Source organism: Homoserinimonas sp. OAct 916, from assembly GCF_003260275.1.
Classification (GTDB): Bacteria; Actinomycetota; Actinomycetes; order Actinomycetales; family Microbacteriaceae; genus OACT-916.
This window is the reverse complement of record NZ_QJHB01000004.1, coordinates 1-115,343: the sequence shown is the minus strand read 5'-3', so window position 1 is coordinate 115,343 and position 115,343 is coordinate 1. Positions and strand designations below refer to the sequence as shown.

General features: G+C 65.2%; 88 protein-coding genes, 1 tRNA gene and 1 pseudogene (1 of these 90 running past the window's edge). 60 read left to right on the top strand and 30 right to left on the bottom strand.

Going from position 1 to position 115,343, the window contains the following annotated elements; translation table 11 throughout:
- Positions 1–1,179: the 5' portion of an APC family permease gene (locus DL891_RS05720; RefSeq protein WP_111719471.1), read on the bottom strand. Its footprint begins 516 nt before the window's first position; only the first 1,179 of its 1,695 coding nucleotides appear in the window; its start codon is at positions 1,177–1,179; its stop codon lies off the left edge, out of view.
- Between the two features lie 576 nt (positions 1,180–1,755).
- On the opposite strand from DL891_RS05720, the gene DL891_RS05715 reads away from it, so the two are divergent.
- Positions 1,756–3,120, top strand: coding sequence for a GH1 family beta-glucosidase (locus DL891_RS05715; RefSeq protein WP_232819025.1), 1,365 nt, complete (start codon positions 1,756–1,758; stop codon positions 3,118–3,120).
- Positions 3,117–4,661 carry an MFS transporter gene (locus DL891_RS05710; RefSeq protein WP_111719469.1) on the top strand — a complete coding sequence of 515 codons (1,545 nt, stop codon included), beginning with the start codon at positions 3,117–3,119 and terminating at the stop codon, positions 4,659–4,661. Before DL891_RS05715 ends, DL891_RS05710 begins: the two co-directional genes overlap by 4 nt.
- Before the next feature lie 320 nt (positions 4,662–4,981).
- On the opposite strand, the gene DL891_RS05705 is transcribed toward DL891_RS05710, so the two are convergent.
- Positions 4,982–5,848 (bottom strand): spermidine synthase, encoded by an 867-nt coding sequence (locus DL891_RS05705; protein WP_111719468.1) that lies wholly within the window; start codon positions 5,846–5,848, stop codon positions 4,982–4,984.
- Between the two features lie 102 nt (positions 5,849–5,950).
- A complete protein-coding gene (locus tag DL891_RS05700) occupies positions 5,951–6,859 on the bottom strand; it encodes a hypothetical protein (protein ID WP_111719467.1) in 909 nt (302 codons plus the stop codon).
- A 557-nt stretch (positions 6,860–7,416) separates the two neighbouring features.
- Here DL891_RS05700 and rpoB point away from each other — a divergent pair.
- From rpoB to DL891_RS05640, 13 genes and pseudogenes are all read left to right on the top strand, one after another.
- A complete protein-coding gene (gene rpoB / locus DL891_RS05695; protein ID WP_111719642.1) occupies positions 7,417–10,911 on the top strand; it encodes a DNA-directed RNA polymerase subunit beta in 3,495 nt (1,164 codons plus the stop codon).
- Positions 10,912–10,955: 44 nt separating this feature from the next.
- Entirely contained in the window at positions 10,956–14,831 is a 3,876-nt protein-coding gene (locus DL891_RS05690; RefSeq protein ID WP_111719466.1) for a DNA-directed RNA polymerase subunit beta', read from the top strand.
- Positions 14,832–15,124: 293 nt separating this feature from the next.
- Positions 15,125–15,886, top strand: a complete 762-nt coding sequence (locus DL891_RS05685; protein ID WP_111719465.1) for a hypothetical protein — start codon at positions 15,125–15,127, stop codon at positions 15,884–15,886.
- A 276-nt stretch (positions 15,887–16,162) separates the two neighbouring features.
- Positions 16,163–17,302, top strand: a complete 1,140-nt coding sequence (locus DL891_RS05680; protein ID WP_111719464.1) for a serine/threonine-protein kinase — start codon at positions 16,163–16,165, stop codon at positions 17,300–17,302.
- Entirely contained in the window at positions 17,302–23,292 is a 5,991-nt protein-coding gene (locus tag DL891_RS05675) for an Ig-like domain-containing protein (RefSeq protein ID WP_111719463.1), read from the top strand. Before DL891_RS05680 ends, DL891_RS05675 begins: the two co-directional genes overlap by 1 nt.
- A gap of 70 nt (positions 23,293–23,362) precedes the next feature.
- Positions 23,363–24,328 (top strand): MoxR family ATPase, encoded by a 966-nt coding sequence (locus tag DL891_RS05670; RefSeq protein ID WP_111719462.1) that lies wholly within the window; start codon positions 23,363–23,365, stop codon positions 24,326–24,328.
- Positions 24,325–25,680: a DUF58 domain-containing protein gene (locus tag DL891_RS05665; RefSeq protein WP_111719461.1), complete on the top strand. Its 1,356-nt coding sequence runs from the start codon at positions 24,325–24,327 to the stop codon at positions 25,678–25,680. The genes DL891_RS05670 and DL891_RS05665 overlap by 4 nt, the downstream gene beginning before the upstream one ends.
- Positions 25,677–28,229 (top strand): transglutaminase domain-containing protein, encoded by a 2,553-nt coding sequence (locus DL891_RS05660; protein WP_111719460.1) that lies wholly within the window; start codon positions 25,677–25,679, stop codon positions 28,227–28,229. Before DL891_RS05665 ends, DL891_RS05660 begins: the two co-directional genes overlap by 4 nt.
- A gap of 77 nt (positions 28,230–28,306) precedes the next feature.
- A complete protein-coding gene (locus DL891_RS05655; protein ID WP_157962403.1) occupies positions 28,307–29,428 on the top strand; it encodes a DUF5684 domain-containing protein in 1,122 nt (373 codons plus the stop codon).
- Between the two features lie 167 nt (positions 29,429–29,595).
- Positions 29,596–29,790: pseudogene (locus DL891_RS17295) on the top strand (serine/threonine-protein phosphatase); the annotation flags it as partial.
- Positions 29,791–29,798: 8 nt separating this feature from the next.
- A complete protein-coding gene (locus DL891_RS05645; RefSeq protein ID WP_111719458.1) occupies positions 29,799–30,599 on the top strand; it encodes a hypothetical protein in 801 nt (266 codons plus the stop codon).
- A gap of 103 nt (positions 30,600–30,702) precedes the next feature.
- Entirely contained in the window at positions 30,703–30,903 is a 201-nt protein-coding gene (locus DL891_RS17050) for a hypothetical protein (RefSeq protein WP_157962402.1), read from the top strand.
- A 199-nt stretch (positions 30,904–31,102) separates the two neighbouring features.
- On the top strand, positions 31,103–32,038 hold the full coding sequence (locus DL891_RS05640) for a PP2C family serine/threonine-protein phosphatase (RefSeq protein ID WP_111719457.1): 936 nt from the start codon (positions 31,103–31,105) through the stop codon (positions 32,036–32,038).
- Positions 32,039–32,053: 15 nt separating this feature from the next.
- On the opposite strand, the gene DL891_RS05635 is transcribed toward DL891_RS05640, so the two are convergent.
- From DL891_RS05635 to DL891_RS05605, 7 genes are read right to left on the bottom strand one after another with little or no spacing between them, the layout of a single operon-like run.
- Positions 32,054–32,404: a hypothetical protein gene (locus DL891_RS05635; protein ID WP_111719456.1), complete on the bottom strand. Its 351-nt coding sequence runs from the start codon at positions 32,402–32,404 to the stop codon at positions 32,054–32,056.
- Positions 32,394–36,545: a type VII secretion protein EccCa gene (gene eccCa, locus DL891_RS05630; RefSeq protein ID WP_111719455.1), complete on the bottom strand. Its 4,152-nt coding sequence runs from the start codon at positions 36,543–36,545 to the stop codon at positions 32,394–32,396. Before eccCa ends, DL891_RS05635 begins: the two co-directional genes overlap by 11 nt.
- Positions 36,542–37,414, bottom strand: coding sequence for a hypothetical protein (locus DL891_RS05625; RefSeq protein ID WP_111719454.1), 873 nt, complete (start codon positions 37,412–37,414; stop codon positions 36,542–36,544). Before DL891_RS05625 ends, eccCa begins: the two co-directional genes overlap by 4 nt.
- 1 nt (position 37,415) lies before the next feature.
- Positions 37,416–38,753, bottom strand: a complete 1,338-nt coding sequence (eccD, locus tag DL891_RS05620; protein WP_111719453.1) for a type VII secretion integral membrane protein EccD — start codon at positions 38,751–38,753, stop codon at positions 37,416–37,418.
- Positions 38,750–39,025 (bottom strand): hypothetical protein, encoded by a 276-nt coding sequence (locus tag DL891_RS05615; RefSeq protein WP_111719452.1) that lies wholly within the window; start codon positions 39,023–39,025, stop codon positions 38,750–38,752. The genes eccD and DL891_RS05615 overlap by 4 nt, the downstream gene beginning before the upstream one ends.
- Positions 39,009–40,127 (bottom strand): DUF6177 family protein, encoded by a 1,119-nt coding sequence (locus DL891_RS05610; protein WP_111719451.1) that lies wholly within the window; start codon positions 40,125–40,127, stop codon positions 39,009–39,011. Before DL891_RS05610 ends, DL891_RS05615 begins: the two co-directional genes overlap by 17 nt.
- Positions 40,124–41,044, bottom strand: a complete 921-nt coding sequence (locus tag DL891_RS05605) for an RDD family protein (RefSeq protein ID WP_198668783.1) — start codon at positions 41,042–41,044, stop codon at positions 40,124–40,126. The genes DL891_RS05610 and DL891_RS05605 overlap by 4 nt, the downstream gene beginning before the upstream one ends.
- Positions 41,045–41,304: 260 nt before the next feature.
- Between DL891_RS05605 and DL891_RS05600 the strand changes: the two genes are divergently transcribed.
- The 7 genes from DL891_RS05600 to DL891_RS05570 all read left to right on the top strand — a co-directional run bounded on the left by DL891_RS05600 (position 41,305) and on the right by DL891_RS05570 (position 46,663).
- Positions 41,305–41,628, top strand: coding sequence for a hypothetical protein (locus DL891_RS05600; RefSeq protein WP_232819024.1), 324 nt, complete (start codon positions 41,305–41,307; stop codon positions 41,626–41,628).
- Positions 41,629–41,640: 12 nt separating this feature from the next.
- Positions 41,641–41,958 carry a pore-forming ESAT-6 family protein gene (locus tag DL891_RS05595; protein WP_111719448.1) on the top strand — a complete coding sequence of 106 codons (318 nt, stop codon included), beginning with the start codon at positions 41,641–41,643 and terminating at the stop codon, positions 41,956–41,958.
- 19 nt (positions 41,959–41,977) lie between these two features.
- Positions 41,978–42,331: a DUF6507 family protein gene (locus DL891_RS05590; RefSeq protein WP_111719447.1), complete on the top strand. Its 354-nt coding sequence runs from the start codon at positions 41,978–41,980 to the stop codon at positions 42,329–42,331.
- The gene (locus tag DL891_RS05585; RefSeq protein WP_111719446.1) at positions 42,328–44,958 is read left to right on the top strand and encodes a glycohydrolase toxin TNT-related protein; all 2,631 of its coding nucleotides are present in this window, start codon (positions 42,328–42,330) and stop codon (positions 44,956–44,958) included. Before DL891_RS05590 ends, DL891_RS05585 begins: the two co-directional genes overlap by 4 nt.
- Before the next feature lie 5 nt (positions 44,959–44,963).
- Positions 44,964–45,221, top strand: a complete 258-nt coding sequence (locus DL891_RS05580) for a hypothetical protein (RefSeq protein WP_111719445.1) — start codon at positions 44,964–44,966, stop codon at positions 45,219–45,221.
- A 313-nt stretch (positions 45,222–45,534) separates the two neighbouring features.
- On the top strand, positions 45,535–45,798 hold the full coding sequence (locus tag DL891_RS05575; RefSeq protein ID WP_111719444.1) for a hypothetical protein: 264 nt from the start codon (positions 45,535–45,537) through the stop codon (positions 45,796–45,798).
- Between the two features lie 193 nt (positions 45,799–45,991).
- Positions 45,992–46,663: an RDD family protein gene (locus DL891_RS05570; protein ID WP_157962400.1), complete on the top strand. Its 672-nt coding sequence runs from the start codon at positions 45,992–45,994 to the stop codon at positions 46,661–46,663.
- A gap of 152 nt (positions 46,664–46,815) precedes the next feature.
- Here DL891_RS05570 and DL891_RS05565 read toward each other — a convergent pair whose 3' ends face one another.
- Entirely contained in the window at positions 46,816–48,414 is a 1,599-nt protein-coding gene (locus DL891_RS05565) for a chitinase (protein WP_111719442.1), read from the bottom strand.
- 256 nt (positions 48,415–48,670) lie between these two features.
- Between DL891_RS05565 and DL891_RS05560 the strand changes: the two genes are divergently transcribed.
- From DL891_RS05560 to DL891_RS05500, 13 genes are all read left to right on the top strand, one after another.
- Positions 48,671–51,052, top strand: a complete 2,382-nt coding sequence (locus DL891_RS05560; protein WP_111719441.1) for a glycosyltransferase family 2 protein — start codon at positions 48,671–48,673, stop codon at positions 51,050–51,052.
- Between the two features lie 177 nt (positions 51,053–51,229).
- The gene (locus tag DL891_RS05555) at positions 51,230–52,894 is read left to right on the top strand and encodes a GspE/PulE family protein (protein WP_111719440.1); all 1,665 of its coding nucleotides are present in this window, start codon (positions 51,230–51,232) and stop codon (positions 52,892–52,894) included.
- A 36-nt stretch (positions 52,895–52,930) separates the two neighbouring features.
- Entirely contained in the window at positions 52,931–54,811 is a 1,881-nt protein-coding gene (locus tag DL891_RS17445; protein ID WP_198668782.1) for a PilT/PilU family type 4a pilus ATPase, read from the top strand.
- On the top strand, positions 54,812–56,044 hold the full coding sequence (locus DL891_RS05545) for a type II secretion system F family protein (protein ID WP_111719439.1): 1,233 nt from the start codon (positions 54,812–54,814) through the stop codon (positions 56,042–56,044).
- 151 nt (positions 56,045–56,195) lie between these two features.
- Positions 56,196–56,642, top strand: coding sequence for a type II secretion system protein (locus DL891_RS17290; RefSeq protein WP_198668781.1), 447 nt, complete (start codon positions 56,196–56,198; stop codon positions 56,640–56,642).
- 108 nt (positions 56,643–56,750) lie between these two features.
- The gene (locus tag DL891_RS05535) at positions 56,751–57,167 is read left to right on the top strand and encodes a type II secretion system protein (RefSeq protein WP_111719438.1); all 417 of its coding nucleotides are present in this window, start codon (positions 56,751–56,753) and stop codon (positions 57,165–57,167) included.
- Positions 57,167–57,787: a hypothetical protein gene (locus DL891_RS05530; protein WP_157962399.1), complete on the top strand. Its 621-nt coding sequence runs from the start codon at positions 57,167–57,169 to the stop codon at positions 57,785–57,787. Before DL891_RS05535 ends, DL891_RS05530 begins: the two co-directional genes overlap by 1 nt.
- The gene (locus DL891_RS05525) at positions 57,772–59,256 is read left to right on the top strand and encodes a pilus assembly PilX N-terminal domain-containing protein (RefSeq protein ID WP_111719436.1); all 1,485 of its coding nucleotides are present in this window, start codon (positions 57,772–57,774) and stop codon (positions 59,254–59,256) included. Before DL891_RS05530 ends, DL891_RS05525 begins: the two co-directional genes overlap by 16 nt.
- On the top strand, positions 59,253–60,122 hold the full coding sequence (locus tag DL891_RS05520) for an A24 family peptidase (RefSeq protein WP_368665617.1): 870 nt from the start codon (positions 59,253–59,255) through the stop codon (positions 60,120–60,122). The genes DL891_RS05525 and DL891_RS05520 overlap by 4 nt, the downstream gene beginning before the upstream one ends.
- A gap of 40 nt (positions 60,123–60,162) precedes the next feature.
- Positions 60,163–61,209 carry a type IV pilus assembly protein PilM gene (pilM, locus tag DL891_RS05515; protein ID WP_111719435.1) on the top strand — a complete coding sequence of 349 codons (1,047 nt, stop codon included), beginning with the start codon at positions 60,163–60,165 and terminating at the stop codon, positions 61,207–61,209.
- The gene (locus DL891_RS05510; RefSeq protein WP_111719434.1) at positions 61,206–61,889 is read left to right on the top strand and encodes a hypothetical protein; all 684 of its coding nucleotides are present in this window, start codon (positions 61,206–61,208) and stop codon (positions 61,887–61,889) included. Before pilM ends, DL891_RS05510 begins: the two co-directional genes overlap by 4 nt.
- 2 nt (positions 61,890–61,891) lie before the next feature.
- The gene (locus DL891_RS05505; protein WP_111719433.1) at positions 61,892–62,743 is read left to right on the top strand and encodes a hypothetical protein; all 852 of its coding nucleotides are present in this window, start codon (positions 61,892–61,894) and stop codon (positions 62,741–62,743) included.
- 327 nt (positions 62,744–63,070) lie between these two features.
- A complete protein-coding gene (locus tag DL891_RS05500) occupies positions 63,071–64,594 on the top strand; it encodes a S8 family serine peptidase (protein WP_111719432.1) in 1,524 nt (507 codons plus the stop codon).
- A 230-nt stretch (positions 64,595–64,824) separates the two neighbouring features.
- Here the strand turns inward: DL891_RS05500 and DL891_RS05495 are convergent, their stop codons facing one another.
- Positions 64,825–65,058, bottom strand: coding sequence for a helix-turn-helix transcriptional regulator (locus DL891_RS05495; protein WP_111719431.1), 234 nt, complete (start codon positions 65,056–65,058; stop codon positions 64,825–64,827).
- Positions 65,059–65,218: 160 nt separating this feature from the next.
- Positions 65,219–67,600, bottom strand: a complete 2,382-nt coding sequence (locus DL891_RS05490) for a bifunctional diguanylate cyclase/phosphodiesterase (RefSeq protein WP_111719430.1) — start codon at positions 67,598–67,600, stop codon at positions 65,219–65,221.
- A gap of 255 nt (positions 67,601–67,855) precedes the next feature.
- Between DL891_RS05490 and DL891_RS05485 the strand changes: the two genes are divergently transcribed.
- On the top strand, positions 67,856–69,214 hold the full coding sequence (locus DL891_RS05485; RefSeq protein WP_111719429.1) for an amidase: 1,359 nt from the start codon (positions 67,856–67,858) through the stop codon (positions 69,212–69,214).
- Positions 69,215–69,465: 251 nt separating this feature from the next.
- On the opposite strand, the gene DL891_RS17045 is transcribed toward DL891_RS05485, so the two are convergent.
- Positions 69,466–69,639 carry a hypothetical protein gene (locus DL891_RS17045; RefSeq protein ID WP_157962398.1) on the bottom strand — a complete coding sequence of 58 codons (174 nt, stop codon included), beginning with the start codon at positions 69,637–69,639 and terminating at the stop codon, positions 69,466–69,468.
- Between the two features lie 423 nt (positions 69,640–70,062).
- Here DL891_RS17045 and DL891_RS05480 point away from each other — a divergent pair, with 423 nt between their 5' ends.
- The 4 genes from DL891_RS05480 to DL891_RS05465 all read left to right on the top strand — a co-directional run bounded on the left by DL891_RS05480 (position 70,063) and on the right by DL891_RS05465 (position 75,306).
- Positions 70,063–71,289: a cell wall-binding repeat-containing protein gene (locus DL891_RS05480; RefSeq protein ID WP_111719428.1), complete on the top strand. Its 1,227-nt coding sequence runs from the start codon at positions 70,063–70,065 to the stop codon at positions 71,287–71,289.
- A gap of 207 nt (positions 71,290–71,496) precedes the next feature.
- On the top strand, positions 71,497–73,296 hold the full coding sequence (locus DL891_RS05475) for a cell wall-binding repeat-containing protein (protein WP_111719427.1): 1,800 nt from the start codon (positions 71,497–71,499) through the stop codon (positions 73,294–73,296).
- Between the two features lie 175 nt (positions 73,297–73,471).
- Positions 73,472–74,698: a hypothetical protein gene (locus DL891_RS05470; protein ID WP_111719426.1), complete on the top strand. Its 1,227-nt coding sequence runs from the start codon at positions 73,472–73,474 to the stop codon at positions 74,696–74,698.
- 110 nt (positions 74,699–74,808) lie between these two features.
- Positions 74,809–75,306: a DUF6121 family protein gene (locus DL891_RS05465; protein WP_111719425.1), complete on the top strand. Its 498-nt coding sequence runs from the start codon at positions 74,809–74,811 to the stop codon at positions 75,304–75,306.
- 185 nt (positions 75,307–75,491) lie between these two features.
- On the opposite strand, the gene DL891_RS05460 is transcribed toward DL891_RS05465, so the two are convergent.
- Positions 75,492–76,148 carry a GntR family transcriptional regulator gene (locus DL891_RS05460; RefSeq protein WP_111719424.1) on the bottom strand — a complete coding sequence of 219 codons (657 nt, stop codon included), beginning with the start codon at positions 76,146–76,148 and terminating at the stop codon, positions 75,492–75,494.
- A 240-nt stretch (positions 76,149–76,388) separates the two neighbouring features.
- Positions 76,389–77,045 carry a GntR family transcriptional regulator gene (locus DL891_RS05455; RefSeq protein WP_111719423.1) on the bottom strand — a complete coding sequence of 219 codons (657 nt, stop codon included), beginning with the start codon at positions 77,043–77,045 and terminating at the stop codon, positions 76,389–76,391.
- A gap of 212 nt (positions 77,046–77,257) precedes the next feature.
- Between DL891_RS05455 and DL891_RS05450 the strand changes: the two genes are divergently transcribed.
- The 10 genes from DL891_RS05450 to DL891_RS05405 all read left to right on the top strand — a co-directional run bounded on the left by DL891_RS05450 (position 77,258) and on the right by DL891_RS05405 (position 91,406).
- The gene (locus tag DL891_RS05450; protein WP_111719422.1) at positions 77,258–78,892 is read left to right on the top strand and encodes an ABC transporter substrate-binding protein; all 1,635 of its coding nucleotides are present in this window, start codon (positions 77,258–77,260) and stop codon (positions 78,890–78,892) included.
- A 134-nt stretch (positions 78,893–79,026) separates the two neighbouring features.
- Positions 79,027–80,106, top strand: coding sequence for an ABC transporter permease (locus DL891_RS05445; RefSeq protein ID WP_232819037.1), 1,080 nt, complete (start codon positions 79,027–79,029; stop codon positions 80,104–80,106).
- A gap of 1 nt (position 80,107) precedes the next feature.
- Positions 80,108–81,187 carry an ABC transporter permease gene (locus tag DL891_RS05440; RefSeq protein ID WP_111719421.1) on the top strand — a complete coding sequence of 360 codons (1,080 nt, stop codon included), beginning with the start codon at positions 80,108–80,110 and terminating at the stop codon, positions 81,185–81,187.
- Entirely contained in the window at positions 81,184–82,893 is a 1,710-nt protein-coding gene (locus tag DL891_RS05435) for an ABC transporter ATP-binding protein (protein WP_111719420.1), read from the top strand. The genes DL891_RS05440 and DL891_RS05435 overlap by 4 nt, the downstream gene beginning before the upstream one ends.
- A gap of 226 nt (positions 82,894–83,119) precedes the next feature.
- Positions 83,120–85,189 (top strand): beta-galactosidase, encoded by a 2,070-nt coding sequence (locus DL891_RS05430; protein ID WP_232819023.1) that lies wholly within the window; start codon positions 83,120–83,122, stop codon positions 85,187–85,189.
- 9 nt (positions 85,190–85,198) lie between these two features.
- Positions 85,199–86,599, top strand: coding sequence for an aminomethyl-transferring glycine dehydrogenase subunit GcvPA (gcvPA, locus tag DL891_RS05425; protein ID WP_111719419.1), 1,401 nt, complete (start codon positions 85,199–85,201; stop codon positions 86,597–86,599).
- Complete coding sequence (gene gcvPB / locus DL891_RS05420; protein ID WP_111719418.1) at positions 86,596–88,158, top strand: aminomethyl-transferring glycine dehydrogenase subunit GcvPB; 1,563 nt, start codon at positions 86,596–86,598, stop codon at positions 88,156–88,158. Before gcvPA ends, gcvPB begins: the two co-directional genes overlap by 4 nt.
- Positions 88,159–88,170: 12 nt before the next feature.
- The gene (locus tag DL891_RS05415) at positions 88,171–89,688 is read left to right on the top strand and encodes an ATP-NAD kinase family protein (RefSeq protein WP_111719417.1); all 1,518 of its coding nucleotides are present in this window, start codon (positions 88,171–88,173) and stop codon (positions 89,686–89,688) included.
- Between the two features lie 421 nt (positions 89,689–90,109).
- A complete protein-coding gene (locus DL891_RS05410; RefSeq protein WP_111719416.1) occupies positions 90,110–90,868 on the top strand; it encodes an SDR family NAD(P)-dependent oxidoreductase in 759 nt (252 codons plus the stop codon).
- Between the two features lie 178 nt (positions 90,869–91,046).
- Entirely contained in the window at positions 91,047–91,406 is a 360-nt protein-coding gene (locus tag DL891_RS05405; protein ID WP_111719415.1) for a VOC family protein, read from the top strand.
- Positions 91,407–91,550: 144 nt separating this feature from the next.
- Here the strand turns inward: DL891_RS05405 and DL891_RS05400 are convergent, their stop codons facing one another.
- The gene (locus DL891_RS05400; RefSeq protein ID WP_111719414.1) at positions 91,551–92,228 is read right to left on the bottom strand and encodes a hypothetical protein; all 678 of its coding nucleotides are present in this window, start codon (positions 92,226–92,228) and stop codon (positions 91,551–91,553) included.
- Between the two features lie 172 nt (positions 92,229–92,400).
- Between DL891_RS05400 and DL891_RS05395 the strand changes: the two genes are divergently transcribed.
- The 8 genes from DL891_RS05395 to DL891_RS05360 all read left to right on the top strand — a co-directional run bounded on the left by DL891_RS05395 (position 92,401) and on the right by DL891_RS05360 (position 100,971).
- Positions 92,401–93,261: a metal ABC transporter permease gene (locus tag DL891_RS05395; protein ID WP_111719413.1), complete on the top strand. Its 861-nt coding sequence runs from the start codon at positions 92,401–92,403 to the stop codon at positions 93,259–93,261.
- Between the two features lie 45 nt (positions 93,262–93,306).
- Positions 93,307–94,257: a metal ABC transporter solute-binding protein, Zn/Mn family gene (locus DL891_RS05390; protein ID WP_157962397.1), complete on the top strand. Its 951-nt coding sequence runs from the start codon at positions 93,307–93,309 to the stop codon at positions 94,255–94,257.
- Positions 94,254–94,982 carry a metal ABC transporter ATP-binding protein gene (locus DL891_RS05385; RefSeq protein WP_111719411.1) on the top strand — a complete coding sequence of 243 codons (729 nt, stop codon included), beginning with the start codon at positions 94,254–94,256 and terminating at the stop codon, positions 94,980–94,982. Before DL891_RS05390 ends, DL891_RS05385 begins: the two co-directional genes overlap by 4 nt.
- A gap of 9 nt (positions 94,983–94,991) precedes the next feature.
- Positions 94,992–95,762, top strand: coding sequence for a metal-dependent transcriptional regulator (locus DL891_RS05380; RefSeq protein WP_232819022.1), 771 nt, complete (start codon positions 94,992–94,994; stop codon positions 95,760–95,762).
- 11 nt (positions 95,763–95,773) lie between these two features.
- Positions 95,774–97,342, top strand: coding sequence for a bifunctional diguanylate cyclase/phosphodiesterase (locus tag DL891_RS05375; protein ID WP_157962396.1), 1,569 nt, complete (start codon positions 95,774–95,776; stop codon positions 97,340–97,342).
- A 21-nt stretch (positions 97,343–97,363) separates the two neighbouring features.
- Positions 97,364–98,842: a malate:quinone oxidoreductase gene (locus tag DL891_RS05370; RefSeq protein WP_255563076.1), complete on the top strand. Its 1,479-nt coding sequence runs from the start codon at positions 97,364–97,366 to the stop codon at positions 98,840–98,842.
- A gap of 202 nt (positions 98,843–99,044) precedes the next feature.
- Positions 99,045–100,031: an LCP family protein gene (locus DL891_RS05365; protein WP_111719409.1), complete on the top strand. Its 987-nt coding sequence runs from the start codon at positions 99,045–99,047 to the stop codon at positions 100,029–100,031.
- 235 nt (positions 100,032–100,266) lie between these two features.
- A complete protein-coding gene (locus DL891_RS05360; RefSeq protein WP_111719408.1) occupies positions 100,267–100,971 on the top strand; it encodes a thymidine kinase in 705 nt (234 codons plus the stop codon).
- Here DL891_RS05360 and DL891_RS05355 read toward each other — a convergent pair.
- From DL891_RS05355 to DL891_RS05315, 9 genes are all read right to left on the bottom strand, one after another.
- Positions 100,964–102,028, bottom strand: coding sequence for a DMT family transporter (locus DL891_RS05355; RefSeq protein ID WP_111719407.1), 1,065 nt, complete (start codon positions 102,026–102,028; stop codon positions 100,964–100,966). The two genes, DL891_RS05360 and DL891_RS05355, sit on opposite strands and share 8 nt — an antisense overlap.
- 136 nt (positions 102,029–102,164) lie before the next feature.
- Complete coding sequence (locus DL891_RS05350) at positions 102,165–102,890, bottom strand: alpha/beta fold hydrolase (RefSeq protein ID WP_232819021.1); 726 nt, start codon at positions 102,888–102,890, stop codon at positions 102,165–102,167.
- A 26-nt stretch (positions 102,891–102,916) separates the two neighbouring features.
- A complete protein-coding gene (locus DL891_RS05345) occupies positions 102,917–103,240 on the bottom strand; it encodes a biotin/lipoyl-containing protein (RefSeq protein WP_111719405.1) in 324 nt (107 codons plus the stop codon).
- A complete protein-coding gene (locus DL891_RS05340; RefSeq protein ID WP_111719404.1) occupies positions 103,233–104,303 on the bottom strand; it encodes an alpha-ketoacid dehydrogenase subunit beta in 1,071 nt (356 codons plus the stop codon). Before DL891_RS05340 ends, DL891_RS05345 begins: the two co-directional genes overlap by 8 nt.
- Positions 104,300–105,355: a thiamine pyrophosphate-dependent enzyme gene (locus DL891_RS05335; RefSeq protein WP_111719636.1), complete on the bottom strand. Its 1,056-nt coding sequence runs from the start codon at positions 105,353–105,355 to the stop codon at positions 104,300–104,302. The genes DL891_RS05340 and DL891_RS05335 overlap by 4 nt, the downstream gene beginning before the upstream one ends.
- A gap of 404 nt (positions 105,356–105,759) precedes the next feature.
- Complete coding sequence (locus tag DL891_RS05330) at positions 105,760–108,180, bottom strand: MMPL family transporter (RefSeq protein WP_111719403.1); 2,421 nt, start codon at positions 108,178–108,180, stop codon at positions 105,760–105,762.
- Entirely contained in the window at positions 108,173–108,781 is a 609-nt protein-coding gene (locus tag DL891_RS05325; protein ID WP_111719402.1) for an isochorismatase family protein, read from the bottom strand. Before DL891_RS05325 ends, DL891_RS05330 begins: the two co-directional genes overlap by 8 nt.
- A 336-nt stretch (positions 108,782–109,117) precedes the next feature.
- Positions 109,118–110,698, bottom strand: a complete 1,581-nt coding sequence (locus DL891_RS05320) for a D-alanyl-D-alanine carboxypeptidase/D-alanyl-D-alanine-endopeptidase (protein WP_232819020.1) — start codon at positions 110,696–110,698, stop codon at positions 109,118–109,120.
- Positions 110,699–110,765: 67 nt separating this feature from the next.
- The gene (locus DL891_RS05315) at positions 110,766–111,752 is read right to left on the bottom strand and encodes a Gfo/Idh/MocA family protein (RefSeq protein WP_111719634.1); all 987 of its coding nucleotides are present in this window, start codon (positions 111,750–111,752) and stop codon (positions 110,766–110,768) included.
- A gap of 403 nt (positions 111,753–112,155) precedes the next feature.
- On the opposite strand from DL891_RS05315, the gene DL891_RS05310 reads away from it, so the two are divergent.
- Entirely contained in the window at positions 112,156–112,578 is a 423-nt protein-coding gene (locus DL891_RS05310; RefSeq protein ID WP_111719401.1) for a VOC family protein, read from the top strand.
- Between the two features lie 54 nt (positions 112,579–112,632).
- Here the strand turns inward: DL891_RS05310 and DL891_RS05305 are convergent, their stop codons facing one another.
- Positions 112,633–112,920: a metal-sensitive transcriptional regulator gene (locus tag DL891_RS05305; protein WP_111719400.1), complete on the bottom strand. Its 288-nt coding sequence runs from the start codon at positions 112,918–112,920 to the stop codon at positions 112,633–112,635.
- Between the two features lie 59 nt (positions 112,921–112,979).
- A complete protein-coding gene (locus DL891_RS05300) occupies positions 112,980–113,297 on the bottom strand; it encodes a rhodanese-like domain-containing protein (RefSeq protein ID WP_111719399.1) in 318 nt (105 codons plus the stop codon).
- Between the two features lie 76 nt (positions 113,298–113,373).
- Here DL891_RS05300 and DL891_RS05295 point away from each other — a divergent pair, with 76 nt between their 5' ends.
- Positions 113,374–113,769, top strand: coding sequence for a co-chaperone YbbN (locus DL891_RS05295; RefSeq protein ID WP_111719398.1), 396 nt, complete (start codon positions 113,374–113,376; stop codon positions 113,767–113,769).
- 115 nt (positions 113,770–113,884) lie between these two features.
- Here DL891_RS05295 and DL891_RS05290 read toward each other — a convergent pair whose 3' ends face one another.
- Together DL891_RS05290 and DL891_RS05285 are read right to left on the bottom strand one after the other, a co-directional pair.
- Entirely contained in the window at positions 113,885–114,865 is a 981-nt protein-coding gene (locus DL891_RS05290) for a squalene cyclase (protein ID WP_111719397.1), read from the bottom strand.
- A 206-nt stretch (positions 114,866–115,071) separates the two neighbouring features.
- Positions 115,072–115,147 (bottom strand) — tRNA-Thr (locus DL891_RS05285).
- Between the last annotated feature and the right edge of the window lie 196 nt (positions 115,148–115,343).

The following is a 115,343-nucleotide window of genomic DNA, read 5'->3' as shown; positions in this document are numbered from 1 at the left end:
GGTGATGAATCCCACCAGTTGTTGCCAGCTCGGGAACGGCAGCAGCAGGATGACACCGACGACGAAGGTGACCAACAGGCTCCAGTGCGGCACCCCGTGCTTGTTGTTCACGGACAAGAAGCGCGGTGAGTTGCCATTGCGCCCCATCGCATACGAGACCCGGGCGCCGATCGTGGTGTAGATGAACCCGGTGTCAAGTGGTGAGATGATCGCATCGAAGTACAGGATGTAGGCCAGCCAGGCGAGTCCGCCGAGGGTTGCGAGCGCCGCCAGCGGGCCGGCGTCGTTGGTGAACACCAGGCCGGCCCAGCTGCCGGACTTCGCCAGCACTCCGCCCGGAATCGCCATGGTGAACGCGATCTGGAGCAGGGCGTAGATGATCGCGGTGATCCCGATCGACCCGATGATCGCCAGGGGGATGTTGCGCTTGGGGTTGGTCGTCTCGCCAGCCAGCTCGATGCCCTGTCTGAAACCGAGGTACGAGAAGGTGATGCCCGCGGTCGATATACAGGTGAATACTGCCGCCCAGCCGTTCGGCGCGAAGCCGTGCGAGGTGAAGTTCGCCGTGGTGCCCATGTTGACGGTGGCGAAAGCGGTGATCAGGAAGACGACGATCACGAGGATGATCACGAACAGCTTCCACCAGACCAGCACGTTGTTGATCTGGGCGAACAGGCGCACCCCGAAGTAGTTGAGCACCACGAAGAGGGCCAGCAGAATGACGGCCACGACGATCCCGAGCGGGGTGAGCACATGCACCGTCACGCCGTTCGCGGTTTCCCGAGTTGTCAGGGGTGCGTACCGGGTTGCGTAGGTCAGCGTGCCCTCGACCTCGATCGCGGGGACGGCCGCGGTCGCGATCCAGGTGATGAACCCGAGTGAATAGCTGGCGAACGAACCCCAGGCGAAATGGGGAAAGCGGATGACGCCGCCCGAGATCGGGAACATCGGGCCGAGCTCCGCGTAGCACAGCCCGATCAGCATGATCATGAGACCGGCAATGAGCCACGAGAAGATCGCGACCGGGCCGGCAATGATCGAGGCGTTGTAGGCGCCGAACAGCCAGCCGGAACCGATGATCGATCCGATTGCCGCAAACAGCAATCCGATGGGGCCGACGTGTCGCTTGAGCTTCACCCCCCGCGTGGAGGATGGGGCTGGGTTGTGTGCCGATGTCATGATCGTCTCCTTCTGGAGATCCCCAACTGACGCTCGCGGGTCTGGTACGCCGAACCCACCAGTTCTTTAATTTCTGATTGGGACATTACTCCGGATTTGGCCAGTCGGCATCGAGCAGATATTCAGGATTCAGGGTGTATCCGGTCTCGCCCGACGATCATCTCGTGCGGTGCGAGCGAGCGCGTATAGCAGTCGCGGATCTTCACCAGCTCACTCATCCAAGACCGCTCCGCTGATCTCAATCCGGTGTGTGCTGTCGGCCACGACGCGCATCATCCGCTCGCCCCTGGCATCGCTCACAGAATCCACGTCCGTCTCGTTGAACTGGTGACGACGAAAGCGATTCCGGCTGTTCCACCCCGCGGCGGGATGTGGGAAGAGTTCGGTTCGTGGAGTGTGCCTGCGGGCGGCGCGGGGCGCGCATCCGGCTCCTTCGTCCAGTTCTCGCTATGCTTCCATTGCCATCATGGCAGCAGTAGAGTCGCACTGGGGCAACTGACCCAGTTGCTTCAGCGATAGCCTCATCTTCAACTCACGGCGCGACGCCCACACGCAATGACGCGCGAAAGGACGACCATGTCTTCTGCTTTTCCCACGCTTCCGAAATCGTTTGTCTGGGGTGTGTCGACCGCGTCGTACCAGATCGAGGGTGCCGTCAACGAGGGTGGGCGTGGGCTCACGTCCTGGGATGCCTTCTGTGCAGAACCCGGGCGGGTGGTCGGGGGCGCCACCGGCGATGTGGCCTGCGACCACTACCACCGCTATCCAGAGGACATCGAGCTGATGCGCCAGCTGGGCCTTGACGCCTACCGGTTCTCGTTCGCCTGGTCGCGCATCCAGCCCACCGGCCGCGGCAAGGTCAACCCCGCCGGCCTCGACTTCTACGACCGCGTGGTCGACGGCCTGCTCGGGGCAGGCATCGCGCCCACCCCGACGCTGTTCCACTGGGACACTCCGCTGGTGCTGGAGGAGGCCGGTGGCTGGCTGAACCGCGACACGGCATCGCGGTTCGCCGACTATGCGCACATCATGGGTACTCATTTCAGCGACCGCATCAACCAGTGGATCACCATCAACGAACCCGTGGTGCTGACCATGCTCGGCTACGGTGCCGGCATCCAGGCGCCGGGTGAACAACTCGGGTTCGGCGCCCTGCCTGCCGCGCACAACCTGCTGCTGGCGCACGGCCGCGGGGTTGCCGCGCTGCGCGACACCGGCGCGACGAACATCGGAATTGCGAACAACCACACCCCCACCTGGCCGCTCAGTGACAAGGACGAAGACCGCGAGGCGGCCGGTCTCTACGACAACATCGCGAACTGGATCTTCGCCGACCCGATCCTGAAGGGCGCCTACCCGGCCGAGATCGCGCCGCTGCTGCCGGAGAGCGTGCACGACGACATGGCGGAGATCTCCGCGCCGATCGACTTCTACGGAATCAACTACTACAACCCCACCCTGGTCGGTGCGCCGGGCTCGGGCGGCGTGGGTACGGTCGACGGGGTCGAACTCGACGACAGCCTGCCGTTCTCACTGCACGACATCGAGGGCTATCCGATGACCGACTTCGGCTGGCCGGTCATCCCGAAGGCGTTCACCGAACTGCTGGTCTCATTCAAGGAGCGCTATTCAGACGCCCTGCCCCCGATCTACATCACCGAGAACGGCGCGGCCATCAACCTCGGGCCAGATGCCGAGGGCAAGGTGCACGACAACCGCCGCATCGAATACACCGAGTCGCACCTGAACGCGGTCGCCGATGCGATTGAGGCGGGTGTGGACGTGCGTGGCTACTTCCACTGGTCGCTCATGGACAACTTCGAATGGGCCGCCGGGTTCTCGCAGCGGTTCGGGCTCATCCACATCGATTACGAGACCCAGAAGCGCACCCCCAAGGACTCCTACTACTGGTATCAACAGGTCATCCAGGCCAATAAATGATCGAAGCGGGCGGATCGGCCACCGGTGCGGAGGTGGATGCGCCGACCTGCGCGGAAACTCGTCCGGCGGTCGGCCAGGCCGCCGACTCGGCCGCCGGTCAGGCCACCGGTCCGGCCACCGGTCCGGCGGCCGGTCAGGCCGACGGCGCGGTGCTCGCCCAGGCGGCTGACGCTCGCGTCGGCGCGGGCACGTCGGCCGGGGGGAGGACGCCGGAGTCCGTGCTCACCGGGGCATCTGTTCCAGAGCCGGTCACGCGCGCATCCCACGGCTGGATCACCCGGTTCACCCTTGCCTACATCGGTATCAACATCGTCTGGGCCGGCCCCGGGCAGGTATTGATGTCACCCCAGGTGGAGCGGCTCACCGCGGGTGTGCCGTGGGGCGTCTTCAGTGAGAGCAAAGAGGCAAACCTCGCGGTGATCGGGTTCATCGCCGGGCTGTTCGCGTTGGTCTCCACGCCACTCTGGGGAGCGCTCTCCGACCGCACCACGTCCCGGTTCGGCCGCCGCACCCCGTGGATGGCTGGTGGCCTCGCGGTCATCGCAACGGGCATGGTCGCCGCCGGGTTCTCGCAGTCGCTGCCGGCCCTGCTGATCGGGTGGATCGCCGTACAGGCCGCGATCAACGCGGTGATCACGCCGCTGTCGGCCAGCGTTCCCGATCACGTTCCGGTCGCGCAACGCGGGCTGGTCTCCGGCTGGTACGGCTTCGCCTACACGTTCGCCGTCGTGGCAGGCACTGCGATCGGAACCATCGCCACGGCGATCTGGGCGGGCCCTGCCGGCATCACCATGGGCTACCTGCTCTGTGCCGCCGGCTGCGTCTTTGCCATCCTGCCGTTCCTGCTCGCGCGCTGGGAGACGCCGTTGCCGAAGGCCGTCCTGGCTGCGCGGCAACCACTCCGTCTGCGCACGGTACTCGATATCTACTGGGTGGATGTGCGGCGCCATCCCGACTTCGGCTGGGCCTGGCTGACCCGATTCCTGGTCACCCTGAGCAGTGCGACCGCGCTGTTCTATCTCTATTACTTCCTGCAGGATGCGATCGGGCTGGTGCGCGATGATGCTGCCTCCTCCGGCGGCGGGTTGCGGGTCAGCGACGGGGTGCTCATCCTCACCGCCGTGTACGCGTTGAGCGTGTTCGGCACGGTGGTCGTTTCAGGTATGGTCTCCGACAGGCTGGGGCGGCGCCGGGTGTTCGTGGCGGCATCCGCCATCTTCATCTCGACCGCCACGGTGTTGATGGCGTATGCACCGAACTTCACGACCGCGGTGGTTGCCGCGGTCATTCTGGGGCTCGGCACCGGGGTGTTCACGTCGGTCGATTTTGCGCTGGTCTCCCAGGTGCTGCCCACCGCGTCGAACAACGGCAAGCACCTCGGAATCATCAACCTCGCGATCGCATTGCCGAACGTACTGGCGCCGATCGTGGCCGCGTTCATGGTGGCCACCTTCGGCGGGTACACCGGCCTCTACCTGTTGTCGGCTGCGCTGTCGGTGGTCGGGGGAGTGCTCGTCTACCGTGTCAAGGGCGTGCGCTGACGGCACCGGGCCGCTGAGCCGGGCGTTGGCCGGGTGCCCTCCAGGCGTGAGCACGCCCTGTGGTCAGCAGCGCACCTGCGCTGGTGGGGGAGGGTCGTCGCTGCCGCGAGCTCCGCTCCCGACGGCATCTCTGCCGCAGAGAGGTCGGACGACGCGTGTGTGGGTCTATCTGCCCATTCCCGCACTGGACGCAAGCAGGTGCCGGCCAGCGGAATCGTCAACGAACCCCGCCCACATTTCACTGCTGGCCCGGGTCGAGTTTCGTCAGCCGAGCAGCAAAGCAGCAACGCCGCCGTCAGGCGCACCACGAGCCCGCGCGGTCAGCTGCGGCGGGTCGAGGTCTGAAAGATGCTGCGGGCCGGGGGAGGGGAGCCCGTGCTGGTGGCATCGGTGGCGACCAGGGCGTGTCCGATGAAGTGGGTGAGCTCGTGCCCGGCCACCAGCTTCGCCGGGGCGGGGTCACTGGCGAGCAGGCGTGGCAGCCGCTCGAACGGGAGTGGCGCCCGCGACGCGAACATGACCACGTTGCCGAAACGGCGGGCCTTGAGCATCTGGGTGTCGGTGACCGCGGCAACGTGTGGCAACACCGACGCGAGTGTGGCGGCCTGGCCGCGCGCGAACACGAGGCCGGCGCCATCCGCCACGTTCACGGCGAGGATGCCTTCGGGCGCCAGGAACGAGGCCGCCTCCCGGTAGAACTCCTGGCTGGTCACGTGTGCCGGGGTGCGCGCGCCCGAGAAGATGTCGACCACGAGCAGGTCGACCACACCCACCAGCCCGCCCGGGAGCTTGCCGAGCACCTCGCGGGCGTCGCCGTTGCGCACCCGGATCTGCGCCCCGCGCGGCAGCGGAAGCTCGGCGCGCACCAGGTCGACCAGCGCGGGTTCGAGCTCGATCACCTGTTGCCGGGAGCCGGGGCGGGTCGCGTGCACATAGCGCGGCAGCGTCATCGCGCCGGCGCCCAGGTGCACCGCGGTGATCGCCTCGCCGGCCGGTGCCAGCAGGTCGATGCCGTAGCCGATCCGACGCACATACTCGAATAGAAGATGTTTCGGGTGCTGCAGGTCCACGTGCGACTGCGGCGTGCCGTCCACGTCGAGCGTGTACTGTCCCGGGGCGTGCCGGTCGGGCACAATGGTCGCGGTATACCCGCTGACTCCCAACACGACACTCGGATGCTCCACCACCCTTAGACCCTACTGCTCCCGCCCCGACCACGGTGCGCTGAGGGGTCAAGATCCGCATTGAATCCGACCGTTTTGGCGTGTTCTGGTGTCGATCGTGACCCCTCAGCGCCGTTGGCGTGAGGCAGCCACGGTTCGGATGCGTTGCACCAGCTCCACCGGGTCTCGCAGGTCGTCCGCATTGATGTACATCACGAACCAGCCATCGGCCTCGAGTCTGGACCGCCGGGTCATATCGCGCCGCACTTGATCGAGCTCGGCGTGATAATCGCTCTGGTATTCCAGGATCACCCGGGAGCCCGGAATTGCGAGATCGGCACGATAGCGAGAACCGCTGCGTGTAGTGATGGCGAGATTGGCGGGGATCCCGTCGATTCCCCCGGTCACCGCGATCACGCGCAGTTGGGTCTCCTTGCGAGACTCCGAGTTCGGGTCGAGCAGCTCGATCGCGACGCGCAGGTTCGAAACACCGCGGCGGGTTCGGTATCTGCCGAGAGCGGTCTCGAGCGTGGTTCGGCTCGTCAACGGCTGCCGCCGCCGAATCAGGAAGTCACCCACGGCAACCAGATCGGGCAGAGCCAGCACGGTGCCGAGGTCGAGCCACGTGCGCTCTGGGCCGGTTACCCTCAACCCATCCACGCTGTGCACATCGCCGTCATCCACGTGCAATTTGTGACCGCGCACTCCCGTGCTTCGCGGTGCTCGCACGGGTGCCCGGCTCGCCACATGCAGCATCGACGACCGTTCGTGGTGCGCCGGCAGCGGCGCGCCCCAGAGCGCGGCCGCCGTCACATGACTGAAGAACCACGTCTCGGGCATCCGCAACTGTTGGGTGAATGCGAGTTGTCGCAACGTGAGAGGCGTCGGGCCGGGTTGGGGTACCCGCACCCCTGAATAAGGGCGGCTCAGATCACCGCCGCGCATGCGGCCCACGGTCAGACCGGATGCCATTCCCTCGCTCAGCAGAAATGGTGCCGATGACAAGTGGTCGGGCAGGTGAACGCGCTTTCCCATACAGCACAGGATGCCCAGTTTCCCGTCTCGCACGCAGAAGTTATCCACACGCCACCTTGGCCCATTGTTGAGGGGTCACGATATGCGTCTGGCGCAGCCGGAAAGGCTGCTCGTGGCGCCGATCGTGACCCCTCGCCAAGGATTTGGAGATTTATGAGAGGGGGCACTTGTGAAGAGGGATCTACGTGAGAGGGATCTACGTGAGAGAATGGAGCCCACGTGCACAGTGGCACGCGAGGTTATACCTGAGAAAACACCCTTGGTCAAGATTGGGGGTGGACAGGCGCGCCCTGTGAGGCATATAGTAGTTCTTTGCGCTCCCCAAAACTTTGTGTGCCTTCATATTGCGGTCGGCTTGTGCGTGCCCTGGAGATTGTACTTCGAGCTTTTCGTGTTGCCTGAACGGTGGCTGACCAGCAGAAAAGAAGTGCAGTTCGACGTGCACGCGCGGGAATTGGGCAGTGCGGTCGATCCTTCAAGGATCTGTACCACTTTCATGATCACACCCATCACACCGACCAGTAATGGGCCCGTCGGGGCCCGCGGAGGTTATTTCCTTGGCTGTTGCGCGCAACGCATCCACCCAGAACACACTCAAGAACGGCCGCGGCGCTCAGCGTCTCTCGTTCGCGAAGATCACAGACAACCTCGAAGTTCCCGATCTGCTGGCATTGCAGACCGAGAGCTTCGATTGGCTTGTCGGTAACGAGGCGTGGGCCCAGCGCGCCGCCGACGGTAAGAAGGCCGGCCGCAAGGATCTCGCGAGCAACAGCGGTCTTGAAGAGATCTTCGAAGAGATCTCGCCGATCGAAGACCTGCAGGAAACCATGCAGCTCTCGTTCACCAACCCCTACCTCGAGCCGGAGAAGTACTCCATCGACGAGTGCAAGGAGCGCGGCAAGACGTACGCCGCCCCGCTCTACGTCGAGGCCGAGTTCATGAACCACCTGACGGGTGAGATCAAGACCCAGACCGTGTTCATGGGCGACTTCCCGCTGATGACCGAGAAGGGCACCTTCATCATCAACGGCACCGAGCGTGTCGTCGTCTCCCAGCTGGTGCGAAGCCCCGGCGTCTACTTCGACCGCGTCGCGGACAAGACCAGTGACAAAGACCTGTTCACCGCGCGCATCATCCCGAGCCGCGGCGCCTGGCTCGAGTTCGAGATCGATAAGCGCGACCAGGTCGGCGTGCGTATCGACCGCAAGCGCAAGCAGTCGGTCACCGTGTTCATGAAGGCTCTCGGCCTCACGAGCGAAGAGATCCTCGAAGAGTTCAAGGGCGTCGACTCGATCGCCCTCACGCTCGAGAAGGACGCCATCCTCAGCCAGGAGGACGCGCTGCGCGACATCTATCGCAAGCTGCGCCCGGGCGAGCAGGTGGCCGCTGAGGCTGCCCGCAACCTGCTGGACAACTTCTACTTCAACCACAAGCGCTACGACCTGGCCAAGGTCGGTCGCTACAAGATCAACCGCAAGCTCGGCATCGACGCGCCCCTCAGTGACTCCGTGCTCACCGTCAAGGACGTGCTCGCGACCATCAAGTACCTGGCCGCCCTGCACGCCGGAGACACCACCATGCCCGGTGTTCGCGACGGCAAGAAGATCGCGCTGCCGCTCGGCATTGACGACATCGACCACTTCGGCAACCGCCGCATCCGCGCGGTCGGCGAGCTCATCCAGAACCAGGTGCGCACCGGCCTCAGCCGCATGGAGCGCGTCGTTCGTGAGCGGATGACCACGCAGGACATCGAAGCGATCACCCCGCAGACCCTGATCAACGTGCGCCCCGTCGTCGCCGCGATCAAGGAGTTCTTCGGCACCTCACAGCTGTCGCAGTTCATGGACCAGAACAACCCGCTCGCGGGCCTCACCCACAAGCGCCGCCTGTCGGCGCTCGGCCCCGGTGGGCTCTCCCGTGAGCGTGCCGGCGTCGAGGTGCGCGACGTGCACCCCAGCCACTACGGCCGCATGTGCCCGATCGAGACCCCGGAAGGCCCGAACATCGGCCTGATCGGTTCGCTCGCCTCGTTCGCACGCATCAACTCGTTCGGATTCATCGAGACCCCGTACCGCCGGGTGAAGGATGGCGTCGTCTCCGACGTCATCGACTACCTGACCGCCAGCGAGGAGGACGAGTACGTCATCGCGCAGGCCAACGCGCCGCTGTCGGCCGACAGCACCTTCGTCGAGGACACCGTGCTGGTGCGCCTCGCCGGCAGTGAGGTGGAGCTGTTCCCGAAGGACGAGGTTCAGTACATGGACGTCTCGCCGCGCCAGATGGTGTCGGTGGCGACCAGCCTCATCCCGTTCCTCGAGCACGATGACGCGAACCGCGCCCTGATGGGTGCGAACATGCAGCGTCAGGCTGTTCCGCTGCTGCGCAGCGACAGCCCGCTGGTCGGAACCGGTATGGAGGGCTACGCCGCGATCGACGCGGGCGACGTGCTCTGCGCCGAGAAGGCCGGTGTGGTCATGGAGGTGTCGGCCGAGGTCGTCACCATCCAGCTCGACGAGGGCGGCACGCAGGACTACTACCTGCGCAAGTTCAACCGCTCCAACCAGGGCACCAGCTACAACCACCGCGTCATCGTGAATGCGGGCGACCGCATCGAGGCCGGCGAGGTCATCGCCGACGGCCCCGCCACCGACAACGGTGAACTCGCACTGGGCAAGAACCTGCTGGTCGCGTTCATGCCGTGGGAGGGTCACAACTTCGAAGACGCGATCATCCTCAGCCAGAACCTGGTCAAGGACGACGTGCTGTCGAGCATTCACATCGAAGAGTATGAAGTGGATGCCCGCGACACCAAGCTGGGCAAGGAAGAGATCACCCGCGACCTGCCGAACGTGAACCCCGACCAGATGGGCGACCTCGACGAGCGGGGCATCATCCGCATCGGCGCCGAGGTTCGCCCCGGTGACATCCTCGTCGGCAAGGTCACGCCGAAGGGCGAGACCGAGCTGAGCGCGGAGGAGCGCCTGCTGCGCGCCATCTTCAACGAGAAGAGCCGCGAGGTTCGTGACACGAGCCTCAAGGTTCCCCACGGCGAGCAGGGCACCATCATTGCCGTCAAGGTGTTCGATTCAGACGAGGGTGACGACGAGCTCGGCTCGGGCGTCAACCAGCGTGTGGTCGTCTACATTGCGCAGAAGCGCAAGATCACCGAGGGCGACAAGCTGGCCGGTCGTCACGGCAACAAGGGCGTCATCTCCAAGATTCTGCCGGTCGAGGACATGCCGTTCCTGGCCGACGGAACCCCGGTCGACATCATCCTGAACCCGCTCGGTATCCCCGGCCGCATGAACTTCGGCCAGGTGCTGGAGACTCACCTCGGTTGGATCGCCAAGCAGGGCTGGGAAGTCAGCGGCAAGCCGAAGTGGGCAGGCCGCCTGCCGAAGGAAGCCCACCAGGCTGCCCCGGGCACGAAGGTCGCCACCCCGGTGTTCGACGGTGCCAGCGAGGAAGAGATCGCAGGACTGCTCGACTCGACCACGCTCACCCGTGACGGTGACCGCCTGATCGACTCCACCGGTAAGACCATGCTGTTCGATGGTCGCTCCGGCGAGCCGTTCCCCGAGCCTGTCTCGGTTGGTTACATGTACATCTTGAAGCTGCACCACCTGGTCGACGACAAGATCCACGCGCGTTCGACGGGCCCCTACTCGATGATCACGCAGCAGCCGCTCGGTGGTAAAGCACAGTTCGGTGGCCAGCGGTTCGGTGAGATGGAGGTCTGGGCGCTCGAAGCCTATGGCGCCGCCTACGCACTGCAGGAGCTGCTCACGATCAAGAGTGACGACATCCTCGGCCGCGTGAAGGTGTACGAGGCCATCGTGAAGGGTGAGAACATCCAGGAGCCGGGTATCCCCGAGTCCTTCAAGGTGCTCATCAAAGAGATGCAGTCGCTCTGCCTGAATGTGGAGGTGCTCTCATCCGACGGCACCGCGCTCAGCCTGCGCGACACGGATGACGCAGTCTTCCGTGCAGCCGAAGAGCTCGGCATCAACATCTCAACCCGCTTCGAATCCGCGTCGATCGACGAGATCTAGGAGACACCGTGACGATTTCAGAGACTTCCAAGAGAGAAGGAAAATTGCTCGACGTAACAACTTTTGACGAGCTGCGCATCGGTCTCGCGACCGCCGACGACATTCGTCGCTGGTCACACGGTGAGGTCAAGAAGCCCGAGACCATCAACTACCGCACCCTGAAGCCAGAGAAGGACGGCCTCTTCGGTGAGCAGATCTTCGGGCCCTCCCGGGACTGGGAATGCTCCTGTGGCAAGTACAAGCGCGTGCGCTTCAAGGGCATCGTCTGTGAGCGTTGCGGCGTCGAGGTCACCAAGTCCTCGGTGCGTCGTGAGCGCATGGGTCACATCGAATTGGCCGCCCCGGTCACGCACATCTGGTACTTCAAGGGTGTGCCCTCGAGGCTCGGCTACCTGCTCGACATGGCGCCGAAAGACCTGGAGAAGGTCATCTACTTCGCCGCCTACATGGTCATCGAGATCGATGAAGAGGGCCGCCACGACGACATCCCGGGCCTGGAGAACGAGCTGCGGCTCGAGCTGAAGACCCTCGGAGACCAGCGTGACGCCGCCGTTGCCAAGCGCATGGAGAAGCTCGAGGCCGACCTCGCCGCACTGGAGGCCGAAGGCGCCAAGGCCGACCAGAAGCGTCGCACCAAGGACGCCGCCGAGAAGGAGATGAACCAGGTACGCAAGTCCTACGACGAGGACATCAACCGTCTCGAGCACGTCTGGGACGAGTTCCGCACCCTCAAGGTGGGTGACCTCAAGCCCGAAGACGCCATCTTCAACGAGCTGGTCGACCGCTACGGCAACTACTTCGAGGCGTTCATGGGCGCCGAGGCGATCAAGCGTCGCCTCGAGGCCTTCGACCTGCGCGAGGAGTCCGACGACCTGCACGTGCAGATCGCCGAGGGCAAGGGCCAGAAGAAGATCCGTGCGATCAAGCGTCTGCGCGTGGTCAACTCGTTCCTGCAGACCGGCAACTCGCCGGCCGCAATGGTGCTCGACGTCGTTCCGGTGATCCCGCCCGAACTGCGCCCGATGGTGCAGCTCGACGGTGGCCGGTTCGCGACATCCGACCTGAACGACCTGTACCGCCGCGTGATCAACCGCAACAACCGTCTGCGCCGCCTGATCGACCTGGGCGCCCCCGAGATCATTGTCAACAATGAGAAGCGGATGCTGCAGGAGGCCGTCGACGCACTGTTCGACAACGGCCGCCGCGGCCGCCCCGTCACGGGCACCGGCAACCGCGCGCTGAAGTCACTGAGCGACATGCTGAAGGGCAAGCAGGGCCGGTTCCGCCAGAACCTGCTCGGAAAGCGCGTGGACTACTCGGGCCGTTCGGTCATCGTCGTTGGTCCGCAGCTGAAGCTGCACCAGTGTGGTCTGCCCAAGCAGATGGCCCTGGAGCTGTTCAAGCCGTTCGTGATCAAGCGCCTCATCGACCTGAGCCACGCCCAGAACATCAAGGCCGCGAAGCGCATGGTCGAGCGTTCGAGCCCGCAGGTGTGGGATGTGCTCGAGGAGATCATCCGCGAGCGCCCGGTTCTGTTGAACCGCGCACCCACGCTGCACCGTCTGGGCATCCAGGCGTTCGAGCCGCAACTGGTCGAGGGTAAGGCCATCCAGCTGCACCCGTTGGTCTGTGCTGCGTTCAACGCCGACTTCGACGGTGACCAGATGGCAGTTCACCTGCCGCTGTCGGTCGAGGCCCAGGCCGAGGCGCGCATCCTGATGCTCGCATCGAACAACATCCTGAAGCCGTCTGACGGCCGCCCGGTGACCCTGCCCACCCAGGACATGATCATCGGTCTGCACCACCTCACCACGCTGAAGGAGGGTGTCACCGGCGAAGGCCGCGCATTCTCCTCGGTGGCCGAGGCGATTCTCGCGTTCGACCAGAAATCGCTCGACCTGAACGCCAAGGTTCGCATCCGTCTCGACGACGTGGTGTTCGCCGCAGGCCAGGCGCCTGAGGGCTACGAGGGTGGACGACTGCTGAAGGAGACCACGCTCGGCCGCGCCCTGTTCAACGAGGCGCTGCCCGCTGACTACCCCTACGTGGAGGCTGTCGCCGACAAGGGCCAGATCTCGGAGATCGTCAACGACCTCGCCGAGCGCTACCCGAAGGTGGAGGTCGCTGCGACCCTCGACCGGATCAAGGACGCCGGTTTCCACTGGGCGACCCGCTCCGGTGTGACGGTGGCGCTCAGCGACATCCTGACCCCGCCGAAGAAGAAGCAGATCGTCGCCGGCTACGAGAAGAAGGCCGCGAAGGTTCAGGCCGAGTTCGACAAGGGTCTGACCACCGACCAGGAGCGCCGCGCAGATCTGATCAAGATCTGGACCGAGGCGACCACCGAGGTCGCGGAGGCCATGCAGGCGAACTTCCCCGAGAACAACTCGATCAACCGCATGGTGACGAGTGGGGCTCGTGGTAACTGGCTGCAGGTGCGCAACATCGCCGGTATGCGTGGGCTGGTGAACTCGCCGAAGGGTGAGATCATCCCGCGTCCGATCATCTCCTCGTACCGCGAGGGGCTGTCGGTGGCCGAGTACTTCATCGCCACGCACGGTGCCCGCAAGGGTCTGGCCGACACGGCGCTTCGTACCGCTGACTCGGGTTACCTGACCCGTCGTCTGGTCGACGTTTCGCAGGATGTCATCATTCGCGAGGGCGACTGTGGCACCACCAAGGGGCTTGACACGGTCATCGCGAGCGTCGATGCGACCGGCACGGTGATTCCCGACCCCAACGTCGAGAACTCGGTGTACGCGCGCACTCTCGCCGCTGACGCGGTCGACGAGAAGGGCAACGTCGTCGGTGCTGCCGGCGACGATGTGGGCGACGTGCTCATCAAGAACCTGGTCACCGCCCGGGTGTTGAACATCAAGGTGCGTTCAGTGCTGACCTGTGAGTCGGCCGTGGGTGTGTGTGCAGTCTGCTACGGCCGCTCGCTCGCGACCGGCAAGCTGGTCGACATCGGTGAAGCGGTCGGCATCATTGCGGCCCAGTCGATCGGTGAGCCCGGAACGCAGCTGACGATGCGTACCTTCCACACCGGTGGTTCGGCATCTGCTGATGACATCACCCAGGGTCTGCCGCGCGTGCAGGAGCTGTTCGAGGCGCGTACCCCCAAGGGTGCGTCTCCCATCGCCGATGCCGCTGGACGGATCACCATCGACGACTCCGACAAGGGTCGTAAGGTGATCCTCACCCCAGACAACGGCGATGAGCCGATCATCTACCCGGTGCTGATGCGTGTTCAGCTTCTGGTCGCTGACGGCGACCACGTCGAGGCCGGACAGCAGCTGCACGTCGGCGCCGTCGCCCCGAGCGAGGTTCTTCGCGTTCTGGGTGTGCGTGCTGTGCAGAAGCACCTGGTCGGTGGAGTGCAGGGTGTCTACCGCTCACAGGGTGTGCCGATCCACGACAAGCACATCGAGGTCATTGTGCGGCAGATGCTGCGCAAGGTCACCGTCGTCGACCACGGCGAGACCGACCTGTTGCCCGGCGAGCTGGTTGACCGGTTGAAGTACAACGACATCAACCGGGCCACCCTGACCGAGGGCAAGCGCACCGCTTCGGCACGCCAGGAGGTCATGGGTATCACCAAGGCGTCGCTTGCGACCGAGTCGTGGCTGAGTGCCGCGTCGTTCCAGGAGACCACCCGGGTGCTCACCCAGGCGGCGATGGAAGGCAAGTCCGACCCGCTGATGGGCCTCAAGGAGAACGTGATCATCGGTAAGTTGATCCCGGCCGGAACCGGTTTGCCCCGGTACCGCGACGTGAACGTCAACGCCACCGAGGAGGCGCGCGCCGAGCGCTACCCGAACCGGATCTTCGCTGGCGACAGCGCGTTCGGCGAGGAGAACCTCGGGTTCGTCGACCTCGACTCGTACACCGAGGATTTCAAGCCCGGCACGTACAACTGAGTATCGAACAACCCAGCCAAGCGGTGAGGGTGTGACCTGAAGGTCACATCTCCACCGTGACGCAGCGTGAAGGCCCCGACTTCGGTCGGGGCCTTCGACGTTAACCCGGTACGGCGCCGGTGGTGGACTGCGCGCCACCTGGAACACTTCGCGCCCGTTCGGACGGGCGCGAAGTGTTCCAGCTGGGGCGCGCCACGTTCCACGGTTGTCACGACCGAGGCAGTCTCCGGCTGAAGTCCGGGCGCTGGGCGCGGGCGCGCACTAGGATGATCCGAAACTGAGGGGAACTACTGATGACCGGAGAATTCGCACGCCCGCCCGCCGGAGGAGCACCGAACGCCCAACCACCGCCCGCCGAGCAGAAGAAACGCTCACTCACCGCGCTCTGGATTATTCTCGCCGCACTGGTGGGCGCCGGGGCGGTCATCCTGTATTTGATGCTGAGCGGCGCCGGTGCAGAACCGGGCGCGGCCGGCCCCAGCGATTCGCCGGCTCCGAGCGCCGAGACCGGCGCTGCCAGCCAGACCCCGCAGCCCGATGCGACCACGGAACCGACAACAGAGCCCACCACCGCGCCCACGACAGCGCCGCCAGCGGTCGGCGTGGTGTTCCCCGCGGCCTGTGAGGATCTCTTCGACCAGAGCATGCTCGACGAGATGCCTCGGTACGAGATCAATCCGCCATGGGTTCTGGATCCGGAGACCCCTCCGAATTACGGCACGGCCGATGATCAGTTGAAACAGGTCATCGAGAACAACAAGCACATCACCTGTGTCTTCGCCAAGCCCTCCGGTGGCGGTGAGGCCGGCATCAACACCAACGTGGTGCAAGTCGACGTGACAACGGCCGCAGCGGTCACGGCCCGGCTCAAAGCCCTCGGTCAGAATTGCTACGAGGAACTGAGCGGTGTGCGCTGCGTGATGGAGAACAAGCACGAAGAGGGCATGTACGGGGAATCCCACTTTCTGCGTGACGACATCTGGCTCGCCACGGGGTACGGCAATATGGGCCCGGACGGCTACACCCACCACATCATCGGCAACATCTGGAACTGACCTCCGCCGCATTCTTCTCCGTGAGGGGCGCCCGCGCCGCGGGCCGGACGCGCCACACGGATGAGGGGCGTCCCGACGCTCTTCCTGCTGCCCACGAAGCGCATTCTGACGCACTTCACAGGGATGCTTTACCCCAATCCCCATATACTTGGTTGGTTTACTGCGGGTCGGCACCGCAGTCTTTCGGCACCGTTCTGATCGGGGACGCGGCACCACGTCGAAGGAACCACGCAACAGGCATCGACAGGGTGCATTCGGGAAAATCGGGGGAGTGGATTGGCGAGTCGGCTCCCTACAGCGCCGCCGGTGCTCTCCGGATACAGCTATATCCGGCCCCTCGGTGCCGGCGGCTTCGCCGACGTGTTTCTGTTCGAGCAGAACATGCCCAAGCGCTCGGTGGCGGTCAAAGTGCTGCTGCAGGATGTCGTTGACGGCCAGGTGTTGCGCATGTTCAACGCCGAGGCCGATGTGATGGCCCGGTTGAGCTCGCATCCGGCGATCCTCACCGTCTACGACGCCAGCATCTCGGCCGACGGGCGCCCCTACCTGGTGATGGAGTACTGCCCCACCTCACCGGGCTCCCGCTACCGCCGGGAACAGATTCCGGTCGCAGAGATCCTGAACACCGCGGTCAAGGTGGCCTGTGCCCTGGAGACCGCACATCGCTCGGGGGTGCTGCATCGTGACCTCAAGCCGTCGAACATTCTCACCACCTCGTTCGGCGCGCCGGTGCTCGCCGACTTCGGAATAGCCAGCTCCTTGGCCGGCTCCGACCCCGAGCAGCTGTTCGCCATGTCGGTGCCCTGGAGCGCCCCCGAGGTGATCCAGGAGACCACGACCGGCACCATCCAGACGGAGGTGTGGGCGTTCGCCGCCACCATCTACTCGCTGCTGGCCGGGCGCACCCCGTTCGAGACGCCCGACGGCAGACGAACCACCACCGAACAGCTGAAGCAGCGCATCGGGCGGGCAAGGTACACGCCGATTGGCCGTGCCGACGTGCCGCCGGCGCTGGAGCACGTGCTGGCCCAGTCGATGAGCAGGGCCCCGGGCGATCGGCCGGCGACAATGCTGATGGTGGCGCAGCAGCTGCAGCAGGTGCAGGTGGGGCTCGGACTCCAGCCGACCCCTCTCGAGGTCGCGGTCGAGGAGTGGGCGGCCGCCGGTGGCCCGGTTGACTTCGAGAACGACCGGATGCGCGGCGTCATGGTCTCGGAGGTGCCTGTCGTTTCTGGCCGGGCACCCCGTCGAGGCAGGAGCCCGGTGCGTTCGGTCACCGACGACGGCACCCGGTTCGTCGACGCCGCCGAGCAACGCCGGGGCAGCCGCCTGAAGCTGTCGCTGGTGGTCGGCGCGGCCGTGATCATCGGCGCCACCGCGACGGTGGGTGTGCTGTCTGCCACCGGGGTGCTCTGATGCATTGGCGGGAGCTTCTCACCGGTCCACGGTCTGGCCTGGTCAAGGGGGCGGCGGTGACCGCCGTCGTCGCACTTCTGGCCGGCGTCGCCGTCACTTCGAACGGCTTCGATGTCGCCCAGACGCCCGTGAACGACAGCTCGATCTGGGCGCTGCAGTCCGGTGACGGCAATCGCTACGGCCGGATCAACACCGATCTGGCCGAACTCGACACCATCAAGACGGTGCGTAATCCCAGCGGCCTGGTGCAGACCCCGTCCGGGGTGCTGCTGTTCGCGCAGAACAACGAGAAGATCGTGGACGTCTCGCCCGCGGCACCGCGTGATTTCGGTGATGACTCATCCGAGTACGAGAGCACGCCGGCGGGAAGTCGCGTTGTGGTGGCATCCGACACCCACATCGCCTACCTCACCGCGTCGGGCGGCGTGTATACGGCCACCATCGAGAACGGCGCGGCCGGCACGGTCACGGCGATCGATCCCTATGCCGCCGACGTGGTGGCCGAGGGCGAGGAGCGCCGGCTATACCGTTCCGACGCCATCGCGATCACCGATGCTGGCGTTCTCTACAGTTATTCGTCTGCCACCGGGGAGGTGGCACGCTTCGACGTCGACACCGCGCGGATGCTCGGCGCAGACCCCGTCTCCGCAGGCCCGGAAGGCGCGGGCGTTCAGCTGACGGTCGTCGGCGAGAGTTGGGCGCTCAGCACGAAGGCGGGCGACACCCTGTGGCTGCCCGGCCGCGAACCGGTCGACACCGGGTTGACCGAATCGGCAGTGTTGCAGAAACCCACCGCAGCCGGCGAGGCGGTCTTTATCGCGGATGACACCGGGCTGGTCTCCTTCGCGCTGGCCGATGGCGAGCGGCAACGCCTCGCCGGACAAGACGGCACCCTGCTCGGCATTCCGGCAGTCCCGACCCTGTCCGGTGCTGACCTTTTCGCCGCCTGGCTGCCGGTGGACGGCACCGCCGGCACCCTGTGGTCGAGCACCGCCGGAATCCGGGAGCTCGACTTCGGCGACGGCTCACCCAGCGTCGACCCGGTACCGGTGTTCCAGCGAGCCGGCGCCCGAATGATCCTCAATGACACGCAGAACGGCTGGGTCTGGACCCTCCCCGACGGCCAGCTTGTTCCGAGCTCCCAGGACTGGGGACTGACCACCCAGGAAGAGGAGACCGTGCAGGCCGAGGTGGAGGAGGCCACCGAGGTCGTCGACCCGAAGCCGCCGATCGCCGAACCGGACACGTTCGGGGTGCGTGCCGGACAATTGGTGCTGCTCCCTGTCCTGCTGAACGACCACGACCCGAATAAAGACGTGCTCACGATCCTGGAGTCGCAGGTTGCCGGGTTGCCCACGGAGTTCGGTACCGCGACGGTCACCGAGCAATCGCAGATGATCGCGGTACACGTCGCCGCCGACGCCACCGGAACAGCGAGTTTTCGCTACGCGGTCACCGACGGCACCCGCGACGACGGGTTGAACTCGGCCCCGGCCGAGGTCACGCTGACGGTGCAGCCTGACAATGTGAACACGGCCCCGGTCTGGTGCGGCGTCGACGGCTGTCTGCACGAGTGGCCCTCCCCGGAGGTGGCACCGGGGGCAACCGTGACCGTGCCCGTGCTGCCGGGCTGGGTCGACCCCGAGTCTGACCCCCTGTTCGTCGAATCGGTGAAACTGCGCGGCGGGGTCGGCACGGTGAGCACCACGCCCGAGGGGTTGGTCGTCTACCAGCATCCGGATGCGCAGGGCCCCGCGGCAACCGTGCCGATCGCGGTGCGGGTGTCGGATGTGCGCGGTGCCTCCACCGAGAAGATCCTCACGATCCACGTCACCCCCACCCCGAGGCTCCAGGTCACCCCGTTCGCCCAGGTCACCACGGTCGGAGAGAGGGTGACCGTCGACCCGGCCGCCCACATCCAGGGCGCGACCGGCGCGGTGCGGCTCACCTCCGCGACAGTGCCGACCGGAATGGATGCCGCCACCGTCGTCATCAACCAAGGGGCGACCTTCGACTTCTCCGCGACCCGGCCGGGCAACTACCCGGTCAGCTTCACGATCGCAGACGAGGCAGGCGAGACGGTCTCGTTGGCTCGTGTGACAGTGCTGCCCGCCGACTCCGGGCAGCTGACCACCTCGCCGGTCACCGTTTTCGTGCGCCCCCGCGTGGACACCTCGGTCAACGTGTTCACCGCCGTCTCGAACCCGTCAGGCCGGGTTCTGCTGCTGAGCGAGGCGCTCGCCCAGCCGGCAACCGGCGCCACCCTCGACGTCGATGTGGTCGGCCAGAACCTGTTGCGGGTTCGCGGCACCACAGCCACCGAGCAGCCCGGAAAGCTCGGCGAGGTGCACTACGTCGTCTCCGACGGCACGGGTGAACAGGCGAATTCGGCGCGCGGCATCGCCACGGTGTACCTGTTGCCGCCGTCGGTTCCGCTTCCCCCGATCGCCCAGGACGACGCCATCACCGTCCGGGCGGGCGCGCAGGTCGACATTCCGGTGCTCGGCAACGATGTCGCCCCCGACGGCAATGTGATCGTGCTCAACCCGAAATCGGTGGTGAACCCGTCCGGCTCAGGACTGGCGTTCGCCTCCGGCAGCAGCGTGCGCTATCTGGCCGGCACCGAACCGGGTACCTTCAGCCTGCGCTACAGCGTCTATGTGCAGGGCGCCCCCGGGCTCACCGACACGGCGACCGTCACGATCGAGGTGCTGCCTGACGGTGAGAACCGGGCACCGCAACCATCGACTCTCACCGGCCGCGTGATTGCCGGTGAGACCATCCGTATTCCGTTCGACAGTTTCGGGGTCGACCCTGATGGGGACAGCGTCGTGCTCGACCGTGTGCTCGACCAGCCGAAAAGCGGAAATGCCTCGATCAGCTCCACCGGCACCGCTATCACCTACCGCAGCGTCAAGGGCTTCAAGGGCGCCGTCGAGTTCGAGTACCGCGTTCGCGATTCGGGTGGCGAAACCGGCACCGCACGTGTGCGGATCGGGGTGCTCGACGCCCAGTCCGACCCGAGCCCGATCACGTTCAGCGACTACGTCGAGGTGCAGGCAGGAGTGGACAACAAAGTGGTCGTTCGGCCCCAGGCCAACGACATCGACCCGTCCGGCGGTCCGCTCCGACTGACCCGGGTGTCGCCCGACGCACGGGCCGGAACCGAAGAGCACGCCAAACTGGCTGCCCGAATCGGCCCGGTCACCGACGACCAGGTGACCCTCGCGGCCGGCAAGGAACCCGGACTGTCGACCTTCACCTACGAGGTGACCAGTGATACCGGCGATACCGGGATCGGCCTGATCGTCGTGAAGGCGGTGCGCGCATCCGTGCCCGACTTCCCCGTTGTCACCGACACCCGTCTCTCGCTCGACGACCGCGCCCAGTTTCCCGCCGGGATCGACGTGGTCACGGGCAAAGTCTCCTGGGCATCGGGCGATGTCTCAACGCTGAAGCTCTCACTCTGGGACGAGACCGCCGACGCCACCGTCTCGGGCTGGACGATCAGCGGCCAGGCCCCGGATGACGGTCTTCTGCTGCCGTTCGCGCTGACGGGCACCAATTTTCAGGGCGATGAGGTGACCACCTACGGTTTTCTCCGCATCCCGGCGAAGAAGGACATCATCCTTGCGCTGCAGGAGGGCGACATCACCCAGAAGGTGAAGGAGAACGAGAGGGTCAGCTTCGACATGGCCGACCTGATCTCCGTACCGGCGGGCGAGCAACTGGAACTGGACGCCCAGGCCATCACCACCGCCGGGCAGCGCACCGACGCCCAGTGCGTGGTCGAGTCGGGCACCATCGCCACCTACATCGCAGGGGCTGGGGCGCCGTGGACGGATTCGTGCACGGTTCCGGCGCGCATCCTCGGCCAGGAGGCGTTCACGTTCCTGGCGGTGCCGATCGCCGTCGAACCCCCCGAGCCGCAGCCGGAGCTTCGGCCAGGGTCGCTCACCGTCAGCCCGGCGGCCGGCCCCACCACCTACGATCTGGGCAGGATGGTGATCTGGGAGGGCGAGGCCGACCCGGCGGCGCTCAGCTTCGCCACCACTTTTGACGGCGACCAGTTCACGGTGAGCCAGGACGGCGCTTCACTCACCGTGGAAGCCGGCGACACGGCGAGCCCCGGCCGGGAGAACACCGTCACGGTATCCCTGCCGAGCCACCCCGACACCCCGGCCGGTTTGTTGATCCTGAAGGTGGGCCCGGCTCCGAGCGAACTGCCCAAGGGCGGCACCGTCAGCCGCGAGTGCTCCCAGGCCACCGGGTCGAGCTGCGTCATCGAAGTGATCGGCGCCCCCGGCGAGGTGAACCTGTACGAGTCGACACCGCTGGTGCTGGCCGGCGTCCAGGCCGACAGCACCTGCCCCGGCGTGTCCTTCCGGGTGGCGGATTCCCGCAGCGTGACGGCATCCTGGACTGCCGGAACCCCCGGCGGGCAGTGCCAGTCCTCATTCCAGGTGACCGATGCCCAGGGCAGGGTCAGCGCGGGAGAGCGCAACGGCCAGGTCACGCTCGATCTGCAGAGCTTCCCCGCGGCACCGGACTCGGTGCAGCAGATCGGATACGGTGACGGCACCGTCACACTGTCCGTGAACGCCGGCCAGGCCGCGAACGCCTATCCCGCTCTGACCGGCTTCACCCTCACGCGTGACGGTGCCCGCGTGGGATCCTGCGATGCGCAAGGCACCTGCGGCGAGATCAGCGGGCTGACGAACGGCGACAAAGGGCGCTACGAGGCACGTGCGGTGAACAGTGTCGGGGAGTCCGCAGCCGCTCGATCGACGACCGCGTGGTCCTATGCGCTTCCCGGCATGGGTGCCGTGACCGCCAAACCGGTGTTCACGAGGGATGTGACCACGGGCAGCATCGGCGCGGTCGAGGTCGCCATCGAGAACACGGACAGGTCGACCCGCGCCTATCTGGTCAACGATCGGGAGTACCGGGCCGAATCCGGCCGTTCGACCGTCGTGCAGCTGAGCCTCGAGGTGGGCGACCAGAGTGTCAGCGTGCTGCCGGTGAGCGCCAACGAGAAGCCGCCGCTGGCCGGGCCGGATGCCCAGGCACGCGTCACCGGCGTCACCGTCGCCGGCGCGCCCACCGTCACCGCCGGCGAGATGAGGGCCACCAACGATTCGATCACGCTCACGGCCGAGGGCTCCGCCAACTACAGCAGCCGGGCCCCGGAGACGGTGTTCATCGCGTACCGGGGTGCACGGCCGTCGTGCCGCATCGACTCCTCGGGCGGCAACCTGACAACAACGGCAGCGAACGCCTCCCGGTCGGGAACGATCACCGGTCTGGATAATTTCAGCACCTATTCCGTGCTGGTCTGTTACACGAACGGCTTCGGCCTGGCGCAGGCCGACGCCGGTGAGATCCTCACCTGGGACAAGGCGCAGGTGGCCGTGCCGACCGGACTCCAGTACCAGGTCGCCAGCAACGGTGAGAAACACACCGTCGTTCCGGTCACCGTGAAGAAGAGGGATCTCCCCAGGGGCTTCTTCTTCGACAGCGGCTATGACGACGTCTGGGGCGCCGACATCAACTACCGGGGTCGTTATTGCCTGAACGACTACCCCGATCGCTGCGGCGATTGGGCCGAGGTGTCGCCCGCCGACCCGGCCAGGGCGTGGCAGGTGCAGGTGACCGGCCGCACCGTGGTGTGTCCGGCACCCGGCAGCCCGCTTCTGTTGTCGATGACGGGTGATGGGCTGGACTCGGCCAATCGAACCGTCAGCAAGTTCTGGGCGAAGCACCTGGTTCCTGTCGTGGAGCCGGAGCCGAACCCCTCTCCGGGGCCAGATCCGCAGCCAGAACCCGAACCCGAGTACGAATGGCGTGAATACATCGGCGCCACCGTTCCCGCCGACGCCCTGGCGGTGCGTGAGGTGACGTGGGCCTATGACTGGTCGGGCTCACCCCAGACCTCCGGCTTCGAGGGCCGCACCGGAACCACCGACCAGAACGAGATCCCTTGCGGCTGAGCCGCGGGGGAACGACCTTCGCAGCCGTCTGGTCTGCGCAACCCAATCAGATAAGAGAGACGATCGCCTCATGACATTGTCCACGGAGCAGTCCGAGTGGTTCGCCGCCACCTTCACCCAGATGGTGGAGAACGTCGAGCAGGTCGTGCTCGGCAAGCGTCACGCCGTCGAGTTGGCGTTCACCGCGATGATCAGCGAGGGGCATCTCCTGCTCGAGGACTTTCCGGGAACCGGCAAGACGTCGCTGGCGCGCGCCATGTCGCAGACGGTGCAGGGCACATCCTCGCGCATCCAGTTCACCCCCGACCTGCTGCCCGGCGACATCACGGGCATCACGGTCTACGACCAGAAGACCGGGGAGTTCGAGTTCCACAGCGGGCCGATCTTCGCCAACATCGTCTTGGCGGATGAGATCAACCGGGCCAGCCCCAAGACCCAGTCAGCGCTGCTGGAGGCGATGGAGGAGGGCAACGTCACCGTCGACGGCGTCACGCGCAGCACCGGGGTGCCGTTTCTCGTGATCGCCACCCAGAACCCGATCGAACAGGCGGGCACCTATCGGTTGCCCGAGGCTCAACTCGACCGGTTCATGATGAAGACCTCGCTCGGCTACCCCGACCTCGCCTCGACCATCCAGATCATGCAGGCGACGAGTGAGGTGCGGCACGTACTGTCTCCGGTCATCACCCCGCAGGCGCTGGTCGGCATGTCTGACCTGTCCCGTGCCGTGTTCGTCAACCCGCTCGTGTTCGACTACATCGGGCGCATCATCGAGGCCACCCGCACCGCCAAGCAGGTGCGAATGGGCTCGAGCGTTCGCGGAGCCAGGTCACTGGTCAAGGCGGCGAAGACGTGGGCGGCCGCGCACGGCCGGGTTTTCGTCACCCCCGACGATGTGAAGGCACTCGCCGAATCCGTGCTCGCCCACCGGATCGTGCTCGACCCCGAGGCCGAGTTCGACGGGGTGACCGCGAACGCCGTGATCGGCCAGATCCTGCTCGACCTCGTTCCGCCCGCTCGAAGCGACCTCGGGTGAAGGCAGACACCCGATCGCGGCTGACCCGCGCGCAGGTCGAGACCAGCACGGTCAGCCACACCCGGTACACCGAGGCCGCCTCCGGCTCCTTGGTGAGCGTCGTCGTGTGGTGGGTGCGGGTGTGGCGCGCGGTGCGGCGGTCGGTGGCCGCGGCAACCCGGTGGGTACGGGAGACCGTCACACCCGCCGGTTGGGTGGTGGTGTTCGCGGTCGCCGTTCTGCTGCCGGTCGGGTTGTACTTCGGCTGGGTGGAGTTGGTCATCGCCGGTGCGATCGGTGCCCTCCTGCTGCTGATCGCCCTGCCGTTTCTGGCAGGTGGCCGCTCATACAGCATCGACTTCTCCCTGCCGGTCGACCGGGTTGTGGCCGGCGGCGAGGTGGTCGGAACGCTCAGGGTGACCAATACGTCTCACCGGCTGGAGCTGCCCGGACGGGTTGACGTGCCGATCGGCCGCGGGCTGCTGGAGGTGCACGTTCCCCTGCTGCGGGCCGGGCACGTGCACGACGAACGCGTGGCGGTGCCGGCCTACCGACGCGGTGTGCTCGACGTCGGCCCGGTGACCTGGGTGCGCACCGACCCGATCGGGGTGTTGAAGCGTGAAGTTGCGTGGGCGGGCATCCACCGCCTGTTCATCCACCCGGTGACCGTGTCGATTCCGAGTACCAGCGCCGGCTTCGTGCGCGACCTGGAGGGCAGCGCCACCAGCGACCTGGTCGACTCGGATATCTCGTTCCACGCTATCCGGGAGTACGCGCACGGCGACAGCCGCCGCAACATCCACTGGAAGTCGACGGCGAAGACGGGCACCCTGATGGTTCGCCAGTTCGAGGAGACGCGCCGTTCGAGGCTGGCCATCGTGCTGAGCGTGAACGAGCACGAGTACGCCTCGGACGACGAGTTCGAGATGGCGGTCAGCGCCGCAGGGTCGCTCGGAGTGCGCGCCATCCGGGACGGCCGCGATGTGGCCGTTGTCGCCAGCGAAGAGATCCCCGAACTGGTGCGCGGCCGGGTGCGCTCGGTGCGCAGCCTCAGCGTGCTGTCGACCCGGTCACTGCTCGACGAGTTGAGCGGGGTCGAACGCAGCGAGAACACCATGCCAACCGAAGACGTCTCGATGCTGGCCTCCCAGGTGGTGCCGGACATCTCGATCGCGTTCATCGTCTGCGGCTCGACGATGACGCCCGCACGGCTGCAGTCCATTGCGCTCAAGTTTCCGATCAACGTGCAGACGGTCGCCGTGCTCTGCGACCCGAACAGCGCCCCCAGCTACCGCGAATTGGCGGGAACCGGCGTACTGACGATCGGCGTGCTCGACGACTTCCGCTCCCTGCTGGCGAGGCGGGCCGGATGAGCGCACAGCGTCGGAGGAGTACGAGGAGCCGGAACGCCCGGCCCCCGTTCTCGTTCCTGGTCATCAACGCGACGTTCGTGCTGGCGATGGTGTTGGTCGCGGTCTGGGCCGCCTGGCCGATCTACCAGTCGGGCGAGTACCTGGTGATGGCCGGCGGCGCCATCACGGCCGGTGGTGCCATCGCCTGGTTCTCACTGGCCGGCGGGTGGTCCGGGTTTCGCACGCTGCTGGTCACCTGCGGCGCGTACCTCGTGCTCGCCGTTCCGCTGGCGATTCCGTCGGCACTCGGCAACATTCTCACCGCGACGGTCGAACTGTTGAACGCCACGGTGCTCAGCTGGCGGCAACTTGTCACCATCTCGATCCCGGTCGGCAGTTACCAGAGCATGCTGGTGCCGGCGTTCATCATGTTCCTGGGCGGCACCACCGCGGCGCTGGTGCTGGCCTGGCGGGCACCGAAGATGCATGTTCTGGTCATCCCGGTCTTGTTCGTGGCCCAGCTGTTCGGGCTTGTGTTCGGCTCCAGTCACACTGATCTGCCTGCCGTCGGCCTGCCGCTGCCGCCGGTGAGGGAATCGTTGATCGGATTGGCGGGCATCGCGCTCGCCGTGGGCTACCTGGTCTGGCGCAGCCATGACGCGCGCCGCTCGGCGCTGAACCGGGCCCGACCTGTGGCAGCCACGAGGCGCCCGGGTTCCCGGCAGCCGATCTCGCGCCGCAACGCCGTCGCCGAACGATCCGGCCTCAAGACGCTCACCGCCGCCGGTGGCTGGCGACGCGCCCGACGGATCCTTCTGGCGGCCGGGGTGTTCGTGCTCGCCGCCGGTATCGCCCTGCCGCTGGTGGCCGCGTTCAACCCCGCCGACCGGGTCGTGTTGCGCACCGCCATCGATCCAGAGCTGCGCCTGCGTGAATTCGTGAGCCCGCTCAGCCAGTATCGCGGCTACTTCACCGACGAACGTTTCGGCGACGAGTTGTTCACGATCCACACGGATGCGGCCGACGCCCTCGCGCCCGAAACAGACCGGGTGCGCCTGGCCGTGCTGAGCCACTACGACGGCGAGGTGTTTCGCGTCGTCGATCCGGCCGCAGGAACCGCCGACCAGCAGACCGCGTTCGCCCGGGTGCCGAGCACCATCCCCAGCGAGGATGCCCCGGGCTCCACCACCCGGGTGCGGGCGACGGTCACCGTCGGCGGCTACACGGACGCGTGGCTTCCCCTGGTCGGAGACCTCGGTGCCGTCGACTTCACCGGCGACCGGCGACGGGCGTTGGCAGATGGTTTCTACTACAACATCGATACCGCCGCCGGTATCCAGTTGAACCGACTCGAGACCGGAGACAGCTACACGGTGGATGCACACGTGGCCGACGATCCGGTCACTCTCGTCGACCTGCCGGCCCCCCAGGTGGCTGCTGCCGCCGACGACCCACTCATCCCCGCATCGTTGGTCGACTGGGTGCGACTGCAGCAGGTCGGCTCCGACGGTCGGGCGCTCGACGAGCTCATCGAGCGGTTGCGCGCTCGCGGGTACCTCAGCCACGCGCTCACCGTGTCAAGCGATCAGGGCAGGTCCACCTGGGCGACCGAGCTGGGTGACTACGTGTTCGAGCCGAGTCTGGCCGGACACTCGGTCGACCGCATCGATCAACTCTTCCAGTCGTTGTTGCAGAAACAGCGCGGCACCGCCGCGACCGAGGACCGCACGCTTGTCGCCGCCGTCGGTGACGATGAGCAGTTCTCGGTGGCTGCGGCGCTTCTGGCCCGGCACCTGGGCTTCACCTCCCGCGTTGTGCTCGGCTTCGACCTCGCAGACACCGGTGCCATCGATCCCTGCGCGAATGGGGTCTGCGCGGGCCGCAACCTGACAGCGTGGGTGGAGGTGCGGGCCGACGACGGCCGCTGGGCCCAGGTCGACGTGACCCCGCAGTACGAGAATCCGCTGGCCCCTGCAGACAACGAGAAGCGCGACCCCAAGAACGACACCGAGGTGTTGCCGGCCACCGCCACCGAACAGGCTCCGCCCGAAGGCAACCCGACCGGAGGCGATGCGAATGAGCCCACCGAGGCGGAAGAAACCGAAGACCTCGGCTCCCTGCTCGCAATTCTCAAGACCATCGGAATCACCCTGCTGGTCGTGCTCGTGCTCGCGACGCCCTTCCTCACCATCCTGATCGCCAAATGGCAACGCCGCCGCAACCGCCGCCGCGCGCCCGAGGCCGTGGCGCGCATCGCGAACGGCTGGGACGAATACGTCGACGCCGCTGTCGATCACGGCCTGGCCCCGCCCGGTGTGCGCACCCGGGTGGAGACCGCGACCGGCTACGGCAGTCCGCTGGGTGTGGAGTTGGCGACCATCGCCGACCAGGCGGTGTTCGGCCCGCCGACCGGGCAGAGTGTTGCCGCAGACGATTTCTGGCGCATCGTCGACGAGGAACGTCGCAGTTTCGGCACGGACCAGGGCTGGCGCAGGCGGGTGCGCGGAGCCCTGTCGCTGCGTTCATTCGCCCGGTTTCTGAGCACGGAGAGGCGTCAGGGCAATCGATAGAGTGTTTTCAGCTCGAGGCCGGCGGTCTCGACGACTTCAGAAGGGGAGTGCCCGTCTCAAAACGGCACGCAGACACCATGGACGGTAGTGGCACCATCGGGGCGAACGGCCTGAGCAGCGCAACGATTGCCCTCGCCGTCGTGATCGGTGTGGGCTTCTGGGTGGTGTTCTCGATCGCCCTCGCGAAGATCTTCCAGAAGCTCGGCGACGAGGGTTGGAAGGCGTGGGTTCCGATACTCAACATCGTCGTCATCTACCAGTTGGGCGGTGTTTCCGCGTTGTGGGTGATCGCGATGTTCTTTCCGGTCATCAATATTGTCGCGCTGGTTTTCTTCTACGTGGCCACCCATCAGATCAACCGTCAGCTGGGCAGGGGAGCCGGGTCCACCGTGCTCGCGATCTTCCTCCCCCTGATCTGGGCGCTTGTGCTCGGCTTCGGTGCGGAGCGCGCCGGCGGCACCTCGTCGCAGTTCGCGTCGAACGGTCACGGAGCCCCAACCCCGTGGAACCCGATCACGCCGCAGCACTTCGAATCACCGGACTCTGCCCACCAGCGGCCTGCGAATCACGGGCTGCCGGCTGCTTTGTCCCATTCTTCGGTCACACCATCTTCACGGCCGCCCATCGACCACGTGCCCGGAACCCGTGCTGCCATTCCTGGCACTTTCGCTGCTCCGGCACCGGTGACTCCTGCGGCATCCGTGAGTCCACCAGACCAGCTCGCCCCACCAGCCCAGCTCGCCAAGCAGACCACCGTGACCGAGAACCCCTCGACGTTTGAGTATCCGCTCGATGGTGACACGATCATCACCGGAGCCCAGCAGCCGGCCGTCGACCACGACGAGACGGTGATCGTCAATCGTCAGCTCCGGCCGCAATGGACGATCGAGACCGCGCAGGGCCAAACCGTTGAGCTGACCCGCGACGTGGTGGTGCTGGGGCGCAACCCGATCGCTGACCCGAACCATCCGAACGCCCAATTGGTTGCTGTTCGAGACACAGGCAAGACCGTGTCCAAGGTGCATGCCCGAATCGCGCTCGATGACGGCCGGTGGATGATCACCGACCTCGACTCCACCAACGGGGTCATCATCGTCGATGCTGGCGGGATCGAGACAGAACTGGTGCCCGGCTCGCCTTTCGCGCTCGGCGAGAGGTTCGTGCTGGGCGAACTTCCGACGCGGATCTTCCGGGCATGACCGCCGAGCTCCCGATGGTCCCTGAACCGGTGTCGCCTGAACCTGTGTCGCCTGAACCTGTGTCGCCTGAACCTGTGTCGCCTGGACCGGTGCCGCCCGAACCACCAGCGCCCGAACCACCAGCGCCCGAACCAGCAGCGCCCGAACTCGATGCGACCGCGCCCCGGGTGCGCGTGACCTGTGGAACACGCACCGACGTGGGCCTGAAGCGCGCCGTGAATGAGGACTCCCTGCTGGCCGAGTGGCCGGTGTTCCTGATGGCCGACGGTATGGGCCGTCACGATGCCGGAGATGCGGGCGGTCACGATGTCGGAGATGTGGCCGGTGCCGCGGCGATTGCGGCGTTTCGAACGCTGGTGGGGCAGAACCCATGAATTCAGATGCGACCGACCCCGCTGACCGTCCGGATGCGGATTCCACGCTGCACGCGTGCGACGAGTCGGAGACAGACGCCGACACGGTGCTGGTGAATCGCCGCACGGACACGGGCACCGGTAGTGATGTGGATACTGCGAGCCGTGAATCTGCCGAGGAGTACGACGACGAACCCACGCGCATCGTGGTGCGCAGGCCGCGTGCGGTCGCGCCCGCTCCCCACCCAGACGTCGACGGTTACCCATCCGAGATCGGGGCACCGCAATCGCCTGACGACGACCAGACCCGCATCGTTGCCCGAAAGCCACGTCGCGACGATTCCGTGCAATCAGTCGCGCCCGCGGCGCCCGAAGATGACGCCACCCGCGTCGTCTCCCGCAAAAATCCCGCCGATGTGTCGCGGCCCGACCCTCCACGATCTGACCTCGACGACGAAACGATGATCGTCGACCGGCGCGGCCGTCCGGCGCAGCCCGGGTGGGGGAGAGGGGCGACAGTCGCCGGCCCCCCGCAGGGATTGATCTCGGGAGGGCGCGTCTACGAGGCGCCCGACGTCGTCAGCGGCGCCAAACAGGCGCAGCCGCGTCGCAACGCGGAGCGGGCCTCGGTTGACCGGGTCGAGGTGCCGATCACCTCGAGCACCTTGCCGGCACCCGCTGAACAACTGCGGGCCGGGGCCGAGAAACGAGGGCGCCGCCGCGGGTGCGGGGTGCTGGCGGCTGTGGTACTCAGCACAATTCTCGTGGCCTCTGCCGCGGCCGTGGCGATCTGGTTGATCCTCGCTTTCGCCGCCTGACGCGCCGCCTGGTGCGACGCATCCCAACGGGCTCGACCCGTGTCGGCGGAGCCGCACCGGGGTCTGCGGAAGCGGGCCGTCACCGATGCCATACGCTGAGACGATGCAGCGGGCAAAGAGTCGTGGGCCACGAGTGCTGATGGTCGTCATCCTGGTCGGGGTGCTGGGCTACTTCGCCGTGCACGAACTCGGATCGGCTGAGTCACTGAACATCGCGCCGAACGACGCCTACTACCCGCTGTTGAGGGCAGCCGAAGCCGAGGCCGCGGCATCCGATCTCGGCCTGTGGGGCGCCTGCGGCTGAGCGCATCCGCGCCGCGTGCAGCCGCAGCCGCGGCAGGCGCGGATGAACTTTGAGCGGGTAAGGTACCACTACCCGCCTTTTGGGTACAGAAAAACTCAAGGCGTATTCAGTAATGTGATCAGGGGGCTCAGCTGCCCACAACTTCAGCCGTGCAGAATCCCGCCGCACGGCGACTGCACACGCAAGAAGAGGCAATTCGATGGCGAACTCATCTCGAACGACCGGCCACACCGGCGCCGGGGCCGCGGTCGTTGATCGCGCATCCGGTCGTACATCCGGTCGCGCATCCGGTTTCGCCCCCAACGGCGTTCAGATCACCAGCGCCACCCGCACCGACGTGGGCCTGAAGCGTGCCGTGAACGAGGATTCCGTGTTGGCGAAATGGCCGGTGTTCCTTGTCGCCGACGGCATGGGGGGCCACGACGCCGGCGACCGCGCGAGCGCCGCGGTCATCGCCGAGTTCCGCGCGCTGGTCGGCCGAGAACTCCAGGTGGCCGATGTCGCTGATGCGCTCGACCGCGCCCACAGCGCCGTGCAGGCCATCGCCGCCACCGCCGCCCGCGGCGCCGGATCCACTCTCACCGGTGTCGTGCAGATCGAGCACGAGGGCCAGCCGCACTGGCTGGTGCTCAACATCGGCGACTCCCGCGTGTACCGCCTGCTCGGGAGCGAGTTCGAGCAGCTCACGACCGACCATTCCCTCGTGCAGGAGATGCTCGACAGTGGAACGCTCGCCCCCGAGAATGTGCACACCTTCGGCTACAGGAACGTGATCACCCGCGCCATCGGTTCGGGCGGCTCGAGCGACAATCCGGCCGACTTCTGGTTGCACCCGGTCGTCAATGGGGAGCGGCTGCTGGTCTGCTCCGACGGGTTGAGCAACGAACTCGGCGGCAACGGCATCGGCGTCGGGTTGGGGCTCGGCTACCGGGCGAAGCAGACCGCGAACCTGTTGCTGCGGCGCGCGCTCGAGAATGGCGGCCGCGACAACGTGTCGCTGATCGTCGTCGATGTGCTGGGCGGCGGGGCCGAACCGGTTCTCGAGACCTACGGCAGCCTCGACATCATCGGCGAGCCGGCGTCGGTTCTCGGTGCGGCGTCGAACTCCTTCGCGTCCGAGGCGAACTGCGCCTGACCCCGGTCGTTCACCTCAGCTGGCGTCTTCGATCACGAGCGCGGCGTCCAGGCTCTGGGCAAGCTGATAGAGGATGCGTTTGCCCCTCTCCCCGGCGTCGCCCCACGGCAGCAGCGCCTCGGTGAACCAGATCGGCTCGGCCACAGGTGGGGCGCTCGGCAACAGGCGTGCCACCTCGGCGGCTCTCGGCACCAGCGTCGAGTTCTGAATACTCAACACCGGGTCGCCGGCCGCATCCACCAGTTGCAACACGGCCCGGTCGAACAGGGTGCGAACGTGCAGGTCGGCGGCGACCTGTGCCGCCGCCTCGAGAATCGGCACGATCGTCACCTCGACCGCCGACAGGATGGTCGCATCACGGGGCAAAGGTTTCCTCCTGCAGGGGTGGCGGTGACGATTCCGCGCTTCCGGGTTCTGCGACCTGGGGGGCGGCAGCCTGTGGAGCCGCAACCGCGGGGGCAGCGCGTGCGCCCAACGGCTCGACCGGCGTGAAATGGGCGACCTGAATGAGCCGTGGGCGTTCCCCGCGGCGCACGAATCGGCCCCGGCCGGCCACCATCTGCTCGGCGTACAGTCGCGGCAACAATTGTCCCTCGGAGCGTTCCCCCGACATCACCAGGGTCGACCCCCCGGTGTCGCGAATCGTCTGCAACGCCAGGTCGTACATCGCCCGGGCGGCACCGGCGACCGGTCGAGTCACGATCACGTTCAGGCGCAGGTCCCTGGCCGACGGCAGGTAGGCGAGCAGCGGCTGCAGGGGCTCCGTTCCGCCCGAGGCGAGAATGTCGTAGTCGTCGATGACCACGACGATGCGCGGCCCCTCCCCCTTCGCGGCTCCGCTGTCCTGCCGCTTCTCCAACTCATCGGCGATCGCCTGGGCGAGGGCCCTGGCCTCCCGGCTCGACGAGGCGTGCCCGCCCAGGTAGTCGTCGGGCACCTCGTCGACCAGGTCGCCGCGCAGGTCCATCAGCGCTATCACCAGTTCGTCGGCCGTGTGCCGGTCGACGAGGCCGCGCACCAGCCCGCGCAGAAGGGTGCTCTTGCCGGCTCGGGTGTCCCCGAGCACCAGAAGGTGCTGGTCGCGATCGGTGATCTCGAGAAACGCGGGCTCCATGGTGTCTTGGCGCAGCCCGAACGGAATGCGTTCGGGCTCATCCAGGGCATCGGGTAGTTCGTCGCCGGAAAATGATTCGGGCAGCAATCGGATCGGAGCCGCAGACGGCCCCTCCCAGCTTGCAGCGCTCCGTTTCGCGAGAGCTTCCAGGGCGTCGCCGACCTGGTCGTCGTCGGTTTCGTCCATGACGGGCAGGGCGATCTGGCCGAGCAGGCTCGCGTCGGTCAGCGCTCGCCCGGGCTGGTCGATCTTCAGCGTGCCCGAGAGCTTGCGGCTCACCTGCGAGTCGCCCGGGTCGCCGAGGCGCAGTTCGATCCGCGTGCCGATCAGGTTCTGCAGGTTCATGCGCAGTTCGTTCCACCGGCCGAGGGTGAGCACCACGTGAACGCCGAAGCTTCCGCCTCGCTGGAGAAGGTCGGCCAGCGGCTCTTCCAGATGTTCGAAGTCGGCGCGCAGCGAGCCGAGCCCGTCGACGAGCAGAATGACGTCGGCCGAGATCAGCTGCGGGATCCTGCCCTGCTCGTGCGCGCGACGCAACGCCTGCACCGAGTCGAGCGAGTGGTCACGAAACACTGCCTCTCGCACGGCGAGCATGCCGTGCAACTCTTCGAGCAGCCGCTGCAGACGGTCCGGGTTGGCCCGGGTGGCAACGCCACCCACATGCGGAAAACCCTCGATTCGTCGAAGCCCACCGCCGGTGAGGTCCATGCCGTACATGGTGACCTGGCGTGGCGTGTGGGTGAGGGCGACGGATGCCGCAAGCGTTCGAAGAAAGGTGGAGCGGCCCGATTCGGGGGCACCGGTGATGGTGGCGTGACCGCCGCCGACGCTGAGGTCGAGCAGCCACGGCTCCTGGCGTTGGCGGATCGGGTCGTCGAGGAGGCCGATCGGGATCCGCAGCGCGTTCTGGGCGCTCGTCTGGGCGTTGGTCTGGGTGGCCGGGCTGGCGGATCCGGGGGTTGACGGCCCGCCCGATTCTCGACCCTTCAGTTTTCGGCTGTTCAGCACCCGGCCGAGCGTGAGCTGTGCGGGCAGTGGGGGCAACCAGATGGGGGTCGTTCCGTCGACACCCACCCGGATGCGGTCGACCGCTTCATCGATCAGTGCACGCCCGACCGAGGGCCTCGTCAGTTCTGTTTCGCCGGTCTCGGCGCCCTCGTCCTCTGCCCGGTTGATCCCGTTGTAGACCGGGAGCAGCATCGGACCGGCAGGCTCCTCGTCCTCGTCGGTGGGTTGTGCTGCGGTCAGTTCGCCCGGAACGGGGCCCGAGACGTAACCGGCGCGAAAGCGTTTGTAGACGGAGGTGTCCACTTTGAGAAAGCCGTACCCGGGGATGGCGGGCAGGTGGAACGCGTCGGGGGTGTCGAGCACCACCGAACTCTCTGATTCGGAGAATGTGCGCAACCCGAGCCGGTACGACAGGTAGGTGTCGAGCCCCCGCAGCTTGCCGGCCTCGATGCGCTGGCTCGACAGCAGCAGATGCACGCCGATGGAGCGGCCGATGCGCCCGATCGTCAGCAGCAGGTCGACGAAGTCGGGTTCGGCGGTCAGCAGTTCTCCGAACTCGTCGATCACCACGAGCAGGTGCGGCATCGGCGGCCAGTCCGGGCGCTGCTCGCGCAGTTCGCGATAGTGGGAGATCGAGGGGGAGTTCTCGGCGTCGCGCAGCATCTCCTGGCGACGCACCACCTCGCCGGCGATGCTGCTGCGCGCCCGCTCGGTCAGTTGGGGGTCATCGGCCAGGTTGTCGATCAGCCCGGCCACGTGGGGCAGGCCGGCGAACGGCGCGAACGCTGCGCCCCCCTTGTAGTCCACCAGCACCATGCTGAGGTCGTCGGTCGAGTGTGAGAGCGCCAGGCCGAGGATCAGGGTGCGCAGCATCTCCGACTTGCCGCTGCCGGTCGCGCCGATGCAGATGCCGTGCGGCCCCATTCCCAGTTGCGCCGACTCCTTGAGGTCGAGCAGCAGCGGAGCACCGTAGTCGTCGAGGCCGATCGGCACCCGAAGAAAGTCACGCGGCGACCGGGGCTTCCACAGCTGGTCGGCGCTGATCCCGGAGAGGTCGTTGATGCCGAGCAGCTCGGTGACGCTCGTCGATCGGGACGCCTCCACCTCCTGCCGGCCGGCCACCGAAAGCCGCAGTGAGGTGAGGGCGCGTGCCACCCCGACGAAGACGTCCGTCGGCACGCGGTCGATGACCGCAGTGACCGGTTCGTGGAGGCCGCTTTCGTTCATTGCGTCGGTATTGCGATTGTCGGCCACCACGGCGGTGCCGCCGGAGGCGAGAATACGCACCGTCACCTCTGAGGGTTCGTGCAGCCGGTCACTGAGCAGATGGATGACTGTCACCTGCAGCTCCGCGAGGCTGAGGTCGGCATCCGGAATCGGCAGCTCCGACGCCACCTGGCCCCAGTCGTCGAGCACGACAATCAAGCGCGGGTTGTTGGCCGACGCGGCACGCCCGTTGGAGCGCTTGGCGGTGGCCGCGGTCTGCGCGCGCTCGCCGAGTTCACCGGCCAGAATGCGCGCGAGATCCTCGGTCGAGGGAGCCACGCGCCTGGCCTGCACCGGGCCGTCGTAGAAGTCGCTCATGAGGACATGCGGCAGCAGGTCGAGGCCCGCCCATTCGGCTGCGGATTGCTCCCCGAACGCCGCCGCGATCTGCACGTCTTCGGGTGAGTGCAGGCTCGCCACCTGCACGATCATGGCCCGAGCGGCGTCGAGCACGTCGGCCCGGTCGCCGATCACCGCCACGTGCGCGGCCTTGTCAAGGGACACCGTCACGGGCATCTGCTGCACCGTCGCATAATGCCGGGCCAGCATTTCGACTTCCACCTGCATGATCGGATCGAACGGTTGCACCGGGTTGGTCTCTTCCGGAACAATCATCGGAAAGCGCGTCACATCACCCGTGCCGACACGCACCCGCAGAAAGTCGGCGTGGCTGCGTCGCCGTTCCCAGAGCCGGGCCGGATCGGTGATCAGTTCGGCGAGTGCGGTCGGCGCCGGGTCGAGCAGCAACGCCTGTTCCCGGCTGGCGACCGCCTTGCGACGAAGTTCGCCACGGAGCTTCTCCAGGTAGTCGAGGTAGCGCTCGCGGCTGGTCCTCCGCGTGCGCGCCGCGCCTCCGCGCTGACTGATCGCCATACCGACACCCGAGACGAGGGCGACCACCAGGATCATCGCGCCGACCACGACCATCACGGGGTTTCCGCGCAGCACGAGCATCATGGTGATGGAGCTCAACGCACCGAGCACCGGAAGCAGGGTCTGGATCGGAAAGCCGCCGACCGGGGCATCCGCCATCGCCGGCGGGGGAGAAACCGTCAGCGTCTCAGCAGGCGGCGCCGGCTGGGTGATCCGGGCGGGGCGGTGCACGATCTTGACGGTCACGCGGTCTCCCGTCTGGGTGTGCCCGTGCCCCGAGCGCCCTGCATCAGCTCGGCGGCGAGCCGAATTGCCGCCCTGCGGGTGCGGGCGCGCAAACGGCCCCCGTTGCCGGCCGCGGCGCTCCGGGCGGGGTCGAACGGAATGGTGATCACGGGGGTCGACGCTGCCATGATCGCCGGCACCCGACCGGCCGTGTTGTCCCGGTCGATGAGCACCAGGAGCGTGTGCGGGCGCTCCGGGCTGCCAGCCACGGCCGTGAGCAGGGTTCGCGCGTATTCGGCCTCGGCCCGGTCTGCGCGGGCGACCACGCACACCACGTGGCTGAGCGCGGCGATCGCTTGAAGGTCGGCTCGTGAGGTGCGCCCGCCCCAGTCTGTGACGACCACGTCGAAGAAGCGGGCGATCACGCCGGCCGACCCCAGCCATCCCGGCACGGTCGGCATCTTCGATGCGTCATCTGTGCTCCGAGTGCCCGAGGGGCCGCCGATGCCCAGCAGGTGCGCTCCTTCGGCGGTCAACGAGAGTCCCGCGACGGCGTCGGCCCTGGTGGTGGCGCGCGACCGGGTGCGGCTCGGGGCGGTCTCACGTGGCTCGTCAGCCAGGCCGCACCGTTCGGCAAGCCCGACAGAGCCGTTCGACGCGTCGACAGCAAGAACCGATCCGTTCCTGCGGCGCGACAGTACAGCGGTGACGAGGGCGGTGGTGGTCGACAGGCCGCTTTCCCGGCCCACCTGCACCAGGCTGACACGCCTGTTCGCGGCCACCGGCTGGCGGATCTCCCGATCCCACTCGGTGAGTTCGCGGGTGCCCGCCCTGAACCCGGCCGGAAGGGACCGACCGGGCGTGGACAGGAGTGCGTTGGTGACGGTCATATCAGAAGGTGTTCAGCAGTTGGTTGAAGATGTCGAAAACGCCCAGGAGCAGTGGTATCAGAGCGATCACCGCGAGGGCCTCGACGAAATTGCCGAGCCGCCTGAGCGATGCCCGCCGGTGTGCTGTGGGCCGGGCGGCCACTGTGAGCGCGATCAGCACTGCGACCGACACCAGGGCAACGAGCACGGGGGCCACCTGGTCGGCGACCACCGCCGAGGAGACGATTCCCACCAGGGTGATGATTCCGGCCGCCGACCACAGGGCGATCGCCTGGGCGGCGAGGGGGAAGGTCCTGCTGCGCAACAGCGTCACGAGAGTGAGCGCGACCGCGAGCCAGAGGGCCCAGATGTTGCCGCTCGCAAGCAGCACGATGGCGGCAGCGGTGATCGGTGCTGCAACCGCCACCGTCGCCCAGGTCAGGCCCTGGTAGGCCGAACCGACCGAGACGAGCACGTCGCGTCGGCGGCGGGGCGAACCGGCCGAGACCTCGTCGTCGAGTCCGGTCAGCCCGGATGCCGACATCGCATACCAGGGCAGCAGGCCACAGGCGGCGATTGCGGCCACGCCCGTGATGGCCCAGGTTCCGGTGTCGGAGACCCCCGTGGCGAGCAGGGTCAGCGGAAGCGCCGAAGCGGCCACACCAACCGCAGAACCCCAGAGCGCCGATGAGATGCGTAGCCCCCATCCCACGCCGATACCGAGGGCGAGCCAAGCCAGCCCCACCGCGATGCAGCCGGCAACCAGGGGTGAGATCGCAGCCAGGGTGACAAGGCTCAGGCTCATCGCCAGCGGTGCCGCAAGCCCCACGCTGGCCGCCACCAGTGCCATGGCGCTCCAGCGCAGCCCGAGGCGGCCGGTGAGAGTGGCGACCGCGAGCATCAGCACGAACCAGCCGCCAACGATCAGGGCGACCCCGGCTTCAGACAGCGCCGATGGGGCGAGCACGAGCAGAGCGCCGGCAGCGAAAGTGCTCGCACCGATTCCCACCGCTCCCATCCACTGCCGGTGCCTGTCCGACCAGAGGTCGGTGCGTTCGGCCAGCGAGTCGGCCACCACGTCGGTGACATCTGACACCTCGGGCGGAGGCGGTGCGGAATCCTGGCGCAGCATGCGCAGCAGTTCGCCGTCTTCGACGAGTTGCTGCTGCGTGGACAGCGCCAGGTCGAGTTGTTCCCCGGTGGGCCGCACCAGGGTGAGTGGGCGCGAGACCGGCCCGGCCGGTTCATCAAGCAGCACCATGAGTCGGGGGATGAGGGAGCCCAACGACTGGTCGCTGGGAACGACCAGTTCGGCTTTGCGGGCAGTGCCCACCACGGTGACCCGGGTGAAGTCGCTCATGCCAGATCCCCGAATCCTCGATCGAGAATCTGCACCGTTGCGTTCGCCTTCGCCTTCGCAGCAGCCTGGTCGGCCATGATCTTCATCACGAACGAACCGCCCACGCAGCCGGCGCAGATCACCGCGGCCAGCACCATCGAACCGATCACTCGCTTCACATTGTCGTTGGCGGTACGACGCTCTTGGAGCTGGCCGAACAGGAAGGCGCCCCTCAGCCGGGCTCGATGCACCTTGACCGATTCGAGAAGGATCACATCATGGTTGTGGGGCACGGTCGCTCTTTCTGGTGTCGAGACCGGCGAAAAGGCTCTCATTCTCGCCGAGGAGTGCGTTCATCTTTGTCTGGTCGAAGCTGGCGAGCAGTGCATCGAGTGTTTCCCAGCCGCGGCCGTCGAGGTCGCCGAGGGGGAAGAGCAGGCCGGGGATGCGGGGCCGACCGACGACGATCGCGTCGAAGTCACGCCGGTAGCGGGCCGCATCGAGGCCGAGTGCTTTCACTCCGGGTGGCCCGATCAGCAACGCCAACGGCACCGGGGGAATGGGCAGAACCGGGGAATGCAGTTGTCGCACCGAGCCCGGGCGCGCCAGCGCGAAGGCGATCAGCGGCATTCCGGATGTTGTGGGCGCCGCGAGTTGCGCGAAGGCCTCCAACGTTCTCTCGGCGGCGGTGCGCACGCCCTCTGAGCCGGGTATTCCCATTCCGATGAACGCCTTCGTCGTCTCCTCGACCCCGTGTGTGCTTCGCTGCGCCAGAATGGTGGCGATCAGGGGCGGGCCGTCAGGGTCGTTGGCCAGGAGAAATGTTTCGGCGGGCATGCGGCCACGCGCATACTCCGTCAAGGCCTGGCGGTCCCACGCCCCGCTGATGGGCTCGTGCACGTCCCAGCCGGACGGTGGCGTGCCGCGCAGCACTGTGCTCAGCGATTCGAGAGCGCCGCCGAGCACGGTGGTGGAGAGCGCCTTGTGGCGCACGGACGCGGTGATGATCAGCTCGAGTTGGTCGATGGGCTGAGGGCGCAGGAAGGCAACGGCGACATCATCGGTGTTGGCGATCAGATGGGAGTCGAGAGCCTCGGCGACGTGCTCGAGCCGGGCACCCGAGACGCCGTTGCGCAGCGAGCCGTCCTGGGCGCGTACCACCCACGACCCGCGGTTTCCGGTCATCGCCTGGTAGTAGGGCTCGGTGAGGGCCGACAGCTCATCGGTCACCAGTATGACCCGCAGTCCGTTCGCGGCCGCCTGGCTGAACAGGTCTGCGCGGCCCTCGCTGAGGTGGATGACGGGGGCCCGGGACTCGGTGTGCACCCAGCCGACGTGCACGCTGTCAATGAGAGGGTGGCGGATGCCGGTCGCCTCGGAGCTGGTTTCGTTCATGAGGCCACCAGTTTACGGATCTCGAAGCTCATCGCCCGGTCGCCCGAGACCACCCGGCTGCCGCCCGGAACCCGGGTGCGCACCTGGGGCACGAGCGTGGTGACGCCTGCGTCCTCACCAACCAGTGTTGTGCCGTTCGTGGAGCCCAAGTCGGTGACCCACAGGTGTCGGCCGTCCCACTCGAGCAGGGCGTGCGTCTTCGAGAGGGTTCGAGAGAGATCGGGCCAGGCGAAAACGGGGGTGTCCTCGTCGTCGTTGGAGGCTCCCGCCGTTGCGAGCATCGTCGGCTGCGGGTTGCGCCCCACCAGCAGCGACTGGGTGAGATCTACTCGTTGTCCGGAGTCGAAGACGAGTGTCACGCCGTCACCGGCGGTGTCGGCGCGTCGGCCGCGTCGCTGCGGCATGTCGGTCCGCTGCCCGCTGCCGGGCTCAGGAATCGTTCGAGATTCAGCGGTGGGGGGCGCCTCCTCTGCCGGAACGTCTGGGTGAAGATGATCTGCCGGCAGGGAGAGAAAGGCGGGTGAGTGGGGGTCGCGGCCGCGTTTCAGGTTGAACGTCGTTGTTCCCCCGGGCCACGAGGCGGTGCTCAGCGAACGCAGAAGCGACGCAACGGAGACGGCAGAAGCGGTCTGCGAATCCACCGTGCGAAGACGCATGAGGAGTCGTCCGACGCTGCGACCGTGGCTCCCGAGCATCCAGACGAAGCCAATCAGCCAGCCGGCGGCGAGGATCACCAGGCCGACGGCGACAAGGGTGCGAGTCGACTCGGCCCCGGCAGTGGGAACCAGAAGAAGCCCGAGCGCAACGATGACGGCCAGAACAGGCACACCCGCGTCGATCGCGAGGGCGGCGCGCCTCTCACCCACTCGGGCCGGCCAGCAGTTCATCAGCAGGCCACCGGCCACGGTTGCCGACATACCACTCCCGTCTCGTAGGCGCTTCGTCACAGCGTGTGTACCCATGAATGAATGAATGCTGTCACAGGCGTTGTTCGAGGATATCGGTCGCACGGGCACGGTCCGTCCGGTCGCCTGTGGATTTCCGGTGCAGGCTGGCCTTTTGTGTGGTTTGGGGTGGTGTCACCCGTACGGGGGTGTGTAGGCTTGGGCGCTTAGACGTGGCGGCAGTGCCGGTCGCGGGTACAGAATTCGGGAAGGTCGGGGATATGAAATTTGCAATGGGATCTGGCACACTCACCACGTTGACGAAGACCACGTCGACGGCCGGTGATGACCTCAGTAACCTGGTGAAGCAGTTGGGCCAGGCGGCGGAGCCGCTTGAGGGACGCTTCCAGGGTGCCGGGCGTGCGGCGTTCGACAACTTCAAGGGTCGCACCGACGAGATCGCCGCTGAGTTGAAGGGCGCGTTGAACGCGGTCCTGATGGGTGTCTCCGGCATGGACAAATCATTCATCGAAGGTGATCAGTCGATCGCCGACCAGACGAAGTCGGCTGAGGCGGGGTCATCGTTCGATTCCGCACGCTTCGGCGGCAAGGCATAAGGGGGAATAGGTATGGCTTCAGGAAACCAGGTTGACCGCCGCGATTATGACGTCTCGGCCTCACAGAACGCACAGGACAACTTCAACCGCATCGCATCCCAGTTGGAGTCGTTGATCGAGCAGCGCAACAAAGACGTCAACACCGCGATGTCTGACTACCAGGCCGACGGTGTCTCCGATGAGTACCGTGCCAAGGAGGACCGCTGGAAGCGTGCCGGCTCCGAGGTGAAGGCGATCATCTCCACGCTGCGCACGGCGTTGGAGAAGAACGATGAGACCGCCCAGGATGCATTGAAGCGGGCGAAGTCGGCCGTCGAAGCCATCGGCTGAGTCTTCTAGGGGGAGTGTTGTGGCGGGCTGGAAGATTCAACCGCAGGGAGTGTTAGACGTTCTCACGAGCGTCAACACCAAGGCGGAGGCGATGGGCGCGGCGTTGGAGCCGCTGTCCGATGCCATGACGGCTGCCGTGACGGCAACGAACTCGCCTGCGATCGGTGACGCGGTGCAGGGCTACTTCTCCGAGGTGGCCTCACCGCAGCTCGAGGGCGTGAGCGCGCGCATTTCCGCATCGATCACGGGGGCATCCGGCGCCACCGAGGCCTATGTTCAAGGTGACCTGGAGATGGCGGCCACGGCCCAGCGTGAACAGATCATCCTGGTGTCCCCGAACGAGTTCAACCAGTACCCGATGATGCCCCGATGAGCGGCGCGATCAATCCGTCGGAGATTCCCGGCGGTGACATTCACCCGGATACGATCATCGCGCAGGCGAGCATCATCACCAAAGCGGCGCAAGGTGTGCGGGACAACGGCGCCGAGGTTGTCACCGCGTGGCAGGGACTGTCCGCGGTGTACGAAGCCCCGGAGGCGCAACGGCTGTTCAACGTGATGACTCCGGTCGGTTCGAGTACGACTGGGCTCGGCGACCAGTTGGACATCGTTGCGGGCGCGTTGAAGAACTTCGCCGAAGAGGTGCGGCCGATCGTGGCCGAGCTGAAGTCGTTGAAGCTGCAGGCCGAAACGTTTGTGAACACCACCGTTGCCCACGGTGTGACCGTGCGGGTTCCCGTTCCCACCGGCCTCTACGGCACGGCGCCGACGTACAACGGCGCATACAACGGTTACGGGGCCAGCCAGAAGACGAGCGCAGCCGCCACCCCGCAGTACCGCGACGAGCACAAGGCGTGGAACGAGGACCAGGGCGCGGTCGACCGCAACAATGACCTCATCGCCCAGGTGAATGCGCAACAGGTCCGACTGTGGGAGGCCGAGCGCACCTGCGCCAACGCGATCCGCGGGCTGTACGGTGCGGCGCCGCTCCATGCGGCGACCGGTGAGAACGACGCGAACGGTTATGGCATCGCCGAGATCCCCGAGGGCACCGACATGCCCTGGGGCTCGGCGGTGGAACGCAAAGAGGGGTGCGGCGAGGCATCCGTCAAATTCGTCTTCAGAGACGTGCTCTGGGAGGGCATCGCCGTGGGCGGTGTCTGGGGAACCGTCACCGGTCTCGGAAGCTTGGCACTCGGCTACAACCCGCAGACCGGGGATTTCTTTTCTGGCGAGACCTACGGTCAGGCGTGGGGCGGCCTCGGCATGCTCGCTGTCGGCCTGGTCGCGACATCTCCCGTCGGATTCGCCGCCTCGTTCATTCCCGGCCCGGTCGGCGACTTCCTCAAGGGTGGCCAAGAGGCTGTCGTCAATACGTTGAAGGGCGTCGTCGCCTGGGACGATTGGGAAGACAACCCGGGCAAGGCCTTGGGCACCAGCATCTTCAACATCGGAACCATCTTCATTCCGGCCGGCGCAGCGGTCTCCGGGGCAAAGACCGCGGCCGGTGCGGGCAAGATCCTGTCCACTGCCGCCAAAGTGGCCGAGTTCATTGACCCAGCTGCGTGGGCGGTCAAGGGCGGCCTCAAAACGGTGAAGTTCGCTGGGCCGCCGATTCTCGACGCCTTGAAGGGCCTGAAGAGCCTTGATCTCGACGGCCTGGGTTCGACCGGGGCGAAGATCGACATTCCCGACGCGGGCGTCGGCAAGCTGGACTGGTCGCCCGACGGCGCGTCCACCACCGGGCCCTCGGGGGCAGGCACCGCGCACAGCGCCCCTGACGGCGGCAACCTCGGCAGCACTGCTACGGGCAGCAACACGACCGGCGGCAGTGTCGGCGGCAATATGGTCGACGATGCGGCATCCAACAGCGTCAAGCAGGGTGCAGACAACGTGGGTGCACCCGAACCGCGACCGGCGGAGGCCCCAGCCGTGCGTGAACCGGTGAAGGTCGAAACGGATGCCCCCGCCGTGCGAGAGCCCGTGAAGGTGGGCGCCGAGTCCACAGTGGAGGCCCCGGTCAAGCCTGGTGCGGACACCCCAGCAGTGCGTGAACCGGCGGCCAACGCAGACGGGCCGGCTTCGGGCAGGGGCGGTGGCACGGATGTGCTCGACCGGCCAGCGACCGGTCATCCCGAGGGTGGTGGCACGCGCGGAGATGGCGGGCCGAATGCCGACGGTGGCGGAACACGGCTCGGCGATGAAAGCTCCGGCGGAGCGGGCCAGGGTGACAGCGGCGCAGGCGGGAATGACGTTTCGGGTTCAGATGGACCAGGGAATTCGGATGCGGCGCTACCCAATGAAGCGCCCGCCGATCGAGCCGAGACTGGAGGCTCATCCGAAAATGTTGCCGCGCGTCCGGAACATATTATTGATTCTTCCGGACGAGACCTGAGCAACGTCATCGACCAGAGTTCGCTGACGCCCGATCAGCTGCAGTTGTATCTCGAGAACGCAGACGCTTCTGGCGCCGCGACATTTGCCGAGACGGGAGTGTGGCCAGAAGATGTCCAGATCCCGAAAGATATTGGTGTCTTGACGCCGGAGGGTACGATCAATTGGAGTGAAGTGCCGCAAGGTGGTTATGTTCTGGATGAAGCCGGTAATGCGATCAAGGAGCCCTATGTTCCGGGGGTCGGTGAGGTCATCGACCGGTATGGCCCGCCAAATGGTCGGTTCACGTCGCCAGTCGAGGATGGCGTCCCATATTCGTACGACCAACGATCATTGCCGTATGTGGAGGATGCCGCGCAGTACCACCAGTACGAGGTGGTCGGCGACTTCAGCGACCTCAGGGCATATTACGATCAGTCCACCAACGCTCAGGTGCGGTCTCAGATCGACGGACTGATCGATCTCGGTTACTTCTCCTGGGATGATCTTCCGCAGTCGGGGCAGATTGCTCCTGGATTTGGCGACGTTGGCGGAGGGACGCAAGTCCAACTTCCGCTGAGCGTTGAGATACTTGAGGCACTTGGTGTCTTGAGAGAGGTGAAGTAATACACATGGATCATGAGACAGTACTCGACCTCGTGAAACAGGAGGGTCTGGAGAAATATGCACGTTTTGGGCGGCCAGACGCAGGTTCGGCCAACAAGGTCTGTCTGTTTCATGACGGTGCCCGCTGGGTCATCGTAATCACGGACGAACGTGCGGTGGTGCAAGAAAGAACAATCCGAGAATTTGATTCCGAGCCGGACGCCCTCACTTATATGGTCGGCGCCCTCCGCGTCATGAAGGGCTATCTCGAGTTCTCCCGCTGAGCCAAAATGTAGCCAGGTCGGCAGGCGACCCGCACCTCCGTGAATATCAGGTTCTCCGCGTTACGACCACCGAGGCTGCTCTTCGTTCCCCGGGGATGAGCAACCATGCCAAGTCAACACCGACTCTCTTCAGTTCATGCACGCATGATTGGGCGGACCCGGGCACAGCGCAAGGTTTCGAATTGCCCGCGCCGGGAGTGGATGCAATCGTCGTAGACCTTTCCCCATATCCCAATGCCCGTGCACGGTAATCCACGATGGCGTTAATCTGGATCATTGGCTCGAATGTCAGGAAGGTTGTGAAGGTGATCGGATGACCATGGATCGCATCGAGGCGATGGAAGTTCTGAGCCGTGAGGGTCTAGAGAATTACGCTCATTTCGGCGAGCCCGATTCAGATGCCGCCGACAAGGTCTGCCTCGTTCAGCGGGGCAATCGATGGGTCACCATGATCACCGACGAAGACGCGGTCGTGTACCACTCGACCATCCGCGGGTTTCCATCCGAGTCAGAGGCTTTGGAAGACATGATCGACGGGCTGCGCGTCGTGAAGAACGCACAGGAGTTGTCCGACTGACCTGATTCCCGAAGGCGACCATGGTGTCGTCTTGTGGCGCGGCTCGCCTGCGTCGGGTTCGCATCGGGCCGGGCAGTGGTGCAGTGGTGCAGTGGTGCAGAGGTGCAGAGGTCCAGAGGTCCAGAGGTGCAGGGCAGGGCAGGCAGTACCGGGGCCGCCCCTCAGACGGGGGCCAAGCCGTTAGGCTGGTCGGATGACTTCTTCCGGAGCCCCCTACGCCAACGTGCCCGCCGAACCCGCGTGGGGCGTCCCTTCGGCGCCAGCCGCCGCACCGGCGGCCGTTCCCGGGTTTGCCGCTCCGGCTCCCGGCGCCCAGACGCCCGCCACCCATGCACTCGCGGTGGCGCTGATCCAGTTGCCGCCGGGGCAGACCTACCCGGGCCCGCTGGTCGCCAACGCCGGCAAGCGCATCGGCGCGTTCCTCCTCGACACCGTCGCGGCCTGGGCGGTGACCGCCGTCGGGCTTCTGGTCGGCATTGCGGCGTTCGGCAACGGCACCGGCGCGGTGCCCGCACTCGGGTTCGGGCTGCTCGGGCTGTACTTTCTGGTGCTGGTCATCGTCGTCGGGCGCACCGGGCGCACCGTCGGCAAAGCGATCCTCGGGCTCCGCGTGGTGAACGAGACCAGCCTGAAACCCGTCGGATTCGGGGCGGCGCTGGTTCGCGGCCTACTGATCTTCCCGCTGTCTCTGTTCCTGATCTGGCTCCTGCTGCTGGTGATCTCCACGCTCGCCCTCGACAAGTCCGGGCGCAATCAGGGCTGGCACGACAAGGCGGCGCGCTCGATCGTGGTCGACACGCGCCGCGGCACCGACCCCGTCGTCGACGGGCAGCCCGCCGCCGCGCCGCTCGCCCGAGCCGTCTGACGCGCAACCCGCTCGACTCCGCTGGTTGAGGGATTCCGAGGTACGAGGAATCGTCTCAAAACCGGCTGCGCGCGGGCCCTTCGAGACGGTCGCTGCGCGACCCCTCAGGGAGCGGTGGATGGCATGGGGTGCCACACAATTGTGAACGTCGGCTATTTCTTTTCGGTCAGGATCGCCGTGACTTCGTCGTTCGTGAGCTTTCGCCACGCCGAGCCATTCGACCCTTCGAGGGCTGCCTGTGGGCTGTCTGCTTGAGTCCACCACTTCGCTTCAACGATTCGACCGTTGAACATCACTCGGCCACCCATCTCGTACACCGCGGTAGCAGACCATTTCGGGTAGGTTCCCTCAGGCACCTCGATGACGGGCTGTGGTTTGTCGCCGGGGAGCACCGGGCCGATGAGATCCCAAGGCGTCTCTGAGGAGCGCACCGAGGGGTTGTCCGGCACGTCCCCAAGTGTCCAGTACTTGGCGACGTAGACATTCCCGTGCCAGACCACCCGGTCTTCCGCCACATACGTGGCCTGAGGAGTCCAGATCTGGTAGGGGCTGGTCGCCGGATCATCCACCACTGGGGGAGTTGATCGCTCGTCGGGGGTATTGCGTGGCGCGGTATTGGGCGCGGTACTGGGCGCGATACTGGGTGTGGTTGTCGCGGCCGATGAGCCACCAGTGATCCCGCTGGCAAGCAGCTCGGCGAAGAGGGCATCGCCTTGATCGATCCCGCTGCAGGCGTCGGAGACCCGTTTGACGTCGGGGTAGTTGCCGCCGCAGGTGGCGTCACGGTTGAGCGACCACATCGATATGCGGCCGACGCCCGTCTTCTGGGCGAAGTCGTTGAGCCCCCGCGCCGCGTCAAGACCGAAGACCTCGGCCGGTACATCGTTCTGGCCGATCATCGGGGTGAGCCCGATCTTGCGCCACAGGGTCTTGTCGCCAAGATCAGCCCCGGTGGCCTGATAGAGCACACGCACCTGCTCGTGGGTGGCCTTGGCGGCAGAGATCGAGGCATCGAGCATGCCGGCCGAGGTCGTGATGCCCGTGTTGAAGTCCATGGTCATCACGTTCACGCCGCTGAGCTCCACTTTGGCTGCCAGCATCTGAGCCACGGCGGTTGTGCCCTCGTCGGTTAGTCCGTTCGGCGCCACCGGCAGGGTGAGCCAGACATCGAGGTGCTTGTTCGCTGCGATCTGCTTCTTCTGAATGGCCGCAATGGCTTCGGCGCGGCGCACACCGGCAGCGGTATCGCCAAGGTCGGTGCCCTCGATGTCGAGGTCGATTGTGGTGATGTCGTATCGATCGATGACGTTCTGGTAAGCGGCCTTCAGTTTCGCCGAGTCAGTGCAAGCTATAGCCAGGTCGGAGTTGGCCATACCGCCGAATGAAATGGCCACCTCACCGTCGTTCTGCACAAAGCGGGCGATGCGCCGGTCGAGGTCGAGGCTCGTGCCGGCCTCGTCGAGGCCGTAGAAGCCGCCCCACGAGGGGGTGCAGGCCGAGTCAGGGTCGGAAACGATGAACGAGAGCACAACGCTCTTCGTTTTCGAAACGGTGGCGTCCTCGAAGGCCAAGGTTGGGGTTGCCGTCACGTCGACATAGCCGGAGAAGAACGAAGGGGTTGCGGTTGCGGCGCGAGCGTCTTCAAAGCGGGTCCAGCCAGAGACGGCGATCACGGCGATGCCAGCAATTGCGGCGCACAGTGCGATGACCCGCACAATCGACAGCTTGCGTCCCGGAAAGCGACGTGCCATTAGTTCTCCCCAAAATGGGGCACGCGCGCTCCCCCGTACATCGACATGTGAGCGGTGAAAGTGCTGGTCGCGGCCCTGATCGTGAAACGGGGAACGTCAACGGTTCTCAATATCGAAAGTTGATGTGATGCGGCCAAGGCGCACCTACCCGAATTATACTGGCATTAGCGGACAATTCTGGCCCTCTCAATGTGTTAGTTTTCCGTGCCAGAATTCTCGGGCGGAGCCTTCCTCCCAGCGATGCGGGGGGGGCCCAATGCCAAAGCAGTCAGCGCTGTCGGACGAGATTGTCGAGCCTGAGGCCACCGGTTTGCTGAGTGAAGGTTCACTCATCGGGGCAGATGGCGCATTCGGGGGCGGGGGTGGTGCCGCCCGCAAGCGCCAGTGGGGTGCCGAGCGCCGATCGGAACCGCTTTCGATCGTTCACCCAGTGCCCTCACGACGCAAGATCCTACTCGGCCGGGTCGGCATCCTGGTGACGATCTTGGCCTGGATCCTGTATGTGATCTCGACGGTGCTGCGGCAGCTGGCCGATAACCCCGATGCGGGGTTCCGGTTCCAGATCGAGACCGTTTCCTATCTGATTGTTGTGACCTTTCTGACCTTCTCGGCTCTGATGTATCTCCTTGCCCGGCAGGGGGCGCTGAACCGGTTCGCGACGCACGTTCGGGTTCCGCGGGGTGAACTTGACCGCCACTTCACCGACTATAAAGAGGGCATCACGGTGCTGGTGCCGTCCTACGCCGAGGAACCGCACGTGGTGCGTGCCACGCTCTGGTCGGCGGTGCTGCAGGAGTTCCCCGACCTGACCGTTGTACTGCTCCTAGATGACCCACCTTTTCCAACTGACCCCGCCGTTCTCGCCAGGCTCGACGAGACGCGGGCGTTGGCGACAGACGTCGAGTTGGCGCTCGCGCCCCCGGCGGAGCGTGCGAACTCGGCTCTGGCTGAATTCCGGTTGCGTACGCAGACTGACGACGCCGTGAACTCCTCGGAAGAACTCGTTCTGATCTCTGCAGAATATGAGGCGGCCGCCCAATGGTTGGAGGCGATGGCCGAGGCCGAACGCATTCAGGACCATGTTGACGAATTCTTTGTGGATCTTGTCGTCATGGGTTTGGTCCGCGAACTGCGCCTGACCTTGCTCGCCCTCAACGCAGCCAGAGTGCAGAACTCCTCGATCGGCACCGAAAGGCTCGGGCAGCTCTATCAGCGGCTCACGTGGATCTTCAATGCGAAGACCGAGACCTTCGAGCGGAAGATGTTCGACAGCCTGTCGCACGAAGCGAACAAGGCGATGAACCTCAACTCCTACATCTCGCTGATGGGGCACCGCTGGAACCGCGAGAAGGTGGCCGACACCGTGGTGCTTCGCGAAGTCGCCGACGATGAGCCGGCCGATCTTGTCATCCCCGACACCGAATATCTCCTCACACTCGATGCCGACTCATTGTTGTTGCGCGACTACTGCTTGCGACTGACCTACTTCCTGGAGTCTGCGGGTAATGAGCGGGTTGCCGTCACGCAGACGCCGTACTCCTCGTTCCGGGGTGCGCCCACCCGCATCGAACGGGTAGCCGGTGCGACCACCGACATCCAGCACATCTTGCACCAGGGCATGACGCAGTACGGTGCGACTTTTTGGGTCGGCGCCAACGCCGTCATCCGAAAGCGCGCCCTGGAAGACATCGTCGAGGTGCAGACCGTCGGCGGTTTCGAGATCCGCACCTACATCCAAGACCGCACGGTCATTGAAGACACCGAATCGAGCGTGGACCTCGGAACCCACGGCTGGACGTTGTCGAACTACCCGGAGCGTCTCAGCTACAGTGCGACCCCGCCCGACTTCGGTTCCCTTGTCGTGCAGCGTCGTCGCTGGGCCAACGGTGGCTTGTTGATTCTGCCGAAACTGTGGAAGCAGATTTCACATCGGCGGCACATGCGTGAGCGGATTCTCTTCCGCGAGATCCTACTGCGTGTGAACTACATGGCCTCCATCGCGTGGGCCAGTTTCGGGTTGTTGTTCCTGCTGGCCTACCCGTACGACAGCCGGCTTCTGAGCCCGGTCGTGTTCATCGCCGCCCTGCCCTATTTCCTCGCCATGGGAAGCGACCTTCGCGACTGCGGGCACCGATTCAGCGACATCTTTCGCATTTACGGCTTCAACCTGGTGCTGCTCCCGGTCAACCTCGCCGGCGTTGTCAAGTCAATGCAACAGGGACTCACCGGTGAGAAGATCCCGTTTGTGCGCACGCCGAAAGTGAAGAATCGCACGGCCGCACCTGCGCTCTACGTCGTGGTGCCGTATTTGATCGTCGCCTTCTCGATACTCACCGCGTGGCGGAATGTGCACGAGCAGAACTGGGGCAACGTGGCGTTTGCAACGCTCAACGCCGTGCTCGCGTCCGGGGCGATTCGTGCATACATCGGAGTGCGCAATTCGATCGTCGATGTGTTCCTCGGTGTGCTCGGCTGGCTTTACGTCGCACCCAAAAAACCGCGCCAAACAGCGTCGAAGGTTGTGGTCAAGTCGATGGACGAGATTGACTGGGAGTCTCTTCTCTACTACGGGGATCGCCGGCTCAACCGCGATTTGCGTACCGGTAATGACCGGCGCCGGCGCGTCACCGGACGGTGAGCGCGCCGTTTCTGGCGGGTTGAGGGACTAAAGCACCCCCATATTGCGGGACTGTTCGAGTCGGTGCCCCAGCGGATAACGTGGGGACGCTAACCCACATGACATTCGGGTGTCATGCCCGCAAATCCCATTGCGGCGCCCGGTGTCTATGTACACAGAAATTGGAGGGCGTAACCCGTGGCGTCCATGACAGAAATCCTGATCCTGCACCGGCTTTTGCCGATCGAACACCTTGACGCGGTGATGACCGGCGACCTCGAAGACGAGACTGCCGTGCGTGCCCTTGTCGAGAAGGGCGTGATCACCGAGAAGCAGTTCGCGCGCGCCCGCGCCGAGCAGGTCGGTCTGCCGTTCGTCGAACTGCTCGACTACCCGATCGATCGCCTCGCGGTCGGGCTCGTGCCGGCCAGCATCTGCCGCCGCCATGAGGTGCTCCCCATCGCTGCGGCCGACGGGCGAATCACGCTCGCCATGGTCGATCCTGGGAATGTGTTCGCCATCGACGATGTGCGCGGGCTCTCACGGCTGAACGTCAGCCCGGTCGTGGTTGAGCGCAGCGACCTGCTCGCCGCCATCGACCGGCACCTGCGAGCCGACGACGAACTCAACGATCTGACCACGACCATCGCCGAAGAAAGCGCCACGAGCGCTGAGGCCGACACGATCATCGAGTCGGATGACGATGCGCCGATCGTACGTTTTGTCAATCTGCTGGTGAGTCAAGGCATTCAGGATCAGGCATCCGATATTCACATTGAGCCCGCCGAGCATGACATGCGCGTGCGCTACCGCATCGACGGCGTGTTGCACGAGATGCAGCGAGCCCCGAAGAGTATCCAGAACGGCGTCATCTCACGGCTCAAGATCATGAGCGACATTGACATCTCGGAACGCCGCAAGCCGCAGGACGGCCGGATGTCGGTGAATCACGGCGGGCGCAAGATCGACCTGCGCGTGGCCACCTTGCCCACAGTGTGGGGCGAGAAGGTGGTCATGCGAATTCTCGACAACTCGAACACGAGCATGTCGTTGCGTGACCTCAACTTGTTGCCACACAACTTCGAGGCCTACAAAGAGGCGTACACGAAGCCGTACGGCATGATTCTGGTGACCGGTCCGACAGGTAGCGGTAAGTCGACAACGCTCTACACCACCTTGAACGCGGTGGCCCGCCCCGAGATCAACGTGATCACGGTCGAAGACCCGGTCGAGTATCGCATGGACGGCATCAACCAGGTTCAGGTGAACGTGAAGGCCGGTCTGACCTTTGCCAACGCCCTTCGCTCCATTCTGCGCAGCGACCCAGACGTGGTGCTGCTGGGAGAGATCCGCGACCAGGAGACGGCGCAGATCGCCATCGAGGCGTCGCTGACCGGCCACCTGGTGCTCTCCACACTGCACACCAACGACGCGCCGAGCGCGATCGTGCGGCTGACCGAGATGAACATCGAGCCGTTCCTGGTCGGCTCCGCGTTGGACTGCGTGGTGGCCCAGCGGTTGGCCCGCCGCCTCTGCGACCGGTGCAAGCAGCCCGATGAGAAGACCTTGGCCGAACTGCAGCACCTCCGCTTCGATGTCGATCCCGACCAGCCGTTGCCGCAGGCATTCAAACCAATCGGATGCGCCAGCTGCTCCAAGACCGGCTACCGTGGGCGCCTTGCCCTACACGAAGTGATGACCGTCACCGAAGAAATCGAACGGCTGGCGGTGGAGCGAGTCTCCAGCGCCGACATCGCTCGCGTGGCCATTTCGCAGGGGATGGTGACCCTGCGACAAGACGGCTGGACCAAAGTGCAGATGGGGCTCACCTCGGTCGAAGAGATCTTGCGGGTGGCCGTCTGATGCCAGACCACAACACGCCTCAACAAGGGAGACCCCATGGATAAGCCTGTCTACGATATTCCGGTGACACCGCCGGGAACGGATGCTGTGGGCTGGCTTCGCAGTGTGATCGAACCCGGCACGCCGCCCACGCCCGCTGCAGACGATGTGGCCCCGGCACTCCCTGAGGTCACCCCAAGCGCGCCCATTCCGCCCCGTGAGACCGTCGCGCACCCGCACCCTGCGAGCGCGGCACCTCCGTTCCCTGCAAGCGCTACAAATCCGCTCCCTGCGCGCACCCCCACTTCGTTCCTTGAAGGGTCACGCCGCGACCGTCTCGAAAAGTCCGCCTCGGAAGCCGCCGCCTTCACTGTCGACACCCATGCTGAAGCGCCTGCCACGCTCTCCACGCCGGTTGCGGCCCCCACCTCGCTCGACGCAGGCGCCGCACCCACGTCGCCCCCTGCGGACGCCGCACCCACCGCGCCCCCTATGGGCGCCCCCGTGGGCGCCGCGCCAACCTCGCTCGACGCGAGCACCCCGGCGGGCTCCACACCCATCACGCTCCCTGAGGGGTCGCGCAGCGACCGTCTCGAAGGGGCCCCGCCCGCGCTTCCCGACGAGTCGAGAACCGGGAGCCCCGAGGGAGCCACTCCGAGCAGCCCTCCCGAGTTTCGCCAGCGCCGCGCCGCCGACTACAGCCGCGCGGAGACGGACGAAGAGCATTCTGACAAGGCCACGTCGGGCGTCCCTGCCGAGCCTCGCCTTCGCCGGGCGGCCGATCGCCGTCGCGCCCAGCAGGATCCCGATCCCGACCTGATTGCCGCGCTCGCCCAGGTGCTCGCCCAGAATGGCTCCGACCTGCACATCACCACAGGCGCCCCGCCGAGTATCCGTGTTGACGGTGGGCTGCGCCCGCTCGAAGGCTACGAAAAATGGATGCCCGAGAAGGTCACCGCTGCACTGCAAAGCATCATCACGCCCCTGCAGGCGGAGACCTTCGCAACCGAACTCGAGCTCGACTTCGCCTACACGGCCGTTCGCGCCCGGTTCAGGGTGAACTACTACCAGCAGCGCAACTCGATCGGGGCGGCCTTCCGGCTCATCCCGTACGAGATCAAACAGCTCAAAGATCTCGGCGTCCCCGAGTCTGTGGGCCGCTTCGCCGAGCTCGCGCGCGGCCTTGTGCTGGTCACCGGCCCGACCGGTAGCGGAAAGTCCACCACGCTGGCGGCCCTGGTCGATCTGGTCAACCGCACCCGTAACGACCACATCGTCACCGTCGAAGACCCGATCGAGTTTCTGCACTCGCACCAGAAGTCGTTGGTCAACCAGCGCGAGGTGGGGCAGGACACGCACTCGTTCGCGTCGGCGCTCAAGCATGTGCTTCGGCAAGACCCCGACGTGATATTGGTTGGTGAGTTGCGCGACCTCGAGACCATCTCGGTCGCCCTCACCGCGGCCGAGACTGGTCACCTGGTCTTTGCCACTCTGCACACGCAGGATGCCGCGCAGACCATCGACCGCGTGATCGACGTATTCCCGCCGCACCAGCAGGGCCAGGTGCGCTCGCAGTTGGCCGCCACCCTGCAGGGCGTCGTCTGCCAGACCCTGGTCAAGAAGGCCAGTGGTAGCGGCCGGGTGGTCGCCACCGAGGTGATGATCGCCACTCCCGCGGTGAACAACCTCATCCGTGAGGGCAAGACCTACCAGATCGCCTCGGCCATGCAGGCCGGCCGCGAGCTCGGCATGCACACCATGGATCAGCATCTGGCCGACCTGGTGAACGCCGGCCAGATCACCCGCCAGGCCGCCGAAGAGAAGGCGCAAGACGTGGTCGGGCTCAAGCAGCTGATCCAACGTGTTGAGTCGCCCAGTGACGGCGATATCGTCGGTGGCATCGACTTCGGTGACAAATACTCTGGAGGGGGGCGCTAGATGGCCACCGCCAACCTGGCTTACGCCTACAAAGGACGCAACGCCGAGGGCAAGGTGATCAAGGGCCGGCTGGATGCCCCGTCAGAGGGTGCTGCCGCGGCCCGCCTGCACACCATGGGACTGGCTCCGCTGTCGATCGCCGCGGCTCCCACCGGTACCGGTCTCAGCATGGAGATCAAGATCCCCGGGATGGAGAAGGCGCCCGACCTCAAAGACCTCGCGATCATGAGCCGGCAATTGGCCACCATGACCTCGGCCGGATTGTCGCTGTTGCGCACCCTCAATATTCTGGCCGACCAGACCGAGAACAAGGTGCTGGCCAAGATTCTGGGCGCGATCCGCACCGACGTCGAAAGCGGAATTTCGCTGTCGGATGCCATGCTCAAACACTCGGTGACCTTCCCGCCGATCATGATCAACCTGGTGCGTGCTGGTGAGACGGGCGGATTCCTCGAGGATGCCCTCAACTCCGTCGCCAACAACTTCGAAGCCGAGGTGAAACTGCGCGACACGATCAAGTCGGCGCTCGCCTACCCGGTGATCGTGTTGATCATGGCGGTACTTGCGGTGATCGGCATGCTCATCTTCATTGTGCCCATCTTCAAGGGCATGTTCGAGGGGCTGGGGGGCACCTTGCCGCTGCCCACGCAAATGCTGGTGTGGTTCTCCGAGGGAATGGTCTGGGTCGGGCCGATCCTGGTGGTGGCCGGCATCATCTTTGCGTTCTGGTGGGCAAAGAACAAGAACACCGAGGCCGTGCGCAAGGTGGTCGACCCGATCAAACTCAAGCTGCCCGTGTTCGGGCCACTGATGACCAAGCTGGCGATCGCACGGTTCACCCGCAACTTCTCCACCATGACCGCCTCGGGCGTGCCCATCCTGCAATCGCTGCAGATCGTGGGAGAGACCTCGGGCAACTGGGTGATCGAGCAGGCGTTGGTCAAGGTGCAGGAGTCTGTGCGGCAGGGCCGATCGATTGCCGGGCCTTTGGCTTTAGAGCCGGTCTTCCCGGCCATGGTCACGCAGATGATCGCGGTGGGCGAGGATGCCGGCGCCCTGGAGACGATGCTGTCGAAGATCGCCGATTTCTACGACCAGGAAGTGCAATCAACCACGGAGCAGCTCACTGCGTTGATCGAGCCGTTGATGATTGCTTTCATCGGCGTGGTCATCGGTGGAATGATTGTCGCCCTGTACATGCCGATGTTCAGCATCTTCGAATTGATTGGTTGAGCATTGCTCAACCCCCCGCACTGGGGGCGGAAATATCCCACAAACCCCCACTTTGAGGGTTAGTGAGTTCAGGGAATCCTCAATAACCTCGGTGGTGGGCAGTAAGAAATGCCCAGTCCAGTTTCACTCAATCAAGAACAGGATCGTCACAATGACAAACACTATTTCGGGGGCAATAGCACGTCAGCGTGCCACCCTGCACGACAAGGACAAAGGCTTCACGCTCATCGAACTGCTGGTCGTCGTTCTCATCATCGGCATCCTCGCCGCGATCGCCATTCCGATCTTCCTCAGCCAGCAGAATAACGCCAAATTGAGTGCTGTGGAATCAGACTTGACAGCAGCAAAGACCCTAATTATGGCCGAAATGGTAAATAACCCAGATTTCTCTTCTGCCGACGTGGATGATGCATCTATTCTCGCACTTGACGGATTTAGCCCGAGCAACAAAGTCACTATAACAATGGTGACCGCAACCGCTGACGGTTTCTGCCTCTTGGGGAAGCACAGCGATCTTACAGGGACCACTGACGTCAGAAGCGTTTCCGACAAGGGCGGCGTTCAAAGGTCCGCCGACTGTTCCGCTCCCACTCCGTAGGGTTCCTTACCTAATTGAGGGTGAATGATTGTGGGGCATCGCGTCTGCGGTGCCCCACAGCCACTTGAGGAAGATCCTGAATGCGTAACCCAAAGGAGGCCGACCACGATGAAATCTACACTGCATACCAAATACGTTTCAGAAAACGGCTTCGGCATGATCGAGATCATTGTCTCGATGTTCCTCATCGCACTCCTTGCGGTGGCCTTCATCCCGCTGCTCATCCAGACCCTTCAGGTTTCGGTCACCAACACCACTGTTGCCACCGCGACACAGCTGGTCAGCGACGGCATCGAGGGTGCCCGGGCCCAGGGCGACACCTGCGCGACCCTGCAGCTCTGGCGTGATGAAGTGCTCACACCGACCATTGATGATCGCGGCGTGTCTCTCCAGCCTGAGCGCACCCTCTCGTGCCCCGCCGCCTATCCCGGGGTCGCAGAAGTCACCGTGACGGTGGCCGAGACCGGGCACGCCGACTCGCTGGCATCCGCGGTGTCTCTCATCTTCGTCAAGGCGGCCGTCTAATGCGCCGCACTCCACGATACGTTCCAGCTGAAAAAAGTGCAGATTCGGGCTTTACCCTCGTCGAGCTCATCGTCTACATGAGCTTCGCGACGGTCATTTTAGTCATCATCGGTGGGCTGTTCATCAACTCGCTCAAGGCCGAGCGCAGCATCCGCTCGGCGTCAGAAGCGACCACGCTGGGCCAACTCGTCGCGCAGTCCGTTCAGGCTGGAGTGCGCAACGCCTCGGCAGTGCGCGCCGAGAGCGACACTGATGGAGATCTCCTGATCGCGCGCCGCGCCACTGCTGGTGCAATAGCCGGATGGTCCTGCCAGGCGTGGTACTACAGCAATGCCGAGCGAGCGGTCTACTCCAAGACGACCACGCCGGCAGCCGCCATCGAGCTTCCGACGGGTGGCCCCGAAGGCTCCTGGACCAAGTTGGGAACAGGGATCGACCCCGTCGCGTCGTCACCCGTATTCCAGCTGACTCCGCCTGCAGACCCACCGGTTGTAGACGCTCCAGATTCCATCGATATCTCGTTCAGCGTCGATGCGGGCGAACGCCCGCCCGTACTCATAGAGACCACCGCATACAGTCGCACCCCTGCCCAGGAGAGTGAACCATGTTTCGATTTCTGACCAACCGCAGTGCACGCACCCTGTCCGACGTTCAGGCACCGAAGCCTGACCGCGAGCTCGGCAGCGCCTTGATGATGGTGCTGGGAGTCATAGTGGTCGCAGCGATCATCACCGTCACGATCGCCAGCGTCACCATGAACTCGCTGGGCTTCACCAGCTCCACGCGAGCCGGTGTGCAAGCGCAGGCCGCCGCCGAATCAGGCGTCGACCACTTTCGGGCGAGCATCATGAAAGACCCGTGTGTCAACACCTACTCGTCCGCGTCCGCCGTCAAGTTCACTGCCACCGTGTACCACTCCCTCTATAAAGACGGAGACTCATGGAGCGCGGGATGCCCTGGCACAGCGCCTGCGAAGCGAGTGAAGGTCGTCTCGGTCGGTTCCGCATCAGCTGCTGGCGTGGCCGGAAACACGAGCGGAAACACGCGGTCGGTGGAAGGAATCTTCAACTACACTCCGTTCGAGCAGCCCGGCATCAAAGCCACCGGCCCAGCCATGTACCTCTATGGCGGAATTGAGTTCAAGAATCTCGCCGAGGTCAGTGCAGAGATCGGCGGCGATATCGAGTCAGCCACGGCAGTGTCGGCCATTCAGGTCAAGAACGGCAATGTCTCCTGCTACAACGGAACCAAGTTCAAAGGTGACGTGATCATTGAAACCGGGAACCTGCTCCTGGAGAATTGCGAGGTTCAGCGCAGCGCCTGGGTCGGGGGCAATGTGGATCTCACAAAGAACAAGTCCACGATCGACGGAAACCTCAATGCCAAGAAGTGCACGGCGTCGTTCAGCGGCAGCATCTGCGACACCACGAGGTTCAAGAAAGACGGCCCCATCCCGACTGTGCCCGATTGGGTTGACTTCTCTTACGATTCCGCTGCTCCCACCAAGTGGTTCAACGACGATGGCACCCCGTTCCTGAAAAAAACGCTGACGCAGACGCAGTGCGACGCGCTGACTTCCAGCATCATTTCGGGTGGCGGAAAGTCGATTGTGATCGACGCGATGAACTGCACGGGCGTCAAGGCGCCAAAAAATACTGCGATCTCGCTCGCGAGTGATACCGTCATCTTCGCCAAGAGCTTCGCATTTGATAACCCATTCAACTCCACCACGTCTGCCACTCACCGGCTATGGTTCATCACCCCTGACAACTTTCCCGACAACCAGCCCACGTGCCCGGCTGACTACGGATCGTTCGGGGTGGGGGATGAAAACCAATTCAAGCTGGATGTGAAGATCAACGCGTTTCTCTACTCTCCCTGCTACTACTCATCGAAGAACAATGCCACCTGGAATGGTCAAATGTATGTCAACGGAGTGAACGAGACCAAGAACTCTTTGGACTTCAAGTACGCGGGACTTGGGCTGCCGGGGGTGGACCTCACCAACGGCACGACCAACCCGGCAGGGTCGATCGGTCAGGAAGCTAAGCTGGGCGATCTGGTCTCTGTTCGCGATCTCGGGCGGTGAGTGAACTGGTTGCCGTGGGGGTGGGGATCTTCGGGGCCCTGATCGGATCGTTCTTGAACGTGGTTGTGTACCGCGTTCCAGCGGGGCGATCGATTGTATCGCCGCCGAGCGCTTGCATGGGGTGCGGGCAGCAGATACGTGGGTACGACAACATCCCAGTGCTGAGCTGGCTGGTGCTGCGCGGGAAGTGCCGGGGGTGCAGGGCGGGGATCTCGGTGCGGTACCCGCTGGTGGAACTCGGCACTGCCGTATTCTTTGGGGTGGTGGCGTGGTGGGGCGTGTCGGGCGGGCTGGCGGCGACCCTTCGAGACGGTCGCTTCGCGATCCCTCAGGGAACGGAGTTGGCGGGAGCGGAGCTTGCGGCTCTGGTGCTGGCGATTGTGGCGTTCCTGTGGCTGGCGGGGGTGAGCGTCGCGCTGGCGCTGATCGACCTCGACACGAAGCGGCTGCCGAACGTCATTGTGCTGCCGAGCTATCTCGTCGGTGGTGCGTTGCTCGCGGCGTCGAGCATCCTCATTGGCAATTATTCTGCACTGATCACTGCCGGCATCGGGCTGGTCGCGATGTGGGTCGCCTACTACCTGATGGCGATCGCCTACCCCGGCGGCATGGGCTTCGGCGATGTGAAGCTCGCCGGGGTGCTCGGGCTGTACCTCGGCTGGCTCGGCTGGGGCCCGCTCGCGGTCGGCGCGTTCTCGGCGTTCCTGCTCGGCGGGTTCTTCTCGCTGGCGCTCTTGTTGGCACGCCGGGCCGACCGCAAGAGCGGTATCCCGTTCGGCCCGTGGATGCTGGCCGGCGCCTGGCTGGGGATCTTTTTCGGTGAATCCATTTGGACCGCGTATTTGACGTTGTACGGGCTGGCCTGATGGCTGGCGAGCGAATTCCTCTCAGAAGGGGCACATTTCAATGGCTGCAAGTGTAGTAGGAGTTGACATCGGAGACGTCGCGGTGCGCGCCGTTGAGCTGAGCGATGCCACCAAGGCAAACCCCACGCTGGTGCGCTATCACGAGATGCCGTTGCCTGAGGGTGCAGTCTCCCGAGGCGAAGTGCTTGAGCCCAACACGGTCGGCACGGCACTCAAGCGGCTGTGGACCGCCGGCAACTTCAAGAGCAAGAACGTCGTGCTCGGCATGGGCAATCATCGGGTGCTGGCGCGTGATCTGACGGTTCCGAAGATGTCGCTCAAGCGCATCCGCGAATCATTGCCGTTTCAGGTGCAGGAGATGCTGCCCGTGCCCGTCGCCGAAGCGCTGCTCGACTTCTACCCCATCGCTGAGGGGGAAGGCGCGAACGGGCCGGAAGTGCACGGTCTGCTGATCGCCGCGGTGAAAGACGCCGTGGCGGGCAACGTGCAGGCGGTGCAGCTCGCCGGACTGAACCCCATCGAAGTCGACCTGATTCCGTTCGCGCTCAGCCGGGTGCTGTCCCGCGGAGTGCAGGTCGACGGTGCGGTTGTGCAAATAGACGTGGGGGCCAGTTCGACCAGTGTGTTGATCTCGGTGTTGGGGGTGCCACAGTTCATCCGGTTCATTCCCACCGGCAGTGGCGATGTCACTCAGGCGTTGTCGATGCGGCTGGAGATTGATGCCGAACAGGCCGAGCAGTTGAAGCGTGAGATCGGGCTCACCCCGGCCGGGGTACAAGCACAGAACCCTGCGGCCGCCAACCTCATTCGCGAGGTGACCGGGGAGCTCTTGAACAGCCTGCGCAATACGGTGAACTACTTCGTCAACACGCATTCGATGCCGATCCGGCAAATCGTACTCACCGGAGGCGGCACCCAGCTGGGCGGATTCGGAGACGCGCTCGCGGAGATGACCCGACTGCCCGTGATCCCGGCCACGCCGTTCGACACCGTACAGCTGGGACGCGGGGTTTCAAAAGAAGGGCTCGAGCACAGCCGGGGAGATTACATGGTTGCACTCGGTCTAGCGTTAGGGAGCGCCTCATGAGCAAAGCATCGGCGAGCGACAACCTGATCATCGGCGGGCAGCCGCGCGCGAGCCTGTTGCCGATCGAAGTCGTGACGCATCGAAAAGGCAAGGCGCTTCGCCGACAGCTTGCGACAGCGTTGGTGCTTGTCGTTCTTGTGGTGGCGACAGGCATTGGGCTGGCCACCATGCAGGCCGGGCAGAAGCAAGAGCGGCTTGCGGCGGAACAAGCCCGCACGCAAGACCTGCTCGACGAGCAACTCAAATACATTGAAGTGCGTTCTGTGCAGACCCAGGTCGACACGACCAAAAGTGCGCTCATCGTCGGTGCATCGACCGAGGTGGACTGGAAGGCGTATTTGCAGAGCATTCGCGCGCTGCTGCCCGCCGACGTCACGATCGACACCGTTTCGATCGACTCTGCATCGCCGATGTCGCTGTACCCACAGCCGGGCGTGCCCTTGCAGCATCCGCGAATTGCAACGCTGACGTTGAAGCTCACCAGCCCGGCGTTGCCCACGGTGCCGAAGTGGTTGGAGGCACTGTCTTCCCTGCCCGGCTATGCCGACTCGGTGCCCGGAACGGTGGTGCTTGTCGGCGGCGGATCGTACGAGGTGAACCTCACGATTCATGTCAACGAAGACGCGTTCACCCACCGGTTTGCACTCGATGCGCTTGAACCAGCTGAAGCGGGAAACTAATCATGGATAAGAACAAGCTCGGGGTCATCGTTTTGGTACTCGCCATGATTGCGGTCGTGGGGTTGGGCTACCTGCTCGGCGTTTCGCCGCAACTGGAGTCTTCAGCACAGGCAGACAACGACCGCGTCTTGGTGGAGCAGGAGAACGTGGTGCACGAGGCCACGCTAGCCGCGCTCATGAAGCAGCACGAGGGCATGGAGGCGCTGGAGGAAGAGCTGGCAGAATTGCGAGTCCTAATCCCCGACGGTGCCCAATTGCCGCAGTTCGTGAAGAGTCTGGACGCGACCGCGGTGAAGCACGGCGTTGCCTTGACCACGATATCGGTGCAGGATGGCCAGTACTTTGTGCCGGCTGAAGCCGTCGCTGAGGCGCCGGCGGCCGACGAGGCTGGGACGTCCACGGGTGAACCTGCCCTGGCGGGTGCGGTCGACGACGCGAAGGATGCCGCAGCAGCGACCGAGGCTTCGGTCACACCGGATCCCTCGGCCGCTGGCGCTGCGACGCCCGATTCTGCCGCAACAGGTGCACCGGCAATGCGTTCGGCTGAGGTCGCCGCGGCCGCTCAGAAGCTGCCCGAAGGTGCGCTCGTGGCCGTACCGATCACGCTTGCGCTCTCGGGTGAGTATGCCAATGTATTAAACTTCACCGACGGGCTGCGCACCGGGCCCCGACTGTTCCTGGTAACGAGTCTCACGACGGCACCGGGAACCGCCGCGGCATTGACCGCGGCGGCAGGGGACACCGCGCCCGGTGACGAGGGAGAGACTCCGGCCGCATCGTCGTCGGTGAATGCCACGATCACTGGCTACGTGTACGTTCTGCTGAATAATGCCCGGGTGGCCCCCGCAGCGTAAGCTGCACGCATTCAGTTCACGTGGGGCCAGTCAAAGCGGGCCATTCCGGGCGCGCTCTTCGTAGGTGTGCCGCAGGAATGGGGCTGGTGGGCCGGCCGAGTGGATTGAACCAGCGGCTGAATTGCCGGTTACGGATTCTCTGCTTTTGGGGTTCTGGAGCCCGAGAAGATTGAGCCAAACTCATGTCCCCCATACGAGGGGAGAAGCTTGTTTGAATGTCGGCGTGGCGGGCTCGCTCCATCCGGCTCGGATCATACGATTCGGGAAGCCGCGACTTCCCGCTCTCACGGTTAATCACTATTCAACCAACCCGTGAAAGAAGAATTAATGAGTCAACGATTCTCCGGCCGCACGTGTGCGCTGGCCGTTAGTACAGCAGCGCTGCTGGCGCTCTCATTTCTCGGAGGGCCCGCCATCGCGGCGCCCGCCGAGGCGCCGTCAACACCCGTTCCCATCGAAACCCCTGACGGGTTGTTGATGAGTTATGTCGTCAACGTCAAAAACCCGAACCCGGGCCAGACCCGGCTAGCGGAGCGGGCCGTACACGATGCCGGTGGCACCGTCGTGCAGTCCTGGCCGCAGATCGGCGTGGTCGTCGCACACTCGGAGCGCTCCGCGTTCCGCACCGATGTGAAGCGGGTTGCCAAGGGCAACTCCGTGCAGTCGGTCGGAGCAACCCGCACCGTCGGCGTCTCGGAGGGAACGCCGGAGATCGGCGACAGCCCGCGCACTCCCGGCTCGCGTGGCGCGTCATCGTACAAGAAGAAGTCGAACGCGCAGCCGAAGCTCGACGGGTTCGTCGCTGGCGACGTGGAGGCGGTCGCTCCCGCGCTCGACCCACGCGAGGGTGAGCAGTGGGACATGGCGCAGATCAAAGCCGATCTTGCCCAGCAGATCACCGATGGCTCCCGGAGGGTTCTCGTCGGCGTACTCGACAGCGGTATCGACTCAACGCACCCCGACCTCGCGGCAAACGTCGACCTGGCAAGCTCGGTGAGCTGCATCGACGCCGGTCGTCCAGACACGTCGGAAGGGGCATCCGAGCCGACGACGAGCGCGCACGGCACGCACGTTGCCGGAACGATCGCCGCGGCCCGAAACGGGGTCGGCATCGTCGGGGTCGCACCGAACGCGCGCCTGGCCTCGGTGAAGGTGGTCAACGACGACGGCTACATCTACCCGGAGTACGCTGTCTGCGGGTTTGTCTGGGCAGCCGACCACGGCATGGATGTCACCAACAACAGTTACTACGTTGACCCGTTCGAGTTCTGGTGTGACGACCAGAGCGACCAGGCCGCTTCCAAGGAAGCAGTGAGGCGCGCGGTGGCCTACTCGGAGAAGCTCGGCGTCGTGAGTGTCGCGGCCGCTGGCAACAGTTCGTATGACATGTCGGTGAAGACGGTGGACCGAGGGAGCCCCAACGATGCCGCCCAGCCGATCAACCGCGTCATCAACAGTGGTTGCCACGACATCCCGACGGAGTTGCCGGGTGTCGTGACGGTGTCGTCGACGACTCGCACCGAGGCGCTCTCGTCGTTCTCCAACCGTGGGTTGGGCAAGATCGACGTTGCCGCACCCGGGTCCGCGATCCTCTCGACGTACCCCGGCGGACGGTATGCGAACATGAGTGGAACGTCGATGGCGTCACCGCACGTCGCCGGTGTTGCCGCACTGCTCAAGTCGACGCATCCGAACGCCACACCCGCGCAGATCGTCACGATGCTGCGCGATCAGGCCGATAGCAAGATGTGTCCCACCGGCGCAAGCGGTGGAGCGTTCTGCGTCGGATCGGAGCTGCGCAACAGCTTCTTCGGTGACGGAATCGTGAACGCATTGAACGCAGTGAAGTAAAGCGCTCGGTAGAGTGGGCCGGCCTGCATCCGTTCATCGGGTGCGGGCCGGCTTGGTCCTGGGCCGTAGGAGGCGGTGGGGAAGCGGTGATGAGCCTTATATGCTCGTTTCGATCAGACCCGCTACGTCATTGGCTCCGTCAGCTGAGCAGCTGCCGGGGAGGCCGAGGTCGGCCGCGTAGCGCGTCGACCCCGGAGTCCTGGCCGGCCACGCGACGTAGAAGCGGTCACTCAGGAGGGCAGCAGACCGCGTGCGCGGGCGTGCTGCACCAGGTCTTGTTTGGAGTTGACCTCGACCCCATGCGCTAGAAGATGGTCTTTGACTTTGCCCAGGTGAAGCCGCACCTGCTCCACGCGCATGCTCGATTGAACGGCGATCTCGACGGGACTGTAGCCGTCGGCATAGATGCGTAACGCCTCGATATCCGCAGGGTTCAACGGCTGCGGGCCCTTGGCGCACTCCATGCCTCACCTCACATCACAACAACTCGGCAGTCGAATCTCAACTGCAGCACGATCAATATTATTGAAGGATACTCGGTTTTGTTGGTGCGACGCGCCCCCATTTCAGGGCATGGATCTTGCTCCATCAGATGGTGATCAGCTGGTCAAAAGGCCTGTTTCGTCAGATTTTCTGGGTCTGTGGTGTGTGTTGCTGCGCAGACGGAGCGACAGGCACCACGGCACTGGCCCCGTGGGCGCGCAGGCGTTGGCACGTGTCCTCGAACGAGATCGGCCGACCGTAATAGAAGCCTTGCACCATGCGAACTTCTAATTTGCGAAGCTTGTCGACCGACTCCGCATCCTCGATGCCCTCGACAACGATCGAGTAGTCCATCGTTTCGGCGAAGCTCCTCAACGCACGAACGAATTCATGTTGTCGAACGTCGCTGAGATTGGTGACGAGGCTTCGGTCAATCTTCAAAATATCGAGGGGGAGGCGCACCAACGCCCCGACCGACGAGTTCTCCGAACCATAGTCATCCAGCGCAATCAAGACGCCGCACTCACGGAGCCGATCAACCTGCGCCCTGAGCTCGCTGCGTGCCGTGCCGACGGAGCGTTCATTCAGTTCAAGACAAAGTGTCGCTGCGGGATATGCCGTGGGGGCGTCTGCGAACAAGCGGTTGAGCTCCGGCTCCAGAAGCTGGCCCGCCTCAACGTTCACCGCCATCACAGTGATGCCCGGCACAATGGCCGCGAACTCTGTCGCCGCCTCCATCGCTCGCGAAAGAATCTGTTTGGTCAGCTTGTTCAGACGGCCGAGGTTCTTGGCGCGTTCAACCAGTGCCGATGCCGGGATGGTGCCCAACTCGGGGTCGGTGTAGCGCACCAGAGCCTCGAAGCCCCAGATGCGTTCATCCGTGATGCTCACGATCGGCTGAAACGCAACAGTGAGCAGGTGCTCGTCGATGGCGTGGGCGACAATGTCGTTGAGCCGGGAGGAGCGTTGCGCCGATGCGCTGACCTCAAGCTTGCTGCTGGAGCCGTCACGGTGACTCGAGCGCTTGACGTCGAGCATGGTGCGATCTGCGTCAACGACCAGCGCGTTGATGTCCGCCTCCCGGTTCGCGGAGAAGGCCATTCCGACGCTGACCACTGGGGTCAAGGTCAGACCGGCATCGTCAATGTTCACGGGCACACCGACCTCGGCAACAACGCGCTCAGCGATGGTCTTCGCTTCGGCAAGCGATGACACGTGGTCCAGAATGATCACGAATTCGTCGCCCCCGACCCGAAAGACGGAGTCACGATTGCGCACGGCGCCGACCATTCGATGGGCGACGGCGACCAGCAACTTGTCGCCGGCGTGATGGCCATACTCATCGTTCTGCATTTTGAAGTCGTCGACGTCGATGAACAAAACCGCGATGGCGTCGGAATACGCCCGATTCTCGTTGATCGCGATCAACGCTATCTGGAAGGCCCGATGGTTGGGCAGTCCCGTGAGCGAGTCGGTGTTCACCTCTGCGGTGAGAGTGGCGACATCCTGTTTCGTGCGAATGGCCTCACTGCCGATGTAGGTGAGGCCTTCCAACACGCGTTGGTCCTCGGCGGTGAATGGTGTGGAGCTCAACTTGCGGGAGGCGACAACAAACATGTTCTCCCCGGTGCCGAGGGTGGTGCTGGCACTGATTTCGTTCGTTCCTGCCGGGGTGGCGCGCAACTCCGCCGTCTCCGCCTCGATCGTCTCTTGCACGAGCTGGAGCACACTTTCCGGAGTGGCGGTGACCCCGTCGCCGGGCAGCGACATTGATGCCGCCACGAGGCCGTTCAGTTTGCGCAGCACCTGGGAGAAACGCGCCGACATCGAAAGCCCGAAGAACAGCATCCCGCCCAGGGCAAGGATGAACCCGGCATGCAGCACACGCTGGTCGAGCACGGCCGCCGGAAACTCGGTGATAGCCGTGAACACAATGGTGGAGGCCGCGACGCAGACGGCCCACAATATTCCAAGCGGCCGCCAGCGCACCGCTGCCACGCCCTTTTGCTGGTTGGGGCTCCATTCGCCCTTGTTCCTGGCGAACTCGATGAGCAGAATCGACGTGAAGTATGCGGTGGTGGCAACTGCGAATATGGCGATCGGCCACCATCCGGCCAGCAGCAAGTGACGAGCGGCGAACACATAGGCAAGGCCGCCGAGGCCGCCGATCCCAGCCGCGTACAGGGCGAAGACGGCGTTGCGCAAAATGAAGCTGTAACCGATCAGGAGCCCGCACACGAAAATACCGACCGCCAACATGGGGCGATCGATGATGTTCATCGCGGCTAGCAACACCACCACCCCGCCCAGTGGGGGGATGCCGTTGATCGTGCCCAACGGGATGCGGTAGGACACGCCGATGGCGAAACTGGCGATGGCGATGATGGTGAGAAGCCAGGAGAAGGCCCCAAATTGCCGCTGCACCATGAACACCGCCACATAGGCCACCATTGACACCGAGAAGGCAACAGCGGGGATCAGAAACGGGTACTGCCACCGCGACAGAGAATTGATAGCCTTCATGAGTTCAAGACTAGGGTGCCGCCGACGACATTCCCGACGGCTGTGTGGTTCGTCGCTCGCAAGGGGGCTTCAGCGTCTCGACTGGCGGCCTCCTGCCGGTGGGCGCGGTACGGCGATCGACAAGGTTCAGGTCTTCCGACAACACTGTCCGGTATCCTCAGAGGGCAGATATCCGTTTCTCGTGCGAGCGCTTCTTGTACCCCGGCCTCCCAGGCGACGGAGTCGACATCGCGGCCGAAGAGGGGAAGACCCACCGTGAGCTTAGATACCGCCACCGAGATCGTCGCGGCAGTGCAGGCAGGCACGATCAGCCCAGTTGCTGTCGTGCGTGCCGCGTTGGATCGGGCCGAAGCGCGAGCAGACCTCGGTGCCTTCCAACAGTTGTTCGCCGATGAGGCGCTCGCCGAAGCCGCAGCGCTCGCGGCCCGTACTGACCTCGCCTCGCTGCCGCTGGCCGGCCTGCCGATCCTGATCAAGGACAACATGCCGGTGGTCGGGCATCCGATGCGCGACGGATCGCAGGCGACCAGCGCTGAGCCCTCCCAGCACGACCACGAGGTGGTGCGCCGGCTGCGAGAGGCCGGGGCGATCATCATCGGCACCACCCGGGTGCCTGAGCTGTGCATCTGGGCCTCCACCGACTCGGAGTTCGGCCTCACCCGCAACCCGTGGAACCTGGAGCGCACACCCGGCGGCTCCTCCGGCGGGTCGGCCGCCGCGGTCGCTGCCGGCGTCGTGCCCGTGGCGCATGCCAATGACGGCATGGGTTCGATTCGTATCCCGGCGGCGAACACTGGCCTGTTTGGGATCAAGCCGGGTCGCGGCGTGATACCCGCCGACCTCGGGTTCGACTCGTGGGGCGGCATGGCTGAGAACGGCCCGGTGGCGACGACCGTCGCCGATGCTGCCCTCGTGTTCTCGGTGATGGCGGCATCCCCGCAGATGGCGCAGGTGCAACAATTGCCCAGCAAGCTGCACATTGCGGTCTCGGAGGCGACGCCGTCGTTCCTGGTACGCCTGCACCCCCGCTGGCGCCGCGCCCTCACCGAGACGGCCGACGCCCTGCGGGCGGACGGGCACACGGTGGTGGAGGTGCGCTTTCCGTACCCAGCCAATCCGCTCCCGATGTTCGTGCGCTGGTTCGCGGGCACCGCTGATGACGCCCGCGAGTTGGAATTCGATCGGCTTGAACCGCGCACCCGCCGGCACGTGAAGCTGGGGTGGACGGCGAAGCGCCGCGGCTGGATCCGCCAACGCGACGCCGACGCGCTCGATGCGACGGCCCGCGAGTTCTTCGCCGAGTACGACATTCTGCTCACGCCGATGCTGGCCCGCACCGCACCGGTCGCGGCCCAGTGGCACCGCCGGTCGTGGCTGAAGAACATCTGGTCGAACATGCAGTACGCGCCGTACGCGGCGCCGTGGAACATGGTGGGCTGGCCGGCCGCGTCGATTCCCGCCGGCATCGACGAGGAGACGGGGATGCCCGTCGCCGTGCAGGCCGTCGCCGAACCCGGGGGCGAGACCATCCTGTTCGCGCTGGCCGCCGAACTCGAGCGCCTGCGTCCGTGGCCGCGCACCGCGCCCACCCCCGTTTCCGGGGACGCCCCATAGCCCGTTGGCCGAGGGGTCGGGAAGCGACCGCCCCGCACTTGCGGTCTCCGTTGCGTTAGAGGTGTCGCGAAGCGCTCCGCATCGCACGGCCGCCCGATGCTGGCGCATCGTTCGGTACCGGCGAAGTGCACCCAGTCTCGAGCCTGCACTGACCCTGTTGGTATGTTGGTCGAGGTGTCGCGAAGCGACAGTCTCAAGACCCCGTACCGACCGCGCTGGTTGAATAGTTACGAAGCAACCGAGCCCGGGGGTCAGTGTCGACCGGTGATCAGCCGAATCGCGAAGACGATGATGGCGATGATGATCAGCACCATACCGATCGCCAGCAGCGTGCCTCCCTGGAGGAGCAGGTCGATCAGGATCAGGATCACCCCGATCGCGAACATGGTCGTCGCGGTGGCATTCATGGCTTTGTTGCGTGACATCAGATTCTCCGGGGGTGATTGCTGGCGACGGCGATGTCGACCAGTGAGAGCGGTGTTGTGATGAACCGTGAGGCGAGGGATGGGTTGTGCGGGGCGGGTAGACCGGGCTGCCCGGTCTTGTCGCCAGAATATAGGCGGCGGCCGGGGCTCGCCAACGGGTTTTCCCTCGGTGCCACAGCAACTGAGTGCGTGCTTGGCGGCAGCAAAATTGCGCGGCCCCGTTTACCAAGCTGTTGCAGACCCCAGACTGGCCACGCGTGCACCGATACCCCGGCTCCAACACAGCCGGCCTTGACGCTGTCGATTCGCGGCTCATGACCACCCCCGAAGACGGTGGGATATCGCCCCGATTGGGGGCTTCTAGGCGCGTTGGCGCGCGCATTACAGTAAAGGAGTTTGGTCAATTCACTCAGTTTGGATGTCATGAGACTTGTCGCCGTATTCGCTCTTCCCGCTTTGGTCCTCGGGCTGCTTGCGGCCCCTGTGCCTGCCCCGGCTGCCGCTGCAGACCAGCCCCTGGCGAAAGCGGCTGACCAGTTGGCAGCGGCGGCGCCGACGGGTGTGAAGCGGCTCGCCGGTGATGACCGCTACGCCACCGCGGTGGCTATCTCCAAGCAGTTCGCCTCGGCCGATGTGGTCTACGTTGCGACCGGCACCGGTTACGCCGACGCACTCGGAGCTGCGCCGGCTGCGGCCAAGCAGAGCGGTCCGTTGCTGCTGACCGCACCGAAGAGTCTTCCTGCGAATGTGGCCGCCGAGGTGAAGCGGTTGAAGCCCCAGCAGATCATCGTGGTCGGTGGAACCGGTGCAGTCTCGAACGGTGTTCTCAACTCGCTGAAGAAGATCGCGAACACCACTCGCATTGGTGGGGCCGACCGGTTCGAAACCGGGAGGCTGCTCGTGGCCGATGCCTTCGCCACATCTGCGACCGCGTACTTCGCGACCGGCCTCGACTTTCCTGATGCGCTCTCGGCATCGGCAGCGGCAGGCAAAATCGGCGCACCGGTCATCCTCGTCGACGGACGCAAGAAGAGCGTGGACAAGGCGACTTCTGCACTGGCGAAGAAACTTGGTGTGAAGACTGCCTATATCGCGGGTGGCACGGGTGCCGTCTCGGCGGGGATCGAGACGTCATTGAAGAAGACGGCATCGGTGAAGCGTCTCTCCGGAACCGACCGGTACTCCACCTCCGTGGCGATCAACAAGTCAGCATTCACCACGGCCAACCAGGCATACTTCGCCGTGGGCACCGGCTATGCCGATGCATTGGCCGGCGCCGCACTGGCGGGCAAGAACGCGGCGCCCCTGTATGTGGTTCCGAAGAACTGTGTGTCGTCAGACGTGATCGCAGGAGTGAAGTCGCTGAAGGTTACCCAGCGCGTGCTCCTCGGCGGGAAGGCCGTTCTGGGCGCGGGCGTCGAGAAGCTCACCGTCTGTGCCAAGGTGACGCCCAAGCCGACGGCCAAACCGACTCCAAAACCTCCCGCCAAGCCGGGCAACCCGGGTGACAGCATGAACTGTACTGACTTCAACAACTGGGCAGACGCGAACGCCTGGTACCAGAAGTACTACCCGCACTACGGTGACATCGCCAAACTCGACCGCGACAAAGACGGCATCGTCTGCGAAAACCTCCCGGGTGCTCCGTAGGGGAGCATCCCCGCTGCATTCGACGCTTAGAAACGGTAGCCACGTAAAAACTCGGCTCACGAATCGTTCTGTGCGCCGATATCGCCGACCGGCGGCCCATCACGACCCCCGAAGAGGGCGCGAGAATGCCCCCATCGGGGGCTTCAACCCGCAGTGACGTGCCCGTTACGGTAAAGGAGTTTGGTCAATTCACTCTGCTGGGATGTCATGAGATTCATTGTCACCGTATTCGCTCTTCCCGCCCTGGTTCTCGGTCTGCTCGCGGCTCCTCCGGTTGCCCCGGCCGCCGCCGCAGAAACCCAGACGTTGGCAAAGGTTCTCACCCAATTGGTGACGGTGCCGGAGTATGTCACGGGCTATAACCGTGACCTCTTCAAACATTGGACGGACGAAGACAAAGACGGTTGCAACACCCGCCAGGAGGTGCTCATCGCCGAGTCTCGAACTGCGCCGGTGATGGCGCCGACCGGCTGCAAGGTGCTGTCGGGCCAATGGCTCTCCTGGTACGACGGCCAGATGCTCACCGACCCGTCGACGCTCGACATCGACCACATGGTTCCGCTCGCCGAGGCGTGGCGCTCAGGCGCGCACGCCTGGACTCCGGCGCAACGCGAGGCATTTGCCAACGACCTCACCCTCGATGCGTCATTGGCCGCAGTCTCGGCATCATCGAACCGTTCCAAGGGTGACAAGGATCCCGCGAAGTGGATGCCGTCCGCAACTACCGTCAAATGCCAGTACGTCACCGACTGGATGCTCGTGAAGTATCGCTGGAACCTCAGCATCGACCCAGTCGAGAAGACCGCACTCAACGGCCTTGTTGCCGGCGATTGCGCCCGGGTCAGCGTGCCCCTGCCGGCCAAGGGGGGAACGTCGACAGTAGTGACGCCGAAGCCGACGCCCACGCCCGCTCCGGAACCAGCGCCGACGGGTGTGATGCGGCTCGCCGGTGATGACCGCTACGCCACCGCGGTCGCCATTTCGAAACAGTTCGCCTCGGCCGATGTGGTCTACGTCGCGACGGGCACCGGTTACGCCGACGCCCTCGGAGCTGCGCCGGCTGCGGCCAAGCAGGGCGGTCCGTTGCTGCTGACCGCACCGAAGAGTCTTCCTGCGAATGTGGCCACTGAGGTGAAACGTCTGAAGCCCAAACGCATCATCGTCGTCGGCGGAACGGGCGCGGTCTCGAACGGTGTTCTCGACTCGCTGAAGAAGATCGCGAAGACCACCCGTATCGGCGGGGCCGACCGGTTCGAAACCGGCAGGTTGCTCGTGGCCGATGCCTTTGCCGCGTCGTCGACCGCGTACTTCGCGACCGGTCTCGACTTTCCTGATGCGCTCTCGGCGTCGGCTGCGGCAGGCAGCATGGGCGCCCCGGTCATCCTGGTCGACGGACGTAAGAAAAGTGTGGACACGGCGACGTCTGCACTGGCGAAGAAACTCGGTGTCAAGACTGCCTATATCGCTGGGGGCACCGGTGTGGTCTCCTCCGGGATCGAGACCTCGTTGAAGAAGGTGGCATCGGTGAAGCGCCTGTCGGGATCCGACCGGTATTCCACTTCTGTCGCGATCAACAAGACGGCGTTCACTCAGGCGGGTAAGGCGTTCTTCGCTGTGGGCACCGGTTATGCCGATGCGTTGGCCGGTGCGGCCTTGGCGGGCAAGAACGCGGCGCCCCTGTATGTGGTTCCGAAGAACTGTGTGTCTTCAGACGTGATCGCAGGGGTGAAGTCGCTGAAGGTGACCCAGCGCGTGCTCCTGGGTGGCAAGGCCGTTCTGGGCGTGGGCGTCGAGAAGCTCACGTCGTGTGACGGCACGGCTCCGAAGCCACCATCCACGCCGCCGACCAATCCAGGAAACAGCAAGAACTGTTCTGACTTCACGACCTGGAAAGAGGCAGACGCGTGGTATCAGAAGTACTTCCCGTATTACGGCGACGTGGCCAAGCTTGACGCCAACAACGACGGCATCGTCTGTGAAAGCCTGCCGGGTGCCCCGAAGAAGTAGCCACTCGGTCGCGCCCGGCAACGCGACGTGATCGCTGCGGGATCCGTCAGCCCAAGAAACGTCCCCTGGACGGATATTGCGCAATACGCCCTTCGTTGCACCGCTCAAGGCCGCGCAATTGCTACAGTGACTCAGACGTATTGAATGCCAAACCGGCACCAGGAGGAGTCACACGATGACGAACATCACCCCCGAAGACGAGCAGAGCGCGGCCTCGGGCGACAAGCCTTTCACCGTGTTTCAGCCCGGTCAGGCGCAACAGTCCGATGAACTCTCGCCAGTCGGTGCCACGGAACACGTGAACGCCAACGGTGCCGATCGTGACGCCGCGGCCGATGCCGACCCGGCCGCTGGCGACTCCCAGCCGGATAATGTCGAGCAGAGCGCCCCGCCTGCGCAGGAGCAGTACACCCCCGCTCCCGACGCGCAGGAACAGTACGAACCCGCGGCGCAGGAGCAGTACACGCCTGCACCCGTGGCTCACGAGCCGGTCGAACCCCTCGAACCGCTCGCCCCGGCGGGCTCGGCCGATACGCCGGTGCCGTTGATCGAGCCGGAGGAGCCCGCTGCCCTCCCGCCTGCGTACACCGAACCTGCCTACAGCGAACCTGCCTACACCGAGCCGGCGTATACCGAGCCGGCGTACACCGAGCCAACCTATGACCAGGCCGCTGCCGCGGGTACGGCCGCCACCATGCAACAGCCCGCCTACAACGCACCCACCGAGGTGTACCAGCAGCAGCCGGTCGACCCGACGTACCCGCCGCAGGCCGGCTACCCGGTCACTCCCGCGTACGCGCAGCAGCCCACGTACATCCAGGCCCCGATCCCGCCGAAGAAGAAGGGCAACCGCTTGGGCGGATCGCTGATCACCCTGCTCGGCACCGTGATCTTCGCCCTCGTCTACACCGGCGTAGCCGCACTCATCATCCTGCTCAGCCAGCAGGGCGAGAGCCTGGTCAACCAGCTCACCAACTTTTTGATGAGCTGGGTGTTCTGGGCGCCGGTGGCCGGCTTCACCATCGTGCTCATATTGATCGTGCTGATTGTCAACAACGCCAACTGGTGGGCCTATGTGCTCGGCGGCTTCCTGGTGGGGGTTGGCACCTATTTCGCCACTATCGGCGGCGCCATGCTTGCCGCCCAGTCGTGGACGATGACCGCCGACGTGGGAGTCGAGTTCTTGGAGCGAGTGGCGTTCAACCCGCTCACGATCGCCTCGGGCCTCATCGCTCGAGAGGTGACCATCTGGATCGGCGGCTGGATCGCCGCACGCGGCCGCAAGGTGAAGGCGCGTAACATCGAAGCTCAGGCCGAGTTCGAGCGTCAGCAGGCCGAACAGCCCGCCTACGCGCCCCAGCCGGTCGCCTACCAGCAGCCGGTTGCCTATCCGCAGGCGTGATGCGGGCGGGTGGCGGATGCTGAACGGCGACTTGAAAGCCTGACCCTCCCGGCGGTGCATTCGCCACGGCAGACAATGCCGGGGGAGCGTGCGACCAAGAGGAGGCATCCGTGTCCGAGCCAGACATTCGTGGCTATGCGACCGGGGTGGCCGCGTTCGGCGTGATCACCTATGTCGCTCTCGCGGTGGCAAGTTTCGGTGTGATCAGCCTGCTCGCCAACGTCGATGTGATCGGAGAGGCGGATGCCGGGGTGCTCCTCGGCCCGAGCATGATCGCCGCCGCGGTGGGAACCACCTGGATTCTCTGGCTGTCGATCAGTCGACGAGTGGCGCCCGAACACATTCGGGTGTCGTTCGGAGCAGCGCTCGGAATCGGGTTGGCCGCCTACTTCGCGTACGTTCTGTTCGGTGCGGTGGTCTACGCGATCGCCACGGGTGAGCTGTTCAACCTCGCCGCATTCAGCGCAGAACAGCTGGTGAGCCCGTTCGCGATCGTGATCGGGCTGATCTCACTGGTGCTCACCATCCTCTACCTGCTGATGCTCGCGCAGCGCGCACACGGCTCGGTTCGGCCCAAGTGGCCCTGGGAGGGCGACGACGAGCACTGACGCGGATTTCGTCCACTGGTCGGCCAGTCTCTCTCACTCAATCGCCCAGAGTGCATTTTCAATCGCCCAGAGTGCATTTTCAATCGCCCAGAGTACATTTTCAAACGTTCAGAGTGCAGACGTTGAGGGAATAGGCGTGCCAAAGCATCATCTACTGCCCTCTCGGTGGAGGAGGGCCGCAGCGGCTACTCGGTCAGGTGCGGGTTGCTTGACGAGTCGAGGATGCGCTGTGCCCCGTTCGCCCAGTTCACAGTGAGCGCCTCGGTCGCCTGCGCAATGTCGCCCGCGGTGACGTGCTTCGCGATCACCGCGTGCTCGGCCGCCACGCGCCCGATCACCGCCTTCTCAGCGACGAGCAGCGATTCGTAACGGTGAAAAGCGACTCTCACATTGGCGAGGATGTCGTGCAGGCGAGTGTTGTCGCATCCGCTGACGAGAATGTTGTGCCACTCGTCGTCGCGGGTGGCGACCAGCTCGTGTTCTGCCGATTCCTGGTCGAACTCGGCGGCCAGCGTTGCCAGGCGTTCGCCGATCTCGCGCAGCTTCTCCCGCGGGGTTAGCTGCAGCGCCAGACCCTCGAGGGTGGCCATGATCGGGGCGAGCTCTTTGAACTCGCGGGCGCTCAGCGGCACATAGCGAAAGCCCTTGCCGTTCACGCTCTCGATCTGCCCCTCACTGTGCAGGGTGATCAGCGCCTCGCGCAACGGGGTGCGGCTGACACCGAGTTCGGCGGCAAGCTGCAGCTCATTGATGTCTTCCCCGGGAGTCACGATGCCCTCGCGCATGCGAGAGAGCAGTTCGTCTCTGACCTGCACCCTCAGCGTCTTGCGTTCGATGGCCATGGTGCCTTCCCGTTTTTCCCCTTCACGAAGTGTGAACAGGCCTCATTATACGGTTTGTTGTCGGCGTAATACTGCATGCAAACCCGCGATTCGAGGAGTTGGGCACAAAGCACTGTTGCCCGCATTGACAACGAACTCTGAACTGGTCATAGTCAGCATCCGGTACATGTTGCTGAACCGATCGCCACCTACTCCTAGGGCATGCGGGAGAGAATCTCGGACGTTAGGGCATCGGGCCCGTCACGCGGTCAAATGAGGGTTGATGGACGAGTCGAGAATGCGCTGCGCCCCATTGGCCCAATTCGCCGTGAGCGCCTGGGTGGCCTGAGAAATGTCGCCGGCGGTGACGTGGGTGGCAATCAGGCGGTGCTCGGCCGCCGCGCGCCCGATCACGGCCTTCTCCGAAACCAGCAATGATTCGTAGCGGTGGAAGGCGAGGCGCACATTGCCGAGAATGTCGAGCAGGCGGCCGTTGTCGCAGCCGCTGGCCAGAATGCTGTGCCATTCGTCGTCACGGGTGGCGACCAATTCGTGCGCGGCCGACTCCTGGTCGAACTCCGCGGCCAGATCTGACAGGCGTTCGCCGATCGCTCGCAACTGTTCCGGCGGGGTCAGCTGTAATGCCAGCCCTTCCAAGGTGGCCATGATCGGGGCGAGTTCTTTGAATTCTCGGGCGCTCAACGGCACGTAGCGAAAGCCTTTGCCGTTGACGTTCTCGATCTGGCCCTCGCTGTGCAGAGTGATCAATGCTTCACGCAGGGGCGTGCGGCTGACGCCGAGTTCGGCGGCGAGTTGCAGCTCGTTGATGTCTTCGCCCGGGGTGACCGTGCCCTCGCGCATGCGGGTGAGCAACTCGTCTCTGACTTGCTCCCGGAGTGTCTTGCGTTCGATTGGCATCTTCCTGCCTTTGGGTGGTTGTTGAACGGATCTCGTTCGAACGGGCTCATGCGCGCTGCGAAAGTCATGCGGCATTCCTTACTTTTTTCACACTTCTGCATTCGCGAACTTGTGTGCCGCATTTTGAATGCTAGTATACAGAATATTCACAGCAACGCGGCCGTGCCCGATGGGGCATCATCGTCGTTGCCCACTTCAAGAAAGGCCCACCGATGGCAAGTGAAAAACCCCGCACACGACGACGCGGCATATTGATCGCCTCCCTGCTCATGCCGGCCCTCGCCCTCTCTGGTTGCGCCGGCACCTCGGGCGGCTCTGAATCTTCAGAGGAGAACGAGGGAAGTGTTCTCACGATCGGCACCACCGACAAGGTCACATCGTTGGATCCCGCGGGCTCGTACGACCAGGGTTCGTATGTTCTGAAGAACCAAGTCTACGCTTCGCTGATGAACAGCCCGTACGGCAGCTCCGAGGTCGCTCCTGACCTCGCCGAAACGGCGGAATTCACGGCCCCCAACGAGTACACCGTCACCCTCAAGAAAGACCTGAAGTTCGCCAACGGAAACGCGTTGACGGCCTCAGACGTGAAGTTCTCGTTCGAACGCATGGTGAACATCGACCACTCCAACGGCCCGGCCACTCTGCTATACAACCTGGACAGCGTCGCCACCGATGGCGACCAGGTCGTGATCTTCAAATTGAAGAGCGACAACGACCAGGTCTTCCCGCAGATTCTCGGCTCACCGGCCGGCTACGTCGTCGATGAGGACAGCTTCAGCGCAACCGAGCTGACTTCCGACAACGACATCGTGAAGGCCAAGGCATTTGCCGGCCAGTACGTCATCGAAAGCTACGACCTCAACAACCTGGTGTCGTTCAAACCAAACCCGGCCTACCAGGGACTGCTGGGCGCAGCGGCCAACGCTGGCATCAACGTCAAGTACTACGCCGACTCGTCCAACCTGAAGTTGGAGGTGCAGGAAGGGGCCATCGACGCCGCCTACCGCAGCCTGTCGGCCACCGACATCGCCGACCTCTCCAAGAACGACAAGGTGAAGGTGCACCAGGGCCCCGGTGGCGAGATTCGCTACATCGGGTTCAACTTCAACTCCCAGCCGTTCGGCGCCTCCATGCCAGATGCCGACCCGGCCAAAGCGCTGGCCGTCAGGCAGGCCGTCGCCGACCTCATCGACCGCGAAGAGATCGCCTCGGAGGTCTACAAGGGCACCTACACGCCGCTGTTCGCGTACATCCCCGAAGGACTGCCCGGAGCGACGTCGGTTCTGAAAGAGCTCTACGGCGACGGCAACGGAAAGCCCAGCGTGGAGAAGGCCAAGAAGCGGTTCGCGGATGCGGCAATCACCGGCCCGGTCGCGCTTGACCTGCAGTACTCCAACGACCACTACGGCCCCTCCTCCGGGGACGAATACGCACTCATCAAGGCGCAGCTGGAGTCGTCCGGCCTGTTCAAGGTGAACCTGCAGACCACCGAGTGGGTGCAGTACACCAAGGACCGCGTCGCCGACGTGTTCCCCGCCTACCAGCTGGGCTGGTTCCCGGACTACTCCGATGGTGACAACTACGTCACCGGGCTGTTCCTGAACGGCGGCTACCTGCAGAACCACTACGAAGATGACAACTTGAACGCGCTCATCCTCAAGCAGGCGGCCACGGCAGACCCGGGCGAACGGGTCAAGGTCATGGAGGAGATCCACGACGTGCTCGGGGCAGCACTGCCCACCGTCACCTACCTGCAGGGCGCAGAGGTTGTTGTCGCAGGAGCCGATGTCGCCGGGGTCAACCTGGATGCGTCGTTCAAATTCCGCTACGCGACGATGACCAAGTAGCAGTTTCCTTTCGGCGGCAGGCACTATTCGTGCGAAGTCGCCTGGCCGTATGACCCCGTGTGGGGTGGCCAGTGATCTGGTCGCCCCACACCCCTACGATCTCGATTGGCATTACCTTCGTGAGTACCTTGCTTATTGACGCCCCCAGTGCGGCGAAGAAGCCAGAAACGCGGCCCAAGCGCACGCGCGACGGCAGCGGGCTGAGACGCTATCTCATCATTCGGCTGTTGCTGATCGTTCCCACCATTTTCATCCTCACCACGCTGGTGTTCATGTTGATGCGGGTGACTGGGGATCCGATCACCGCGGCGCTCGGCGGTCGCCTGACGGCCGACCAGCTGCAGGAGCGAATCCATGCCGCGGGCTTCGATCGACCGATTATCGTGCAGTACTTCGAGTACATCGGCCAGATCTTCACCGGCAACTTCGGCACCACCCTCAGTGATAATCGCCCCGTTCTCGAAGTGCTCACCACCTACGGTGCTGCCACGCTGGAGCTGGCCTTCTACGCCCTCGTGATCGCCTTCATCATCGGGATTCCCTTCGGCATGCTCGCCGCCTACTTTCGCGACAAGGCCCCGGACGCGTTTCTGCGAGTTGTCGCCATCCTCTTCTACGCCACACCGGTCTTCTTCGCCGGCATGGTGCTCAAGCTGATCTTCTCGGTCTGGCTCAAGTGGCTGCCGGTCTCGGGCCGGGGCACCACCACAACCGAGCTCGAGATGCAACTGCTCAAGGGCAAGACCGGAATCTACTTGATCGACGCCCTGCGCATCGGCGACGGGGCGATTCTCGCCGACGTTCTCGCGCACGCGCTGCTACCCGGGCTCGCCCTGGGTCTGCTGACCGCCGGCATCTTCTTGCGGCTGGTTCGCACCAACGTCATCGGCACCCTGTCGATGGACTACGTGGATGCCGCGCGCTCCCGTGGCGTGAAGGAGTTTCGCCTGGTGCGGGTGCACGCGTATCGGCCGGCGTTGATTCCCATCATCACGGTCATCGGCATGCAGATCGCGCTTCTGCTCGGCGGCGCGGTGCTCACCGAATCCACCTTCGAGTGGAAGGGGCTCGGCTACCAGCTCACCCAGTATCTGCAGGCGCGCGACTTCGTGGCGGTGCAGGGCATCGTCGTGTTGCTCGCCGTGATCGTGGCCGTTACTAACTTCATCGTCGACGTCGTCGCCGCACTGATCGACCCCCGAGTGAGGTATTGAGATGACGACCACATTGCCACCGGCCCTGCGCCCCACCAAACGCGGAGTTCTGTCGCGAGTGAAATTTCTCAATAACGCTCGCAGCAGCGTGGGCGTGCAGCGCGGCATGCTGCTCACCGGGGTGATACTGACCGCCCTCCTGATTCTCACCGCGATCTTCGCCCCGGTGATCGCACCGTTCGGTTTCAGTCAGCTTCGAGACGACGGCGGCCTGTTCGGCGCCCAGTCTGCCCCGAACCCCAAGCACCTGCTCGGAACGACGACCGGCGGTTACGACGTGCTCTCCCGGGTGATCTGGGGGGCCCAGACCGCGGTGAGCGTGGTCATCGTCGCGGTGCTGCTCTCCATCATCGCCGGTGTGACCCTCGGTCTGCTCTCGGGCTATATCGGGGGTTGGCTCGACCGGATGCTCGTGGTCATCTGCGATGCGATCTACGCCTTTCCGACGCTGCTGCTGGCGATCGTCATGTCGATAGCCATCTCCGGGGGACAGTCGAGCCTGTGGGGTGGCATCTTCGCGGCATCAATTTCAATCACCGTCGTGTTCATCCCGCAATACTTTCGGGTGATCCGAGCCGAAACGGTGCGGATCAAGAACGAGGCCTACGTCGAGAGTGCGCTGGTCCTCGGTGCGAGCAGCCCGCGGATCATGTTCCGGCACGTGTTGCGCAACGCCACTCGAAGCCTTCCGCTGATCTTCACCCTCAACTCATCCGAGGCCATCCTCACCCTGGCCGGTCTCGGCTTCTTGGGATTCGGCATCGAACCTACCTCGGCAGCCGAGTGGGGGTTCGACCTGAATAAGGCGCTGGCCGACGTCTCCAGCGGTATCTGGTGGACCTCGGTGCCCCCGGGTCTCGCTATCGTGTTGGCCGTACTCGGGATCACTCTGGTGGGCGAGAGCCTCAACGACCTCGCCGACCCCCGGCTGCGTGGCCGCCGGGCGGTGGCGGCGACCGCCGGATCGGTGGCCGCGACGTCGGTCGACCCGGTCGCTGCTGTCGCGCCGGACACCGAGTCGCTCATCACAATGCTTGGCGCGAACTATTATCCCGAACCGGAAAGCAAACAGAAATCATGAGCGATGTGCTCTCCATCCGAGATCTCAACATTTCTTTCGCGACCGACCACGGAGCCGTGAAAGCGGTCACTGGGCTGAGCATCTCCGTAGGCCGCGGTGAAGTGCTCGCGATCGTCGGAGAATCCGGTAGTGGTAAGACGGTGACCGCCAAAGCAATCCTGGGGCTGCTACCAGAGACGGCGACCAGCTCGGGTTCGATCAGTCTGCGAAACCGCGACGGGTCTTCGGCCAACGATATCGTGCGCGTGGACAAATCGAAGTTGCGCACGATTCGCGGCAAAGATGTGGCGATGGTCTTTCAAGAGCCTTCCACCGCCCTCAACCCTGTGTTCAAGATCGGCTGGCAGATCATCGAGGGGCTGCGCGCCCACGACCCCCGCCTCAACATCAAGGCTGCCCGGACTAAGGCCATCGAAATTCTCGACAAGGTGGGCCTGCCCGAGCCCGAAATTCGGGTGGACTACTACCCCCACCAATTGTCGGGCGGGCAGAAACAGCGCGTCGTCATTGCGATGGCGCTCGTGCAGAATCCGGGACTGATCGTGGCCGACGAGCCGACCACCGCGCTCGATGTGACCGTTCAGGCCGAGATTCTCGACCTGCTGAGACGGTGCCGAGACGAGTTCGGGGCCTCAATCGTGCTGATCACCCACAACATGGGCGTGGTCGCCGACCTCGCCGATCGGGTCGCGGTCATGTATCGGGGAGAGGTCGTCGAAGAGACCGATGTGCATTCGCTCTTCCACAACCCGGTGCACGAGTACACGAAAAAGCTTCTCGCTGCCGTTCCGCGGATCGGGGCGTGGGTTGACGCAACGAATGAGCGTACGGCTCCGGGCGATTCTCTGGCCAGTGAGCAGGCACCGGTGGTGCAGGCATCCAATCTTCGCATCGCCTACCCCGGGCGCATGGGCCGACCGGGGTTCGTGGCGGTCGACGGTGTCGACCTCTCGATCCAGCCGGGCGAAGTGGTTGGCCTGGTCGGCGAATCCGGCTCGGGCAAGACCACGATCGGTCGTGCGATCGCTGGTCTCACCAAGGTCTCTGGCGGGTCGCTGAAGGTGCTGGGGGAGGAGATGAACGGCATGAAGGAGCGCAACTTCAAGAAGTTTCGAAGCCAGATCGGATTTGTCTTTCAAGACCCGGCCTCCAGCTTCAACCCGCTTCTCACTATCGAGCAATGCGTCGCCGAACCGCTCTGGATCCATCGCAAGGAACTCGGCGAGGGCGCGATTCGCGCGAAGGTGCGTGAGCTGCTGGAATCGGTGCAGCTTCCCCACAGCTACGGTGAGCGGTTTCCGCATGAGCTCAGTGGTGGGCAACGACAGCGTGCGAGCCTCGCCCGGTCGCTGGCCCTGGACCCGCAGCTTCTGATCGCCGATGAACCAACCTCGGCGCTGGATGTTTCGGTGCAGGCGCGGGTCCTTGAACTGTTTGCCGAGTTGCAGGCCGAGCTGAAATTTGCGGCGCTGTTCATCAGTCATGATCTTGCAGTCGTCGACATTCTGTCGGATCGCATAGGGGTGCTGTATCGGGGCAAGCTCGTGGAGGAGGGCACGGGCGCCGAAGTGCTCGGCGACCCGCGCGATCCTTACACGCGTCGATTGCTCGCGTCATTGCCGGTGCCCGATCCGGAAACGCAGAAGGAGCGGCGAGGGGCCCTGGCGCAATTGCGTGCTGCCGAATTGCTCGCCCAGCCGGCCTGACCGTTCACGGCACGATTCTCGGTCTTCGCCCACTTAGCGGGGTGCGCGGTGGGCGCGGCCTGTACGGGTGGGTAGGCGCCTCGAGCGCGGCACGGGCGTTCCCGGAGTGATGCCCGCGGGAACATGCCGGAGCCGAGCAATCGTAACTTGTACGAATACCAAATACTGTATACAGTAGTTATCAAGCCGGTTCGTCTCGATCCGGCGTAGGAACGAAGGAGTCACGGTGACACGTCCACTGCCAGAGCTCGGCCTTGAAGGCCTGGCGTTCGGTGCGGTCTATCACCCGGATCAATGGGCAGAAGATGTCTGGCCAGAAGACATCCGCCTGATGCAAGAAGCGGGCGTGAACCTGGTTTCGTTAGCGATCTTCTCGTGGTCGCAGCTGGAAATGGCGCCCGGAAAGTACGACTTTGGTTGGCTCGACCGCATTATGGATTTGCTGCACGAGGGCGGGATTCGTGTGAACCTCGGAACCGCCACCGCAACCCCGCCCATCTGGATGGTGCGCGCGCACCCCGAAATGCTGCCGACCAACGCCTCAGGGCAGCGACTCGAATTCGGCGCCCGACAGACCTACTGCCCGAGCTCGCCCGTTTGGCGTGAAAACGTCGCCCGCCTGTCTCGCACCATGGCCGAGCGCTATGGCAGCCATCCGGCGCTCGCGATGTGGCATGTCTCTCACGAATACGGGGATCACGTGGGCAGCTGCTGGTGTCCGGTGTCGTCCGCACATTTCCGTGGCTGGCTCGAGGCTCGGTACGGCACGATCGCCGAACTCAACCGAGCGTGGGGCACCACGAGCTGGGGCCTCAGCCACTCTGAATTCGACCAGATCGAGGCGCCGCGCACCGCGGTCGGCCCGATCAACCCGGCGCAGCTACTCGACTTTCAGCGGTTCTCCTCGGACGCGTTGTTCGAGTTGTTCGAGATTGAGACAGAGATTCTGCGCGCGGTCACACCCGCGGTCGCCCTCAGCACCAACTTCATCAGCCTTCGCCGCGACGCCGACTATTGGAAGTTCGCCGCCGAGGTAGACATGGTCACCGATAACGCCTACCCAGACCCATCTGACCCGCTCACCCATGTGCCCGCCGCGTTGAACTACGATCTGATGCGCTCACTGCGCGGCGGGCAACCGTGGCTGCTGTTGGAACACTCCACCAGTGCGGTCTCCTGGCGCGACGTCAACCCGCCGAAGAGTCCCGGACACACCCGGGTCACGGCATTGCAGGCCGTGGCCCACGGCTCTGACGGGGTGCTGTTCAATCAATGGCGTCAGCCGGTGTTCGGGGTCGAAAAGTACCATTCGGCGATCTTGGGGCACCGCGGCGAGAACTCGCGCAGCTTCCGGGAGTCGGTCGAGCTTGCCGCCGAGCTGCAGAAGCTGGATGCAGTGCGCGGCACCCGGGTGCGCGCATCCGTCGGCCTCGTCGTGGACTGGGACGCCTGGTGGGCGAGCTCGGCGCCGGAAGCTCTGCCCTCGCAACGGATGAGCTGGTTGGAACAGACGCGTGCCTGGCACGCAGGCTTGTTCGCGCTCGGTCACAACGTCGACGTGCTGCCGGCTGAAGGGCCGTTCGAAGACTACGACCTGGTCGTCGTGCCCAACCTGTATCTGGCAACCGACGCGCAGGCCCAGGCGCTCGAAGCGTATGTGGCCGTCGGCGGGCGTCTGGTGGTCGGCCCCTTCAGCGGGGTCGTCGACGAGACCGAGACCATACACCCGGGGGGTGCGCCCGGCCCGCTGCGCGCGCTTCTCGGCGTGGAGGTCGACGAGACCTGGCCGATCGATGACGGCCGCACCGAAACCGTGCAACTGGCAGACGCCGAGTATCAGAACGCGATCTGGAGCGAGTGGATCGAGGTCACCGCCGGCGAGTTCGCCGCAGACGTGATTGCCGAATACTCAAGTGGCGAACTTGCCGGAAAACCTGCCGTCACCCGCCGCGCCCACGGTGACGGATTCGCCTGGTACGTCAGTGCTGTTCTCGAGCCGGCCGGCACGAGGGCGCTGCTGCGAGACGTGCTCACCGCGGCGGGCCTGCCGACCCGCGACAACCACGAACCCAATCTGGAGACGGTCACCCGCACGGATGGGGCGACCGACTTCACGTTCGTGCTCAACCACGGCAAAGAAGCGATCACCGTCACCGTGCCGGTCGGCGCTACCGACCTGCTCACCGGCGCCACCGTGACCGACACCCTCACCCTGGCTCGATTCGGGGCAGCCGTACTCGCCACGCCGAGCGAGACGGCAGCTCCGTTCTTCACAACTCCAACTCACAGAAAGTAAGGATCTGACATGACCCAACCGTTCGTGCACCCGTACATCCCGAACTCGGCGCCCGAGACCAAGGCCGCCATGCTCAAGGCCGTCGGTGCGGATTCCATCGATGAGTTCTATGTGGATATCCCCGCCGACCTTCGAATGAACCGCCCGCTCGATCTGCCGGAGGCCCTCGTCGCCGAGCAAGACCTGGTCTCGCATGTGCAGGCGCTGCTGTCCAGCAACGTGTCGACCAAGGAGAACCTCAGCTTTCTCGGCGCCGGCACCTACAACCACTTCGTGCCCACCGTCGTCGACGAGGTGATCAACCGCAGCGAGTTCCTCACCGCATACGCCGGCGAACCGTATGAGGACCACGGCCGCTTCCAGGCGCTGTTCCAGTACCAGTCGCTGATGGGTGAACTGCTGAACATGGACGTCGTGAACGTGCCCACCTACGACGGCTTTCAGGCCACCGCGACCTCGTTGTCGATGGCCGGCCGCATGTCCGGCCGCCGTGGCGTCATCGTCGCCAGCGACGTGATGCCCGACAAGCTCTCCCGGGTGCAAGACTTCGTCAGCCCCAACCTCGACCTCGTCTTCGTGCCGACGGTGAACGGCACCGCCGACGTCGCCGCGGTCGCGGCGCTGGTCACCGACCAGACCGCCGCGATCTGGCTGGAGACCCCCAGCTTCACCGGAGCGGTCGAGACGGCCATCCAAGAATTGGCGGATGCCGCCCACGCGGCCGGTGCCGTGCTCGTGGTCGGCACCGACCCGGTCGGCTACGGCGTGATCACGCCCCCCGCCGACCAGGGCGCCGACATCGTCTGCGGCGACATCCAGTCGTTCGGGCTGCACCAGTGGTTCGGCGGCGCGCACGGCGGCTTCATCGCGGTGCACGACGACCCGAAGTTCATCATGGAGATGCCCTCACGCCTGTTCGGCCTCGAGTCGACCGACGTGCCCGGCGAATACGGCTTCGGCGACGTCGCCTACGACCGAACCTCGTTCGCGCTGCGCGAAGAGGGCAAGGAGTGGGTCGGCACCGCCGCCGCACTCTGGGGAATCGCCGCCGGCGTCTACCTCGCCCTGATGGGACCGGAGGGGATGGCCGAACTCGGCGAGACCCTGCTGGCACGCACCCAGTACGCCCAGCAAGAGTTGGCGGCACTTCCCGGGGTCGAGCTCACCGACTCGGCGCTGCACCTGCGCGAGTTCGTGGTGGATTTCTCCTCCAGCTCCGTCTCCGCCCACTCCGTGGTCGAGACCCTCCGCGGCCAGGGCATCGAGCCCGGCGTGGTCATCGGCGAGTACGAACTGCTCGTCTGCGTCACAGAAATGAACAGTCAGACCGACATCGACCGTCTGGTCACGGCCATCGCCGCCGTCACCGCGAACGCCGCCGTCACCAACACCCAGGAGAAGAACGCATGAGCCTCCCCGTTGCGCCCAAGCCCGCCGTCCGTCGTTTTCATCAGGCCAGCTGGGATGAGAAGATCATCTTCGAGCTGAGCACCCCCGGGGAGCGCGGCGTGCTCGTCTCCCGGCCCGAGCCGGGCGTGCGCTCGGCCGTCGGCGACGTGGTCGCCAACCTGCCGGTGAGCCTGCGCCGCAAGAAGAAGGCCGCGCTGCCCGAAATGGCGCAGATGCGCGTGCTGCGCCACTACCTGCGCCTCAGCCAGCAGAACCTCGGCGCCGACCTGAACATCGATGTCGGCCAGGGCACCTGCACCATGAAGTACTCGCCCAAGGTGAACGACGCCCTGATCCGCACCACCAAACTGGTCGACCTGCACCCGCTGCAGAACGAGGCCGATGTGCAGGGCATCCTCGATTTGATCTGGCGCCTGGAGCGCATGATCGCCGAGATCTCCGGCATGCACGCCGTGTCGTTGCACACCAGCGGCGGCTCGACCGCGATCTGGATGAACATCTCGATGATCCGCGCGTACCACGCCTCCCGCGGCGAGGCCGACCAGCGTGACGAAGTGATCACGACCATCTTCAGCCACCCGTCGAACGCGGCCACCGCGAAGGCGGCCGGCTACAAGGTGATCACGCTGCACCCGGATGCCGACGGCTACCCCGACGCCGATGCCCTGCGGGCGGTGATCGGGCCGCGCACCGCCGCGATCATGATCACGAACCCCGAAGACACCGGAATCTTCAACCCGCGGGTCAAGGAGTGGGTCGACCTGGCGCACTCGGTCGGCGCGCTCGCCTCGTACGACCAGGCGAACGCCAACGGCATCCTGGGCATCACGCGTGCCCGCGAGGCCGGCTTCGACGTGTGCCACTTCAACCTGCACAAGACGTTCTCCACCCCGCACGCGTGCGGCGGCCCCGGTGCCGGCGCCAGCGCGGTGTCTGAGGCACTCGAACCGTTCCTGCCGGGCCCGGTGATCGTGCGCGACGGCGACCGGTTCTCGTTGAACCGTGACCGGCCGCAGTCGATCGGCAAGGTGGCCCCGTTCTACGGTGTGGTGCCCAACCTGGTGCGCGCCTACTCGTGGATCATGGCGCTCGGCGCCGAGGGTCTGCGCGAAGTTGCCGAGATCGCCGTGCTGAACAACAACTACCTGATGAAGCGGGTGCTCGAGATTCCGGGCGCGACCGCGCCCTACGCCGAGGGACGCCGCCGCATCGAGCAGGTGCGCTACTCGTGGGAGGAACTGCACGCCGACACCGGCATCACCACCGAGCAGATCGGGGTGCGGATGTCTGACTACGGCATGCACTACTGGACCAGCCACCACCCCTACGTGGTGCCGGAGCCGTTCACCCTCGAGCCGACCGAGGCGTACTCGAAGGACGAACTCGACGAATACGCCGACGCGCTCACTCAGGTGGCCCGCGAGGCCAGGGAGAACCCAGAGATCGTGCGCACCGCACCGCACAACCAGACGGTGCACCGCACGCACGAAGACACCCTGGATGACCCGGAGAAGTGGGCCATCACCTGGCGCGCCTACCAGCGCAAGTACTTCAGCTAGGAGCGCGTGTCCATGGATCGCGTCATCGGCCTGCTCGTCAACCCCGTCGCCGGGGTTGGCGGGCCGGCCGGGCTCAAGGGCAGTGACGGCGCCGCCGTGCAAGCGGCGGCGCTGGCCCGAGGAGCGACGGCGCGCGCCGGCGAGCGGGCGCTCCGAGCGCTCGAGGTGATCGCCGCCGAACATCCCGGGGCGACGGTACTGACGGCCGCCGGCTCCATGGGGGCGGATGCCGTCGCCGCCGCGGGCCTTTCCGCCCGCGTCGTCTACACCCCCACGTCGCCGACAAGCGGCTCCTCCGAAGGCATCAGAATTGAAGCCGCCGGAGCTGAAGCCACCCGGACCGAGACCATGGGAGCCCACACCGGGGGTACCGAGACTACGGGTACCGTTACCGCCCGGCCTGACACAACGTGCACCAAAGGCATGGGTATCGATGTTATTGGTTTCAGTGCCACCGGAGCCGATACCGCTGGAGCCGACACCGCTGAAGCCGACACGGACGGAGCTGATGCCCAAGGTGCCGGTGCTGCCAGAGCAGAAGCCACCCCGGCCGATTCCGCTGGGGCTCACTCCGTGCGACCCAAGGCCAGCCGTGTTGAAACCACCGGGGCTGACACCACCGGGGCGGCCGCCGCACTGGTGGCGGCAGGCGCCGGGCTGGTGCTCTTCGTCGGCGGCGACGGCACGGCACGCGATGTGGCGGCGGCGCTGGCCGCCACGCAAACCCCTTCCGTGAGGGATTCGAGCGCACCTGCGAGCCCGAATCGTGTCGAAGGGCACCCGCAGCACCCCGTGCCCATCCTGGGCGTGCCGGCCGGAGTGAAGATGTACTCCGGCTGTTTCGCCGTCAGCCCGGCCGCGGCGGGGGCGCTGGCCGCACGCTGGATCTCCGACCCCACACTGCCGCTGGCTGAGCGCGAGGTGCTCGACGTTGACGAGGAACAGATTCGGGAGGGTCGGGTCGACCCGAAACTTTACGCGCTGGTCAATGTTCCGTTCGTTGTGGGCCGCACCCAGTCCCGAAAGTCTGCCACGGCAGCCTCCGAGACGGCCGCGGTCGGCCTGGCCGCCCGCGGCGTGATCGACGCGATGCGGCCGGGCACGCTGTACCTGCTCGGACCCGGCGGCACCTGCCGCGAGGTGGCCGCGCAGCTCGGGGTGCCGAACACGCCGCTCGGCGTTGACGCGGTGCAAGACGGCCAGATCGTGAAACTTGACGCGTCGGAGGGCGAGCTGCTCGAATTGCTGTCCGCCCACGAGGGCGAGGCGAAAGCCATGGTGACCGTGATCGGCGGGCAGGGTTTTCTGCTCGGCCGTGGAAACCAACAGATCTCGGCCCGGGTGCTGCGCGCGCTCGGCCCTGACCCCTTGAGGGTGGTCGCCACCGAGTCGAAGATCACCGCGCTGGCCGGGCGGCCGCTGCTGGTCGACACGGGCGACGCCGACCTCGACCGGTCGCTCACCGGCTACATCCGGGTGACCACCGGTGTGCAGTCCGCCGTCGTCTACCGGGTCGCCGCCACCAGCTGACGCCCCACCCGCGCTCTCCCGCTCACCCCACTGACTCGCCAACCCAACGACCACCCTGCACCACAAAAATTCAGGAAATGAGGCCAGCCAACCCCATTAGAAGCTCGGAGCCCTGCATCTCCTGAACTTTTGCAGATGCCAGCCACGACATCCGGCATTTTCCGGCCGTCACGCCCACCGCTCTCAACCCGGGCCAACCCCTGCCCCGCCATCCCAGCCGCCGCCCACCCGTCACATACAGTGTAAAAATTCAGGAGCAGAGACCAGCCGGCCGCTCTAGGAGCCTGGATCCCCGCACCTCCTGAGTTTTTGCGGACGCCCAACTTCGCCCCACCCCAGCCCCAACTCAACTTCACCCCAGCCCCACCGACACCAGTCCACCAAGACCCCAAGAGACACCAGAACCATAAGGAGCACCACCATGCAACTGAAGAACAAGAAGGCCATCGTCACGGGCGGCGCCGGCGGCATTGGCCGCGCCACCGCACTCGCGTTCGCCGCTGAGGGCGCATCCGTCGCTGTCGTCGACCTGCAGGCTGAGGCCGGCGAGAAAGTCGCGGCCGAGATTCGTGCGGCCGGGGGCGAAGCCGTCGCGATCACCGCCGATGTCTCCAATGAGGCCGACGTGAAGCGGGTCATCGACACCGTGGTGGCCGAGTTCGGCAGCGTCAACGTGGTCTTCAACAATGCCGGCATCATCAAGCGCAAGACCGCGACCGAGATCGAGGTCGACGAATGGGATCTGGTCTTCGGTGTGAACGTGCGCTCGATCTTCTTGATGTGCAAGCACGTGGTGCCGGTGATGACGGCCGCGGGGGGCGGCGCGATCGTGAACACAGGCTCCGGCTGGGGGCTCAAAGGCGGCGGCCGCGCGCTCAGCTACTGCGCGTCGAAGGGAGCCGTGGTCAACATGACCCGGGCGCTCGCGATCGATCACGGCCCGGCCGGCATCCGCGTCAACTCGGTCAACCCGGGCGACGTGAACACCGGCATGCTGCGCGAAGAGGCCCGCCAACTGGCGCAGTCCACCGACTCGTTCCTGGCCGAATCGGCCGATCGCCCGCTGCAGCGCATGGGTGAGCCCGAAGAAGTAGCGGCAGCCGTCGTTTGGCTGGCCTCAGACGCCGCCAGCTACGTCACCGGGTCGGCGCTGGTCGTCGACGGCGGCGGCATCGCCTAGCGTTCTAATCCCACAAAACGTCTGCGAGAGTGCAGTCGTTGCTGGAAAGAACGCCTCAATCCAGCAACGACTCACCTCTCGCGGCTTGTGCTGGCGTGCCCGCCGTCAACCCGTCGAGCCATCTTTTCGCCACAGGTTCCGTCTACCGCGCACCGCCCAGGCGCCGTAAAGTGCGCCTATGACTATTGCACGCTTTCCCGGAATCGTGATCGATTGCCCAGACGCCGTGGCCCTGGCGAAGTTCTACGGCGAGATCCTCGGTTGGAAGCCATCGGTTGAAAGTGACTGGGTGGAGATCCGTCCCGAAGATGGTTCAGACTGCATCTCTTTCCAGCAGGTCGCCGACTACCGAGCCCCGGATTGGCCGGGTCAGACCAGCCCACAGCAGATGCACCTTGATCTGATGGTGCCCGACCTCGACGAGGGTGAAGCCGAGGTGCTCGCGTTGGGTGCCAGCAAGGCGGAGTTTCAGCCGGGAACCACGTTCCGGGTGTATCTCGACCCGGCTGGGCATCCGTTCTGCCTCTGCCTGTCCTGAAGCGGCTGCGCAGGGTTTTGGTCTCAGGGTAGTCGCTTCCCGACACCTCGACGAGCGCATGGGGAAAGGTTCCGCGGGCTGAGGGATCTGAAGGAACGAGAAATCTCTCGAATCCGGGCGGCGTGCTGGTGCTACCGGCGGCGACTACCCCACGCGGGTCAGCTGCACCGGAGTGCGCGGATTTTTATCGCCGGTGGCAAACATGATCGTCGCAGTGTCGCCACTGCACTCGTAGGGGGCGTCATTGATCGGCGAGATCGCCATCATCTGCTCGAACTGCTCGGTGCCATCCATCGGCTGCCCGTCAATCAACAGTTTCAGCTCGACGTCGTTGGCGTTGTTGCTGGTGATGATGATGCCATCGTCAGAGGCGTACTCGCCGCGGATGCTCCCGGTCAGGTTTCCGACTGCCTCCACCGACATGATCTCCAGAAGCAGTGTGAAGTCGGGGGTGTATTCATAGGTGCCCTCGCCGGTGAAGTCGACGAGCACCTGTCCGGAGACGGTCAGGTCGGCGGGGCTGTCGCCGATGGCTTGGTTATAGAACGACTGCATCTGGTCGCCGGGCATCACCCACGAGCCGACCAGGCAGGTGCCCGCTGGAACGTCTGCGGCGGGCTCCTCCGCAGACGGCTGCTCCTCGGTGGGCGCTTCGCCCGGGGCCGGAGTCTCCGGCTCGGTCGTCATCGGGCTTGCCGACACGGGGCCGCCCGGGGTGATAGGCCCGGGGGAGCAGCCCGCGAGCGCGAAGATCAGTATCGACGAGGCGACTGCGGCGACGGATGCGCGCACGACGGTGTGCGTGGAACGAGGAGTCAGCATGAGCTCAAGCGTAGAAGTTCCGCTCACTTTTAGCGAGTCGTCCGGGGGAACCACCGGTCGGGACTGGCCAACGTGTTGCCCGCCCCTCTACTATTATTTAGGTGCGACTAACTTTTGAGTTATGCACTCTTAAAACAGCAACGATCCATGACCGCGCCGGGAAAGGGGCCAAATGGAATTCCTTGAAGCACTGGTCGAGTACGACTACCTGAAGAAGGCGCTGGTCACAGCCGTCGTCGTCGGGATCCTCTGCGGGGTGATCGGCTCGTTCACCATCCTGCGCGGCCTCGCGCTGATGGGCGACGCGATCTCGCACGCCGTACTCCCCGGAATCGCCGCGTCCTTTCTGCTCGGCATCAGCTTCTTTCCCGGAGCCCTCGTCGCCGGCCTCCTGACCGCCCTGGGGATCGGGTACGTGAACCAGAACAGTCGGCTGAAGAACGACGCCGTCATCGGCATCGTCTTCACCGCCATGTTCGCGCTCGGAGTGGTGATGGTCTCGCTGTCGCCGACCAGCACCGACCTGACCAAGATCCTGTTCGGAAATGTGCTTGCGGTGCGCACCTCCGACATGTGGATCACCGTGATCGTCGGCGCGCTCGTGCTCCTGGTCGCCGCCGCCCTGTACAAGGAGTTGCAGGTCTCATCGTTCGACCCCACCATGGCGGCCGCCTACGGCCTCTCCACCAAGGGCCTGCACTACCTGCTCATGACCATGCTGACCCTGGTCACCGTGGCGTCCCTTCAGACCGTCGGCATCATCCTGGTGGTGGCGATGCTGATCGTTCCGGCCTCGACCGCCTACCTGCTCACGGATAGCCTGCCGCGGATGATTCTGCTCGCCGCTGCACTCGGCGTGCTCTCGTCGGCCGGCGGGCTCTACTTCAGCTTCAGCTACAACCTGCCGTCGGGCGCGGCGATCGTGCTGGTCGGCGCCGCCGGGTTCCTCGTCGCGTTCCTGTTCGCACCCACGCACGGCGTGATCCGGCGCCAATTGTCCGCGCGGCGCGCCCGCGTGCTGGCCATGGGCTGAGACCGCCCCACCATCGCTGCACCCACGACTGATTTGGAGAAGTTCTTGTTCCGTAAGATTTCCGCAGCCTCCGCGGCTGTGCTCCTGGCGCTTTCGCTCGCCTCCTGCAGTGCAACGGCGGGAGACGAACGGGCCAAAACGGCGCCGGACAGCAACAAACTCCAGGTGGTGACCACCTTCTCGATCCTCGGCGACATGGTGCAGGCGATCGGCGGCGACCTGGTCGAGATTCACAGCATTGTTCCGCTCGGCGTCGACCCGCACGAGTACACGCCGCTGCCCCTCGACGTCAGGAAGGCGACAGATGCCGACATGGTGGTCTGGAACGGACTGAACATGGAGTTCGGCGGCGGCTGGTTTCCGGCCCTCCTCGAATCGGTGGGCAAAGATATCGACTCGACCCAGGTCGTGGAATCCAGCGCCGGGGTCGAGCCGCGTTACCTGGCCTCCGAAGACGGTGCCGCCGAGGAGATGAACCCGCACGCCTTCCTCGACCCCACCGTCGGGCTCATCTACGCCTCGAACATCCGTGACGCTCTGATGGCCAACGACCCCGAGAACGCGGCCGTGTATGAGGCGAACGGTGCCGCCTACCTCGAAAAGATCGAGGCGATCGACCAGCTCTACCACGACAAGATCGCCGAGATTCCCGCTGAGCACCGGGTGCTGGTCACCAGCGAACACGCCTACCAGTACATGACCGAGACGTACGGGTTGACCCCCGGCTACATCTGGGAGATCGACACCGACGAGCAGGGCACGCCGGCGCAGATCAACGCCCTGGTCGCCCTGGTGCGCTCGACCGGCGTGCCGGTGCTGTTCCTCGAATCCAACGTCGACCCCCGGCCGATGGAGACGATATCGGCCGAGACCGGAACCCCCATTCACGGAAAGATCTTCTCCGACGAACTGGGTACTCCCGGCGGCGACGGCGAGAGCTACCTGAAGATGCTCACCTTCAACATCACCCAGATCCACGCCGGGCTGACGCAATGAGGCAGCCGGCCATCGAGGTTCGAAATCTCTCGATCTCCTACTTCGGCACGAGCGCCGTCACCGACGTGAGCTTCCGGGCTGCCCCAGGCACCATGACCGCCATCGTCGGCCCGAACGGTGCGGGAAAGTCCACACTGCTGAAGGGGATACTGAAACTGATCGAGCCGGATGCCGGAGAGGTCACCATCTTCGGCCGGCCCGTCGGCGCCGTGCGCAAACAGATCGCCTACGTTCCGCAGCGCGGCGACGTCGACTGGAATTTTCCCATCAACGCCCTCGATACGGCACTTCTCGGAACCTACCCCCGGCTCGGAGTGTTCCGCCGCCCGGGTAAGCACGAGAGGGCGATCGCCCGGGACTGCCTGAACAAGGTCGGCATGTCCGATCATGCGCTCCAGCAGATCGGTACGCTCTCCGGTGGCCAGCAGCAACGGGTCTTCCTGGCCAGAGCGCTGGCGCAGCAGGCCGACATCATCCTTCTCGACGAACCGTTCGTCGGTGTGGATGCCACCAGCGAACGGCTGATCGTTCAAATTCTGCACGAGCTGCGCGACGCCGGGGCGACGATCTTGGTCGTGCATCATGATCTCGTCACAGCTACCGATTACTATGACCACGCGCTGCTGCTCAACCGGCGACTGCTGGCCCACGGCCCGGTCGGTGAGGTGCTCACCCCGGACAGGCTTGCCGAGGCCTACCAGTCCATCACGGCGCACGCGCTTTAGGATTGTGCCGTGGCTGTTGATGCGATCGGGACGGAGGGGGCCGGCGAGAGCGCGCTCAGCCCGGTCATGCAGGACTACCTGAAGGTCATCTACGCCGCCAACGAGTGGTCCGACGCCCCAGTCACCACATCGTGGCTGGCCCGCAGGCTGGGCGTCGCGCCGTCATCGGTCTCGAACATGATCGGCCGGCTGACCAGTCTCGAGCTGGTGCACCACCGCCCGTATGCGTCCATCGAGTTGACCGGTGAGGGCCAGCAGATGGGCAAGGCGATGGTCAGGCGGCATCGCCTGATCGAGACCTACCTGGTCGCCGAGCTCGGCTACCGCTGGGATCAGGTGCACGCCGAGGCCGAGGTGCTGGAACACGCGATCTCCGACCTCATGCTCAACCGCATCGACGCCAAGCTGGGCCAGCCGACCCGCGATCCGCACGGTGATCCGATCCCCGGGCCCGACGGCACGGTCATCATGCCGGATGCGGTGCCGCTGACCGAGCTGCAGGCCGGTGACAGCGGAGTGGTGGCACGAATCTGCGACGACGACCCGGTGCTGCTGCGCTATCTGGAAGACCTCGATGTGCACCTGGACTGCCTGATCCGGGTGATCGAACAACGCCCCTTCGGCTCGGGCACCCAGGTGGAGATCGTCCCGGCAGACGACTCCACCACCGGCAGCGCGAGAGCCGCCGCCCCGTCGATCGTTCTCGGGAACGAGGCCTTGACGTCGATCTGGGTGGTTCGTGACCCGCAACAGGCGGCCACCCGGGGTGCCGACGGCTAGTCTTGGGTTTCATGACGGCCACCATCTCGAAGACGAGAGCTCGAACGGAGCACCCGGGCAGACCCCGCAGGATGCTCCTGGCGTTGCCGATCGTGCTGGTCGCCATCGTGCTGGTCGCCCTGGTGCTGGTGATCGTTTCCGGCGGCCCGCCCGGGTGGCAGGTCTACGCGCTGGGCGGCGTTGCCGTCGTCGCGACCGGGCTCGGCGGTGTGCTGCTGGTCAAACTGCTGTGGATGCACAGTCAGTTGGGTCGCAGCGTTGACAGTCTCACCCTGGAGGCGAACACCGACCACCTCACGGACCTGCCGAACTACCGTGCCTTTCAACAGAGCCTCGAACGCATCAACGACAACCGCGCCTACTCCGAGGCCATTGCGGTGTTGTTCATCGACATCGACCAGTTCAAGGGTTACAACGACCAGTACGGCCACCACGCCGGCGACCTGATGCTTCGCACGCTGGCCGAACGGTTACAGGCAGCTGTGCGCCCGGGAGACCTGGTGTTTCGGGTCGGCGGCGACGAGTTCGTCGTCATCCTCACCGAATTGGGGTCGCTGACGGAGGCGCGTCAGGTCGCCGAGCGCATCATCATCGAGGCCGGGGTCTCGGTGCGACTGGTTGACAAACAGAAGGAGGTCTCGGTGTCGGTCAGTGTTGGCCTGGCCTACTCCGCACACCGTGAGACCGATCTTGCCGCACTGGTGATCGATGCCGACCGCAGCATGCTCGACATGAAGAAATTGGGGCGGCGTGGCGGCGGTTCTGTGAGCATTTCGCCACACCGCTCCTCGCGCATCAACGACGTGGTGGCCCGGGCGATCGACGAGCAGCTGCTGACCGTGGTCTACCAGCCGATCGTCAATATCCTTGAAGATCGCATCTGGGGCTTCGAGGCGCTGGTGCGATACACCGACCCCGATGTTGGCCCGGTCTCGCCATCGTCACTGGTCGACAAGGCGAAACGGCTGGGGCGCATGGACGCCCTCACCCGCCAGGTCATCGAACAGGCGATGGATGCCGCTGTACAGTTCCGCCAGGTGGCCCCGACGGTCACCATGATGGCGGTCAACCTCGAAGCCAAGCAAATACTGCCGACCAACCTCGGCGACTTCCTGCAAGGCGTGCCGAAGCGATTTCCTGGCGTCGACCTGTGCCTGGAGTTGAATGAACGGTCGTTGCGCGTGGTCTCCGAGGAGTTGCGCCTGCAGGCGGTCAACCTCCGCGGGCGCGGCCTGATGATTGCGCTCGACGACTACGGCGCCGAGCAGTCGTCGGTGGGGGCGCTGGTGCGGCTGCCGATGGACGTCCTGAAACTCGACCGCACCCTCGTTCCCGACCTCGATGACGTGCGCCAGCGCGAAATGGTGAAGGCGCTGCGCGGCTACATGGACACGCTCGGGCACGCCATGGTCGTGGAGGGCGTCGAGAACGAATCGGCTGCTGGCCGCTTGCGCGCGTTGGGTGTGACCAATGCGCAGGGCTTCTACTTCGGCAGGCCCGCCCCCCGGGCAGCTGTCATCGAGCGCCTCGAGCGCGGACTCGCAGCGGTGGAGACGCCCGCGGAATATGCCGAACGCTGACTGCCTCAGTAAACTCGAAGAGTGACCCCTCCCAAACCTGTTGACGTAGTGCTCATCGGCGGCGGCATCATGAGTGCCACGCTGGGCGTGATGTTGAAAAAACTCCAGCCCGATTGGTCGATCGTTGTTCTGGAGCGACTGTCCGATGTCGCCCTCGAGTCGAGCAACCCCTGGAACAACGCCGGCACAGGACACGCCGCTCTCTGTGAGCTCAACTACATGCCCGAGGCGGCCGACGGTTCCGTCGACACAGCCAAGGCGGTGGCGATCAACGAGCAGTTCCAGATCAGCCGCCAGTTCTGGGCCGGAATGGTCGCGGCCGGTGAGCTCGACGCCCCCGAGACGTTCCTGAACGCCACCCCGCACATGACATTCGTGCAGGGCGAGGCCAACGTCGAATACCTGCGCAAGCGGTATGAGGCGTTGAAGGAGGAGCCGCTCTTCGCCGGCATCGAGTTCTCTGACGACCCCGTGCAGATCGCCGCCTGGACACCGCTGTTGGTGGACGGGCGAGAGGTGGGGGAGAAGTTCGCCGCGACCCGGGTGGTTTCGGGCACCGACGTCGACTTCGGGGCGCTCACTCACCAGCTTTTTCGCTACCTCGTCGAGCGCGACGTTGATCTCTGGCGCGAGACCGATGTGAAGAACCTCACACGCATGAAGGATGGCACCTGGAAGGTCGGGTACCGTCACGCGGTGGGAAACACGCGCGGGTCATTGCGTGCCCGGTTCGTCTTCGTCGGCGCCGGCGGGGGCGCCCTGAACCTGCTGCAGAAGTCGGGCATCCCGGAGATCGACGGTTTCGGCGGCTTTCCGATCAGCGGCGAGTTTCTGCGCACCGACAATCCGGAGATCGTCGCCATGCACCACGCCAAGGTGTACGGCAAGGCTGCAGTGGGTGCCCCTCCGATGTCGGTGCCGCACCTCGACACCCGCGTGGTCGACGGCAAGGCGTCGCTCCTGTTCGGCCCGTATGCCGGGTTCAGCCCCAAGTTCTTGAAGACGGGCTCGATCCTGGATCTGCCGCTGTCGATCAGGCCGGGAAATCTCATCCCCATGCTGGCGGTGGCCAAAGACAACTTCGACCTCATGAAGTATCTGATCGGTGAGGTGTTGGCGCCGAAGGAGAAACAGTTCAAGGCCTTGCAGGAGTTCATGCCCACCGCCGATCCCGAGGACTGGCACCTGATCACGGCAGGCCAGCGGGTGCAGGTGATGAAGAAAGACGCGGAGAAGGGCGGAGTGCTGCAGTTCGGCACCGAGGTCGTCTCCTCGGCCGACGGAACGATCGCCGGGCTGCTCGGAGCGTCTCCGGGCGCCTCCACGGCGGTACCGATCATGCTCGGGCTGCTGCGCAGCTCGTTCCCCGACCAGATCAAGGCGTGGGAGCCGCACCTCAAGGAGCTCATCCCCAGTTACGGCACCCGGCTGACCGACACTCCCGAACGAGCCATCGAGGTCATGGAACACACGGCACAAGCGCTCGCCATTCCCGCCTGAGCCAGCCGACTGCGACCACGCCGCACAGCGAGATGACGCGACCCGGCCGCGCGCGCGGGTGACGAGACCGCAGATGTGGGCCGGATGTCGGCTGCGAACGACTCAGCCATCCGGCCGATCCGCTGGATCCCGCGGAACTGGGCAGGCTGTTACACAGGCCGCACCCATCTACTTATCAGCGAGCGTGTCATAGGGTATCCCAATGACTATGTCCCACCCAACGGCCCGCAAGAGACGCAATCCGGCCAAGATCGCCTTCATTGTGGTAGCCGGTGTGCTCGTTCTCGCGCTGATCGGCGTCGGTGGGTACATGTGGATGCTGGCACAGAATTTTGACTCCAACACCCAGAAGCTTTCGTCGGCGTTTCCGGATGACGCGAACCGGCCAGCGGCGTCCACGACGGGGGCCCAGAACATCCTCCTGCTCGGCTCCGACACCCGCGGTGAGAACGATGGCAGCCTCGATGACCTCACCGGCCAGCGCTCCGACACGATCATGGTCGCTCACATCCCGGCAGACAAGCAGCACATCTACGTGATGAGCATTCTGCGTGACAGCTGGTTGGAGATTCCCGGCCAGGGCTCGGCGAAGATCAATGCCGCGCTCTCGTATGGCGGCGTTCCGCTGGCCGTGGAGACGATCGAGCAGCTGATCGGAACCCGCATCGACCACGTGGCCGTCGTCGACTTCGAGGGGTTCAAAGGCGTGACCGACGCGCTCGGCGGAGTCGACGTGGAGAGCACCACCAGTTTCAGCGCGGGCGGCTACCAGTTCTTCGAGGGCGCCCAGCAGTTGAACGGCGACCAGGCGCTCGCCTTCGTGCGGGAGCGTTACTCGTTCTCCGACGGCGACTACCAGCGAGCGCGCAACCAGCAGGCCTACCTGAAGGCAGTGATGGGCAAGACGCTGAGCGCGCAGACCCTCACCGACCCCGCCAGGCTCAGCGAACTCGTCGGTTCAATCGCCCCCTACCTCGCGGTGGATGAGGGCTTGAACTCTGCCTACCTGGGTGGGTTGGCGCTCGGGATGACCAACCTGCGCTCCAGTGACGTGTCGTTCTTCACCGCACCCACCCTCGGCACCGGCACCTCCGATGACGGCCAGTCGATCGTTCTCATCGACTGGGACAAAATGGCCGAGGTCAAGAAGGCATTCGAGACCGACACCGTGGCCAGCTACACCCCGTAGCCCCGTAGCCCCGTAGCCCCCGGAGCCCCGGAGACGCGCCCACTGGTTGCAGCAGGGCTGGGTTCCCAGGCCGCAGACGCACCCGGCCAGGGCCAAAATGTGCGACGACCCTTTGGCGCCCGGGGTGGCGGAGAAATGCCCGGTGGCTACTCCAGTACAGTGGAAATCGTTGTCGTTCGGCGACGAGAAGACCACTGGATTGCGGCGCAGGCCGAGGAACGGAACGACGAGGGCGATGGCGAAACTCTATTTCCGTTTCGGTGCGATGAACAGCGGCAAGAGCACGGCGATGCTGCAGGCGGCGTACAACTACGAAGAGCGTGGGCACGCGGTGTTGCTCACCAAGCCGGCCGTCGATACCAAGGCCGACCTCGGCATCCTGTCGCGGTTGGGTGTACGGCGCGAGGTCGATTTTCTGCTCGCTCCCGAGTCAGATGCCTACATGGAGTTCCAGCGTCACCGGGGGCGCACCGCTAAGCGGATGGGGCGCGACGTGAGCGCCCTCCTGGTTGACGAGGCGCAGTTTCTCACCGAGGCCCAGGTCGACGACCTGCTGCGCATCGCGGTGCTCGAGAACATTCCTGTTCTGGCATACGGCATCCGCACCGACTTCCAGACCGTGGCGTTCCCCGGCAGCCGGCGGTTGCTGGAGATCTCGCACAGTCTGGAAGAGCTGAAGACGATCTGCCGATGCGGGCGCAAAGCGGTCTTCAACGCCCGTAAGGTCGGTGACGTGTTCACGTTCGCAGGCGAACAGGTCGCCATCGACACCTCCGATGTGGGTGCGGTCGAGGATCAGCCGGTCGTCAGCTACGAGGCCCTCTGTGGCACGTGCTACCTGGAGGAGAGCCACGGGGTGCTCAACGCGGGTCGCCGGCGCTGGCCGCTCGAGGAGCAGAGCCCGGTCTACCAGGGCGGCCCCGACCCCGACTTCAGCTGAGGCCGGCGTCTTCGGCGCGAATCTCTCCGACCCGAACCGCGCAAGGTCCTGCGCCAGACTCGGCGGCGGCCTCAGTGGGCTCAGCGTGATCAGCGTGATCAGCGGGCTCAGTGGGCTCAGTGTGATCAGCGGGATCTTGGGCGACCGGGGTGCCGGGCACCGCTGAGACGGTCATCGCGGCAGATGCGGCCGATGCCACCGATGTTGCAGAAGCGGCGGGCGTTGCAGTGGCGACCGCGACCGCGGTCGCCACTGCAACGGCCACAATGCCCAACTGCTGAACCCCGGTGTAGGTCTCGCCCAGAATCAGGGCACCGAAACCGGCTGCGATCACCGGCGACGTGCTGGTGATGACCGCATAGAGCCTGGGCGTGATCCGCCGCAGGATGAAGGTATCGAGGCTGTACGGAATAGCGCTGGCCAGGAGGCCGGCGGCGACGAGAATCCCCAGCACGGGCCAACTCAACGCGCTCCACTGCACCACCATCAGCGCGACCGGCAGCAGGATGATCGTCGAGACGATGCTGGCGACCGTCAGCCCGCAGAGCCCGCGCAACCGGGTCGCAACGGTGCGGGTCAACAGGATGTACCCCGCCCAGGCCGCTGCCGCGATCAGGGCGAACACGATGCCGATCGGGTCGACGGTGCCGCCGCTGAAGGTCAGCATCATCACACCAGCCGCCGCGAGTGCCGCGCAGCCCGCATCGAGCAGGCGGCGGGAGGCGAGCAGGGCAACGGCCAGCGGCCCGAGGAATTCCAGGGTGGCGGCTGTGCCGAGGCCGAGCCGTGCGATCGCCCCATAGAAGGTGAGGTTCATGACGGCCAGGATCACTCCGAGGGCAATCGCGGGCCAGAGGTTCCGCCACGCGAAATCAGCGCGCCGGGGCCGGTAGAACGGAAGCAGCACGACCGCGGTGACGACCTGCCGGGCGGCGACGACGACGGGTACACCGACCACCGGCAGCACTGTGGCCGCCAGTGAGGCGCCGAAGTTGATGCTCACCTGCGTCGCCACCTGGGTGCTCGCCCCGGTGAAACGGTCGCGTGCGGAGATCATCTTCCGAGACTATCCAACGATCATCCCCTCATCCGCGTGGCGGCGCCCGCCGAAGTGAGAGGCCACGATCGGCATCTGGCGCACCCGGTGAGGCGCTGGGAGGCGACGATCGTGACCCCTCAGCGGGCCTGCCTGCTCAGGAGAGGAAATCTAGGGCGGCCTGCTTGAACACTCGGGACGACACCGCGGTGAAGTGGTGCCTCTTCGGGATGCTCACGAACTCCGCACCCAACTGAGCGGCCAACTCCTCGGCGTCGGAGGCCACCTCGTCGCGTTCACCGGCAGCGACCAGAGTGGGCACGTCGGGGGCCCTGGTGACGGGCCCGCCGGCCATGCCCCGAATGCAGGCCAGGAGCGCCAACGGGTCATTCCCCGGCACCGACATGGCGATCGTCAAGGTCTGTTGCATGAGCTTGTCGTCGGCAGTCGTGCCTTCTGTCAGAAACGCCTCGGCGGCATCCGGATCCCACTCGGCGAACAATTCCCGGGTGCCCACGCCGCCGAGCACGAGACGCCGCACGCGTTTTGGGGCGACCTCGGCGAGCGCGAGCGCGACGCGGCAGCCCATGGAGTACGCGATCACGTCGACGGGGCTGTCTGCGGGCACGCCGGCGGCGTCGAGGGCGACCACGAGGTCACCGGCCATCAGCTGGGGTGAGTAGCGTTCGGCATCATGCAGGTGGGTGCTCTGGCCGTGGCCGCGCAGGTCAACCGTGATCGCTCCGCGTCCGGCCTCTTCGACAGCGGTCAGCCAGCCGGTGTTCACCCAGCTCAAGGTTGAGTTGGAGGCGAACCCGTGAACCAGAAGAATGGGGCGATCGCCGGGGGTCACCTCATAGTGGATCTCTAGCGAGCCTCTCACCTCCTGTGTGGTTGCGGTCGGTGTCATCAGTCGTCGGGCAGCTGCAGGCGCACGCGCCGCTCGGGTGCCTCGGCCTTGGGGACCGTTCCCACGATACCCGCCTGCTCGTCATCCACCTCGAAGGTGACCAAGGTGTCTCCGACGTGCAGAAGGTCGTCTTCCTCGGCGTGGAAGGTGACGACAACGCCGGTCTGCGGCGACGGCAACTCGACCGCTGACTTCGTGGTCTCCACCTCGACCAGCGGTTCCCCGCGGGTGACCATGTCGCCGATCGACACCAGCCACTCGAGCACCCTGGCCTCGACCAGGCCCTCGCCGAGATCGGGAAGTTCGAATGAGATCTCAGCCACGGCGATACTCCAATGTTTTCTGGACCGCGTTCAGGATGCGGTCTGCGTTCGGCAGGTACGCGTCTTCCAGCGCACCACTGGGGTACGGCACATCAAAGCCGGTCACCCGCTCCACCGGGGCCCGAAGTGCGTCAAAGCACCGTTCCATGATGATAGCGCTCACCTCGCCGCCGAGCCCCGCGGTCAGCGGCGCTTCGTGCACGACGATCGCGCGCCGGGTCTTCGAGACCGAGGCCTGAATGCCGGCCGCATCGATCGGTTTCAGCCAGCGCAGGTCGAGCACCTCCAACTCGACTCCGTCTTCGGCCGCGTACTCGGCCACCTGCAGGCAGGTGGACACCATGGCGCCCCACGAGATCAGGGTGGCGTGCTTGCCCTCTCGCACAACGTTGGAAGTGCCGACCGGTGTCGTGGTCTCGTGCTCAGCGGTTGCGGCATCCGACTCGGTGTCGCTCGGTGCCGGCAACAGCACGTCGCCGCGCTGCCAGTAACGGGATTTCGGCTCCATGAACACCACAGGGTCGGGGTCGGCGATCGCCTGGCGCAGCAGGTGGTAGGCCTCGTTCGGTGTGGACGGCGAGACGACCTTGAGCCCGGGCACGTGGGCGAAGAGCGACTCGAGTGACTCGCCGTGCAATTCGGGAGCACGGATGCCGCCAAAGCTCGGCAGCCGGAGGGTGATCGGCATGGGCATTGTGCCGCGCGAGCGGTTGTTCATGCGGGCCATCTGACTGATCACCTGGTTCATCGCCGGGTAGGAGAAGCCGTCGAACTGCAGTTCGGGTACGGGGCGCCAGCCGGCCATCGCCAGCCCGACCGCCATGCCCATGATCCCGGATTCCGCCAACGGGGTGTCGAACACCCGGGCGGCGCCGAACTTCTGCTGCAACCCGTCTGTCACGCGAAAGACGCCGCCGACCCGGCCGACGTCTTCGCCGAAGATCAGCGTGCGGTCATCGGCTGCGAGGCTGTGCTCGAGGGCGAGGTTGAGCGCCTGCTGCATCGAGAGATGCCGCGTCTCGGTGTGTGGGGTGCGGGGGCGGGTGTCTGCTGTCATTGTCATGAGATCTCCTCCAGTGCGCGGTCGCGTTGTGCCAGCAGGGCGGCCGGCGGCTCGGCGTAGACGAAGTCGAAGAGTTCGTGCATCGGCCGGTCGACCTGGCTGAGGATGCCCGCGCGCACCTGTTCGCTCACCTCGAGCGCGTGTGCGGCTGCCTCCGTGAAGAACTCGTCGCCGGCCAGGCCCTCGTCGCGCAGGCGCTTCTCGCAGAGTTTGAGGGGGTCGCGCGCTCGCCAGGACTGTTCCTCGTCGAGTGACCGGTACCGGCCGGGATCATCCGATGTGGAGTGGGGGCCCACCCGGTAGGTCATCGCCTCGATCACGGTCGCTCCGCCGCCGGAGTGCGCCCGGTTCAGCGCCCGGGCGGTGGCCTCGTACACGGCAGCGACATCGTTGCCGTCGATCTTCTCGGAGGGCAGCCCATAACCGGCGGCGCGAGCAGACACCGAGCCGCCCGCAACCTGGTTCTCGGTGGGAACCGAGATCGCCCAGCCGTTGTTCTGGCAGAAGAAAACCACGGGCAGGGTGTAGACGCCCGCGAAGTTCATCGCCTCGTGCACATCGCCCTGCGAACTGGCGCCGTCACCGAAGTATGCGATGGCGGCACCGATGGGGGCGGATGAGGTGTCTGGTTCGGTTGCGGCTGGTTCGTTCGCGTCTGGGTTGGATGAGTCGTGTGCGGATGCTTCGTTCGGTGCGCGCCCGACGGGGGCGAGGCCGGCATCCAGTTTCTGGCCCAGCGCCCAGCCCATCGCGTGCAGCACCGAACCGGCCACCACTGCCTGGATCGGGGCGAAGCGGGAGGCAACCGGGTCGTAGAGCCCGCCGTGCCAGCTGGCCAGGTGGGTGGCCATGTAGCCGGTGAGATCAACGCCCATCGCGACCGCGACTCCCAACTCGCGGTAGGTGGGAAAGGCGAAGTCGTAGCGTTTGTCGATCGCGGCTCCGCTGCCGACCTGCGCTGCCTCCTGGCCGATCAGCGGGGCGTATGCGGGCAGCGCTCCGGTGCGCTGCAGGTTGACGGCCTCGCGGTCGATGGCGCGCGCGATGCTCATCTGTCGGTACAGCTCGGGCAGGATCTCGGCCGCGCTCGGCGCGGAGGTGCCCGCGGCGGCGGAGGCGGCGCTGGTGTCAGCTGCGGTGTTGCGTGTGACGTTCGTCTCGATGAACGAGCGGTGAGCGACTGGCGGGTTGGAATCTCTTGACGTGCTGTTTTCTGTGGACTTCATGGTGCGGAGTGCCCTTCTGGCGGGCCAACGGCTCAAGCCCACCACCTGCCACGGTGCCACGGATAACCGCCTTGTGCAATAAGCAGAATTTCGGCCATTCACTCTGCACAGATCGCCACCTGATGGCTGGCAAACGCTAGACAACTTGTTCATCTATCCGACTGAGCTCTGCAGCCGTGCTCAGCCGCTTTTCCTCGGGCGCAATATCGTCGAGAGGTGAATAGTTGAGGTTATCCGGCGCGGATAGCCTCATCGTCTGCACTCTCGCGGGCGTCGCGAGCGTCGCGAGCGAGGGCCGACGGCCACCAGATGGCCCGGCCGATGTCATACGAGAGGGCGGGCACCAACAGGGAGCGCACGATGACGGTGTCGAGCAGCACCCCGAACGCCACAATGAACGCAATCTGCACGAGAAACAGGATGGGGATGACGCTGAGCGCCGCGAAGGTGGCGGCCAGCACCACCCCGGCCGAGGTGATCACGCTGCCGGTCTTGCCCAGTCCGCGCAGGATGCCCGGGCGGGTGCCCAGCAGGAGCGACTCCTCGCGCACGCGTGTCATCAGGAAGATGTTGTAGTCCACGCCGAGTGCGACTAGAAACACGAAGCCGAACAGGGGAACGGCGGCATCCGCGCCCGAAAACCCGAAGATGTGGTTGAAGACCACGGCAGACACCCCGAGGGCTGACGCATAGGAGACGACCACGCTCGAGATCAGCAGCACGGGCGCGAGGATCGAGCGCAGCAGCAGCATCAGGATGAGCAGAATGACCACCAGCACGATCGGGATGATCTTCATGAGGTCGGCCTGGGCGGTGGTGTTCGTGTCGAGGGCGATCGCGGTCACTCCGCCGACCAGCACCTGGGGGTCGACCGCCGGCAGCGTTTCGCGCAGCTCCCGCACGACCTGCTCGGCGGCATCGGAGTCGGCCTCGTACTCGAGGGTGGCGTTGACCAGCACGCGGCCGTCGCGCACCAATGGTTCTGGCAGGGGAATCGGCGTGCCCGTGGACGGAGGAACCGCAGGCTGAGCACTGGGTGGCTGAGTACTGGGTGGCTGCGTGGTCGGTGGCTGTGCGCTGGGGGCCTGCGCGCTCGGGGAGGACGGCTCGGAGGATGTGGGTGGCCCGGGCGGCGGTGCCAGCGGCGGGCCGGTGGGAGGTTTCACCGGGCCGGTGTAGACGGTGGCCTCGTTGATGCCCTTCGCCTTCACTGCGGCATCCGCGATCGCTTCAGCGTGAGCCTCGGTGGTGACGATCACGACCGGGGTTCCCGAGCCCGCATTAAAGTGCGTACCGAGTACGGCCTGGCCGTCGACCGCATCGGACTGGCTGAGGATGAAATCTGATTGCGGCACCCCGCTCGCTTTCAGTTGCGGCAGGCCGAGAACGCAGACCACCAGCACCAGTAGTGCGGCCAGCCAGGTCGCACGCGGGTGGGAGGCAACGAGAGTGCCCACCCGCCGCCAGAGTCCGCTGATGCCCTCGAGCCCCGGCGCATGCGCCCCGGGGACGTGCGCCGGTTCCGCGTGCTCTCGCACCAGCGGGCGGAACGGCCAGAACGCGACCCGGCCGAAGATCACCAACAGCACCGGCAGCAGGGTGAGCGCCGACAGCAGGGCGAAGGCGATGCCCACCGCGGCGATCGGGCCGAGACTGCGGTTCGAGTTGAGGTCGGAGAACAGCAGGCAGAGCAGCGCGATGATCACCGTGCTCCCCGAGGCGATGATGGGTGCGAACGCTCCGCGCAGCGCCCGCCCAATGGCCGCCCACCGCGAATCGACCTGCTCGAGCGCCTCCCGGTAGCGCGCGACGAGCAGAAGTGCATAGTCGGTGGCGGCGCCGATGACGAGAATCGACAGGATGCCCTGACTCTGGCCGCTCAGCTTGATCCAGTCCCAACTGGCCAGGGCGTAGATCACGAGGATCGCCGCGCTGAGCGCGAAGATCGAGGTGAACAGCACCAGGAACGGCAGAATCGGGGAACGGTAGACCAGCAGCAGGATGAGGAACACCGCGCTGACCGCGACCACCAGCAGAATGCCGTCAATCCCGCCGAACGCGGAGACCAGGTCGGCGGTGAGCCCGGCCGGTCCCGTGACGTAGGCGGTCACTCCGGCCGGGGTGTTCTCGTCGACGACGTGGCGCAGGTCGGCGATCACAGCGGTCAGGCCGTTGCCCTGGTCGATCGGCACGATGAACTGCACCGCCCGCATGTCTTTCGATGGGATCGGGCCGACGACCTGGCCGGTGGTGGCGTCTGGGTTGTGGTGCACGCCGTCGACAGCGGCCAGCTTCGTGCCGAGCTGCGCATAGTGGGCCAGTTCGGACTGGGGGATCGGCGCATCCGCCACCAGCAGCACGATTGCGGGAATCGCCTCGGAGTCGGTGAACTTCTGCTGCCACGCCTGCACCTCGGTACTCTCTGCGCTCGCCGGCAGGAACGACGCCTGGTCGTTCGTGGAGACGCTCGAGATCTTGCCAAATGTTGGACCGCCGATCCCGGCGAGGGCCAACCAGATCAGCAGCAGAACCGTTGGCAGGGCGATGCGCAGCCAGCGAGGCGGTGCCCAGTCGCGTGGGTCGGTCGCGCGCGTGTATTTGGGGGCGCCCTTTCGGGTGCCTTCGTGTCTGTGGCCCGCAGGCTCAGGCATCAGCTTCGGTTTGGGGCAGGGACACGGATTCCTGCACGTCGACGCCGGCCTCGGCCAGTTCGGCAACAGCGGCCACCCGAGAGGCCTCGGCCACGGCCGCGGTGAGGTCGGTCAGCACGCGAACCTGCCGCTGGTCGCTGACCGCGTCGAGGGCGGATGCCCGAACACAGTAATCGGTGGCGATGCCCACCACGTCGATATCGGTCACGTCCAAGCGGTCGAGAAGTTGCGGCACGGTCTCGCCGTCGTCGGTGGTTCCCTGGTAGATGGAGTAGGCGGGCTTGCCCTGGCCCTTCTTCACGTGCACGTCGATGCGGTTCGTGTCCAGTGCGGAATGGTATTCGGCGCCGGGGGTGCCTGCGACGCAGTGCACCGGCCAGGTGGTGGCGAAGTCGGGGGCTTCGTTGGTGGCGAAATGACCGCCATTGTCGTTGTCGGCGTCATGCCAGTCGCGGGAGGCGATCACCACGTCGTAGCCCTCGGGATTGCGTGCCAGGTACTGGCTGATCCCGAGTGCCACGGCCGCACCGCCGGCGACACCGAGCGCACCGCCCTCGGTGAAATCGTTCTGTACATCGATGATGAAAAGCGCCTTAGCCACGGATTCGACTGTCCCCTTGTGTCATTCGGATCCGGGATCGGCCACAGATCCGTTTTGTTCGACAGGCTACCACCGCGGCGCCGGATGCCGGTGGGTGCTGGGCTACGTGGTGACCGCACCGGGTATGGGTGCTCGGCCACGATGCGTGTCTGGGCCGCGGCGCATCCCCACCGTTGCGAAGAAAACGCCGAGAACCGGGCGATGAATGCGATGGGCAGGGAGCTCACGAACTCAGGATGAGAGGCACGCCGAGGTTCTCTGCGCGCCGGCGGTACTCGCATCCTGAAGTTTGACACGAAGTTCTCACCCCACCAGGACCACCAGGATCACCAGGCGTCAGTGGTTCGAGAGGTTGTCTCCGCAGCGGTAGAAGCCGGTGGTGATCGTGTCGATCGCCTGCTTGGCGCTCTCGCCCACATCGTCGAGCGCGTAGACGGCGAAGGTGAGGGTGGTTCCGTCGTCGGCGTGAATGATCCCAGCCAGCGTATAGCCGGTGTCGATCCAGCCGGTCTTCGCGAAGACACTGCCGCGTGCCACGGAGTTGTCGCCCGTGAATCGGTCGCCATAGCCGAGCGAACCGGTCTCGCCCGCGACGGGAAGCCCGTCGAACACGTAACCGAGGTTGCCGTCGCGGTCATTGACCTTGCGCAGCAGCTGCGTGATGTATGAGGGCGGCACGGCATTGTCGTCACTGAGGCCTGAGCCGTCGACGATGGTGAGTGCGCCGGTGTCGATGCCGTAGCTGTCCAGGGCGCCAGTGGTGCCGTCTTGCAGGGCACCGAAAGTGTTTCCAGCGCCAGCAGAGATCGCGGTCAGCCTGCCGAGCATCTCGGCCAGGGCGTTGTCGGACACGATCAATGACTGTTGCACGAGCGTGCCGACCGGCTGGGAGGAGACCTCGCCCAACGTTTCGGCGCCGGAGTCTGCGGTGCCTCGGCTGATCACCAGCCCGCCGAATAACTCGGAGAAGGCGGCGCCGGCCCGGCCGATCGGGTCTTCGCTGCGTGTCGATACGTTGTTGTACGGATTGTCCCGGTCTCCGTCGACCTGCAGGGCGGTGATCTCTGGGATGTAGCCGTCGTAGAGTTCTTCGCGCTCCCAACTGGGCTGCCATGCAGGGTCGCCGAAGCGGCCGGAATCGAGCACAAGCGACGTGATCGGGGTGCCCGCCGTTTCTGGATCGGCTTCCCACGCATCCTTCGTCTGGCGGGCGAGATCGTCGAGGTGCGGTGCGCCGTAGTAGGCGGGCTCGTCTCCGCTCGGGGTGCGGCTGAGGGTCAGGTCGCCGCCGCCGACCAACACGATGCTGCCGGGCTCGCTTCCACGCACCACGGTGGTCGTGGCACGGTAGTCGGGGCCGAGTTCGGCCAGTGCGGCCGCCGTCGTGAGCACTTTCAACACGCTTGCGGTGCGCGCCGGGGTGTCGCCACGCCGGTCGAAGAGCACGTCACCGGTCTCGGCGTTGCGCACGTGGGCGTAAAACGTGCCCAGGCGGTCGTCGGTGGCGAGGTCTGCGACCGAGCAGGTGCGCATCCGGGAGCTGGTGCGTTCGTCTGGGGCTGGCCGGGCCTCGCCCGGAGGAGGCGGAAAGCTGGGGGCGACACTTGGGCTGGCCGAGACGGGGGCGATCGGCTCGGCGGTTGCATCATTGGCTGTCACGGATTTTCCAGCGAACACAGCAGCGGTGCCCGCCAGAACCAGGGCGAGCACGATCGCGGTGGCGTGCGCGGCGATCGGATGCCGGTGCCGCCAGTTGGTGGGTCCGGCACTGTGCGCGGGCGGTGTGTCGGGCCCGCCGAGGCTGTCGTCAACGGCATCCGGGCCGGTTACAGACCCGGTGAACGGTCCGGTTGGAGGGCCCCCGTTGCCGGGCCTGCCGGTTTCTGCCCCCGAACCGGGAGTCTCGCTCGTATTCACCCGACCATGGTAACCGTCTGGCCCGAGTCGCGTATTCAGGCACCAAACGGGGTGCGTTGGGGCTCTGTCACTCCTGGGGGTAGCGAAGCCCGATCTGTCGTCGAATCTCGTCGAGGGTTTCCATCACTCTGACGGTCTCGTCGGGGGAGAGGATCTCGCTGGCGGTGCGCCCGGAGGTGACCAGACGCTCCACCTCGAGTGCCTGAAATTGCATCCCGCGCCCGGTCACGGTCGACTCGTACGTCTCCAACACCTCGCCGGCATCGTCGTATACCCGGAACGACGTGGGGGCGTACCAGACGCCGTCGATATCGATCCGACCGGCGCTGCCGAGAATCGTCGCCCGGTTGGGCCCAGTGGTGTTGCTCGCCGACAGGGTTGTGGCCAACTGGCTGTCGCCGTAGCGAAAGATGGTCGCGACCTGGGCGTCGGCGCCGGTCGGTTTGAAGGTGGCGGACGCGCTGATCTGCTGGGGGGTGCCGAACAGTTGCGAGGCGAATGAGATCGGGTACACGCCGAGGTCGAGCAGGGCGCCGCCGCCGAGCTCCAACGCATTCAGCCGGTGCGCGGGGTCATCGGGCAGATGTTGGGTGTGGTCGGCGATCAGGCCGCGCACCTCGCCGATCGTGTCGGTTTCGAGAATCTCGATGATGCGACGCATATGCGGCAGAAACCTCGTCCACATCGCTTCGAGCACCAGCAACCCGCGCTCGGCCGCGAGGTTCACCACCTGCCTGGCCTCGGTCGCGTTCAACGTGAACGGCTTTTCGACCAGAACGTGCTTGCCCGCGTTCAACGCGGCGATCGCGTTCTCGGCGTGGAACGGATGCGGCGTCGCGATGTAGATGACGTCGATCTCCGGGTCATCGACCAACTCGCGGTAGCTCGCGTGGGAGCGGGCGATCTCGAAGTCCATCGCGAACGCGTCTGCGGTCTGCTGGTGGCGCGAACCGACCGCGTCGAGCGCGAACCCGTGCAGCACCAGGTCGTTCGCGAAGAGTCGGGCGATTCCGCCGGTGCCCAGTATTCCCCAGCGAACCGTGTCGTGTGACATCAACTGCACCACCTCCAGTCGGTAGCGTACTCGTGCCGGGCGTGACGCGCGCCAGTGCGGCATGAACGGCCGCGCCATCCGGCTGGCGCGGGAGGATGATGGAGAAGGCACCAACACGGGGAGAAGGAGTGCATCAATCCCGTGGGCGAGAGCGCATCCTCGGCAAATCGCGAACCACAGGGTGATTTTGCTCTCGTCACGGGCGGGTCGGGCCACCAGCAGACCGCAGACGCGTTCGGGTGAGGACGCCCGGGTCGCCACCGCGGAGAGCCTGGTGCGACTGAACCTGCTTCAGTGGGTGAAAGCTCTTGTCATGCCGCCGCTCCGGGAAGATAATGAGTCGATTGATGACTGACGTCGACCGATGATGTGAGTCGATCACGAGCCGCAAAGGAGACCGGCCATGAGCACGATCCTCACCCCGTATCTGAGCTTTCGCGACAACACGCGTGAGGCGATGGAGTTCTACCGCACGGTGTTCGGCGGGGAACTCACGGTCAACACCTTCGCCGACTTCCATGCCAGTGACGAACCTGACGATCAGGACCTGGTGATGCACGCCCAGCTGAAGACTCCGGCCGGGCTCACCCTGATGGCATCCGACACACCGAAGAGGATGGGGTACACCCCAGGCAGCGCCATCTCTGTCTCGGTCAGCGGCCCGGCCGAGGACGATGCCGCCCTGCGCGGTTACTGGGAGCGCCTGTCGGAGGGCGCCCGCGTGGACATGCCGTTGGAGAAGGCCATGTGGGGTGATGAGTTCGGAATGCTCACCGACCGCTTCGGCGTGGCCTGGATGGTCAGTATCAGCGCGGCCGAGGGCTGAGCGGTCATGTTCTGAATCGCGTCGCCACGCTGCGGTGCGGCTGTCTCGGGGCTGTCACGCGAGGGTGAGGAACAGTTTCTCCAGCTCTTCGACGGTCACCGACTTGGTGTTGGAGTCGTCATCGGCTTCCGTGGTGAGGCAGTCCTTCATCGCCGACGAGATGATCAGGAATCCGGCGCGGTCGATCGCACTGGACACCGCGGCCAACTGCGTGACGACCGCTCGGCAGTCGTTGCCGTCTTCGACCGCGGCGATCACCGCGGCGAGTTGCCCCTGCGCCCGCTTCAACCGATTGACGATCTTGCGTTGCTCGGTGGAACTCGTAGTAGCACTTTCAATCATGATCTGACCCTATCTCTCTCGTTGGCGTGCCGATATGACGGCCGATGTGGCGACGAATGTCACGTCGTCGCCGGCTGGCCGGAGACCACCGGGCCCCCATAACCCGCCCATTCGATGATGCCGCCCTCGATGTTGGTGGCATCGAAGCCGCGGCCGGCGAGATACTCGGTGACCCTGCCGCTGCGGTTCCCAGAGGCGCAGATGATGTACACCGGGGTGTCTGTGGGCACCTGGTCGAACCGATCGACGAAGCAGCTCATCGGAATGCTCAGGGATCCGGCCACATGGGTGGTGGCATATTCGTCGTCTTCGCGCACGTCGATGATGGTGGCGGAGTCTTTGAGTTTGATCAGGTCGCGGGCGTTGATCCGTTGCATGGGTTGCCTTTCTCGTGAATGAGTCCTAGTGTAGCACTATACCCCTAGGGGTATAAGACGTGAAAGAGGAAAAGATATGACAACCAAGCAATCGACCACACACGACCTCACCGAGGCCTCGTTCGCCGACGCGATCACGCAGAACGATATCGTCTTCGTTGACTTCTGGGCCGCATGGTGCGGGCCGTGCCGTGCCTTCGCGCCAACCTACAGCAAGGCCGCCGCAAAACACCCGGACATCTTCTTCGGCAAGGTCGACACCGAGGCTGAGCAGAGCCTGTCCGCCGCAGCGGCGATCCAGTCGATCCCGACCCTGATGGCATTCCGCGAGAAGGTGCTCGTGTTCTCGCAGCCGGGTGCCCTGGGCCCGGCGGCGCTCGACGAGGTCATTGCTGCGGTGCGCGCCCTGGACATGGACGAGGTACACCGCACGGTCGCCGAGCAGCAGAAGGCTGAGGCCCCGGTCTCGTAGGGGCTTGTCACTGTCGTGCGCTCCGTCGAACCTCACACCCCACCTCCCGGCTGTATTGCGGTGAGATTGCCCGAGCGGCCCTTGCGAGGCGCGGCGAAGGGCCGCTGCTGACACCTCAGTGTTGCGCGGCCCCGTCCCACCAGGCGAGCACGCGGGTGGCGTGGAAGGTGAGCCATTTCGACGGTTCTCCGGGCGGCACATCCATCTCGAACCACACCCGCCCGGGATGCCGTCTCTCCTGCACCCAGGTGCCGTCGGACTGCCGGGCGTCACGAATCACGGCGATGGCGTCGGCCAGGCGCGGGTCTGGTGCGGTGCCATCGTGGACCGCTGCCGCCCGAAAATGGTCAGCGGCGTGCAGGGCGCTGTAGAGCCAGCGGAACGGGTACGCGAATCGGGGCGCCCACGACCCGACAAGCTCCCCTGAGCTGAGGCTGTACAGCAACCGGCGTACCAGCAGGTATTCCTCGGCAGTGTGCCTGGCCGCCCGCAATCGGTCGGAGCCGCCGGTGGCGATCTCGTGGTACAGCAGTCCCTTCAACACATTGAGCGTGGAATGAAACGACGATCGCGTGGAGCCTTCGACCCACTCGCAGTTCCATCCGCCGTCGGCCAGCTGGTGCTCGGGAAACCATCCGGCCAGCCGTTCCACATCCGCTCCCAGCCAGGTTCCGTTGGCCAGTGTGGAGGCGTTGATGCAGCAGTCGACCTCGCCGCCCCAGTAGGGCAGGTTCTCATATTCCCAGCGGCTGTTTCTATCGAGCAGTTCTGCAGTTCCGGCGAGCACCGAGGCGTCCAGGCCCCATTCGCGCAAAGTGTTCAGTGTCCACGTGGTCGCTGTCCACGGTTGGCCGGCACCCTCGGCCGCCTCGGGGCCGTGGAAATCGAAATCGGAGGGGAAGAAGGCGCCGCCCGCCCATTGGCCGTCGGGATCCTGGAGTGCCAGCAACCGCGCCCCAAAGCCCTCGGTGGCGATGCGGGCCCTCGTCGCCCCCCACACGTCGTGCGGTGCGCCAGCCAAGTCGCGTTCGACCTGCCATCGCAACGCGGGGTCAGAATCGAGTAACCACTCGAGCAACCCGGCGTCGGTGTTCATGCTGGGAAGATTACCACCGGGCGGTGGTGCAGGGGAACCGCGAGAACTCGGATGCACGTCCTCCGTCCACGCTCGGCGGTGAAGGGTGTAGAAACGCACTTCTTCGAGTCAGGACGAACCCGGATCGAGCACTCTGACGCCGCTCAGTCGAATGCGGGACGGGCATTCCCCGTCTCGGAAGGAAGACCTTTGGAGAGGACTGCCCGTGGAGCCGCCTATCAGAATCGAACTGATGACCTTCTCATTACGAGTGAGATGCTCTACCGACTGAGCTAAGGCGGCGTGGCCCCAGGGGAACCTGTGGACACAGGAATAAAGCTTAGCCTGTCGGCAGGTACTCGCCGCAACACTCGCGTTGACTCATAGAAAACCTCCGCGTAGCTATATACGTTGCCTCATTTGAAAACCTCCGCTTGGGCGTGGTTTCTCAGAACCGGCCGCGATATGGGATATGCCCGTTTCTATGGAGCTGACGATG

Coding starts and splice junctions, on each gene's coding strand:
- DL891_RS05575 (WP_111719444.1), top strand. CDS start 45,535: ATGACCATGGATCGCATCGAGGCGATGGAAGTTCTGAGCCGTGAGGGT.
- DL891_RS05395 (WP_111719413.1), top strand. CDS start 92,401: ATGGAATTCCTTGAAGCACTGGTCGAGTACGACTACCTGAAGAAGGCG.
- DL891_RS05645 (WP_111719458.1), top strand. CDS start 29,799: ATGAATTCAGATGCGACCGACCCCGCTGACCGTCCGGATGCGGATTCC.
- DL891_RS05415 (WP_111719417.1), top strand. CDS start 88,171: ATGGATCGCGTCATCGGCCTGCTCGTCAACCCCGTCGCCGGGGTTGGC.
- DL891_RS05655 (WP_157962403.1), top strand. CDS start 28,307: ATGGACGGTAGTGGCACCATCGGGGCGAACGGCCTGAGCAGCGCAACG.
- DL891_RS05530 (WP_157962399.1), top strand. CDS start 57,167: ATGCGCCGCACTCCACGATACGTTCCAGCTGAAAAAAGTGCAGATTCG.
- DL891_RS05375 (WP_157962396.1), top strand. CDS start 95,774: ATGACGGCCACCATCTCGAAGACGAGAGCTCGAACGGAGCACCCGGGC.
- DL891_RS05480 (WP_111719428.1), top strand. CDS start 70,063: ATGAGACTTGTCGCCGTATTCGCTCTTCCCGCTTTGGTCCTCGGGCTG.
- DL891_RS05675 (WP_111719463.1), top strand. CDS start 17,302: ATGCATTGGCGGGAGCTTCTCACCGGTCCACGGTCTGGCCTGGTCAAG.
- DL891_RS05400 (WP_111719414.1), bottom strand. CDS start 92,228: ATGCTGACTCCTCGTTCCACGCACACCGTCGTGCGCGCATCCGTCGCC.
- DL891_RS05360 (WP_111719408.1), top strand. CDS start 100,267: ATGGCGAAACTCTATTTCCGTTTCGGTGCGATGAACAGCGGCAAGAGC.
- DL891_RS05335 (WP_111719636.1), bottom strand. CDS start 105,355: ATGAGCATCGCGCGCGCCATCGACCGCGAGGCCGTCAACCTGCAGCGC.
- DL891_RS05340 (WP_111719404.1), bottom strand. CDS start 104,303: ATGACAATGACAGCAGACACCCGCCCCCGCACCCCACACACCGAGACG.
- DL891_RS17290 (WP_198668781.1), top strand. CDS start 56,196: ATGACAAACACTATTTCGGGGGCAATAGCACGTCAGCGTGCCACCCTG.
- DL891_RS05315 (WP_111719634.1), bottom strand. CDS start 111,752: ATGTCACACGACACGGTTCGCTGGGGAATACTGGGCACCGGCGGAATC.
- gcvPB (WP_111719418.1), top strand. CDS start 86,596: ATGAGCCTCCCCGTTGCGCCCAAGCCCGCCGTCCGTCGTTTTCATCAG.
- DL891_RS05605 (WP_198668783.1), bottom strand. CDS start 41,044: ATGTCGGCAACCGTGGCCGGTGGCCTGCTGATGAACTGCTGGCCGGCC.
- pilM (WP_111719435.1), top strand. CDS start 60,163: ATGGCTGCAAGTGTAGTAGGAGTTGACATCGGAGACGTCGCGGTGCGC.
- DL891_RS05560 (WP_111719441.1), top strand. CDS start 48,671: ATGCCAAAGCAGTCAGCGCTGTCGGACGAGATTGTCGAGCCTGAGGCC.
- DL891_RS05610 (WP_111719451.1), bottom strand. CDS start 40,127: ATGAACGAAACCAGCTCCGAGGCGACCGGCATCCGCCACCCTCTCATT.
- DL891_RS05290 (WP_111719397.1), bottom strand. CDS start 114,865: ATGAACACCGACGCCGGGTTGCTCGAGTGGTTACTCGATTCTGACCCC.
- DL891_RS05715 (WP_232819025.1), top strand. CDS start 1,756: ATGTCTTCTGCTTTTCCCACGCTTCCGAAATCGTTTGTCTGGGGTGTG.
- DL891_RS05685 (WP_111719465.1), top strand. CDS start 15,125: ATGACCGGAGAATTCGCACGCCCGCCCGCCGGAGGAGCACCGAACGCC.
- DL891_RS05595 (WP_111719448.1), top strand. CDS start 41,641: ATGGCTTCAGGAAACCAGGTTGACCGCCGCGATTATGACGTCTCGGCC.
- gcvPA (WP_111719419.1), top strand. CDS start 85,199: ATGACCCAACCGTTCGTGCACCCGTACATCCCGAACTCGGCGCCCGAG.
- DL891_RS05710 (WP_111719469.1), top strand. CDS start 3,117: ATGATCGAAGCGGGCGGATCGGCCACCGGTGCGGAGGTGGATGCGCCG.
- DL891_RS17050 (WP_157962402.1), top strand. CDS start 30,703: ATGCAGCGGGCAAAGAGTCGTGGGCCACGAGTGCTGATGGTCGTCATC.
- DL891_RS05545 (WP_111719439.1), top strand. CDS start 54,812: ATGGCCACCGCCAACCTGGCTTACGCCTACAAAGGACGCAACGCCGAG.
- DL891_RS05435 (WP_111719420.1), top strand. CDS start 81,184: ATGAGCGATGTGCTCTCCATCCGAGATCTCAACATTTCTTTCGCGACC.
- DL891_RS05295 (WP_111719398.1), top strand. CDS start 113,374: ATGACAACCAAGCAATCGACCACACACGACCTCACCGAGGCCTCGTTC.
- DL891_RS05570 (WP_157962400.1), top strand. CDS start 45,992: ATGACTTCTTCCGGAGCCCCCTACGCCAACGTGCCCGCCGAACCCGCG.
- DL891_RS05700 (WP_111719467.1), bottom strand. CDS start 6,859: ATGGGAAAGCGCGTTCACCTGCCCGACCACTTGTCATCGGCACCATTT.
- DL891_RS05385 (WP_111719411.1), top strand. CDS start 94,254: ATGAGGCAGCCGGCCATCGAGGTTCGAAATCTCTCGATCTCCTACTTC.
- DL891_RS05640 (WP_111719457.1), top strand. CDS start 31,103: ATGGCGAACTCATCTCGAACGACCGGCCACACCGGCGCCGGGGCCGCG.
- DL891_RS05300 (WP_111719399.1), bottom strand. CDS start 113,297: ATGCAACGGATCAACGCCCGCGACCTGATCAAACTCAAAGACTCCGCC.
- DL891_RS05310 (WP_111719401.1), top strand. CDS start 112,156: ATGAGCACGATCCTCACCCCGTATCTGAGCTTTCGCGACAACACGCGT.
- DL891_RS05510 (WP_111719434.1), top strand. CDS start 61,206: ATGAGCAAAGCATCGGCGAGCGACAACCTGATCATCGGCGGGCAGCCG.
- DL891_RS05470 (WP_111719426.1), top strand. CDS start 73,472: ATGACGAACATCACCCCCGAAGACGAGCAGAGCGCGGCCTCGGGCGAC.
- DL891_RS05495 (WP_111719431.1), bottom strand. CDS start 65,058: ATGGAGTGCGCCAAGGGCCCGCAGCCGTTGAACCCTGCGGATATCGAG.
- DL891_RS05450 (WP_111719422.1), top strand. CDS start 77,258: ATGGCAAGTGAAAAACCCCGCACACGACGACGCGGCATATTGATCGCC.
- DL891_RS05355 (WP_111719407.1), bottom strand. CDS start 102,028: ATGATCTCCGCACGCGACCGTTTCACCGGGGCGAGCACCCAGGTGGCG.
- eccD (WP_111719453.1), bottom strand. CDS start 38,753: ATGAGCGACTTCACCCGGGTCACCGTGGTGGGCACTGCCCGCAAAGCC.
- DL891_RS05490 (WP_111719430.1), bottom strand. CDS start 67,600: ATGAAGGCTATCAATTCTCTGTCGCGGTGGCAGTACCCGTTTCTGATC.
- DL891_RS05455 (WP_111719423.1), bottom strand. CDS start 77,045: ATGCCAATCGAACGCAAGACACTCCGGGAGCAAGTCAGAGACGAGTTG.
- DL891_RS17045 (WP_157962398.1), bottom strand. CDS start 69,639: ATGTCACGCAACAAAGCCATGAATGCCACCGCGACGACCATGTTCGCG.
- DL891_RS05585 (WP_111719446.1), top strand. CDS start 42,328: ATGAGCGGCGCGATCAATCCGTCGGAGATTCCCGGCGGTGACATTCAC.
- DL891_RS05565 (WP_111719442.1), bottom strand. CDS start 48,414: ATGGCACGTCGCTTTCCGGGACGCAAGCTGTCGATTGTGCGGGTCATC.
- DL891_RS05440 (WP_111719421.1), top strand. CDS start 80,108: ATGACGACCACATTGCCACCGGCCCTGCGCCCCACCAAACGCGGAGTT.
- DL891_RS05660 (WP_111719460.1), top strand. CDS start 25,677: ATGAGCGCACAGCGTCGGAGGAGTACGAGGAGCCGGAACGCCCGGCCC.
- DL891_RS05460 (WP_111719424.1), bottom strand. CDS start 76,148: ATGGCCATCGAACGCAAGACGCTGAGGGTGCAGGTCAGAGACGAACTG.
- DL891_RS05410 (WP_111719416.1), top strand. CDS start 90,110: ATGCAACTGAAGAACAAGAAGGCCATCGTCACGGGCGGCGCCGGCGGC.
- DL891_RS05625 (WP_111719454.1), bottom strand. CDS start 37,414: ATGACCGTCACCAACGCACTCCTGTCCACGCCCGGTCGGTCCCTTCCG.
- DL891_RS05330 (WP_111719403.1), bottom strand. CDS start 108,180: ATGCCTGAGCCTGCGGGCCACAGACACGAAGGCACCCGAAAGGGCGCC.
- DL891_RS05305 (WP_111719400.1), bottom strand. CDS start 112,920: ATGATTGAAAGTGCTACTACGAGTTCCACCGAGCAACGCAAGATCGTC.
- DL891_RS05365 (WP_111719409.1), top strand. CDS start 99,045: ATGACTATGTCCCACCCAACGGCCCGCAAGAGACGCAATCCGGCCAAG.
- DL891_RS05500 (WP_111719432.1), top strand. CDS start 63,071: ATGAGTCAACGATTCTCCGGCCGCACGTGTGCGCTGGCCGTTAGTACA.
- DL891_RS05405 (WP_111719415.1), top strand. CDS start 91,047: ATGACTATTGCACGCTTTCCCGGAATCGTGATCGATTGCCCAGACGCC.
- DL891_RS05580 (WP_111719445.1), top strand. CDS start 44,964: ATGGATCATGAGACAGTACTCGACCTCGTGAAACAGGAGGGTCTGGAG.
- DL891_RS05670 (WP_111719462.1), top strand. CDS start 23,363: ATGACATTGTCCACGGAGCAGTCCGAGTGGTTCGCCGCCACCTTCACC.
- DL891_RS17445 (WP_198668782.1), top strand. CDS start 52,931: ATGGATAAGCCTGTCTACGATATTCCGGTGACACCGCCGGGAACGGAT.
- DL891_RS05505 (WP_111719433.1), top strand. CDS start 61,892: ATGGATAAGAACAAGCTCGGGGTCATCGTTTTGGTACTCGCCATGATT.
- DL891_RS05600 (WP_232819024.1), top strand. CDS start 41,305: ATGGGATCTGGCACACTCACCACGTTGACGAAGACCACGTCGACGGCC.
- DL891_RS05525 (WP_111719436.1), top strand. CDS start 57,772: ATGTTTCGATTTCTGACCAACCGCAGTGCACGCACCCTGTCCGACGTT.
- DL891_RS05535 (WP_111719438.1), top strand. CDS start 56,751: ATGAAATCTACACTGCATACCAAATACGTTTCAGAAAACGGCTTCGGC.
- DL891_RS05475 (WP_111719427.1), top strand. CDS start 71,497: ATGAGATTCATTGTCACCGTATTCGCTCTTCCCGCCCTGGTTCTCGGT.